Source organism: Ruegeria sp. HKCCA4633, assembly GCF_013034605.1.
Classification (GTDB): Bacteria; Pseudomonadota; Alphaproteobacteria; order Rhodobacterales; family Rhodobacteraceae; genus Ruegeria.
The window spans coordinates 169,860-281,374 of the sequence record NZ_WQGJ01000005.1; the positions used below are offsets into that span (position 1 = coordinate 169,860).

General features: G+C 57.5%; 115 protein-coding genes (2 of these 115 cut by a window edge). 52 read left to right on the forward strand and 63 right to left on the reverse strand.

The features are described from left to right. The 7 genes from GOV85_RS13865 to GOV85_RS13895 form a co-directional block, all read right to left on the reverse strand. Window positions 1-291, reverse strand: partial view of an acetyl-CoA C-acetyltransferase gene (locus tag GOV85_RS13865; RefSeq protein ID WP_171093726.1) — the 5' end (the start) only. It extends 885 nt beyond the left edge of the window; the window shows 291 of its 1,176 coding nt (coding positions 1-291); the start codon lies at window positions 289-291; its stop codon lies beyond the left edge, outside the window. A gap of 190 nt (window positions 292-481) precedes the next feature. Next, window positions 482-1,315, reverse strand: a complete 834-nt coding sequence (locus tag GOV85_RS13870) for an EAL domain-containing protein (protein WP_171179090.1) — start codon at window positions 1,313-1,315, stop codon at window positions 482-484. Window positions 1,316-1,426: 111 nt separating this feature from the next. Beyond that, window positions 1,427-1,615: a hypothetical protein gene (locus GOV85_RS13875; RefSeq protein ID WP_171179092.1), complete on the reverse strand. Its 189-nt coding sequence runs from the start codon at window positions 1,613-1,615 to the stop codon at window positions 1,427-1,429. 91 nt (window positions 1,616-1,706) lie between these two features. Next, window positions 1,707-2,678: a sterol desaturase family protein gene (locus GOV85_RS13880; protein ID WP_171179093.1), complete on the reverse strand. Its 972-nt coding sequence runs from the start codon at window positions 2,676-2,678 to the stop codon at window positions 1,707-1,709. Beyond that, window positions 2,675-3,061: a hypothetical protein gene (locus GOV85_RS13885; protein ID WP_171179095.1), complete on the reverse strand. Its 387-nt coding sequence runs from the start codon at window positions 3,059-3,061 to the stop codon at window positions 2,675-2,677. The genes GOV85_RS13880 and GOV85_RS13885 overlap by 4 nt, the downstream gene beginning before the upstream one ends. A gap of 59 nt (window positions 3,062-3,120) precedes the next feature. Next, window positions 3,121-3,450, reverse strand: a complete 330-nt coding sequence (locus GOV85_RS13890; RefSeq protein ID WP_171179097.1) for a hypothetical protein — start codon at window positions 3,448-3,450, stop codon at window positions 3,121-3,123. A gap of 91 nt (window positions 3,451-3,541) precedes the next feature. Next, a complete protein-coding gene (locus GOV85_RS13895; RefSeq protein WP_171179099.1) occupies window positions 3,542-4,108 on the reverse strand; it encodes a TlpA disulfide reductase family protein in 567 nt (188 codons plus the stop codon). A gap of 21 nt (window positions 4,109-4,129) precedes the next feature. Between GOV85_RS13895 and argH the strand changes: the two genes are divergently transcribed. From argH to GOV85_RS13920, 5 genes are all read left to right on the forward strand, one after another. Then, window positions 4,130-5,518, forward strand: a complete 1,389-nt coding sequence (gene argH / locus GOV85_RS13900; RefSeq protein ID WP_171179100.1) for an argininosuccinate lyase — start codon at window positions 4,130-4,132, stop codon at window positions 5,516-5,518. Next, on the forward strand, window positions 5,518-5,715 hold the full coding sequence (locus GOV85_RS13905; RefSeq protein WP_171093711.1) for an argininosuccinate lyase: 198 nt from the start codon (window positions 5,518-5,520) through the stop codon (window positions 5,713-5,715). The genes argH and GOV85_RS13905 overlap by 1 nt, the downstream gene beginning before the upstream one ends. A gap of 87 nt (window positions 5,716-5,802) precedes the next feature. Next, the gene (locus GOV85_RS13910; RefSeq protein ID WP_171179102.1) at window positions 5,803-5,958 is read left to right on the forward strand and encodes a hypothetical protein; all 156 of its coding nucleotides are present in this window, start codon (window positions 5,803-5,805) and stop codon (window positions 5,956-5,958) included. 61 nt (window positions 5,959-6,019) lie between these two features. Continuing rightward, entirely contained in the window at window positions 6,020-7,285 is a 1,266-nt protein-coding gene (lysA, locus tag GOV85_RS13915; protein WP_171179104.1) for a diaminopimelate decarboxylase, read from the forward strand. A gap of 90 nt (window positions 7,286-7,375) precedes the next feature. Further along, window positions 7,376-9,868 (forward strand): TIGR02302 family protein, encoded by a 2,493-nt coding sequence (locus GOV85_RS13920; RefSeq protein ID WP_171179440.1) that lies wholly within the window; start codon window positions 7,376-7,378, stop codon window positions 9,866-9,868. 3 nt (window positions 9,869-9,871) lie between these two features. Here GOV85_RS13920 and GOV85_RS13925 read toward each other — a convergent pair whose 3' ends face one another. Then, window positions 9,872-10,585 carry a zinc-ribbon domain-containing protein gene (locus tag GOV85_RS13925; RefSeq protein WP_171179106.1) on the reverse strand — a complete coding sequence of 238 codons (714 nt, stop codon included), beginning with the start codon at window positions 10,583-10,585 and terminating at the stop codon, window positions 9,872-9,874. Window positions 10,586-10,766: 181 nt separating this feature from the next. Between GOV85_RS13925 and GOV85_RS13930 the strand changes: the two genes are divergently transcribed. From GOV85_RS13930 to GOV85_RS13945, 4 genes are read left to right on the forward strand one after another with little or no spacing between them, the layout of a single operon-like run. Then, window positions 10,767-11,444, forward strand: a complete 678-nt coding sequence (locus GOV85_RS13930) for an ATP-binding cassette domain-containing protein (RefSeq protein ID WP_171179442.1) — start codon at window positions 10,767-10,769, stop codon at window positions 11,442-11,444. Then, window positions 11,441-12,340, forward strand: a complete 900-nt coding sequence (locus tag GOV85_RS13935; RefSeq protein WP_171179108.1) for an ABC transporter permease — start codon at window positions 11,441-11,443, stop codon at window positions 12,338-12,340. Before GOV85_RS13930 ends, GOV85_RS13935 begins: the two co-directional genes overlap by 4 nt. Continuing rightward, window positions 12,340-13,080 (forward strand): 1-acyl-sn-glycerol-3-phosphate acyltransferase, encoded by a 741-nt coding sequence (locus GOV85_RS13940; protein ID WP_171179110.1) that lies wholly within the window; start codon window positions 12,340-12,342, stop codon window positions 13,078-13,080. Before GOV85_RS13935 ends, GOV85_RS13940 begins: the two co-directional genes overlap by 1 nt. Then, complete coding sequence (locus tag GOV85_RS13945) at window positions 13,067-13,672, forward strand: pyridoxamine 5'-phosphate oxidase family protein (RefSeq protein WP_171179113.1); 606 nt, start codon at window positions 13,067-13,069, stop codon at window positions 13,670-13,672. The genes GOV85_RS13940 and GOV85_RS13945 overlap by 14 nt, the downstream gene beginning before the upstream one ends. Before the next feature lie 21 nt (window positions 13,673-13,693). Here the strand turns inward: GOV85_RS13945 and GOV85_RS13950 are convergent, their stop codons facing one another. Continuing rightward, window positions 13,694-14,287: an NAD(P)H-dependent oxidoreductase gene (locus GOV85_RS13950; protein ID WP_171179115.1), complete on the reverse strand. Its 594-nt coding sequence runs from the start codon at window positions 14,285-14,287 to the stop codon at window positions 13,694-13,696. 101 nt (window positions 14,288-14,388) lie between these two features. Here GOV85_RS13950 and GOV85_RS13955 point away from each other — a divergent pair, with 101 nt between their 5' ends. Then, window positions 14,389-14,967, forward strand: coding sequence for a TetR/AcrR family transcriptional regulator (locus GOV85_RS13955; RefSeq protein WP_171179117.1), 579 nt, complete (start codon window positions 14,389-14,391; stop codon window positions 14,965-14,967). Between the two features lie 21 nt (window positions 14,968-14,988). On the opposite strand, the gene lpdA is transcribed toward GOV85_RS13955, so the two are convergent. From lpdA to mdh, 11 genes are all read right to left on the reverse strand, one after another. Continuing rightward, the gene (gene lpdA, locus GOV85_RS13960; protein ID WP_171179119.1) at window positions 14,989-16,377 is read right to left on the reverse strand and encodes a dihydrolipoyl dehydrogenase; all 1,389 of its coding nucleotides are present in this window, start codon (window positions 16,375-16,377) and stop codon (window positions 14,989-14,991) included. Between the two features lie 69 nt (window positions 16,378-16,446). After that, window positions 16,447-16,857 carry an MAPEG family protein gene (locus GOV85_RS13965; protein ID WP_171179444.1) on the reverse strand — a complete coding sequence of 137 codons (411 nt, stop codon included), beginning with the start codon at window positions 16,855-16,857 and terminating at the stop codon, window positions 16,447-16,449. Between the two features lie 84 nt (window positions 16,858-16,941). Beyond that, window positions 16,942-17,211 carry a hypothetical protein gene (locus GOV85_RS13970; protein ID WP_171179122.1) on the reverse strand — a complete coding sequence of 90 codons (270 nt, stop codon included), beginning with the start codon at window positions 17,209-17,211 and terminating at the stop codon, window positions 16,942-16,944. Between the two features lie 2 nt (window positions 17,212-17,213). Beyond that, complete coding sequence (gene odhB / locus GOV85_RS13975; protein WP_171179124.1) at window positions 17,214-18,719, reverse strand: 2-oxoglutarate dehydrogenase complex dihydrolipoyllysine-residue succinyltransferase; 1,506 nt, start codon at window positions 18,717-18,719, stop codon at window positions 17,214-17,216. Between the two features lie 3 nt (window positions 18,720-18,722). Next, entirely contained in the window at window positions 18,723-21,680 is a 2,958-nt protein-coding gene (locus GOV85_RS13980) for a 2-oxoglutarate dehydrogenase E1 component (RefSeq protein ID WP_171179126.1), read from the reverse strand. Then, the gene (locus GOV85_RS13985; protein ID WP_171179128.1) at window positions 21,677-22,216 is read right to left on the reverse strand and encodes a DUF805 domain-containing protein; all 540 of its coding nucleotides are present in this window, start codon (window positions 22,214-22,216) and stop codon (window positions 21,677-21,679) included. The genes GOV85_RS13980 and GOV85_RS13985 overlap by 4 nt, the downstream gene beginning before the upstream one ends. A 41-nt stretch (window positions 22,217-22,257) precedes the next feature. Then, window positions 22,258-23,139 (reverse strand): succinate--CoA ligase subunit alpha, encoded by an 882-nt coding sequence (gene sucD / locus GOV85_RS13990; protein ID WP_171093685.1) that lies wholly within the window; start codon window positions 23,137-23,139, stop codon window positions 22,258-22,260. Window positions 23,140-23,152: 13 nt separating this feature from the next. After that, complete coding sequence (locus GOV85_RS13995; protein WP_171179130.1) at window positions 23,153-23,980, reverse strand: glycosyltransferase family 25 protein; 828 nt, start codon at window positions 23,978-23,980, stop codon at window positions 23,153-23,155. Window positions 23,981-24,132: 152 nt separating this feature from the next. Further along, complete coding sequence (locus tag GOV85_RS14000; protein WP_171179133.1) at window positions 24,133-24,843, reverse strand: sulfotransferase family 2 domain-containing protein; 711 nt, start codon at window positions 24,841-24,843, stop codon at window positions 24,133-24,135. Between the two features lie 10 nt (window positions 24,844-24,853). Continuing rightward, window positions 24,854-26,047 carry an ADP-forming succinate--CoA ligase subunit beta gene (gene sucC / locus GOV85_RS14005; RefSeq protein ID WP_171179135.1) on the reverse strand — a complete coding sequence of 398 codons (1,194 nt, stop codon included), beginning with the start codon at window positions 26,045-26,047 and terminating at the stop codon, window positions 24,854-24,856. 308 nt (window positions 26,048-26,355) lie between these two features. Next, a complete protein-coding gene (gene mdh, locus GOV85_RS14010) occupies window positions 26,356-27,318 on the reverse strand; it encodes a malate dehydrogenase (protein WP_171093679.1) in 963 nt (320 codons plus the stop codon). 161 nt (window positions 27,319-27,479) lie between these two features. On the opposite strand from mdh, the gene GOV85_RS14015 reads away from it, so the two are divergent. After that, entirely contained in the window at window positions 27,480-28,235 is a 756-nt protein-coding gene (locus GOV85_RS14015; RefSeq protein WP_171179137.1) for a sulfite exporter TauE/SafE family protein, read from the forward strand. On the opposite strand, the gene GOV85_RS14020 is transcribed toward GOV85_RS14015, so the two are convergent. Continuing rightward, entirely contained in the window at window positions 28,236-28,541 is a 306-nt protein-coding gene (locus GOV85_RS14020; protein WP_171179140.1) for a hypothetical protein, read from the reverse strand. A gap of 170 nt (window positions 28,542-28,711) precedes the next feature. On the opposite strand from GOV85_RS14020, the gene GOV85_RS14025 reads away from it, so the two are divergent. From GOV85_RS14025 to GOV85_RS14080, 12 genes are all read left to right on the forward strand, one after another. Beyond that, complete coding sequence (locus tag GOV85_RS14025) at window positions 28,712-29,569, forward strand: CoA ester lyase (RefSeq protein ID WP_171179142.1); 858 nt, start codon at window positions 28,712-28,714, stop codon at window positions 29,567-29,569. A gap of 6 nt (window positions 29,570-29,575) precedes the next feature. Then, window positions 29,576-30,130: an NnrU family protein gene (locus GOV85_RS14030; RefSeq protein ID WP_171179144.1), complete on the forward strand. Its 555-nt coding sequence runs from the start codon at window positions 29,576-29,578 to the stop codon at window positions 30,128-30,130. An 11-nt stretch (window positions 30,131-30,141) separates the two neighbouring features. After that, window positions 30,142-30,348 (forward strand): DUF1737 domain-containing protein, encoded by a 207-nt coding sequence (locus tag GOV85_RS14035; RefSeq protein WP_171179146.1) that lies wholly within the window; start codon window positions 30,142-30,144, stop codon window positions 30,346-30,348. After that, entirely contained in the window at window positions 30,348-31,376 is a 1,029-nt protein-coding gene (locus GOV85_RS14040) for a MaoC family dehydratase (RefSeq protein WP_171179148.1), read from the forward strand. The genes GOV85_RS14035 and GOV85_RS14040 overlap by 1 nt, the downstream gene beginning before the upstream one ends. Before the next feature lie 54 nt (window positions 31,377-31,430). Next, on the forward strand, window positions 31,431-32,093 hold the full coding sequence (locus tag GOV85_RS14045) for a DUF1194 domain-containing protein (RefSeq protein WP_171179150.1): 663 nt from the start codon (window positions 31,431-31,433) through the stop codon (window positions 32,091-32,093). Between the two features lie 215 nt (window positions 32,094-32,308). Further along, window positions 32,309-32,695 carry a succinate dehydrogenase, cytochrome b556 subunit gene (gene sdhC / locus GOV85_RS14050; protein WP_170346368.1) on the forward strand — a complete coding sequence of 129 codons (387 nt, stop codon included), beginning with the start codon at window positions 32,309-32,311 and terminating at the stop codon, window positions 32,693-32,695. A gap of 13 nt (window positions 32,696-32,708) precedes the next feature. Continuing rightward, window positions 32,709-33,080, forward strand: coding sequence for a succinate dehydrogenase, hydrophobic membrane anchor protein (gene sdhD / locus GOV85_RS14055; RefSeq protein WP_050604070.1), 372 nt, complete (start codon window positions 32,709-32,711; stop codon window positions 33,078-33,080). Between the two features lie 18 nt (window positions 33,081-33,098). Further along, window positions 33,099-34,904, forward strand: coding sequence for a succinate dehydrogenase flavoprotein subunit (gene sdhA, locus GOV85_RS14060; RefSeq protein WP_171179152.1), 1,806 nt, complete (start codon window positions 33,099-33,101; stop codon window positions 34,902-34,904). A 95-nt stretch (window positions 34,905-34,999) separates the two neighbouring features. Beyond that, entirely contained in the window at window positions 35,000-35,626 is a 627-nt protein-coding gene (locus GOV85_RS14065; RefSeq protein ID WP_171179154.1) for a sulfotransferase, read from the forward strand. A 31-nt stretch (window positions 35,627-35,657) separates the two neighbouring features. Beyond that, the gene (locus GOV85_RS14070) at window positions 35,658-36,437 is read left to right on the forward strand and encodes a succinate dehydrogenase iron-sulfur subunit (protein ID WP_152456842.1); all 780 of its coding nucleotides are present in this window, start codon (window positions 35,658-35,660) and stop codon (window positions 36,435-36,437) included. A 121-nt stretch (window positions 36,438-36,558) separates the two neighbouring features. Beyond that, entirely contained in the window at window positions 36,559-36,699 is a 141-nt protein-coding gene (locus GOV85_RS14075; protein WP_171179156.1) for a hypothetical protein, read from the forward strand. Between the two features lie 288 nt (window positions 36,700-36,987). Then, on the forward strand, window positions 36,988-37,851 hold the full coding sequence (locus GOV85_RS14080; RefSeq protein ID WP_171179158.1) for a DUF1989 domain-containing protein: 864 nt from the start codon (window positions 36,988-36,990) through the stop codon (window positions 37,849-37,851). 33 nt (window positions 37,852-37,884) lie between these two features. On the opposite strand, the gene deoD is transcribed toward GOV85_RS14080, so the two are convergent. From deoD to GOV85_RS14095, 3 genes are all read right to left on the reverse strand, one after another. Further along, window positions 37,885-38,595 carry a purine-nucleoside phosphorylase gene (gene deoD, locus GOV85_RS14085; RefSeq protein WP_171179160.1) on the reverse strand — a complete coding sequence of 237 codons (711 nt, stop codon included), beginning with the start codon at window positions 38,593-38,595 and terminating at the stop codon, window positions 37,885-37,887. An 18-nt stretch (window positions 38,596-38,613) separates the two neighbouring features. After that, complete coding sequence (locus tag GOV85_RS14090) at window positions 38,614-38,931, reverse strand: H-NS family nucleoid-associated regulatory protein (RefSeq protein ID WP_171179162.1); 318 nt, start codon at window positions 38,929-38,931, stop codon at window positions 38,614-38,616. Window positions 38,932-39,055: 124 nt separating this feature from the next. Further along, on the reverse strand, window positions 39,056-41,023 hold the full coding sequence (locus GOV85_RS14095; RefSeq protein ID WP_171179165.1) for a protein meaA: 1,968 nt from the start codon (window positions 41,021-41,023) through the stop codon (window positions 39,056-39,058). 143 nt (window positions 41,024-41,166) lie between these two features. Here GOV85_RS14095 and GOV85_RS14100 point away from each other — a divergent pair, with 143 nt between their 5' ends. The 6 genes from GOV85_RS14100 (at window position 41,167) to GOV85_RS14125 (ending at window position 48,079) form a co-directional block, all read left to right on the forward strand. Further along, window positions 41,167-42,531: a 1-acyl-sn-glycerol-3-phosphate acyltransferase gene (locus tag GOV85_RS14100; RefSeq protein ID WP_171179167.1), complete on the forward strand. Its 1,365-nt coding sequence runs from the start codon at window positions 41,167-41,169 to the stop codon at window positions 42,529-42,531. A gap of 137 nt (window positions 42,532-42,668) precedes the next feature. After that, the gene (ccrA, locus tag GOV85_RS14105; protein WP_171179175.1) at window positions 42,669-43,952 is read left to right on the forward strand and encodes a crotonyl-CoA carboxylase/reductase; all 1,284 of its coding nucleotides are present in this window, start codon (window positions 42,669-42,671) and stop codon (window positions 43,950-43,952) included. A gap of 367 nt (window positions 43,953-44,319) precedes the next feature. Then, window positions 44,320-45,039, forward strand: coding sequence for a LuxR family transcriptional regulator (locus GOV85_RS14110; protein ID WP_171179177.1), 720 nt, complete (start codon window positions 44,320-44,322; stop codon window positions 45,037-45,039). An 83-nt stretch (window positions 45,040-45,122) separates the two neighbouring features. Continuing rightward, the gene (locus GOV85_RS14115) at window positions 45,123-45,761 is read left to right on the forward strand and encodes an acyl-homoserine-lactone synthase (protein WP_171179179.1); all 639 of its coding nucleotides are present in this window, start codon (window positions 45,123-45,125) and stop codon (window positions 45,759-45,761) included. A 60-nt stretch (window positions 45,762-45,821) separates the two neighbouring features. Then, window positions 45,822-47,354 carry an ATP-dependent RecD-like DNA helicase gene (locus GOV85_RS14120; RefSeq protein ID WP_171179181.1) on the forward strand — a complete coding sequence of 511 codons (1,533 nt, stop codon included), beginning with the start codon at window positions 45,822-45,824 and terminating at the stop codon, window positions 47,352-47,354. Next, complete coding sequence (locus GOV85_RS14125) at window positions 47,351-48,079, forward strand: SDR family oxidoreductase (RefSeq protein WP_171179183.1); 729 nt, start codon at window positions 47,351-47,353, stop codon at window positions 48,077-48,079. Before GOV85_RS14120 ends, GOV85_RS14125 begins: the two co-directional genes overlap by 4 nt. A gap of 3 nt (window positions 48,080-48,082) precedes the next feature. Here the strand turns inward: GOV85_RS14125 and GOV85_RS14130 are convergent, their stop codons facing one another. The 13 genes from GOV85_RS14130 to trpS form a co-directional block, all read right to left on the reverse strand. Beyond that, complete coding sequence (locus GOV85_RS14130) at window positions 48,083-48,850, reverse strand: TIGR02186 family protein (RefSeq protein WP_171179185.1); 768 nt, start codon at window positions 48,848-48,850, stop codon at window positions 48,083-48,085. A 2-nt stretch (window positions 48,851-48,852) separates the two neighbouring features. Continuing rightward, window positions 48,853-49,773 (reverse strand): sulfite exporter TauE/SafE family protein, encoded by a 921-nt coding sequence (locus GOV85_RS14135; protein WP_171179188.1) that lies wholly within the window; start codon window positions 49,771-49,773, stop codon window positions 48,853-48,855. Window positions 49,774-50,088: 315 nt separating this feature from the next. Then, window positions 50,089-51,057 carry an ABC transporter permease gene (locus GOV85_RS14140; protein WP_171179190.1) on the reverse strand — a complete coding sequence of 323 codons (969 nt, stop codon included), beginning with the start codon at window positions 51,055-51,057 and terminating at the stop codon, window positions 50,089-50,091. Further along, window positions 51,057-52,151, reverse strand: coding sequence for an ABC transporter permease (locus GOV85_RS14145; RefSeq protein WP_171179192.1), 1,095 nt, complete (start codon window positions 52,149-52,151; stop codon window positions 51,057-51,059). Before GOV85_RS14145 ends, GOV85_RS14140 begins: the two co-directional genes overlap by 1 nt. A gap of 1 nt (window position 52,152) precedes the next feature. Next, a complete protein-coding gene (locus GOV85_RS14150) occupies window positions 52,153-53,682 on the reverse strand; it encodes an ABC transporter ATP-binding protein (protein ID WP_171179194.1) in 1,530 nt (509 codons plus the stop codon). Window positions 53,683-53,769: 87 nt separating this feature from the next. After that, window positions 53,770-54,768 carry a BMP family protein gene (locus GOV85_RS14155; RefSeq protein ID WP_171179196.1) on the reverse strand — a complete coding sequence of 333 codons (999 nt, stop codon included), beginning with the start codon at window positions 54,766-54,768 and terminating at the stop codon, window positions 53,770-53,772. 158 nt (window positions 54,769-54,926) lie between these two features. Next, window positions 54,927-55,325, reverse strand: a complete 399-nt coding sequence (locus GOV85_RS14160; RefSeq protein WP_253740687.1) for a GNAT family N-acetyltransferase — start codon at window positions 55,323-55,325, stop codon at window positions 54,927-54,929. 11 nt (window positions 55,326-55,336) lie between these two features. Further along, window positions 55,337-55,927 carry a tRNA (adenosine(37)-N6)-threonylcarbamoyltransferase complex dimerization subunit type 1 TsaB gene (gene tsaB, locus GOV85_RS14165; RefSeq protein ID WP_171179200.1) on the reverse strand — a complete coding sequence of 197 codons (591 nt, stop codon included), beginning with the start codon at window positions 55,925-55,927 and terminating at the stop codon, window positions 55,337-55,339. Beyond that, window positions 55,917-56,480, reverse strand: coding sequence for a NifU family protein (locus GOV85_RS14170; protein WP_171179202.1), 564 nt, complete (start codon window positions 56,478-56,480; stop codon window positions 55,917-55,919). The genes tsaB and GOV85_RS14170 overlap by 11 nt, the downstream gene beginning before the upstream one ends. Window positions 56,481-56,549: 69 nt before the next feature. Beyond that, entirely contained in the window at window positions 56,550-57,143 is a 594-nt protein-coding gene (locus GOV85_RS14175) for a 2-hydroxychromene-2-carboxylate isomerase (RefSeq protein WP_171179204.1), read from the reverse strand. A 9-nt stretch (window positions 57,144-57,152) separates the two neighbouring features. After that, the gene (locus GOV85_RS14180; RefSeq protein WP_171179206.1) at window positions 57,153-57,608 is read right to left on the reverse strand and encodes a universal stress protein; all 456 of its coding nucleotides are present in this window, start codon (window positions 57,606-57,608) and stop codon (window positions 57,153-57,155) included. Window positions 57,609-57,685: 77 nt separating this feature from the next. Continuing rightward, window positions 57,686-58,549: a branched-chain amino acid aminotransferase gene (locus tag GOV85_RS14185; protein WP_171179208.1), complete on the reverse strand. Its 864-nt coding sequence runs from the start codon at window positions 58,547-58,549 to the stop codon at window positions 57,686-57,688. Between the two features lie 59 nt (window positions 58,550-58,608). Continuing rightward, window positions 58,609-59,637: a tryptophan--tRNA ligase gene (trpS, locus tag GOV85_RS14190; RefSeq protein ID WP_171179210.1), complete on the reverse strand. Its 1,029-nt coding sequence runs from the start codon at window positions 59,635-59,637 to the stop codon at window positions 58,609-58,611. 86 nt (window positions 59,638-59,723) lie between these two features. Here trpS and GOV85_RS14195 point away from each other — a divergent pair, with 86 nt between their 5' ends. After that, complete coding sequence (locus tag GOV85_RS14195; RefSeq protein WP_171093608.1) at window positions 59,724-60,410, forward strand: rhomboid family intramembrane serine protease; 687 nt, start codon at window positions 59,724-59,726, stop codon at window positions 60,408-60,410. Here GOV85_RS14195 and murJ read toward each other — a convergent pair whose 3' ends face one another. From murJ to GOV85_RS14210, 3 genes are read right to left on the reverse strand one after another with little or no spacing between them, the layout of a single operon-like run. Next, the gene (murJ, locus tag GOV85_RS14200; protein WP_171179212.1) at window positions 60,411-61,952 is read right to left on the reverse strand and encodes a murein biosynthesis integral membrane protein MurJ; all 1,542 of its coding nucleotides are present in this window, start codon (window positions 61,950-61,952) and stop codon (window positions 60,411-60,413) included. After that, window positions 61,949-64,768, reverse strand: a complete 2,820-nt coding sequence (locus tag GOV85_RS14205) for a [protein-PII] uridylyltransferase (RefSeq protein WP_171179214.1) — start codon at window positions 64,766-64,768, stop codon at window positions 61,949-61,951. Before GOV85_RS14205 ends, murJ begins: the two co-directional genes overlap by 4 nt. After that, window positions 64,728-65,900, reverse strand: coding sequence for a penicillin-binding protein activator (locus GOV85_RS14210; RefSeq protein WP_171179216.1), 1,173 nt, complete (start codon window positions 65,898-65,900; stop codon window positions 64,728-64,730). Before GOV85_RS14210 ends, GOV85_RS14205 begins: the two co-directional genes overlap by 41 nt. Before the next feature lie 88 nt (window positions 65,901-65,988). Here GOV85_RS14210 and rsmI point away from each other — a divergent pair, with 88 nt between their 5' ends. From rsmI to gshB, 3 genes are all read left to right on the forward strand, one after another. After that, on the forward strand, window positions 65,989-66,843 hold the full coding sequence (gene rsmI, locus GOV85_RS14215; RefSeq protein ID WP_171179218.1) for a 16S rRNA (cytidine(1402)-2'-O)-methyltransferase: 855 nt from the start codon (window positions 65,989-65,991) through the stop codon (window positions 66,841-66,843). Window positions 66,844-66,847: 4 nt separating this feature from the next. Beyond that, a complete protein-coding gene (locus tag GOV85_RS14220) occupies window positions 66,848-67,219 on the forward strand; it encodes a YraN family protein (RefSeq protein WP_171179221.1) in 372 nt (123 codons plus the stop codon). A gap of 61 nt (window positions 67,220-67,280) precedes the next feature. Then, the gene (gshB, locus tag GOV85_RS14225) at window positions 67,281-68,213 is read left to right on the forward strand and encodes a glutathione synthase (RefSeq protein WP_171179223.1); all 933 of its coding nucleotides are present in this window, start codon (window positions 67,281-67,283) and stop codon (window positions 68,211-68,213) included. Here gshB and GOV85_RS14230 read toward each other — a convergent pair. Genes GOV85_RS14230 through cobU form a run of 4 tightly spaced genes read right to left on the reverse strand, consistent with a single transcriptional unit; the run spans window position 68,210 to window position 71,811 of the window. After that, window positions 68,210-69,724, reverse strand: a complete 1,515-nt coding sequence (locus tag GOV85_RS14230) for a YifB family Mg chelatase-like AAA ATPase (protein ID WP_171179225.1) — start codon at window positions 69,722-69,724, stop codon at window positions 68,210-68,212. The two genes, gshB and GOV85_RS14230, sit on opposite strands and share 4 nt — an antisense overlap. Before the next feature lie 47 nt (window positions 69,725-69,771). Next, the gene (locus GOV85_RS14235) at window positions 69,772-70,656 is read right to left on the reverse strand and encodes a glutathione S-transferase (protein WP_171179227.1); all 885 of its coding nucleotides are present in this window, start codon (window positions 70,654-70,656) and stop codon (window positions 69,772-69,774) included. A 58-nt stretch (window positions 70,657-70,714) separates the two neighbouring features. After that, complete coding sequence (locus tag GOV85_RS14240) at window positions 70,715-71,293, reverse strand: histidine phosphatase family protein (RefSeq protein ID WP_171179229.1); 579 nt, start codon at window positions 71,291-71,293, stop codon at window positions 70,715-70,717. Next, window positions 71,290-71,811, reverse strand: coding sequence for a bifunctional adenosylcobinamide kinase/adenosylcobinamide-phosphate guanylyltransferase (cobU, locus tag GOV85_RS14245; RefSeq protein ID WP_171179231.1), 522 nt, complete (start codon window positions 71,809-71,811; stop codon window positions 71,290-71,292). Before cobU ends, GOV85_RS14240 begins: the two co-directional genes overlap by 4 nt. A gap of 100 nt (window positions 71,812-71,911) precedes the next feature. Between cobU and GOV85_RS14250 the strand changes: the two genes are divergently transcribed. The 6 genes from GOV85_RS14250 to GOV85_RS14275 all read left to right on the forward strand — a co-directional run bounded on the left by GOV85_RS14250 (window position 71,912) and on the right by GOV85_RS14275 (window position 78,482). Next, complete coding sequence (locus tag GOV85_RS14250) at window positions 71,912-72,790, forward strand: RNA polymerase factor sigma-32 (RefSeq protein ID WP_171179233.1); 879 nt, start codon at window positions 71,912-71,914, stop codon at window positions 72,788-72,790. Next, window positions 72,787-73,611 (forward strand): ChaN family lipoprotein, encoded by an 825-nt coding sequence (locus tag GOV85_RS14255; RefSeq protein ID WP_171179235.1) that lies wholly within the window; start codon window positions 72,787-72,789, stop codon window positions 73,609-73,611. Before GOV85_RS14250 ends, GOV85_RS14255 begins: the two co-directional genes overlap by 4 nt. 63 nt (window positions 73,612-73,674) lie before the next feature. Next, window positions 73,675-74,871, forward strand: a complete 1,197-nt coding sequence (coaBC, locus tag GOV85_RS14260) for a bifunctional phosphopantothenoylcysteine decarboxylase/phosphopantothenate--cysteine ligase CoaBC (RefSeq protein ID WP_171179237.1) — start codon at window positions 73,675-73,677, stop codon at window positions 74,869-74,871. Window positions 74,872-74,886: 15 nt separating this feature from the next. After that, window positions 74,887-75,342: a dUTP diphosphatase gene (gene dut / locus GOV85_RS14265; RefSeq protein WP_171179239.1), complete on the forward strand. Its 456-nt coding sequence runs from the start codon at window positions 74,887-74,889 to the stop codon at window positions 75,340-75,342. After that, window positions 75,342-76,391: a molybdopterin-synthase adenylyltransferase MoeB gene (locus tag GOV85_RS14270; RefSeq protein ID WP_171179241.1), complete on the forward strand. Its 1,050-nt coding sequence runs from the start codon at window positions 75,342-75,344 to the stop codon at window positions 76,389-76,391. Before dut ends, GOV85_RS14270 begins: the two co-directional genes overlap by 1 nt. A gap of 75 nt (window positions 76,392-76,466) precedes the next feature. Next, complete coding sequence (locus tag GOV85_RS14275) at window positions 76,467-78,482, forward strand: M3 family metallopeptidase (RefSeq protein WP_171179243.1); 2,016 nt, start codon at window positions 76,467-76,469, stop codon at window positions 78,480-78,482. 2 nt (window positions 78,483-78,484) lie between these two features. Here the strand turns inward: GOV85_RS14275 and GOV85_RS14280 are convergent, their stop codons facing one another. From GOV85_RS14280 to GOV85_RS14305, 6 genes are read right to left on the reverse strand one after another with little or no spacing between them, the layout of a single operon-like run. After that, window positions 78,485-79,417: a glyoxylate/hydroxypyruvate reductase A gene (locus tag GOV85_RS14280; RefSeq protein WP_171179245.1), complete on the reverse strand. Its 933-nt coding sequence runs from the start codon at window positions 79,415-79,417 to the stop codon at window positions 78,485-78,487. 15 nt (window positions 79,418-79,432) lie between these two features. After that, window positions 79,433-80,572 carry a rod shape-determining protein RodA gene (gene rodA, locus GOV85_RS14285; RefSeq protein ID WP_171179247.1) on the reverse strand — a complete coding sequence of 380 codons (1,140 nt, stop codon included), beginning with the start codon at window positions 80,570-80,572 and terminating at the stop codon, window positions 79,433-79,435. Beyond that, a complete protein-coding gene (mrdA, locus tag GOV85_RS14290; protein ID WP_171179250.1) occupies window positions 80,569-82,518 on the reverse strand; it encodes a penicillin-binding protein 2 in 1,950 nt (649 codons plus the stop codon). The genes rodA and mrdA overlap by 4 nt, the downstream gene beginning before the upstream one ends. Next, window positions 82,515-83,051: a rod shape-determining protein MreD gene (locus GOV85_RS14295; protein ID WP_171179252.1), complete on the reverse strand. Its 537-nt coding sequence runs from the start codon at window positions 83,049-83,051 to the stop codon at window positions 82,515-82,517. Before GOV85_RS14295 ends, mrdA begins: the two co-directional genes overlap by 4 nt. Continuing rightward, the gene (mreC, locus tag GOV85_RS14300; RefSeq protein WP_171179254.1) at window positions 83,044-83,946 is read right to left on the reverse strand and encodes a rod shape-determining protein MreC; all 903 of its coding nucleotides are present in this window, start codon (window positions 83,944-83,946) and stop codon (window positions 83,044-83,046) included. The genes GOV85_RS14295 and mreC overlap by 8 nt, the downstream gene beginning before the upstream one ends. Before the next feature lie 58 nt (window positions 83,947-84,004). Next, on the reverse strand, window positions 84,005-85,051 hold the full coding sequence (locus GOV85_RS14305) for a rod shape-determining protein (protein WP_039523195.1): 1,047 nt from the start codon (window positions 85,049-85,051) through the stop codon (window positions 84,005-84,007). A gap of 155 nt (window positions 85,052-85,206) precedes the next feature. On the opposite strand from GOV85_RS14305, the gene GOV85_RS14310 reads away from it, so the two are divergent. After that, the gene (locus GOV85_RS14310) at window positions 85,207-85,992 is read left to right on the forward strand and encodes a 23S rRNA (adenine(2030)-N(6))-methyltransferase RlmJ (RefSeq protein WP_171179256.1); all 786 of its coding nucleotides are present in this window, start codon (window positions 85,207-85,209) and stop codon (window positions 85,990-85,992) included. Between the two features lie 105 nt (window positions 85,993-86,097). Here GOV85_RS14310 and GOV85_RS14315 read toward each other — a convergent pair whose 3' ends face one another. Then, window positions 86,098-87,666, reverse strand: coding sequence for a 2-isopropylmalate synthase (locus GOV85_RS14315; RefSeq protein WP_171179258.1), 1,569 nt, complete (start codon window positions 87,664-87,666; stop codon window positions 86,098-86,100). A 291-nt stretch (window positions 87,667-87,957) separates the two neighbouring features. On the opposite strand from GOV85_RS14315, the gene GOV85_RS14320 reads away from it, so the two are divergent. Continuing rightward, window positions 87,958-88,623: an SDR family NAD(P)-dependent oxidoreductase gene (locus tag GOV85_RS14320; protein WP_171179260.1), complete on the forward strand. Its 666-nt coding sequence runs from the start codon at window positions 87,958-87,960 to the stop codon at window positions 88,621-88,623. Between the two features lie 4 nt (window positions 88,624-88,627). On the opposite strand, the gene GOV85_RS14325 is transcribed toward GOV85_RS14320, so the two are convergent. Continuing rightward, window positions 88,628-90,109, reverse strand: coding sequence for an MORN repeat-containing protein (locus GOV85_RS14325; protein ID WP_171179262.1), 1,482 nt, complete (start codon window positions 90,107-90,109; stop codon window positions 88,628-88,630). 154 nt (window positions 90,110-90,263) lie between these two features. Between GOV85_RS14325 and GOV85_RS14330 the strand changes: the two genes are divergently transcribed. The 3 genes from GOV85_RS14330 (at window position 90,264) to GOV85_RS14340 (ending at window position 93,932) form a co-directional block, all read left to right on the forward strand. After that, window positions 90,264-91,922: an NAD+ synthase gene (locus GOV85_RS14330; protein WP_171179265.1), complete on the forward strand. Its 1,659-nt coding sequence runs from the start codon at window positions 90,264-90,266 to the stop codon at window positions 91,920-91,922. Window positions 91,923-92,186: 264 nt separating this feature from the next. Then, window positions 92,187-92,462 carry a hypothetical protein gene (locus tag GOV85_RS14335; protein WP_171179267.1) on the forward strand — a complete coding sequence of 92 codons (276 nt, stop codon included), beginning with the start codon at window positions 92,187-92,189 and terminating at the stop codon, window positions 92,460-92,462. A gap of 138 nt (window positions 92,463-92,600) precedes the next feature. Then, window positions 92,601-93,932: an FAD-binding oxidoreductase gene (locus tag GOV85_RS14340; protein ID WP_171179269.1), complete on the forward strand. Its 1,332-nt coding sequence runs from the start codon at window positions 92,601-92,603 to the stop codon at window positions 93,930-93,932. 4 nt (window positions 93,933-93,936) lie between these two features. Here the strand turns inward: GOV85_RS14340 and GOV85_RS14345 are convergent, their stop codons facing one another. Continuing rightward, window positions 93,937-94,869: an MBL fold metallo-hydrolase gene (locus tag GOV85_RS14345; protein WP_171179271.1), complete on the reverse strand. Its 933-nt coding sequence runs from the start codon at window positions 94,867-94,869 to the stop codon at window positions 93,937-93,939. Between the two features lie 139 nt (window positions 94,870-95,008). Here GOV85_RS14345 and gltX point away from each other — a divergent pair, with 139 nt between their 5' ends. Next, the gene (gltX, locus tag GOV85_RS14350; RefSeq protein ID WP_171179273.1) at window positions 95,009-96,334 is read left to right on the forward strand and encodes a glutamate--tRNA ligase; all 1,326 of its coding nucleotides are present in this window, start codon (window positions 95,009-95,011) and stop codon (window positions 96,332-96,334) included. 26 nt (window positions 96,335-96,360) lie between these two features. Here gltX and GOV85_RS14355 read toward each other — a convergent pair whose 3' ends face one another. Then, on the reverse strand, window positions 96,361-96,972 hold the full coding sequence (locus GOV85_RS14355) for a gamma-glutamylcyclotransferase family protein (RefSeq protein ID WP_171179275.1): 612 nt from the start codon (window positions 96,970-96,972) through the stop codon (window positions 96,361-96,363). A 93-nt stretch (window positions 96,973-97,065) separates the two neighbouring features. On the opposite strand from GOV85_RS14355, the gene GOV85_RS14360 reads away from it, so the two are divergent. Then, a complete protein-coding gene (locus GOV85_RS14360; protein WP_171179277.1) occupies window positions 97,066-97,512 on the forward strand; it encodes an Rrf2 family transcriptional regulator in 447 nt (148 codons plus the stop codon). 2 nt (window positions 97,513-97,514) lie between these two features. On the opposite strand, the gene GOV85_RS14365 is transcribed toward GOV85_RS14360, so the two are convergent. Then, on the reverse strand, window positions 97,515-100,043 hold the full coding sequence (locus tag GOV85_RS14365) for an ABC transporter permease (protein ID WP_171179279.1): 2,529 nt from the start codon (window positions 100,041-100,043) through the stop codon (window positions 97,515-97,517). Further along, window positions 100,040-100,735, reverse strand: a complete 696-nt coding sequence (locus tag GOV85_RS14370; RefSeq protein ID WP_171179288.1) for an ABC transporter ATP-binding protein — start codon at window positions 100,733-100,735, stop codon at window positions 100,040-100,042. Before GOV85_RS14370 ends, GOV85_RS14365 begins: the two co-directional genes overlap by 4 nt. A 27-nt stretch (window positions 100,736-100,762) precedes the next feature. Here GOV85_RS14370 and GOV85_RS14375 point away from each other — a divergent pair, with 27 nt between their 5' ends. After that, window positions 100,763-101,425 (forward strand): arylesterase, encoded by a 663-nt coding sequence (locus GOV85_RS14375; protein WP_371810644.1) that lies wholly within the window; start codon window positions 100,763-100,765, stop codon window positions 101,423-101,425. 6 nt (window positions 101,426-101,431) lie between these two features. Here GOV85_RS14375 and GOV85_RS14380 read toward each other — a convergent pair whose 3' ends face one another. Together GOV85_RS14380 and GOV85_RS14385 are read right to left on the reverse strand one after the other, a co-directional pair. Then, entirely contained in the window at window positions 101,432-101,986 is a 555-nt protein-coding gene (locus tag GOV85_RS14380) for a L,D-transpeptidase (protein ID WP_171179290.1), read from the reverse strand. Between the two features lie 163 nt (window positions 101,987-102,149). Further along, a complete protein-coding gene (locus tag GOV85_RS14385) occupies window positions 102,150-102,356 on the reverse strand; it encodes a cold-shock protein (RefSeq protein ID WP_050604132.1) in 207 nt (68 codons plus the stop codon). Window positions 102,357-102,818: 462 nt separating this feature from the next. On the opposite strand from GOV85_RS14385, the gene GOV85_RS14390 reads away from it, so the two are divergent. Then, the gene (locus GOV85_RS14390) at window positions 102,819-103,208 is read left to right on the forward strand and encodes a hypothetical protein (RefSeq protein ID WP_171238479.1); all 390 of its coding nucleotides are present in this window, start codon (window positions 102,819-102,821) and stop codon (window positions 103,206-103,208) included. 583 nt (window positions 103,209-103,791) lie between these two features. Here the strand turns inward: GOV85_RS14390 and GOV85_RS14395 are convergent. After that, window positions 103,792-104,280: a hypothetical protein gene (locus GOV85_RS14395; RefSeq protein WP_171179294.1), complete on the reverse strand. Its 489-nt coding sequence runs from the start codon at window positions 104,278-104,280 to the stop codon at window positions 103,792-103,794. 53 nt (window positions 104,281-104,333) lie between these two features. Further along, complete coding sequence (gene ettA, locus GOV85_RS14400) at window positions 104,334-106,001, reverse strand: energy-dependent translational throttle protein EttA (RefSeq protein WP_010442471.1); 1,668 nt, start codon at window positions 105,999-106,001, stop codon at window positions 104,334-104,336. 138 nt (window positions 106,002-106,139) lie between these two features. Here ettA and GOV85_RS14405 point away from each other — a divergent pair, with 138 nt between their 5' ends. From GOV85_RS14405 to dacB, 3 genes are all read left to right on the forward strand, one after another. Then, a complete protein-coding gene (locus GOV85_RS14405) occupies window positions 106,140-106,610 on the forward strand; it encodes an MOSC domain-containing protein (protein WP_171179296.1) in 471 nt (156 codons plus the stop codon). A 32-nt stretch (window positions 106,611-106,642) separates the two neighbouring features. Next, entirely contained in the window at window positions 106,643-107,263 is a 621-nt protein-coding gene (locus GOV85_RS14410; protein ID WP_171179448.1) for a nicotinate-nucleotide adenylyltransferase, read from the forward strand. 66 nt (window positions 107,264-107,329) lie between these two features. Next, window positions 107,330-108,808, forward strand: coding sequence for a D-alanyl-D-alanine carboxypeptidase/D-alanyl-D-alanine-endopeptidase (gene dacB, locus GOV85_RS14415; RefSeq protein ID WP_171179298.1), 1,479 nt, complete (start codon window positions 107,330-107,332; stop codon window positions 108,806-108,808). A gap of 26 nt (window positions 108,809-108,834) precedes the next feature. Here dacB and GOV85_RS14420 read toward each other — a convergent pair whose 3' ends face one another. From GOV85_RS14420 to GOV85_RS14430, 3 genes are all read right to left on the reverse strand, one after another. After that, window positions 108,835-109,257 carry a tellurite resistance TerB family protein gene (locus GOV85_RS14420; RefSeq protein WP_171093520.1) on the reverse strand — a complete coding sequence of 141 codons (423 nt, stop codon included), beginning with the start codon at window positions 109,255-109,257 and terminating at the stop codon, window positions 108,835-108,837. Window positions 109,258-109,358: 101 nt separating this feature from the next. After that, window positions 109,359-109,733: an EamA family transporter gene (locus GOV85_RS14425; protein ID WP_171093518.1), complete on the reverse strand. Its 375-nt coding sequence runs from the start codon at window positions 109,731-109,733 to the stop codon at window positions 109,359-109,361. After that, complete coding sequence (locus GOV85_RS14430) at window positions 109,730-110,467, reverse strand: class I SAM-dependent methyltransferase (protein WP_171179300.1); 738 nt, start codon at window positions 110,465-110,467, stop codon at window positions 109,730-109,732. Before GOV85_RS14430 ends, GOV85_RS14425 begins: the two co-directional genes overlap by 4 nt. A 380-nt stretch (window positions 110,468-110,847) precedes the next feature. Here GOV85_RS14430 and GOV85_RS14435 point away from each other — a divergent pair, with 380 nt between their 5' ends. Then, window positions 110,848-111,515, forward strand: partial view of a lysine--tRNA ligase gene (locus tag GOV85_RS14435; protein ID WP_171179450.1) — the 5' end (the start) only. The gene runs 907 nt beyond the window's last position; only the first 668 of its 1,575 coding nucleotides appear in the window; it begins with the start codon at window positions 110,848-110,850; its stop codon lies beyond the right edge, outside the window.

Here is a 111,515-nt window from a genome sequence, read left to right on the forward strand (position 1 = left end):
CAGCGCGACAGCGCGCAGGCCCGAACCACACACCTGGTTGATGCCCCAGGCTGCGCTTTCCTGCGGCAAACCGGCATTGATATGCGCCTGGCGTGCAGGGTTCTGGCCTTGGGCGGCAGTCAGAACCTGACCCATGATTGTTTCGCTAACCTCGCCTTTGTCCACACCGGCGCGTTCGACAACTGCTTCCAGGACGGCAGCGCCCAGATCATGTGCAGGGGTGTTCGCAAACGAACCACTGAAGCTGCCGACACCTGTGCGTGCGGCGGATGCGATTACTACGTTGGTCATATGATCAGTCCTTTACCGTCATGGGCCAGCGGAATTTCTGACGGCGCAGGCCGAGAGGAGCCCCCCTCGAAACAAGAGCGCCCCGTGATCCCCGCTCAAGTACTCATGCAATAGCCTAATGCTGCACATGCAGCAACGGTCAGCTTGTCTCAGCGTTGTAAAAGCACGAATTTTTCTGATTGACCCATGGTCAACTTCCTGTTTTTGAAACGCTTTCCTGCTTCCAGGGGGCAGCGACACTTGGCGCGCCAAACAAGTACCCTTGCAGGCAATCCACGCCGCTGGCTGTCAAAAACGCAGCGTCTTCGCGTGTTTCAACCGATTCGGCGGTGACCAAAATTTCAAACTCCCGAGCCACTGCGATCAGAGCACGCACAAGTGTCTGATTGTCTGGGTTGTTGCTGATACCCCTGACAAACTGCCCATCAATTTTGGCGGCATCGAACAAGAATTCACGAAAGTGGCGAAAGCAAAAATTACTGGCACCGAAGTCATCCAGGGCAAAGGCAATGCCGCGATCCTGTAAACGGTCCATAAAGTCGATCACCAATTCCGGTACTTGCATGGCCGAGCCTTCCGAAATTTCAAGGATCAGCCGCTCGCCCAGTGCGGCGTCACGCTTGAGGAACCGATCCAGGGTTGCCGACCACCTAGAATACCCGATCGAGCGGGCGGACATATTGATCGATAGCCTAATCTCAGGGTTTCTCACCAGTGTTCGCAACCCAAACTCCAGCGCAACGCAATCCAGATCCCGGCCAATCGGGGTGTTTTCGAGTTGCGGCATGAACTCGCGCGCAGGAATAACCCTCCCTGTTTCGTCCAGCACACGAATGAACCCTTCATAAAACGCAACGCCGTTAGGAGCGTTTGCCTGCATGACCGGTTGAAAAGCCAACTTGCACTGTTTGTGCTTCACCGCATCGGTTGCCATCTGCACAATCGAACGATCGCGAGTCGACACCGCAGCGTTCAGCGGGCTTTCTGACCCATCGGGCACATTAAGTTGTTTCTTGTTTCCCATAGCGCCGATTCCCATCAGCCCGTGACAGACGGTATGTCCGGGGCAGGTGTTTCGACACAGTTTCGGGGTAAACAGATGAATCTGCGGTTAAGGAGCCAGAAGATTCAGGATTTATCGAGAGATGCTCCAAGCGCGGGCAAGGGACGAAGCCGCACTCAGCACCGCTCCTACTACGCCTGTAACCATCAAAGCAAAGCCCAAGGCGATCCATGCCGGTGCAGTGCTGTTCAACGCTGTAATCATCGCGAGCAAAAGGCCGGACAACCCGACATAGGTTGAAATGACTGCCAAACGGTTCATGCCGACCCTCCTTCACTCTTGACCACAGATGAGTAGCGATATGGCCTGCGAAGCCTGAATTTCAAGGGCGGCGGGTGCGCGTTCGCCGGTGTCAGACCCGCTCTGCCTGTCCAGTGGGCAGTTTTTTGTCGAAATGTTCAAACCCGGGCGTTCCGCAATCTTCTGGATGACGGGCCAGATGTTTGGCCTTGATCTGTTCCGAGCTGTCGCGGCTGCCATCGTGGCTGTATCCCGGCGGGGCAAAGCAATAAGCCAGCCGTTGGCGCAGTGTCAGACCGGGCTGGGTCGCGTCACGCCAGATGCCGACCCATTCGTGAAAGGCCACGCGCAGCGGGTTGAATGTGCCGATATTGTGAACCAGTCCGAAATCGACACGGTCGTTTTCCTGCTCTGGGACAAAGGTTCCGAACATCTTGTCCCAGATGATGAAGACGCCTGCATAGTTGCAATCCAGATAGCGTGCATTCCGGCCGTGATGGGCGCGGTGGTGACTAGGGGTGTTCATAATGGCCTCGAACCAACGGGGCATCTTTCCGATGGCCTCGGTGTGAATCCAGAACTGATAGATCAGGTTCAATCCACCGACAAACAGGACCAGGGCCGGATGGAACCCGATCAGGATCAATGGCGCGCGCACGACCATCATAAGCGTAAAGGTATAGGTCCAGGGCTGCCGCAAAGCGGTGGTCAGGTTGTAGTGCTGTGAGCTGTGGTGATTGACGTGGTTTGCCCAAACCCAGCGGATGCGGTGGCCAAAACGGTGCACCCAGTAGTAACGGAAATCGTCCAGCACAAAGCACAGAATGATCACCGGGATCGACGTGCCGAGATCCAGCGGTGTGATCTGCCACAGCCACATGAAAAAGCCATAAGCAATGAAGCCCAGCAGAAACCCGGACGCGATATTGCCTGCGCCCATGATCAACGAAGTTACGGCATCACGCGTTTCGTATCTCCCGCCTTTGCCTTTGACGGCGATCCACAAAAATTCCGCCAAGATCGCGGCCACAAAAAAGGGAACCGCCCACTGAACGGCATCGGGGAAACTGATCTGGTCGGTCATTCGGGCTCCATCAGGTGACGCCAGTGGGCGCGCTCTATTTCGTCCAGGTGGATAAGAGTGCCGGGGGTGTCGAAGTCGTGAAACTGGATTTCAAAGCCTTCGGGGCGTTCGATCCAATCGAAATCCAGCAAATGCCGGGCCACAGTGTCGGCACCGAAGGACCACAGCAGTCCTGCGCCGGTTTCGGTACGCACCAGTGCCGCGTGACGGTCATTCGAGATCGTGACATCAATGATGGTGTCGTCCGGTGCATGCCGCAGCCATTGTGCGCGTGCGGTTTCGGGTGTCAGCACAAAAGGCTCCGAATGGCCCGTCAGATGCAAAAGCAATGTGATTCCGGCGATTCCTCCGACCACCAGAACCAATAGTATTTCCAACGGCATCCCATCCTCCTGCGGACACCCTGCAAAGACACGTTGGGGCTGTCAAAGGTGGCGTTGCGTCAGGTACGTTCCAGACGTTCCAGAATTTCGTACTGAACAACACGTTGGACAAAAGGCACCAGCCCATCAGGACCTGATGCCCGATCCTTGAGGTGGATGCAGATATCCGGACGACGGGCGGCAATAATGCCAACCATCTCTCCGCGAATCGTGTCATCCAGACCTGCCCCCAAAATGGCGCAGGTGATCCGAGGTTCGGCATCCAACTGCTTTCGAACTTCGTCGGTGTCATGCGCGCCCAGCCATTGAATCGGCAAGTGATCCAGTTGTCTGGCCACATCGCCGATCACGTTTGGCAGCTTCCCAATCAAAAGAACCACCGGTTTCATCGCAGCCTCCTTCCCATAAGGGCACAAACGAAAACCGGCCCATTTGGGCCGGTTCGAGTGTAGCACAAACAGGTGGTAACCGCGCTATTCGTCAGCTATTTGCTTCTACAAGTGTCGAGATGATCGTTTTGGCGCTGTCCGAGTTCCATTCGGCATCCCCGATCAGGCGGGCGATTTCCTGGCCTTCGGGATCCAGTATGACCGTGATCGGAAGCGCGATCACGCCAAACTCGCGCGCGGCCGCCGAGCTTGGGTCCTGATGGCGGGGCAAATTGGCAATACCGTTCTCTTCAAAGAACTTTTCGATCCCGGCGGGCGAGTTTCGGCCGGTCGCCAAAGTCAGGACCTGAAACTTGTCGCCTCCGAACTCTTCCTGCAGTTCCGCGATCTGAGGCATTTCCTTGCGGCAAGGCGCACACCAGGTGGCCCAGAAATTCAGCAGTACGTATTTGCCTTCGTAATCTGCAAGCGTACCGACGCCACCCTCATCTTCCAGCTGGAATTCGATGGATTTGGCAGGCTTGGGCTCTTTATGCAGGATCAAGCGCTTCAGGCTGTCTTCCCGCAGCGGTGCCAGCGTCTCGGCATCGGTGGCCAAAGCGGCGTTTGCACCCAGCGCAAGGGCCATATAAAGGGGGATCAGACGAAATAGGCGCATATCAACTCCGGGTTTTCTTACATGACCGATCAATCCTCGAACCAGATGTGGGGCGGCCGCTTTGCCGCCGGTCCAGACGCGATCATGGAGGCGATCAACGCCTCGATCGGTTTCGATCAGCGGATGGCAGCCCAGGACATCGCAGGCTCGCGCGCCCATGCCGCCATGCTGGCTGCCACAGGCGTTATAAGTGATAGTGACGCCGAAGCTATTCGGGAAGGGCTGCTCACCGTTTTGTCAGAAATCCAGAACGGGGAATTTCAATTCTCGACCGCATTGGAAGACATCCACATGAATGTGGAAGCGCGGTTGAAAGAGGTGATTGGTGAGCCGGCAGGCCGTCTGCACACAGGTCGTTCGCGCAATGACCAGGTGGCGACTGATTTCAAACTCTGGGTCCGGGATCAGTTGGACGCAGCCGAAACCGGCCTGCTGGCACTCATCCGCGCGCTTTTGGCGCAGGCTCAGGCTGGGGCCGATTGGGTCATGCCCGGTTTCACGCACCTGCAAACAGCGCAGCCGGTGACATGGGGCCACCATATGATGGCCTATGTCGAGATGTTTGGCCGCGACCTGTCCCGCGTTCGTGATGCGCGCGCGCGCATGAACGAATCTCCGCTGGGGGCTGCAGCACTGGCCGGAACATCGTTCCCCATCGACCGCCACATGACGGCCGAGGCACTGGGCTTCGACCGTCCTGCTGCAAACTCGCTGGATGCGGTCAGTGATCGCGACTTTGCGTTGGAATTCCTGTCGACCGCGTCTATCTGCGCCGTCCACCTGTCTCGTTTTGCCGAGGAACTTGTGATTTGGTCCTCGGCTCAGTTCCGGTTTGTGACCCTATCCGACCGCTTCTCGACCGGCTCGTCGATCATGCCGCAGAAGAAGAACCCCGACGCGGCCGAGCTGATCCGCGCCAAGGTGGGGCGTATCTTTGGGGCCAACACGGCGCTGATGATGGTGATGAAGGGTCTGCCGCTGGCCTATTCCAAAGACATGCAGGAAGACAAAGAACAGGTCTTTGACGCTGCCGATAACTGGATGCTGGCGCTGGCGGCGATGGAGGGCATGGTCAAGGATATGACCGCCAATCAAGATAGCCTGGCTGCTGCTGCGGGGTCCGGTTTTTCGACCGCCACCGATCTGGCTGACTGGTTGGTGCGGGTTTTGGGCCTGCCGTTCCGCGATGCACACCATGTTACCGGGTCGCTGGTGGCCATGGCCGAAAGCAAAGGCTGCGACCTGCCTGATCTGACGCTGGAGGATATGCAATCGGTTCACGCGGAAATCACCGATGACGTCTATTCTGTTCTTACCGTGCAAAACTCGGTAAACTCGCGCCAATCTTACGGCGGCACGGCCCCTGATCAGGTGCGTGCCCAGATCGAACGATGGAAGGCAATGGTGTGATGACAGCTGTTCGTGTGGTGGCGATCGTGGTGTCCGGCCTGATACTAGCCGGATGCGGGGCCGATGGTGAACCGTCGCAGCCCACTGCGGTACAGCCTACGGCCAGCGCCACGATTGGGGTCGGTACCAGCGGGACCTATGTTGCAGGGGGCGTTGGTCTTAGCCGCGGGCCGCTGGGTATCTATCTGGGGTTCTGAACCTTTTGATATTGCACACCTAGGCCCGTTACCCCACTTAGGACGCGTGCAACAACGCGTAGATCCTCTCAACGAAAAGACACTGACATGAGAACAGTTGGACTGATTTTGGCATTTGCGGCGCTGGCGGCATGTGAACCCTCGTCCGCGCGACGCCCCGAGCCTGCGGCAGAGCCGAAGCAATCTGGCAGCGGTATTTCAATCTCCGGCTATGGTCGGGTTGGAGTTTCCACCACAAATTAACGGGACTTCTGAGTGCGGAATCCATTGATCCGCAGTCGCCTTCTGGTCTAAGCGCGCGGGTATGGATCATTTTCTCTACCGCGACGGCGCGCTTTTCGCCGAGGATGTCCCTGTTTCCGAAATCGCTGCAGCGGTCGGAACCCCTTTTTACGTCTATTCGACGGCGACACTGCTGCGACATTTCAAGCTGTTTGATGATGCGCTGGACGGCACTGATCATCTGGTTTGCTACGCGATGAAAGCGGCCAGCAACCAGGCCATATTGAAGACTCTGGCGCAGGCGGGGGCAGGAATGGATGTGGTCTCGGGCGGGGAGTATTTGCGGGCCAAAGCCGCAGGCGTTCCAGGCGACAAGATCGTCTTTTCGGGGGTTGGCAAAACGGCGGACGAGATTCGTACCGCGCTGACAGGTGGAATCCGCCAGTTCAACGTTGAGTCCGAGCCAGAGATGGACGTGATCAACGCGGTCGCACTGGAGCTGGGCGTTGTGGCGCCGATCACTGTTCGGGTGAACCCGGACGTGGATGCCAAGACCCACGCCAAGATTGCAACCGGCAAGTCCGAAAACAAGTTCGGCATTCCGATTGCACGCGCGTCCGAGGTTTATGCCCATGCTGCCAACCTGCCGGGGCTGGAGGTGATCGGGATCGACGTCCATATCGGTTCGCAATTGACCGAGCTTGAGCCGTTCGAGCTTGCTTATACCAAGATTGCTGAACTGACCGAACAGTTGCGGGCTGAAGGTCACAATATTCGCCGCCTCGATCTTGGGGGCGGGTTGGGCATCCCCTACACCCGTTCGAATGACGCGCCGCCGCTTCCGTTGGAATACGGCGCACTGATCAAGAAGACACTCGGACATCTAGATTGTGAGATCGAGATTGAACCGGGCCGCCTTATCGCGGGCAATGCCGGGTTGATGGTTAGCAAGGTGATTTACGTGAAGTCAGGCGAAGGTCGCGATTTTCTTATCCTCGATGGGGCCATGAACGACCTGATCCGCCCGGCAATGTACGAGGCGCATCACGACATCGTTGCGGTGCAAGAACCAGCGGCCGGGGTTGAACAGCAACCCTATGACATAGTGGGCCCCGTGTGCGAATCGGGGGATACCTTTGCCAAGCAGCGCAATATGCCGCCTTTGAAATCAGGGGATCTGATCGCCTTCCGCAGCGCAGGCGCGTACGGAGCGGTTATGGCCAGCGAATACAACACCCGCCCCCTGATCCCCGAAGTTTTGGTCAATGGTGATCAATTTGCAGTCATTCGTGAACGGCCAAGCTTTGACGAAATCATAAACCGCGATACCATACCTTCGTGGCTCTGATGCGATAACCGTGCGGGCCCAACCCGGAGGCCCGTCTTGACCAACAGATCGAACCTGCCCATCCCGCGCCTGTCCTTGTGGTTGACCCACATGGGTATGGTGGCTGAACAGGTATTGCGTGCGTTCTGGCCGCTGTTCTCGATCCTGATGGTCCTGCTTGCAGCGCTGATGCTGGGTCTGCAAGACCAATTCGCCGTTGAGGTCGTTTGGGGCGCGGGCGCGCTTTCGTTGATTTCGATTGTTGTGGCGGGTGTTTGGGGGCTGAAAAGAGTTAGCCTACCGTCTCGTGCGGATGCGCTCATGCGGTTGGATGAGACGCTGCCCGGTCGTCCGATCCAGGCCCTTTTGGACGATCAGGCGATTGGGTCCACAGATCAGGATTCGGTCGCACTGTGGCAGGCCCACAAAGACCGGATGGCTCAGCGCGCCGCTGCTGCTGCTCCAGCCAAACCTGACCTGCGGCTGGCGTCGCGTGATCCTTACGCGCTGCGCTATGCAGCGCTGTTGGCTTTTGTGGTGGCGGTTCTCTTCGGCTCTTTGTGGCGCGTGGGGTCGGTGGCCGATATGGCGCCCGGAAGCGCAAATGCGGGGCAAGGCCCGACATGGGAAGGATGGGTTGAACCCCCAAGATATACGGGTTTACCGACGCTTTACTTGGCCGATCAAGCAGACGGCCAGTTGTCAGTTCCAAAAGGCAGCCGCATAACTTTGAGGATGTATGGTGAGGTCGGCGCACATAGCCTGACCGAAAACAGCTCGGTCGTGGGCACTCAGGCCGCAACCAATCCCGAACAGGAATTTGTGGCTGAACGTTCTGGCCAGATGCGTATCGATGGCCCTGCAGGTCGCGAATGGGCCGTACAGGTCATTGACGATGCGACCCCGAAGATCGCGGTTGCCGGATCTGCCGAAGCAGAGGCAGGCGGGCAAATGAAACTGCCCTTTGTTGCCAGTGACGATTATGGCGTGGTGTCGGGCTCGGCCCGGATCGAACTGGATCTGGCATCGGTGGATCGCCGCCATGGGTTGGCGACCAAGCCCGAGCCGCGAGAGGTGATTGAGATCGAACTGCCAATGCCGATCACCGGTGACCGTGCCGATTTCAGCGAAGATCTGATCGAAGACTTTTCACAGCATCCCTGGGCTCACCTGCCGGTGAAGATCACGTTGATGGCCGTGGATGCGGCTGATCAGCAGTCGGCGTCCGAGCCATTTTTGACTGCCTTGCCAGCCCGTCGATTCTTTGACCCTTTAGCGGCAGCGGTGATCGAACAGCGGCGTGATCTGCTCTGGTCGCGGTCCAACGCGCCGCGCGTGGCGCAGCTGTTGCGGGCTGTCTCTCATCTGCCAGAGGATCTGTTTCGGTCAGACACCGCTTACTTGCGCTTGCGTGTGGTTTTGCGGCGGCTGGAAGCCTTCCAGACATACGGAGCGCTGAACCCAGAGCAGCAGGAAGAGATCGCGCAAGCCCTGTGGGACCTGGCTGTGTTGATCGAGGATGGCACCTTGGCGGACGCTCTGGAGCGGATGCGTCGCGCGCAGGAGCGTTTGACCGAAGCGATGCAAAACGGGGCCAGCGACGAAGAAATCGCCGAGCTTATGCAAGAGCTTCGCGAAGCGACGCAGGATTATCTGCAGCAGCTACAACGTCTTGCTCAGCAGAATGGTCAGGAAGGTGAAATCCAGCCTGGTCAGAGTGGCGAGACCCTTCAAATGTCGCAGGATGACCTGCAGCGCATGATGGACCGCATTCAGGAACTGATGGAACAGGGCCGTATGGCCGAAGCCCAGCAGGCGCTGGAAGAGTTCCAGCAGATGATGGAAAACATGCGCGTGACCCAAGGCCAGGGGCAAGGCCAACAATCCGAAGGGCAGCAGGCTATGGAAGGTCTGGCTGAAACTCTGCGCGAACAGCAAGGTCTCAGCGATCAGGCGTTCCGCGACTTGCAAGAACAGTTCAACCCCGGTGCGCAATCCGGTGAAAGCCAAGGCAACGAAGGCCGCAATGGCGGGCTTGGCCGGGGGCAAAGCCACGAAGGCCAGGGTGGTCAGGGTCAAGGCTCGGATCAGGCCGGAGAGGGCGAGCAGGGGCAGGGATCACTGGCGGACCGTCAGCAGGCCCTGCGCAATGAACTGAATCGCCAGCAACAGAATTTGCCAGGCGCGGGGACGCCTGAAGGAGACGCCGCGCGTGATGCGCTTGGCCGCGCCGGGCGCGCCATGGACGAGGCGGAACAGGCCTTACGAGGAGACGATCTGGCCGAAGCCATCGACCGCCAGTCTGAGGCCATGGAAGCCCTGCGTGAAGGGATGCGTTCATTAGGCGAGGCTATGGCCCAGAACCAGCAGAACCAGCCGGGTCAGGGCACGCAGGAAGGCGAAGCGCAAGCCAATAGCCGCGATCCCTTGGGTCGAAACCCTGGGGCCGGTGGTTCAATCTCAACCGACGAAAACCTGCTGCAGGGCGAAGATGTCTATCGCCGGGCGCGCGAGTTGTTGGATGAAATCCGTCGCCGGACCGGAGAAACGGACCGCCCCGAGATCGAGTTGGAATACCTCAAACGTCTGTTGGAGCGGTTCTGAACCTCAGTTCGGAGCTCCGGCCTGAGCTTCAAGCCAGATCCGCGCCTGATCCACCAGAGACACGTAAGAGCTGAGCAGTGGGTCGGCCTGTGGCACGGCCTCTCCGATCTGCTGTGCGTTGCCATAGATCAGATACAGAACCACGCCGATGATCAGCATCAGCGCAAAACCGCGCAGGAACCCGCCTGATTTGCGGGGCGGCGGAGGGGTCTCTTCCGCTTCGGTCGCGCGCATACTGGAATTGATTGCTTCGACATCGGGCAGTGCATCTTTTTGGCCAGCGTCAACAGCGGTTTCCGAAGCGGCAGGCCGCTTGGGCTTGACCTTGGGTTCCGGCGGTTGGTCCAAACCCAGATCAGGCTGGCTTTCCAGGTTGCTGCCTTCTTTTGCGCGCAATTCGGCTTCGCGGGCCGCTTCTGCTTTTAGAATGTCGGCGACGGACGGATCGACATTGCCCGCAGGCGCAGCAGTGTCTTCCGCCGCAGGGGTCGCGTCTTCCGCAGTTACAGCCTCTTTTGCGGGCTCTGCCTGGGTTGTGGCCTCCTCCTCAGCAGGGGGATGTGCGTCTTCAGCCGGTGCGGCTGCAGGTTCTTCCTGGTGCTTGGGCTGAAACCAGGTCTTATCACAGTTGGAACACTGCACGTCACGACCTTCCTCGGGAATAACCTCGTCAGGAACCTCGTACTGCGCACCGCAATTCGGACATGTAAGACGCATGCTGCCTCCCCGGCCGGGCGATGGGCCGATAATAGTTTTTTCAGGGATGATATTCCGTTAAGACCCATCAGCAAAGGGCGTTTTCGGTTTCATGGGCCAAGTGTCACCAATTGGACTCGGTAGAGCCATTGAATCCGCCACCCTGCTCGGGCAAGAAGAGCAGCAAATAATGGGGGCACGTGTGATCGAGCTGGAAAATGTCAGCTACACCTACGGTGGCGGCGAGTTGCTGAGCGATGTCTCGGTGCAATTGCAACCGGGGTCGTTTCACTTTCTGACCGGCCCCTCGGGGGCGGGCAAAACAACGCTGCTCAAGCTGTGCTATGGGGCCCTGCTGCCAACCTCGGGGCGGCTGAGTGTTTTCGATCAGGACATCTCGTCCCTTGATCGGGATCAGTTGGCCGTGCTGCGCCGACGTGTTGGTGTGGTACATCAGGATTGCCAGTTTCTGGACCACATGACGCTGGCCGAAAACGTTGCCTTGCCATTGATGGTCTCCGGGCGCTCGGAGTCTTCGGAACAGGACAATCTGACCGAACTGCTAAGCTGGGTGGGTTTAGGCGCGCGGCTTGAAGCGCATCCGCCTGAGTTGTCCGGTGGCGAACGTCAACGCGCTGCCTTGGCCCGCGCTGTCATCCTGTCGCCGGATGTCGTGTTGGCGGACGAGCCCACTGGCAATGTGGATTGGGAAATGTCCCAACGTCTGCTGCGTCTGTTGATCGAGTTGAACAGAATGGGCAAGACAGTATTGATCGCAACCCATGACATGAGCCTGATCCGAGCCGCCAAAAGTCAGGTTCAGGCACGCGTATTGCGCATTTCTCAGCGCAAGCTGCATCTGGCGGGGGCCGACCTATGACCAGAGCCGAAGTAAGTACTCTGCTGCGCGGCGATACGCGGGCGAACCGCGTTGTTCCCCCAACCGGATACACCGCTCATCTAACATTGTTTGTTGCTGGAGCGATGGCATTTCTGGTGGTGTTTGCACTTGCGTTGGCGCTCGCGTCCGGCCGGATTGCCGACCGTTGGGCTTCGGAACTGGCGGGGGCCGCAACCCTGAGGATCAATGCCCCGACAGAACAACTTGCCGCGCAGACCGAAGCCGCGCTGACAGTTCTGGGCCAAACGCCCGGCGTTGCATCGGCGCGCGCGCTAAGCGCCGAGGAACAGGTCGCATTGCTGTCACCGTGGTTCGGACCGGACCTGCCCTTAGACACTTTGCCCATCCCACAGCTTATCGAAATCACCGAAGGCGAACCGGGAATGGATGTGATGGGCCTGCGTCTTCGCCTGGGTGCCGAAGTGCCGGGCGCGGTACTGGATGATCATACGCGATGGCGCGAACCTCTTATCGAAGCCGCAATGTCACTCCGGCGATTGGGGTGGATTTCGATCCTGCTGATCGGGGGGGCGACGGCGGCAATGATCACGCTTGCGGCAAACGCATCTCTGGCGGCCAATGCGCAGATCATCGAAGTTTTGCGTCTGGTCGGCGCGCGCGACGGGTTTATCGCCGGGGCTTTTGTCCGGCGCTTTACCTATCGCGCTTTTTTCGGGGCCTTGCTCGGGACTTTGCTGGGTATGACAGGCGTTTTGCTTTTGCCCGAGGCCTCGGATGCGGGCGGATTTCTGACGGGGGTTGGCTTTCAGGGCACGGACTGGTTGCTGCCGATCGTCATCCCAATACTCGGCGCGGCTGTTGCCTTTTTCGCCACCTGGGCTGCGGCCCGTCGCAAGTTGAAGGAGCTTTCCTGATGTTCTCAGCCTTACAGTGGGTGCGCTCTTTGGTCTTTATGATCGTTATCTATGCCTGGATGCTGATCCTTGGCATTGTGTTTCTACCCTATGCCCTGTTCTCGAAGCGGGGGGCCCTGATGGCGTGTAAAACCTATGCGCGCAGTACCATGTGGCTGGCCCGTTGGATGGTGGGTATTCGTTGTGAGGTTCGGGGAACCGCGCCTTCGAATGAAGTGGTCGTGGGTGCCAAGCACCAGTCGTTCCTTGATATCATCATGATCTTCAATGCCATCCCGCATGGGAAGTTCATAATGAAGCGTGAATTGCTGTTTACACCTGTTATCGGAATGTATGCCCGTCGCCTTGGTTGTATTCCGGTCAATCGAGGGAAACGCGGCGCCGCGGTGGCTAAGATGGTCAAGGATGTGGCGAAAGAGTTTTCAGAGCCCGGGCAACTGGTGATCTACCCTCAAGGCACGCGTGTCGCGCCGGGCGCCAAGAAACCCTACAAGGTTGGGACGGCGGTTCTTTACGAAGGTCTGGGATTTCCCTGCGTTCCGGTGGCTACAAATGCCGGGGTGTTCTGGCCCCGAACCGGTGTCATGCGCAAACCGGGTCTTGCGATTGTGGATTTTCTTGAGCCAATCGAACCCGGCGTTGAGCGGGACGATTTTCTTGGTCGATTGGAAGACGTGATTGAAACACGCTCGAATGAGCTGATGCGCGAAGTGGGGTTTGATCCGGATGGAGTACATTGACGACGTTGCAGCGCTGGAAGCATTGTATGGCAAACCCGGCGCGCCATCCTTGCGAAAGGTCGTTCACCGACTGACGCCCCTGTATCGCAAGTGGATTATGGCCTCGCGCCTATGCGTCCTCAGCACTGTTGGCCCGGAAGGTGTGGATGGCAGCCCCCGAGGCGACGACGGCCCTGTTGTACTGGAATTGGATGAGCGACGGCTGGTTTTGCCGGATTGGCGTGGCAACAACCGGCTGGATTCACTGCGGAATATCGTGCGCGACCCGCGTGTTGCGCTTATGTTTTTTGTTCCGGGTTCCGACAACGTTGTTCGCGTGAATGGGATCGCTCGCGTTAATGCGGATGAAGGTTTGCGACAGCATTTCGCAAAGGGCGGCAAGCGCCCGGCGGCTGTCGTCGTTGTTGAGATCGCCGAGATTTACAGCCAATGCGCGCGTGCTTTGATGCGTTCAGCTATCTGGACCAGCGGGGACGAGAGTGCTGTCCTTCCAACGATTGGGCAGCTTTTGTCCGAGGCGTCGGAAGGCGAAGAAGGCGGCGCGCAATATGATAGTGAATGGGCTGCACGCGCCGCGAAAACAATGTGGTAGGCGAAACATGTGGCTGCGGGTTCAAACCGCAGCTGCTCCGATCCTCGAGACTTTTTCGATCCAGCGATCTACGTGTCCGGGTTTTGGGTAACTTGCACCTGCGAAATAGGTGAAGCGGGTTGGTTTGAAGCCTACAAAGCCAAGGATCTGATCACGAACCTGACGGATAAGCGCTTGCCGATAGATCAGCCGCATAAACCAGCCCGGTGTATCTGAGGTCAGTATGACGCGTGCGGTGCGTCCCGTCAGCATGGGGGCCGGAAAGCCGATCTTTGTCGTGTTCCGAGTGTCGAACGTTCGCCCGGGGATGAATGTCCGGTCGATCAGTCCCTTGAGTTTCGCGGGTAGACCGCCCCACCACATCGGGGTGGTCAGAACCAGATGATCACTCCACTCAAAGTCTTGCAGCACGTGTTCCAGAACCGGTTCAAGCGGTTTGAAGTCGTGGTAATTGCCCTGACCGAAATCAAAATCGAACTGCAGATCGCTCAGATGAACCATTCGGACGTCATGGCCGTTTTTGAGGGCAGCGTCCCGATATGTTTCGGCAAAGGTCCGGGACAGACTGCTTTCTGCCGGGTGTCCGTCGAGGATGAGGATTTTCTTGGGTTGCATCGTGATTCTCCTAAAAATGACCACGGTCAATTTGTAGAATCAAAAATGACCACGGTCAATATTAAATTTGACCACGGTCAAAAACTGTGCGATTGAGCGGTATGCAAAAGGCGATTCAGAAACGTACGATCAAAACCCGCGCCAAGCTTCTCTCGGCTGCTGAGGCGGTTGTCCGAAGTGATGGCTACCAAGCTTTGCGGGTGGAAGACGTGGTAAAAGCGGCAGGCGTCGCCAAGGGCACTTTCTTTGCGCATTTCAACGACAAGGATGCGCTAATGGAAATCCTGATCGGCGAAAGATTGAATGCGTGTCTGGACCAGGCCGAAGCCGGAACACCACCCAAGACAGTTGATGAGATCATCGTGGCGCTCGAACCGGTGCACAGTTTCATGACGTCCGAGCGATACGTTTTCGATCTGTTGATCAGATATTCCGGTGCAACGGCCATCGAAGATATAGGCCCGATAGCCTATTGTTTTGAAAGGTACTTTCGGGTCGTGATGTTGTGGCTTGAAGCTGCAGATATGCGTAAGGACGTGCCACCCGAGCTTTTGGCCGAAGGTGTTCAGGCCTTTGCCATTCAGGCCATGTCGTTGCGGTTTTGTGCTCTGCATTCCGCAACGACATTCACAGACAGGCTCGAGACCTATCTGGATGCTTGGTTGACCCCGACAAGCTGATTTCTGCCGGGGTCAAAACTCTTAGCTGTGGATCGGGCCGTCGCCGCAAGCCAAGGCGGCCTCACGCACGGCTTCCGAATAGGTCGGGTGCGCATGACAGGTCAGGGCCAGATCTTCTGCCGAAGCACCAAACTCCATCGCGACACAGACCTCGTGAATCAGATCACCCGCGGCAGGCCCGATGATATGAGCGCCCAGAATGCGGTCAGTTTCCTTGTCGGCGAGGATTTTGACGAACCCGTCCGAGGCAAAGTTCGCCTTGGCGCGCCCATTGCCCATGAACATGAACTTGCCAACCTTATAGGCGCGGCCTTGTTCTTTAAGCGTTGCTTCGGTTTCACCCACATTGGCAACCTCAGGCCAAGTATAGATCACCCCCGGAATAACGCCGTAGTTCACATGGCCATGCTTACCCGCAACCTGTTCGGCGGCGGCCATGCCCTCGTCTTCGGCCTTATGCGCCAGCATCGGACCTTCGGTGACGTCGCCAATGGCATAGATGCCCGGCACATTGGTTTGCCAGTCGGAACCCACCTTGATTTGGCCGCGTTGGGTCATCTCGACACCCAAGGCGTCAAGCCCAAGACCATCGGAGTACGGCTTGCGCCCGGTGGCGACCAGCACGGTATCGGCATCGATCACGTGTTCGCTGTCGTCCTTGAGCAGTTTGTAGGTGACCTTTGCCTTGGTCTTGGTCGCTTCGGTCTTTTGCACCGCAGCACCCATGACAAAGTTCAGGCCCTGCTTCTTGAGGATACGCTGGAACGTCTTTTGTACCTCTGGGTCCATGCCTGGTGTGATTTCCTTGAGGAACTCGATCACCGTTACTTCCGCCCCCAGTCGGCTGTAGACCGAGCCCAGTTCCAGGCCGATCACGCCTGCGCCGATGACGACCATTTTCTTCGGAATCTTGCCCAGCGACAGCGCGCCGGTTGAGGTCACGACAACCTTCTCGTCCACTTCTACACCCGGCAGAGAGGAAGGCTCGGACCCAGACGCAATGATGATGTTCTTTGTTTCATGCACTTCATCCCCGACCTTGACCTGACCGGCGGCAGGGATCGATCCCCAGCCTTTCAGCCAGTCGATCTTGTTCTTTTTGAACAGGAATTCGATGCCCTTGGTGTTGCCCTCAATCACCTCGTCCTTATAGGCCTGCATCTGTTTCCAGTCGACCGAAGGGCTTTTGCCCTTCAGGCCCATCTTGGCAAAGTTATGCTCGGCCTCGTGCAGTTGATGGCTGGCATGCAGCAGCGCCTTGGACGGAATGCAACCTACGTTCAAGCAGGTTCCACCCAGCGTGTCGCGCCCTTCGACCACGGCGGTTTTCAAACCCAGCTGGGCGCAGCGGATGGCGCAAACATAGCCGCCGGGGCCGGCGCCGATTACGATAACGTCATAATTTGCCATGGAAGATCTCCTTGAGAATTCGGGTTGTTGCAGGGCAGGAACCTCTGAACAAGATATGGGTTGGCGGTCTCATAGCAAAACCACCAAAAGCATGAGGGTCGTGGCCAGAAACCCGAAGAACCAAATGACGCTGCGCCATGGTTTCCAACCGAAATAGTATGCGGGAACATACAGCACGCGCGCGGCCAGATAGGTCCAGGCGCAGGTGGCCGTTAGTGCGTTTTCCTTGCCTGAAACGGTGACAACAACACAGGCAATGGCAAACAGGATCAACCCCTCGAAATGGTTGTTGAGGGCACGGTAGAGCCGGGCTGTTCCATCTGAGAGCTGATCTTCTAGCGTCCCGCCCAATCTGGCCCTGTCACGGGGTGACATGGTTTTGCCCGGACCCAACTCCAGATTTGCAGGAACTGCCATAAGTACAAACTGCACAACCTGTAAAAGGGCTGCCAAAGTCAGTGCTGTCAGTTCTGCGTTCATTGCAAGACGCCGCATTGGAGTTTGATGTGTATGACGGCAGAGCGCAGAAGCAGATGTGTTGCCGCTTGCGCTCTGCCATCGGATTTAGACTGGTGTCAGAATTTTAGTGTGAATATGCGCCACGCCACCACGTTCGTGATGCATGGCGAGTTCCTCAGATTCGATAAAGTTCTGCGCGCGCTCCAGATCGGTGATTTCGAACAACGCCACCGCATGGTCCTTCTGGTCCGGGTCTCGCCAGATGTGGAGGTCGCGGATACCCGCGGCCTCACGCATCTTGCGATCTTCCTTGAACACTTTCAGCCAGGCGTCGAAATCGGCCACATCGGCCTGCCAGAGTACATGTGTTGCCATGATTACAGGTCCATCAGCAGGCGGCGCGGATCTTCCAGCGCCTCTTTCACGCGAACAAGGAAAGTCACAGCACCTTTGCCATCAACGATCCGGTGGTCATAGGACAGCGCCAGATACATCATCGGGCGGATCTTGATCTCACCATTGATGACCATTGGACGATCCTGAATCTTGTGCATCCCCAGAATGCCCGACTGCGGGGGGTTCAGGATCGGCGATGACATCAGCGAGCCATAGACGCCACCGTTCGAAATGGTGAACGTGCCGCCCTGCATTTCGGCCATGGACAGCTTACCGTCGCGGGCGCGCTTGCCTTTCTCGGCGATGGCTTTTTCAATCGCGGCAAAGGACATGCTGTCCGCATCGCGGATCACCGGAACCACCAGACCTTGCGGAGTACCAGCGGCGACGCCCATGTGTACGAAGTTCTTGTAGACAATGTCGTTGCCGTCAATCTCGGCATTCACCTCAGGCACTTCTTTCAGCGCATGGCAGCATGCCTTGGTGAAGAAGGACATGAAACCAAGGCGGACGCCGTGCTTCTTCTCGAACTGGTCCTTGTACTGGTTGCGCAGGGCCATCACCTCGGTCATGTCCACCTCGTTATAGGTGGTCAGGATCGCAGCAGTATTCTGTGCATCCTTCAGGCGCTTGGCGATGGTTTGACGCAGACGGGTCATGCGCACGCGTTCCTCGCGGGCTTCGTCTTCGGCCGCAACCGGTGCGCGCGGAGCCTGTGCAGCTGGGGCTGGTGCCGCCGGTGCTGGTGCCGGAGCCGAAGAGACAGCCTTTGCCACGTCTTCTTTCATGATGCGGCCATCGCGACCGGTGCCGGTGACCTGATCAGCTGACAATCCGGCCTCGGCCATCGCTTTTTCGGCAGAGGGTGCGTTTGCCACATCCTTACCGGTGCTTGCCGCAGCGGGGGCCGCTGCTGCTGCCGGGGCCGACGCGGGCGCGGTACCTGCTGCAGAGCCAGAGATCACTGCCAGCTTGGCTGCTGCATCCACAGTTGCACCTTCCGGAGCAACGATTTCTGCCAGAACTCCCGCAGCCGGGGACGGAACTTCGACCGAGACTTTGTCGGTTTCCAGTTCACACAACATTTCGTCCTGCGCGACGCTGTCGCCAACCTGTTTGAACCAGGTCGAAACGGTAGCCTCCGTAACAGATTCACCAAGAGTGGGAACCATGACATCAACCGACCCGCCTGCTTGGGCGGGCGCGGCCGCCGGTGCTGCAGTTGCCGCAGGGGCAGGGGCCGCGCCTTCGCCTGCTGTAATGGTCGCCAGCAGAGCATCTACGCCAACGGTATCACCTTCGGCGGCTACAATCTCGGCCATCACACCCGCAGAGGGAGAAGGCACTTCAACTGTAACCTTGTCGGTTTCAAGCTCACACAGCATCTCATCCACGGCGACTGCATCGCCGGGCTTCTTGAACCATGTGGCAACAGTGGCTTCGGTGACCGACTCGCCAAGCGTGGGAACACGAACTTCAATCGTCATCGCTTACTTTCCTTTGGTGCTCAGCGCTTCGTTAACCAGCGCTTCTTGTTGGGCTTTGTGTTGGCTGGCCAGACCCGTCGCGGGTGAGGCCGAGGTTGCGCGACCGGCATAAACCGGACGTTTGTGTTTCGCTCCGATCCGGGTCAGAACCCATTCGATATTGGGCTCGATAAAGGACCAGGCACCCTGGTTTTTGGGCTCTTCCTGACACCAGACCATCTCGGCCTCTTTGAACCGCTCAAGCTCGTTGATTAGCGAATGGGCCGGGAAGGGGTAATACTGCTCGATCCGCAGCAGATAAATGTCGTCGATCCCGCGCGCGTCACGTTCTTCCAGCAGGTCATAATACACTTTGCCCGAACACAGCACGACACGTTTGATCTTGTCATCCGCCACCAGTTCGGTGTCCGAGTTCCCCTGTTGGGCGTCGTCCCACAACACCCGGTGGAAGCTGGAGCCGGTGGTAAATTCTTCGGCTCTGCTGACCGCGAGTTTGTGGCGCAGCAGCGATTTGGGTGTCACCAGGATCAGCGGTTTGCGGAAGGTGCGGTGCAGCTGTCGGCGCAGGATGTGGAAATAGTTCGCGGGTGTCGTGCAGTTCGCCACGATCCAGTTGTCCTGACCACACATTTGCAGGAACCGCTCCAGACGCGCGGATGAGTGTTCGGGGCCTTGCCCTTCGAACCCATGCGGCAGCAGTGTGACCAAACCGGACATCCGCAGCCATTTGGATTCACCAGAACTGATGAACTGGTCAAACATGATCTGCGCACCATTGGCGAAGTCACCAAACTGAGCTTCCCAAAGGACCAGCGCATTGGGTTCGGCCAGCGAATAGCCGTATTCAAACCCAAGCACAGCATATTCGGACAGCATCGAGTCAATCACTTCGTAGTGCGACTGGCCTGGGCGGATGTTGTTCAGCGGGTAGTAACGCTCTTCTGTTTCCTGATGGATGAACCCCGAGTGGCGCTGGCTGAACGTGCCACGGGTGGCGTCTTGCCCGGCCAGACGCACCGGGTACCCTTCGGTCAATAGTGATCCGAAGGCCAGCGCCTCACCGGTGGCCCAATCAAAACCAGTGCCGGATTCAAACATCTGCTTTTTGTGGTCCAGAAGACGCCCAACGGTTTTGTGCAAGGCAAATCCGGCCGGGGCGCGGGTCAGAGCGCCACCAACCTCGGCCAGAGTCTCGGGCGTGATCGCGGTCTCGCCTCGCATGTATTCGTCTTTGTTCTTGTCCAGATGCGACCAGCGCCCGTCCAGCCAGTCGGCTTTGTTCGGCTTATAATCTTTTCCGGCCTCGAACTCGTCGTTCAGATGTGCCTGGAAGGCGGCCTTCATGTCCTCGATCTCACCCTCGGGGATCAGGCCGTCTTTGACTAAACGCTCGGTGTACAGAGACAGCGTGGTTTTGTGCGTTTTGATCCTCTTGTACATGATCGGGTTGGTGAACATGGGCTCATCGCCCTCGTTGTGACCAAACCGGCGGTAGCAGAAGATGTCCAGAACCACATCCTTGTGGAACTTCTGGCGGAACTCGGTCGCCACTTTGGCCGCGTGCACCACGGCCTCGGGGTCATCCCCGTTCACGTGGAAAATCGGCGCTTCAACCATCAACGCGATATCCGTCGGATAGGGACTCGAGCGCGAGAAGTGCGGCGCAGTGGTAAAGCCGATCTGGTTGTTTACTACGATATGCATGGTGCCGCCGGTCTTGTGACCGCGCAGACCAGACAGACCAAACCCTTCGGCCACGACACCCTGGCCGGCAAAGGCTGCGTCGCCATGCAGCAGGATGGCCATGACCTTGGTGCGATCCGTGTCGCCAAGCTGATCCTGTTTGGCGCGAACCTTGCCCAGAACCACCGGGTTCACCGCCTCAAGGTGTGAGGGGTTGGCGGTCAGTGACAGGTGCACAGAATTGCCGTCAAACTCACGGTCGCTGGAGGCCCCGAGGTGGTACTTCACATCACCCGAACCATCCACGTCCTCGGGCTTGAAGCTGCCGCCCTGGAATTCGTTGAAGATGGCGCGGTACGGTTTGCCCATCACGTTGGCCAGAATGTTCAGGCGACCCCGGTGCGGCATCCCGATGACGATGTCGCTGAGGCCAAGTGCGCCACCGCGCTTGATGATCTGCTCCATCGCTGGGATCAGCGCTTCACCGCCGTCCAGACCAAAGCGCTTGGTGCCCATGTATTTGACGTGCAGGAATTTCTCAAAGCCCTCGGCTTCGACCATCTTGTTCAGGATCGCCTTGCGGCCTTCCTTGGTGAACGCGATTTCCTTGCCGTACCCTTCGATCCGCTCTTTCAGCCAAGCGGCTTCTTCGGGGTTCGAGATATGCATGTATTGCAGCGCAAAGGTGCCGCAATAGGTCCGCTTTACGATTTCGACGATCTGCCGCATCGAGGCAACCTGAAGCCCCAGAACGTTGTCGATAAAGATCGGCCGGTCCATGTCGGCGTCGGTGAAGCCGTAGGTTTTCGGATCCAGCTCAGGGTGATTGGTTGCAGCGCGCATCCCCAACGGATCCAGATCAGCGGCCAGATGGCCCCGGATCCGATAGGCTCGGATCAGCATCAGGGCGCGCAGGCTGTCCAGAACGGCGCGTTTGATCTGGTCGTCGCTGACCTCAACGCCCTTGTCAGCCGCCTTGTCCTTGATCTTCTTACCCGCCGCTTTGGCGTCAATCTCGGCCCATTCCCCGGTCAGTGCACCGGTCAGATCATCGGCAGGCATGGGCGGCCAGTCGGTCCGCGCCCAAGACGGCCCTTCGGCCTCTTTCTGAACGTCCGGCGCGGCGTCACCCATAGCCTTGAAGAACTCAACCCAGGCCGCGTCTACGGCACCGGGGTTTTTGGTGTACTGGGCGTAAAGTTGTTCCAGATATTCGGCATTATGCCCCTGCATGAAGCTTGAAGCATGAAAGGCAGAGTTGGGCGAGTGTTCGGTCATTGGGCTACCTCATGTGGGTTGGGACCGTATTGGTTGGTGCCTGGCTGGCTGGGGCGGGTCAGCCACCACAGCACCAGAAGGGGCGACACCACCAGAACGATAAGTGTCGGAATGACGATCAGCAATGTTGCGCGGGTAAACAAAATGTCGAGCGTTCCGCCGTGGAACTGGCTGGCAAGGCCAATGCCAAAGATCAGAACTGCAAAGGCCCCAAGGATCAAAAGGATCGGCAGTAAGGCGTAAAGCCCGCTGCGCCCGGTGTCATGCATCCGCCGCCATGCAACGGCCAGATGGGGGAAAAAGACGATCAGGCCGACAATGCTTTGGACCGGTTGGCTGGACGTGGCGGTGACGGATTTCACCTCATCGCTTTCAGTGACCGAGACCTGCGTGAAGAACTGCCAGTCGATGATCCCGGCGATCAAGTTCCAGATCACGACGAACAGAAAAAAGAACCAATATTCGGGCCGCGATGCACGGCCCGAAAAAGTGAAGAATTTGGAGAAACACGTTCTTACAGCCTCACTAAAGGTCATGTGTTTCGTTCCTCCCGGATTAGACAGCCGAAGCTGCCATATCAGCCAATCGCTTCCAGCACAGCCTCGCCCAGCTGCGCGGGGCTTTCGGCCACGACGATGCCGGCCGAGCGCATGGCTTCGATCTTGTCCTCGGCACCGCCCTTGCCACCGGCGACAATCGCGCCCGCGTGGCCCATGCGGCGGCCCGGAGGGGCCGTGCGGCCTGCGATGAAACCAGCGGTTGGCTTTTTGCGGCCCTTCTTGGCCTCATCCGCCAGGAACTGCGCAGCTTCTTCCTCGGCTGAGCCACCGATCTCACCGATCATGATGATCGATGTGGTCTCGTCGTCGGCCAGGAACCATTCCAGCACGTCGATATGCTCGGTCCCTTTGATCGGGTCGCCGCCGATGCCTACACAGGTGGACTGACCCAGACCTACATCGGTGGTCTGTTTGACGGCCTCATAGGTCAGGGTGCCCGAACGCGACACAACGCCGACCGAGCCGCGCTTATGGATGTGGCCGGGCATGATGCCGATCTTGCAGGCATCGGGCGTGATGACACCGGGGCAGTTCGGGCCGATCAGGCGCGACTTGCTGCCTTCCAGCGCACGCTTCACCTTCATCATGTCCAGAACCGGTATGCCTTCGGTGATGCAGACGATCACCTCCATCTCGGCATCAATCGCTTCGAGGATCGAGTCAGCCGCGAAGGGCGGAGGCACGTAGATTACCGAGGCGTTGGCTTCGGTCACATGCTTGGCCTCGTGGACCGAGTTGAACACGGGCAGGCCCAGATGCTCCATCCCGCCTTTGCCGGGGGTCACGCCGCCGACCATCTTGGTGCCATAGGCAATGGCCTGTTCGCTGTGGAATGTACCTTGCGAGCCGGTAAAGCCCTGACAGATCACTTTGGTGTTTTCGTCGATGAGGACTGCCATTTTGTCCCTTTCTCTAGGCGGTGTTGGATTGATTAGGTTCAGTCGCCGGCAGAACATGCGGCGCATAGGATATTTTCTCGAGCGTGGCACGGCCCAGGGCCAGATTGGCCGTGGTACGCAGCCCGCTGCTGATTTCAGCAATGCCACGCCGGATCTTTTGCCGGACCAATGGCCAGCCTGTGGGCCGACTGCGGGGTGCCCCCATATTGTATTCGCCGGGGGCTTCGTTGCCCTGTTCGACCATGGCCGGGATCACCTGATAGATGTTGGTCTGACGCGCCGCAGCCGAAGCTGATGGATTGAACAAAAGCCCGTCCAACGTGATGTCATAGGGTTTCTGCGCCAGAAAATGCTGCGCCGCTTGTCGCGTCAGCGCGTACGCCGCGCCCCCGGGATGACGCGATCGCATCAGGCGCAGTTCGCGCCCCAGATGGATCAAGCGCTTGCGCCCAAGCGCGACATAAAGCTTGGTGCTGCGCCAGCGTTCAAACCGGACGATATCAGCATCCGCGGGCCACCAAGATGGGTCATTCAGCCAATCGGCCAATTCCGGGCTCAGGAACACGTCATCCTCAAGGATCAACGCTTGTTCAGCGCCCGAGGCGATCAATGCCTCCCACGCTTTGGCATGGCTGAGGGTGCAGGCCATGTCCTTGGTGTGGAAATAGCCCCACGGCCCCTCGGCCTTGCACTCGCGCAGGAAATCCTCGCGGGTGGCGGCGTCGCAATCAACAGCATTAACGCGCGTCGCTGACAGGCCTGCCTTTTGCAGCTCCTGCTCCATCAAACGCGCCCGCCCTGTGGCGCGTTCAAGACCTATGAGGAAGATGGGGATGGTCATGCGTTTAAGTTTTTCAGGCAGATCAGACAGCCCACACCAAAGGCGATCTGGTCGTCAGGCTGATAGCGCTCCGACGGATCGTTTTGATGTTTTGGTCGATTAGGACTGCCATTCCTTCGTGCTCCTGTTTGGGTTAACTCGCCTGCGTGGCGCTATTCATAAGTGTTGATAAGGTTTTGCCCGGTGGGGAAAAACGCCCCAAGCAGTTCGTAGTCTGCTTGTGTATGTCGCACCAAAAAATCTTTGGATTCCTTGGATAAATCCTCGAAACGTGGCGGCGTAGTGCTGCTGGAATTTCTGCGACCAATGTGAACGGTAGTGTTCAGCCTTTCAGACAAATCAGCAGCCAGCCTGTCTAATTCGGACGTCGTATAAACAGCGTCGAAGAAGCCAATATCTTGCCCCAGAAAAACATCAATGGGACAAGTATGGAGATACATTACACGGCTTACGTCACAATATTTGTCATAGTCTCGTATGAACTCTTCTATCGTCGGGTTGGTCTTGAAACCTTTGAACGGTTGCTGATTTCGCATTCCGAACAATTTGCCAATCAGCTTGTTCTGATGCTCCGAACCGACAGGTACTTTTTTTAGGTCCTCAAAATCGTGCACACGATTTTGGTAACCAGACAGAAACCGTTTTATTGGATCGCGAACAACTGCAAAACTCCAATAATCGCGGGCTTTCTCAAAATCGCTCTGTCGGACTGGCCTGGTCGGATAGCGGGGATGGAGTTCCGTGATCTTTCCATCCCACTCATTACCAGTCTCGATTTTATAAAGGACATGCTTAATGGATGTTCCAGCAGCTTTGTGGACACCAAAATAAGCAATGTTGTATTTGTCGAGAAAAGCAACCATTCGAGACTTACTATCCCTTAACCGCTTTCACGATCTTCTCGGCGCCGTCTTTCAGGTTGTCTGCCGCGATCACGTCGAGGCCAGAGGTGTTGATGATCTCTTTGCCTTTTTCGACATTCGTGCCTTCCAGACGCACGACCAGCGGAACCTGCAGGCCGACCTCTTTCACCGCGGCGACAACGCCCTCAGCAATCACATCACAGCGCATGATGCCGCCGAAGATGTTGACCAGAATGCCTTTGACGTTCTCGTCCGAGGTGATGATCTTGAACGCCTCGGTGACTTTCTCTTTGGTTGCACCGCCGCCCACGTCGAGGAAGTTTGCAGGCTCTGCACCATAGAGCTTGATGATGTCCATGGTGGCCATCGCCAGACCCGCGCCGTTCACCATACAGCCGATCTCACCGTCCAGCGCGATGTAGTTCAGGTCATATTTGCTGGCTTCCAGCTCCTTGGGGTCTTCCTCGGTCGTGTCGCGCAACTCGGCGATGTCGGGGTGGCGGTAGACCGCGTTGCCGTCGAAACCGACCTTGGCATCCAGCACTTTCAGGTCGCCGCTGTCCGAAACGATCAGCGGGTTGATCTCCAGCATTTCCATGTCCTTCTCGACGAAGGCGTTGTAGAGCTGGTTCATCAGTTTGACGCATTGCTTGACCTGTGCGCCTTCCAGACCCAACGAGAAGGCGATGCGGCGGCCGTGATAAGGTTGGTATCCGGTGGCCGGGTCGACCGAGAATGACAGGATTTTCTCGGGCGTCGCAGCGGCGACTTCTTCGATGTCCATGCCGCCTTCGGTCGAGCAGACAAACGAAATGCGGCTGGTCTGGCGGTCTACCAGAAGGGCTAGGTACAGTTCACGTTCGATGCCCGAACCAGCTTCGATGTAGATGCGGTTGACTTGCTTGCCTGCGGGGCCGGTCTGATGTGTGACCAGAGTACGGCCCAGCATCTTCTTGGCTTCCTCAGCCGCTTCCTCAACCGATTTGGTCAGACGGACACCGCCTTTTTCACCGGCGTCGGCCTCTTTGAAAGAGCCTTTGCCGCGCCCGCCTGCGTGGATCTGCGCCTTGACCACCCACAGGGGGCCGTCCAGTTCACCGGCTGCGGTTTTGGCTTCTTCGGCGCGCAGCACGGCGCGACCATCGGAAACCGGAGCGCCATAGCTGCGAAGAAGAGCCTTGGCCTGATATTCGTGAATGTTCATCGAAATTGTCCCGTCTGACTGCGTTTAACCGTTATAGGGGTGTCTAGCGGGCAAGTTTAAAGGGTTTTTTGACGGCAAAGAGGATTTTAGTGAAGATTTTCGCCATTTGTGATCACGGCTTTTTAGGGTGTGATCACAAAATTTGCCGCGTGATCGATTGATTCGAAAATACAGTGCAGGCACCGGAAATCACATTCAAAAAAAAGGATTTGCGACGTTTGCGCCAACATTCGCGACCCTGATTGATCTGGGCAAAAGAAAACCGGCCCAGAAATGGGCCGGCTTTTAGCCTGAGAATTTGTGCTGGTTTAAGCCAGCGAGCTGTCGATGCCTTTGCAAGCGTCGATCAGGCCCTTAACGGCGTTGACCGAGTTGTCGAAACCGGCTTGTTCGTCTTCGTTCAGTTTGATGTCGACGATACGTTCTACGCCACCTGCACCGATTACGGTCGGGACGCCAACGTACAGACCGTCAACACCCAACTCACCACTGCAGTAGGCAGCGCAAGGCAGAACGCGTTTTTGGTCTTTCAGATAAGCTTCGGCCATTTCGATTGCCGAAGTGGCAGGCGCGTAATAAGCGGAACCTGTTTTCAGCAGGCCAACGATTTCGGCACCACCGTCACGGGTGCGCTGAACGATGGCGTCCAGCTTCTCTTGCGTGGTCCAACCCATCTCAACCAGATCGGGCAGTGGTATACCGGCTACGGTCGAATAGCGCACCGAAGGCACCATGGTGTCGCCGTGACCACCCAGAACGAAAGCGGTGACGTCGCGCATCGAAACATTGAATTCTTCCGATAAGAAATGCGCAAAGCGCGCCGAGTCCAATACGCCTGCCATGCCGCAAACCTTGTTGTGCGGCAGGCCCGAGAATTCGCGCAGCGCCCAAACCATTGCGTCCAGCGGGTTGGTGATGCAGATCACGAAGGCATCGGGTGCGTGAGCGGCGATGCCTTCACCGACCGACTTCATGACTTTCAGGTTGATGCCCAGCAGGTCATCGCGGCTCATGCCTGGCTTGCGGGCCACACCAGCGGTCACGATGCACACATCCGCGCCAGCAATATCGGCATAGTCGCTTGTGCCCTTCATCGAGGCGTCAAAGCCTTCGGATGGGCCGGATTCTGCGATGTCGAGCGCCTTGCCCTGCGGCAGCCCGTCAGCGATGTCAAACAGGACTACGTCACCCAGTTCTTTGACAGCTGCAAGATGCGCAAGCGTGCCGCCGATGTTCCCCGCGCCGATCAGCGCAATCTTGGGTCTGGCCATTTGGAATATCTCCGGTCGGTTTTGAAATCGCGGTCGTGCTAGTCGCTAAAACGGCAATAGGCAAGGGTTCTGCGACGTGGCATACAACCGCATACCGTTTGCAGAGCCCGGTGTGGTTGCGCTAAAGGGCCTTTGAGACAAGCCAAAACCGGAACCGGCGCATGTTCGAATTAAACCTGATGTTTTTTGCAGTGGCGATCCCTGCGGTGGTTTTTGCGGGCATATCAAAGGGAGGTTTCGGCTCGGGTGTGGCCTTTGCGTCTTCGTCGATTCTGGCGCTGATCCTGGAACCCGGGCAGGCCCTGGCTCTGATGCTGCCGATCCTGATGGTGATCGACGTGGCCACGCTGGGCCCCTATTGGAAGCGGTGGAGTTGGCCGGATTCCCGCCTGCTGATTTTGGGCGCAGTACCGGGCGTCGCGCTGGGTGCTTGGCTGTATAAGGCAACGGATAATGATCTGTTGCGACTACTGATCGGTGGCATTTCGGTCGGTTTCGTTATTTGGCACATTGCACAGACCAGAGGCTGGGTGCGTGGATTTGCCAATCGCCTGCCACCGTCGGCCGGGCTTTTTGCCGGATTGGTCGCCGGTTTCACCAGTTTTGTCAGTCATGCAGGAGGTCCGCCCGCCGCGGTATACCTGTTGTCCCAAAAACTGTCGAAGACCGAGTTTCAGGCCAGCACTGTGCTGGTTTTTTGGGTTATCAACATCACAAAGTTTGTGCCTTACGCGTTTTTGGGTTTGTTCACATGGCACACGGCGCTGGCCGACATGTTGTTGACACCCTTTGCCATTCTAGGCGCGTGGCTTGGCGTTCGAGCGCATTTCATGATGTCTGAGCGCCTTTTCTTTGGAATTGCCTACGTGTTGCTGACCTTGACGGGCAGCAAACTGATCTGGGACGCGCTTACGTAATCAGGCGTTCGGCGGCAGGGCGTCCGCGACTTCCTCATAGGCCTGACCGGAGGCCACCAAGCACGTGATTCCGTTTGGCAAGGTCACCGTGATCGTCCAACTGCCGCTTTCGCCCGAAGCGAAGAGCTCCATAACCGCGCCTTGCCGGGCCAGCCCAAAGCCCCTGCGTTCTTCGCCATAGATTTCATGCAATCGCTTCAGTACATCCTCTCGCGGCGCACAATTCTGGCCCTGAGCCTGCACCTGCTGTGCCGCCAGAACCATGATCCCCAGACCCATTGTCATCTTAAGCAGTGTCTTTTCCATCCCGTAGCCCTTTCGATTCCATCTGTTGCTCAGGCTGGGGCGGAGGCGACGAAATTCGGTTAAGGCAAAGCACGTTGCGTCGCTTTTGCTGCGCTGCGGCAAATTTCTTCTTGAACTTTCCGGCAAAAAATGCCCCATTCCGCGCAACTTTATTTCAATGGGAGTGGTCCATGGATCCTCGTCAGCGCCCCTATCGTTCGGTTCTTTACATCCCGGGTTCGAGAGACCGGGCACTGGACAAGGCCCGCACTCTGCCTGTGGATGCGATTATCTTTGATCTGGAAGATGCGGTCGCGGCGGACGAGAAGGAAAATGCACGCGAAACGCTCAAGGCGGCTTTGGCGGCTGGTGGTTATGGCGCGCGGGTCAAGATCGTGCGGATCAACGGGTTGGACACCGAATGGGGTCGTGCTGATGCAGAGGCGGTGCGCGGCATGGATGCCGACGTTGTCCTTCTGCCCAAAGTAAACTCGGCAGCCGACGTCGATGCTCTGGCTGCAATTACCGGAGATATGCCGATCTGGGCCATGATGGAAACGCCGCGCGGGATGCTCAACGCGCCTGAAATCGCAGCCCATCCCCTGATGGCCGGGTTCGTGATGGGCACCAATGATCTGGCGAAGGAACTGCAAACTCGTTTTCGCCCTGACCGTCTGCCACTTATGACCTCGCTGGGCCTGTGCCTGCTGGCTGCCAAGGCCGAAGGTCTGATCATCGTTGATGGCGTTTATAACGCGTTCAAGGATGGCGAAGGTCTGGCCGCAGAATGCGCGCAGGGTCGTGACATGGGTTTTGATGGCAAAACACTGATCCACCCCGCACAGGTCGAGATCACAAATGCCGCCTATGCGCCGTCTGACGCCGAGATCGATCTGGCCCGACGCCAGATCACGGCGTTTGAAGAAGTTGAAGCGCAAGGGCAGGGTGTTGCTGTCGTCGATGGCAAAATTGTTGAGAACCTGCACGTTGCAACAGCCCGCGAAATTCTGGCAAAAGCAGAGGCAATTTCAGCTTTGCAAGCGGGGTAAGCCAGCATGGGCTTTGTTCTTCTGATCCTTGGCGTGGCGCTGTGGTGGGCGGCACATCTGTTCAAACGCGTCGCACCTGAACGTCGAGCCGCGATGGGCGACGGGGGTAAAGGCGCCGTCGCTTTGGCCCTGGTCGCGTCGATCCTGCTGATGGTCTTCGGCTATCGTATGACCGATTTCATCTTTGTCTGGGCGCCGCCGACATTCCTGATCCACGTCAACAACCTGTTGGTGCTGATCGCGATCTACATGATGAGTCCTGCCGGTACAAAGGGACGGTTGTTGAACAAGCTGCGTCATCCGATGCTGGGCGGTTTCAAGCTGTGGGCCTTTGCGCATTTGCTGGTGAACGGCGATTTGGTGTCGATCATCCTGTTTGGTGGACTTCTGGCCTGGGCCGTGGTCGAAGTGATCGTGATCAACAAGTCCGAGCCCGAATGGACACCGGCTGAGCCTGGCACTTACGGCAAAGACGCGATGTTCTTTGTGGCTTCAATCGTGCTGCTGGGGATTATCGGTTATATCCATGGGCTGGTCGGTCCGTCTCCTTTCGGCTCATAGGGACCTGATAGATGGCAAAACTCTATCGTTTGTTGACCGAGGAAGACACATCGGCCTTCTGCCACAAAGTGTCTGACGCGCTGGCCAAAGGGTGGGAGCTGTATGGCGACCCGTCCTATGCCTTCGACATAGCAAACAACGTTATGCGTTGTGCGCAGGCCGTGACCAAAGAGGTCGAGGCGGACTATTCCCCTGAAATGAAACTGGGACAGCAGTAATGGCAAAAACAAATCCGGGACGTTTTTTCGAGGATTATTCCGTCGGGCAGGTGCTGCAACATGCGGTACCGCGTACAGTGACCGAGGGAGAGCGCGGCTTGTATCACGCGCTCTATCCTGCGCGTCATGCCCTGTATTCGTCGGACGAATTTGCCCGGGATTGTGGTTTGCCGGAGAGCCCGATTGATGATCTGGTCGCCTTCCATCTGGTTTTCGGCAAAACCGTGCCGGATGTTTCGTTGAACGCGGTTGCCAATCTTGGCTACGCCGAGGGCCGCTGGCTGAAACCTGTGTACGCTGGAGATACCCTGCGCTCTGTGTCCGAGGTGATCGGGGTCAAGCAGAACTCCAACGGAAAAACTGGCGTCGTATGGGTGCGCACACGCGGGCTGAACCAGTTGGACGAGGTTGTGCTGGAATATGTTCGTTGGGTTATGGTGCGCAAAGCAAATGTCGACGTGCCGGCGCCCGAAACAGTTGTTCCCGAGTTGAAAAAGGTTCTTGATCCGCAGGATCTAATCGTGCCCGAGGGTCTTGATTTCTCGAATTACAATTTTGCTTTGGCGGGTGAGCCGCACCGCTGGGGCGACTACGACATCGGTGAGACCATCGACCATGTGGACGGTGTCACCGTGGAAGAGGCAGAGCACATGCTGGCCACACGCCTGTGGCAAAACACGGCCAAAGTGCATTTCGACCTGACGTTCCGGCCCGAAGGCAGGCTGATCTATGGAGGTCATGTTATTTCGATGGCGCGGACCCTGTCGTTCAATGGCTTGGCAAATGCGCAGATGATCGTTGGCCTGAACGGCGGCGCACATGCAAACCCTTGTTTTGCAGGAGATACCATCAAGGCGTGGTCCGAAGTTCTGGACAAAGCGGAAACCGGCGTACCAGGCGTGGGTGCGATTCGGCTGCGATTGGTGGCAACCAAAGGGGGCGCTCCGTTTGCATTGAAGAACGACGAGGGACGGTATTTGCCCGATGTTCTTCTGGATCTCGATTATTGGGCGCTTATGCCGCAATAAGAGTTCTGACGGTTATGTGAACCACTTGCGTGTTAGCCGTGCTAGGTTTGCACCATGCACTTTCTGCGCGCGATATCGGCCGGCGTCTGCCTGGCCCCGGCGGCTCAGGCCTGTGATCTGGCTTTGGCCTTGGCTGTGGATGTGTCCGGCTCGGTCGATAGCAGCGAATATCGGATCCAGATGGACGGGCTAGCTACCGGACTGCGCGACCCGATTGTATCCGAAGCTTTGGTGCAGGGGCAGGCACAGTTGATGCTGGTACAATGGACGGGGTCGTCGCGTCAGCAGATAACGATCCCTTGGACCCGTATCGACAGTTTCGCAGCTTTGGATCGGTTTGCGGATCAAGTTTCTGCTGATCCGCGTATCTGGCGGAATTTTTCAACCGCGATTGGGGAAGCGCTTCAAACAACGCTCGATTCATTCGAGCCGGTTTCCCACTGCGCCCGGCATCTGATCGATTTGTCAGGTGACGGGGTATCCAATGAAGGGGTCGAGCCGACGCAAGTTCACGCGGCCTTGCGAGATCGAGGCGTTGTGGTCAATGCCTTGGCCATAGAGGAAAGCGAACCGGATCTGACGGCCTATTTCTTTGAGAATGTCATCGTGGGTGAGGGTGCTTTTGTCGTTTCGGCAGCAGGGTTCGCGGACTATCCGGAACGAATTCGCAGAAAACTGCTGCGCGAAGTGACGCAGCAAACCGCAGAGCTGAAGTGACATGACAAAAGATTCGTGATCACATCCGTTTGCCTTTGAAAACGCTAACATTGATAATGAGGAATATAATATGTGATCACAACATTATTTTGTGTGATCACATATGGGGAATATCAACTGATTTGACGTGAATTTGCTGTTTTTTGCAACCGCAGCACGTGACAGTGTCGCAAAAAACAGTAAAACGTTCGGTAGCCAACCGAAAAGGAGCCGCCATGGCCGATGTAAATCGGGGCAACCGCCCACTTTCGCCGCATCTGTCGATCTATCGTCCTCAGCTGACGTCGGTCACTTCCATCCTGACACGCATCACTGGTAACGCACTCCTACTGGCGGCGTTGTTGATTGTTTGGTGGTTTCTGGCCGCAGCAACCTCGCCCGAGGCGTTCGCCGTGGCGAATGGCGTGATTACCTCGGTGCTTGGGGATCTGGTTATGGCTTTGTCCGTTTGGGGCCTGTGGTATCACACGCTGGCGGGCGTGCGGCATCTGATCTGGGACAACGCGGTTGGCTTGGACCTTCCCACAGCGACCAAGCTGGGTTGGGCCGTCGTCATCGGATCGGTTGTGTTGACCCTTCTGACCCTTGTCATCGTCGCGTGATTGGAGGCCTGACATGCGTTATCTGACCGACCGCAAACGCGCCGCTGGCCTTGGCTCGGCAAAATCCGGCACAGCCCATTTCTGGGCGATGAAAGTCAGCTCGGTGGCGTTGCTGATCCTTGTGCCTTTGTTTGTTTTTACATTTGGCCCGGTTCTGGGTCAGCCGTTTGATGTGGTTCTGGACTACTATTCACGTCCCTTCCCCGCGATTGTTGCAGCGTTGACGCTGGCAGTTGGCTTCAAGCACTTCGCAGACGGTGCGCAGGTGATGCTTGAGGACTACGTTCACGGCACGCTCGAAAAGGTCCTGATTATTCTGGTGACTTGCCTGTCTTATGGCGCGGCAGCGGCTGGCATTTTCGCCATCGCGCGCATTGCCCTTTAACTCCCGGAGCTGAAAGAAATGGCTGCATACGAATACGAAACGCATGACTATGACGTGGTCGTTGTCGGTGCCGGTGGGGCCGGTCTGCGGGCGACCTTGGGCATGGCGGAACAGGGATTGCGCACCGCGTGTGTAACAAAGGTTTTCCCAACCCGTTCGCACACAGTGGCGGCTCAGGGTGGTATCGCGGCGTCCTTGTCGAATATGGGCCCGGATCACTGGCAGTGGCACATGTATGACACGGTCAAAGGGTCGGACTGGTTGGGTGACACCGACGCGATGGAGTACCTCGCGCGCGAAGCGCCCAAAGCCGTGTACGAATTGGAGCATTACGGCGTGCCCTTCAGCCGCACCGAAGAAGGCAAGATCTATCAGCGCCCATTCGGTGGTCATACGACTGAGTTTGGCGAAGGCCCCGCTGTACAGCGCACCTGTGCTGCCGCCGACCGGACCGGTCATGCGATCCTGCACACGCTGTATGGTCAATCGCTGAAAAACAACGCCGAGTTCTACATCGAATATTTCGCCATCGACCTGATCATGTCCGAGGATGGGCAATGTCAGGGTGTCGTCTGCTGGAAGCTGGACGACGGCACGATGCATGTCTTCAACGCCAAGATGGTTGTTCTGGCGACAGGCGGCTATGGCCGGGCATATTTCAGCGCGACTTCGGCCCATACCTGTACCGGTGACGGTGGCGGTATGGTGGCCCGCGCAGGTCTGGCCCTGCAGGATATGGAGTTCGTGCAGTTCCACCCGACCGGCATCTACGGCTCGGGCTGTCTGATCACCGAAGGTGCGCGCGGCGAGGGTGGCTATCTGACAAACTCGGAAGGCGAGCGGTTTATGGAGCGTTATGCGCCCCAGTACAAAGACCTCGCGCCGCGTGACTATGTCTCGCGCTCGATGACAATGGAGATCCGTGAAGGTCGGGGTGTCGGTGCGGAAGGGGATCACATCCACCTGAACCTGTCGCACCTGCCTGCCGAAGCTTTGGCCGAGCGTTTGCCGGGTATCTCGGAAAGCGCAAAGATCTTTGCGGGTGTCGACGTAACCAAGGAACCAATCCCGGTTCTGCCGACTGTTCACTACAACATGGGTGGTATTCCGACCAACTATTGGGGTGAGGTTCTGAACCCCACCGCCGACGACCCGACGGCCGTCGTTCCTGGCTTGATGGCTGTGGGTGAAGCGGGTTGTGCCTCGGTCCATGGTGCGAACCGACTGGGATCTAACTCGCTGATCGACCTCGTGGTGTTTGGCCGCGCGGCCGCGATCCGCGCTGGTAAAGTCGTTGATGCCGAAGCGCCGAACCCGGTTCTAAATCAGGCGTCGGTCGACAAAGCCTTTGATCGGTTCGATGCGGTCCGCAACGCCAACGGTTCGGTCGCGACCGCGGACTTGCGGCTTGAGATGCAGAAAACCATGCAGGCGGATGCAGCCGTGTTCCGTACGGCCAAAACAATGGCTGAAGGCGTCGAAAAGATGACCGCGATTGCTGCCAAAATGGACGATCTGAAAGTCACAGACCGTTCGTTGGTCTGGAACAGTGATCTGATGGAAACTTTGGAACTGACAAACCTTATGCCCAACGCGCTGGCGACCATCGTCGGTGCTGAGGCGCGTAAGGAATCCCGTGGCGCCCACGCGCATGAGGATTTCAGCGAGCGTGACGATGAAAACTGGCGCGTGCATACGGTCAGCCGCGTTGACGGCAACGCAGTTGAGCTGAGCTATCGCCCGGTCATCGTTGATCCGCTGACGACCGAGGAACAGGGCGGTATCAGCCTTCAGAAAATCGCGCCCAAAGCGCGGACGTTCTAAGGGCAGGGAAAGCAGGCAATGACGCACAAGCGCCAAATACCCGTGATCCTGATGCAGGCAATCAGCCTGCGGATGGCGCGTGCGTGGTGCTTGTCATGACGGTCGAAGTTTTGAAGTCGGGGTCAAGCGATCCAAAGATAATCCTGATCGGGTTGAATCGCTGTGCGACGACCTCGTTTCACAAGCTGTTCCATAACAGCGGAATCCCATCCGTGCATTGGGAAGATGAGCAAGGCCAAAACCTTGCGCATCGCATGATGACCAATATTGCCATGGGGCGCAGGCCCTTGGATGGGTTCGGCGCGGTAAGGGCCTTCACCGACATTGCCTTTGTCAATTCGCGCTTCATGCTGGACGGTTCGCGTTTCTTTCGCGAGCTGCACGCGGCTTATCCAAGCGCATACTTTTTGCTGAACACGCGCAATCGCGAGGATTGGATCAACTCAAGGGCCAGCCATTCCGGTGGTGGCTATCTGGAGCGATGCTGCAAGGCCAACGGACAGACAGCTAATGAGGTGAAACAGGGTTGGGCGCATATGTACGATGTGCACCACACCGAGGTCGAAACCTATTTCGACGGAAATCCTCGCTTCCTGCGCTATGATATCGACAAAGATGACCCACAACGAGTTGCGGACTGGCTCTCGCCGGATTTCGACGTGAACATTGCCCACTGGGGGCATTATAATCGAGGGGCGTCTGATCGCGCCCGGACAGGCTGAAAGGCGGCCTTGTGCTGAATGGAGAATTGACATGGTTCAACTGACCCTGCCCAAGAATTCCCGGATTACCACCGGCAAGACCTGGCCCAAGCCGGACGGTGCCACCAATGTGCGCAAGTTCCAGATCTATCGCTGGAACCCCGATGACGGTCAGAACCCGCGTGTTGATACCTATTTCGTCGACATGGATACATGCGGCCCGATGGTTCTGGACGCGCTGATCAAGATCAAGAACGAGATCGACCCAACGTTGACCTTCCGCCGGTCTTGCCGCGAAGGCATCTGTGGCTCTTGTGCGATGAATATCGACGGGATCAACACGTTGGCCTGCATTTACGGCATGGACGAGATCAAGGGCGACGTGAAAATTTATCCGCTGCCGCATATGCCGGTGGTCAAGGACCTGATCCCTGATCTGACCCATTTCTATGCGCAGCATGCTTCGATCATGCCTTGGCTGGAAACCAAGACCAACCGTCCCGCGAAGGAATGGAAGCAGTCGATTGAGGACCGCAAGAAACTGGATGGTCTCTATGAATGCGTGATGTGCGCCAGCTGCTCAACCTCGTGCCCCAGCTATTGGTGGAACGGTGACCGGTATCTTGGCCCCGCCGCGTTGCTGCATGCGTATCGCTGGATTATCGACAGCCGCGATGAGGCCACAGGCGAACGTCTGGATGAGCTGGAAGATCCGTTCAAGCTGTATCGCTGTCACACCATCATGAATTGCGCCAAGACCTGCCCCAAAGGTCTGAACCCGGCCAAGGCGATTGCTGAAATCAAAAAGATGATGGTCGAACGCGCTGTTTAAGCGCCACTGCGTTTTGCGATAAACGCATGCCCAACTTGCAAAATTAGGCGATGCGGCCTTGGCTGCGTTGCCTTATTTTTTGGGCAGGGAGGAGTGATGAGATTAAGCCAGGATCACTCCAATGAGCAAAGACACTTCCAAACAAAAAACCGACGCCCAAGAAGCGTTGGAACTGCTTGAGCAGGCATGGGCGTATTACGTGCCAGAACCCGTGAAAGCTGACAAAGAACCTGAGTTGTTCGAATACGCAAACGCAGCCTGATACGGGCCGTAAGACTTGAACTACGACTGCTAATCGGCAAAGCAAGGCAATGCCTGTTCTTCTGCTTCTGTTGGCGGCCGGTGTATTAGGCTATTTTGTCTGGCGCGCCCGTCATTCTACGCTGACGCGTAATTGTCGGTGGCGCCAAGACAAAAGCCATGGTGTCTGGCGGTGTAGCTTCTGCGGCGCTGAAATCACTTCTCAGGAACAGCCTTTGCGGTGTTCGAGGGCGCGCGACAACTAATTATCTGCTTTTCGCAGGCAGAGTTATGCGCCAGTCTGCATCGCATGACACGTTCTGAACGCCCTGTCCCCGTTCCCGAAGATGCTGAGGCGCGTCGCGCGCTGGCCCCCGTAATCTGCTACCCGAACGACGCATTACCGCGACCTGATGTGTCGTGGATGCGAACCCTGCGCCAAGGCGCAATCAAAACCGGCGAGGTTCTGGTTCCCCCGCGCGATGCGCGCTGTTTTGAGGTGCCGGCAGGGCATTTCTTTCGAATTACGTCCGTCGAAGGCCCACAGGTCGGTGATTTGAACATATGGAACCGCAATGACCTGTCCGAACGGTTCTATTCAGGTAAAACCCGCGCCTTGCATGGAACGCATCTGACCACCGGAGAACAGATGTGGTCCAGTTTTCCCCATCTGCGCCCTATGGCCACGATCATTGAAGACACACTGGAATGGTACGGAATCGACGTCTTTGGCGGGTCGGTCCATGACGTTATTGGTACGCGGTGTGATCCGTATACGGGCAACCTGTTGTCGGGTACGCAATACCACCACTGCTGCCATTCAAACCTGACCCGCGCGCTTGCGGATCATTTGGATCTTCCGCTGACCGAAGCTGAACTTGCAGTGCATGACGTGCTGAATGTCTTTATGTGCACCGGGTTTACCCGCGATACGGGTCAATATTTTATGAAGGCCTCACCTGTGCGCCCCGGTGATTATCTTGAATTCTTTGCCGAAATTGATCTGCTTGGCAATCTGAGCGCCTGCCCAGGCGGGTATTGTTCGTCCGAGCATTCCTCGGACACGGCGGCCTGTTTCCCGCTGCTGGTCGAAACATTCGCACCCGCTGAAGGTGATTTGAAAGGTTGGGAAAGCCCGGCGCGCAATGGTTATGATCGCACGCATGGGCGATAAATCCGACAGGCACCTGGTGGTGCCTGCCATTTGTCAGGTGTTCGGGAAAGCCGCCTGAAGGGCGATTTCCACCATGTCACCAAAGCTCCGCTCGCGCTCAGACGACGGCAGAGCTTCTCCGGTCAAAAGGTGATCGGAAACAGTGAGTACAGCCAAAGCCCTGCACTTGTGGCGTGCCGCCAAGATGTACAGTTCTGCGGCTTCCATCTCGACGCCCAGAATGCCGTGACGCACCATCTGTTCGTTCAGGTCCGGGCGCTCGTCATAAAAGACATCGGACGAGTAGATTCCACCAACATGCGTTGGCGTCCCCTTTGCCGCTGCTGCCGCTGCCGCAGAATGCAACAACCCCCAATCAGCACAGGGGGCAAAGTTCAACTCTTTCATGATGCCGCGCGACGGAGTGCTGAGCGTGGTAGATGTCATCGCCAGAATAACGTCGCGCAGTTTCACACTGTCCTGCATGCCGCCACATGAACCGATACGGATTAGAGTTTTTGCACCGTAATCACGGATCAATTCATTGACGTAAATGGAAAGAGAGGGCATCCCCATGCCGCTGCCCTGAATCGTTACAGGATGTCCTTTCCAATTGCCGGTAAAACCAAGCATTCCCCGAACGTCATTGACCTGTTTTACATCGGTCAAAAAAGTCTCTGCAGCCCATTTTGCCCGATAAGGGTCTCCGGGCAAAAGAACGGTTTCTGCGATTTCGCCTTTTTCGGCACCAATGTGAATGGTCATTTGTTCAACTTACCCTGATCAAATTTCCAATTCAGAAATATCGGATCCCGCATTTAAGGCGTCATGCACCCATTGGGGTTTGCGCCCACGACCTGACCACGTCTGGTCCGGGTTCGACGGATTGCGATATTTCGCTTTCGTTTTAGGCGCTTTTCCGCCACGAGGCGCGTCGCTGGACAATTCAGACAGCGAAAAACCAAACTCTGCCGCTGCTTTTTCAGCAGCCTTCAAAGCCGCACTCCGCTCGCGTTTTTCGGCGCTTACAAGCGCTTTGTCTATATCGTCACGTAAAGCCAACAGCTCTTTTCGCGACATTTGTTCGAGATTGATCCCCATCAGTCTTCTCCGATTGAATTAGAATACGGTGCGTATTGGCGCGCACCGTATTTCCAAAAACAGGATTATTCCATCCCAAAGATTTAAAGGACAGAAACGGGGAAAAAAGAAAGAAAAGGCTCAGTTATTCTGCAGCAAGTGTTTTGGGGTCTGCCAAAACAACGATATCGCCCATAATTGCGTTCAATTCAAAGTTTTTAGGGGTGTAAACCTTGGCCACCCCCATGGCTTTCAATTTTTCGGCATCTTCATCGGGAATAATCCCGCCGACCACAACTGGAATATGGGACAGCCCTTCTTTTTGCAGACGCGCCAATACATCTTCGACCAGTGGCAGGTGGCTGCCGGATAGGATGGACAGGCCGATCACATGCGCGTCGTCTGCGCGCGCAGCTTCCACGATTTCCTCTGGGGTTAGGCGGATGCCTTCATAGCTGATGTCCATGCCGCAATCACGGGCGCGGAAGGCGATCTGTTCAGCGCCGTTGGAATGGCCATCCAATCCCGGTTTGCCAACCAGGAACTTGAGACGACGGCCCAGTTTGTCACTGACCGCGTCGACCGCAGCGCGCAGATCGTCCAACCCTTCGGTTTTGTTCGAAACCGAGCCTGAAACACCGGTTGGGCCACGATAAGTACCGTAGACTTTGCGCATCTCTTCCGCCCATTCGCCTGTGGTGACGCCCGCCTTGGCGGCGGCAATGGACGGCTCCATCACGTTTGCTCCGGTTTTCGCGGCCTCCCGCAACGCGGCCAGGGCATTTGCAACAGCCGAGTCGTCCCGTTCAGCGCGCCAGGAGTTCAGGCGGTCGATCTGTTCCTGTTCCACCGCCGGATCGACAACCATGATGCCGCCATCTTCGGTCTGCAAAGGTGAAGCTTCACCTTCGATCCATTTGTTCACACCAACAACGACGGTTTCGTTTCGTTCAATACGGTTCAGCCGATCTGCGTTTGAGTCCACCAGGCGGGATTTCATGTACTCAATCGAGGCCACCGCGCCACCCATCGAATCAAGGTTCGCCAACTCGGCCCGCGCGCCTGTCTTCAACTCTTCGACCTTGGCATCGACGGCGGGGTTGCCATCGAACAGGTCGTCGAATTCCAGCAGGTCGGTCTCATAGGCCAGGATTTGCTGCATCCGCATCGACCATTGCTGATCCCAGGGGCGCGGCAGCCCAAGCGCCTCGTTCCAGGCAGGCAATTGCACCGCACGCGCACGCGCGTTTTTCGACAGCGTCACGGCCAGCATTTCGATCAGGATGCGATAGACGTTGTTTTCAGGCTGTTGTTCGGTCAGACCCAACGAGTTAACCTGCACCCCATAGCGGAATCGGCGGAATTTCGGATTCTCGACACCATAGCGTTGTTGCAGAATCTCATCCCAAAGATCAACAAATGCGCGCATCTTGCACATTTCGGTGACAAAGCGGATGCCCGCGTTCACGAAAAACGAAATACGGCCACACAGGGCTGGGAAATCCTCTGCCGGAACGCGCGGGTGCAATTCATCCAACACCGCGATGGCGGTGGCCAACGCATAGGCCAGTTCCTGTTCTGGTGTCGCGCCCGCTTCCTGCAGGTGGTACGAACACACATTCATCGGGTTCCACTTGGGAACGTTGGTATAGCAATACTCGGCCACGTCCGCGATCATCTTAAGCGACGGTTTGGGCGGGCAAACATAGGTGCCGCGGCTCAGATATTCCTTGATCAGGTCATTTTGCACCGTGCCCTGCAATTTCGACACATCTGCGCCTTGCTCTTCCGCGACAGCGATATACAGCGCCAATAACCATGGGGCAGTGGCGTTGATCGTCATCGAGGTGTTCATCTGCTCAAGCGGGATCTGGTCGAACAGAACCCGCATGTCGCCCAGATGACAAACGGGAACGCCCACTTTGCCGACTTCACCGCGTGCCAATGTGTGGTCGCTGTCATAGCCCGTTTGCGTGGGCAGATCGAAAGCCACGGACAGGCCGGTTTGCCCTTTCGCCAGGTTCCCCCGATAAAGTGCGTTCGAGGCTTTGGCCGTGGAATGACCGGCATAGGTTCGGATGAGCCAAGGGCGATCTTTCTGCGTCTGCGTCATAGGGGGCCTCGTGTTTCAGTGGGCAATAAAATTACGTCTTGAGGTTCTAAAGCGCAATTTTCGGGATATGTCAATTCGCTGCGTTGCGGCATCCTTCAATTGTTCAGATTGTGGGCAGTTGCGATTGGTGGCAATGTGCCGCCATGACGCAAACCGTGGAACTTCCGCTTTGGCTTTTCCTGCTGATCGTGGTCTTTGCCATGGTCACTTTTGCTTCGCATTTTCTGTTTCCTTCAGTGCGATGGTTTTTTCGCCGTAGATTGGAACGCGCCGTTTCGCGCCTGAATCAAAGGCTTCAACGTCCCATTCAACCGTTCAAGCTGGCGCGGCGTCATGACATGATCCAGCGGCTGATTTACGACCCTCAGGTCGGGCAGGCGGTTCAACAACACGCGCAGGACGAAGGCATTCCCGAGGCAGTCGCCTTTGAAAAAGCGCGCCGCTACGCGCGCGAGATTGTCCCGTCGTTTTCTGCCTTTGCCTATTTCAGCTTTGCCATTCGGCTCGCCCGTCTGCTGAGCAATACGTTTTACGAGGTCCGACTCGGGTACAAGGACGAGGCTGCGATCAAGAACATCGACCCGGATGCGACCGTGGTTTTTGTGATGAACCATCGCAGCAATATGGACTATGTGCTGGTGACCTATCTGGCGGCACAGCAGTCGGCCTTGTCTTATGCTGTCGGAGAATGGGCGCGCGTTTGGCCGCTAAGCCGTTTGATCCGCGCAATGGGGGCGTACTTCATTCGACGCAAATCAGGCAGTGAGCTCTATAGGCAGGTGTTGTCCTGCTATGTGCGCCACGCGACCGAAGCGGGTGTGACGCAAGCCATGTTCCCGGAAGGCGGTTTAAGCCTGACTGGCGCACTGGGTCGCCCAAAACTGGGTTTGCTGAAATACATTATGGACGGAACTTCGCCTGAAGGCCGCGACGTCGTATTCGTTCCTGTGGCGTTGAATTATGATCGAGTGCTTGAAGATACCATCCTGACTCGCGCGGCTTTGGGGTCTGAGCGTCGGTTTCGCGCTCGGATTGGCGTAATCTCGCGCTGGATCCTCAAGCAGATCTGGCGGCGCTTGATCGGGCGGTACAAGCGGTTTGGCGTTGCCTCTGTGCGATATGGGGTGCCCATTTCGCTAAAGGAATTTCGCGTCGTGAATGATGACGATGTCATGACGGATCTGGCCCGGGAATTGATGCAACGCATCGGGCAAGCGATCCCGCTGGTTCCGGCCCCTGCGGCGTGCCTGTTGTTGCAACAGAAAGGTTCTTCATCTGAAAAGGTCGTTCGTTCCCAAATACTTTCTATGCTGGCCGAAGACGGCCATGCGTCAGACCAAGACGAAGCGGCGGTTGAAAATGCCCTGAATCAGTTGGTCGAGCGCAGGATCTTAAGCCGCCAGGGGGACAATCTGGCCCTTTCAGGTCAAAGAGAGGATTTGCTGGAGTACTATGCAGCCTCAGCCCCAAACCACAGGGATTCTGAGAATACTGCGCTTGCGAAATAACTTTCTGCATCTGCTGGGTCATAAAATTACAAATATGAACCAAAAACGGTTGCATTATTACTCAGTGGTCAATATTCACAGTCTGTGAAGCACGCGATTCTGCGTTGCGGCAATGATATTGAGAATAGGAGGCCAGCATGGCTTTGGACACCGAAAGCGGTATCGCGTCGTACGAGGCACCCGAAAAGGACCTCTATGAAATGGGTGAGATCCCTCCGATGGGATTTGTCCCCAAGCAAATGTATGCTTGGGCCATCCGCAAGGAACGCCACGGCGAGCCGAACACTGCAATGCAACAAGAAGTGGTCGACGTACCCGAACTGGACAGCAACGAGGTGCTGGTTCTGGTGATGGCAGCTGGCGTAAACTATAACGGTGTCTGGGCCGCCCTGGGTCAGCCAATCAGCCCGTTTGATGGCCACAAAGCCCCCTATCACATTGCCGGTTCGGATGCGTCAGGCATTGTCTGGGCCGTTGGCGATAAGGTGAAGCGCTGGAAAGTCGGCGACGAAGTTGTCATCCACTGCAACCAGGACGATGGCGATGATGAAGAGTGCAACGGCGGCGATCCGATGTACTCGACCAGCCAACGGATTTGGGGTTATGAGACACCAGACGGCTCTTTCAGCCAGTTCACCCGCGTTCAGGCACAACAACTTATGCCGCGCCCCAAGCACCTGACCTGGGAAGAAGCTGCGTGCTACACACTGACGTTGGCGACCGCTTATAGGATGCTGTTTGGCCACGAGCCGCATGATCTGAAGCCGGGCCAGAACGTTCTGGTATGGGGCGCGTCCGGCGGTCTGGGTTCCTATGCGATCCAGTTGATCAACACGGCCGGTGCGAATGCGATTGGTGTAATCTCGGACGAAAGCAAGCGCGATTTCGTTATGGGATTAGGTGCCAAAGGCGTGCTGAACCGTAAAGACTTCAACTGCTGGGGCCAATTGCCCACGGTAAACACGCCGGAATATGCCGAATGGTTCAAAGAAGCCCGCAAGTTCGGCAAGGCGATTTGGGACATCACCGGCAAGGGCAACAACGTGGATATGGTGTTTGAACACCCCGGTGAAAGCACGTTCCCGGTCTCGACCTTTGTTGTCAAAAAAGGTGGTATGGTCGTGATCTGCGCCGGTACAACAGGTTTCAACTGTACCTTTGATGTGCGCTACATGTGGATGCATCAAAAGCGCCTGCAAGGATCGCACTTTGCGCACCTCAAACAAGCGGCTGCTGCAAACAAGCTGATGGTTGAACGTCGCCTGGATCCCTGCATGTCGGAGGTGTTCACCTGGAACGATCTGCCAGAGGCGCACATGAAGATGCTCCGGAACGAACATAAGCCGGGGAACATGTCTGTCCTTGTTCAAGCGCCCCGCACTGGCCTGCGCACCCTTGAAGAGGTTCTTGACGCAGGCTGACCCCCATTTGGGTTGTAGACAAAAAACGCCCGCGAATCGCCTTGCCGGTTCGCGGGTGTTTTGCGTTTTGACAAAGCCTTTCGGACTTTCAAACACTTACATTTTCGTCCCCCGCCATTTTTGGGGAGTAGAAACCGGTGAATAGGTCGAAAAAGATCATACATGTTATGGTTGTGTTAACGCTTCGTTAACTGTTTCAGAGAGACCCTAATGGCGCAGAATGAGTGGATATTGGACGTATTGTCGGACCTCAATGCTTTCGCCGTTGCGAACGGGTTGAGCGCGCTTGCCGAGCAGCTGGATGACACAAGGCTGATCGCGGCGGCCGAGATCGCGTCCCTGAAGAACGAGGCACGAGCGCCCGCGGATGGGAACAGAAGTCGAATTGGGTCAAATCCTTCAGGATTTGGAAAACACCAACACGCTTGAAGAGCTCAGCAATGTTGCAGAGCAATTACGTGGTATTCTTCAGGTCGAACATCTGACCTATCACTGGGTCGATGGTGCTGGCGATCAGTACGGTTACACCACATATTCAGATGCTTGGGACGAACGCTATCGGGACAAGAATTACCATCGTATTGATCCGGTTATTCTTGGGTGTTTCCAAAGATTTCATCCGGTTGACTGGAAATCTCTGGACTGGTCGAGCAGGATTGCAAAGTCCTTTCTTGAAGATGCCAGAAACCACGGTGTTGGCAATCAGGGCTATTCCATTCCGATCCGGGGCCCGAACGGGCAGTTTGCCCTATTCACAGTAAACCACAGTTGCGATGATCGGACCTGGCAGCGCTTTATTTCCACCTTCGGGCGAGACTTGATCCTTGTTGCGCATTTTATCAATCGCAAAGCGCTTGAGTTCGAAGAGGACAGGCAGCCGGATTCCAAGCGTAATCTGTCTCCACGGGAAATTGACGCGATCACCCTTTTGGCTTTGAGATACAGCAGGGCTCAAGTGGCGCATTCTCTGTCGATATCAGAGCATACGCTGCGGGTTTATATCGAAAGCGCCCGATCCAAGTTGGGCGCTCATAACACAACTCATGCAATCGCAACCGCACTTAGCCGAGGCTTAATAGTGGTTTAAGGCCAGCGCGCACCCCACACGTAATATTAACCACAACTCTGTACCCCTTTCGTTCCTGCACAGGACGACAAGGGGAACAAGTCATGTTGCGTTATTTATATGCCGATGAGTTGCACAGATTTCCAACTCTGGCAGAGGGGATGTTCAAGGATCGAGCGGATCAGTTCAAAACCCGGCTGGGGTGGGATGTCCACGTCAACGAACAAGGTGAAGAGCGGGATGAGTATGATGCGCTCAACCCGCTCTATGTCATCTGGGAAGAGCCGGACGGCCGTCATGGCGGGTCGATGCGGGTGTTGCCGACAACGGGTCGGGTGATGATCAACGAGGTGTTTGGGCATCTTAACGGTGGCAAACCCATTTGCAGCCCGCTGATCTGGGAAGTTACACGGTTTTGCCTGTCACGCGACGCAGGCCCGCATACGGCTGGGGCCATTATGCTGAGCGGGGGTGAAATGATGGAGGGTTTTGGCCTGACACACATCGCCGGTGTGTTTGATGCGCGTATGATCCGTATCTATCGCCTGATCGGCTCATCGCCCGAGGTTCTGGGCACCCAGGGCAGCGGGCGGGATCAGATCTCGGTCGGGTTGTGGCCTTACTCTGCAGATGACTGCAACCGCGTGGCGGAGCGCGCGGGCATCCCACGCGAACTGTCACGCCTTTGGTTCAACACGGCTTTTGGGCCCAAAAAGCAGCACCGATTTGCACTGTCCGCCTGAGCGGCTGAAATCGCCATTCCGCATCTGGTGATGGTCGGCGCGGCCCTGTAGGGTCGCGCCATGTCTTTGCAAAATGTAACCTTCTCGGATGATCAGGCCGCCGCATTTGACAGCATCGCCGAGATGCTGCGATCAGCAGGTGTCGATCTTGAAGATGATGCCCTTGTTAAGCTGCCGGGGGCAGGAAAATCCGGTGTAATGGCCGTGATCGGCAAGGCTGGTTCGGGTAAAACCCTGCTGTTGGCTGAACTTTATAAAGCGCTGGCAGAGACCGGAGTGCAGATCGTGTCCGGCGACTATGAAAGTCGCAAGTCAAGGGACAAGCGCAGCTTGGCCATCCTGGCCCCCACCAACAAGGCCGCAAGCGTTCTGCGCCTGCGTGGTGTGCCTGCCACGACAATTCACCGCATTCTCTACACGCCGGTGTACGACCCGGAATACGAGCGCATCGCTGAATGGCTGGCGGGCAACGATGAACGCCCCGAGATTGAAGGACTGACAGAAGAAGCCCTGGATCGGGCTGCGGCGTTTTACGAAAACAACAAGTCCATGCCCGGGGCATTGGCCGCAGCCGGTTTGAGGGGATCAGATTTCATCACTGGGTGGAAGCGACGCGACGAACCTTTGGACATCGGATTTGTCGACGAAGCGTCGATGCTGGATGATCGTCAATTCGAGGATCTGAAAGAGATTTTTCCAACCCTTCTGTTATTCGGTGATCCGGCGCAGCTGGCACCGGTGAACCAGTCGGGCAGCATGGTTTTTGAAGCCTTGCCCGAGCCCCGGAAGCTGACGCTTCAACGGGTTCACAGGCAGGATGCGGACAACCCGATTCTCGATCTGGCCCATGCTCTGGCAGACCCCGAAATGGGGTTTGAGGACTTCGAGCGTTTGGTCGAAGAGACAGCCCGCCGTGACGACAGGGTGGTCTGGGGCCAGCGGGTCGAGGTCGACCTGATGGCGCGCAGCCCGGTTTTGGTTTGGCGCAACGCAACACGCATTCGACTTATTCAGGCGTTCAGGAACGTCCATGGCGCACCAGAGACCGAGCTGTTGGAGGGGGAACCGCTAATTTGCGACGGGATCGAACTGCCTTTGAAACATCGCAAGAAACGGTTGGATCTTGAGGCGCGCGGGCTGATCAAGGGGGCTCAGGTTGTTTATCTGGGGCCGGGGCGAAAACCGGGGTTTTCGCGATTGCACGTTATGGGGGCCGAAGACCCTCAGGTCAGCGCTGCGTCGATTGTACAAATCGAAAAACCGAACGAGGAAGAGCCATTCATTCCTTTTGCCGCGCGTATGGGCGCAACGTTCCTGCACGGTGCGGCGGTTACGATCCACAAGGCGCAGGGCTCGCAATGGGATACGGTTCAAGTTTTTGCGCCTGACATCTACGCTGCGGCCCGAATGGGTCGGACCGAGGCCGGACAACCCTTGTGGAAACGTTTGGCCTATGTGGCGATCACTCGGGCGCAAGAGCGGTTGATTTGGGTGGTTCGCAACCGTTTATCAAAGCCAACATACCCGCTGCGGGTGGATGACTTGCGGGCTGTACCTGCGGCGTCGCTGACATTGGAGGCGGAAGAGACATGACATCCATAATCGTGACAGGCGCAAGCTCTGGCATTGGTCTGGCCACCGCCGAATTGTTTCTGGCCCAAGGGTGGACGGTTGGCATGCTGGCACGCAGTGCGGACAAGTTGAATGCCCTGGCACAGAAACATGCCAACGCAGTTTCGTTGCCTGCTGATGTCACCGATCCTGAAGCTGTGAAGACCGTGTTCCGCAAGTTCGCGAACAAGGTTGGGCGTCTGGACGTCTTGTTCAACAACGCAGGAATCTTTGCTCCGGGTGGCACGATTGACGAGATCGCGCTTGAAGATTGGTACCAAAGCGTCAACGTCAACCTGAACGGTATGTTCCTGTGCGCACGCGAAGCCTTTGGCATCATGCGGCATCAGGACCCTCAGGGTGGACGGATCATCAATAACGGCTCCATTGCCGCCCATGTTCCGCGTCCGAACTCTGTGCACTATTCAGCGACAAAACACGCAGTTACCGGACTGACCCGCAGCCTGTCTCTGGACGGGCGGTCCTTTGGAATTGCCTGTGGCCAGATCGACATTGGGAACGCCCGCACACAGATGGTTCAGGGTCTTGTCGACGCCGCGCAGGCGGCAGGGGACACGCCTGACCCGACTATGGCTGTTGAGGACGCAGCACGGTCCGTTCTGCATATGGCAACCTTGCCGCCCGAGGCGAACGTTCAGTTCATGACCGTCATGGCCACGACCATGCCTTACATCGGCAGGGGATGAAGGTTACTTTTCGCGCAGCAAACGGAAAGCCGTCGATGCACCCCAGCCTGCCGCAATCGCAATAACCAGCGACATCAAGCCATACCAGACAGGTTGCTGGCGCGACATGTTGTACAGAAACCGTTCCAGGCCGACTTTGCGGACATTAATGGTTGTTTCGTAGTGCGAAACTACCTCTCCACCGCGCGTCAGGAAGATACGGGCGACATAGTCCCCCTCTGTCAGGTCTGCAGGCATGTCGATTGACGTGCGGAACAGAGTTTGTTCGTCTACAGCCACCGTGTCTTCGCGGATGGAATACAGCTTTTCTTCCTCGCGGATGCGAACCACTGCATCTGCAAAATCCTGCGCTCCGCGGATATGCATTGCGGCACCAACAGAGCGGATCGCACGCTCGATCGATACACGATAGCGCAGGTCATCGGTGTCGCTCAGAATCTCGTTTAATGGTCCGCTGGTTGCGACAGCGTAGAAACTGGGCGCAAGATCGACGAGGACGCTGTCGGTGTTCACCCAAATCCCCAGCTTTCGATCCTTACGGCGCACGGTGACAGGTTCGGATGGGCCGGCGACAGCAACGATGACCTCGACCGATGGGCCGGACGGAATCGGGGTTTCCCGTTTGATGGCCCCGAAAATGAGAATCTCGGAGCCGTCAAAGGTCGCCGTGATTGCAACGCGATCCTGGCTAAGACCCAGGACAACTTGTTCTTCCGCTGCGGACACCGGCAGGCAGAACAGACAAAATGCGGCAATAAGTGAACGCAGCATCTTCAGTGTCCTCCACCTGTTCCGAGCGAATAAAGCTCGGCAGGCTCCAGAAGCAGATCAAGCGCCAGCTTGCCGCAAACTGCCAGAACCAAAGCTGCCAGCAAAACGCGCAATTGTTCCGCTGGCATGCGCGCGCCAATAACAGTACCGATCTGCGCGCCGATCACACCGCCAACAAGCAGCAGTACTGCCAGAACGACGTCGACAGTGTAGTTGGTTGTGGCGTGAAGCATCGTGGTAAAGGCTGTCACGAAGATGATTTGAAACAGCGATGTGCCAACAACAACCTTTGTTGGCATACCCAGCAGATAAATCATGGCGGGCACCATGATAAAGCCACCGCCAACACCCATGATTGCAGACAAAATGCCGACGAAAAGCCCAACTAGAACGGGTGGAATGACCGAAATATAAAGGCCTGATGTGCGAAACCGCATCTTGAAGGGCAGGGCGTGGATCCAGCCCCGCTGACGGCGTTTGGCGGGGGCGGCCCCACCCATTTTGGCCTTGCGCAGGGCCCTTAGACTTTCCACGAACATCAGGCTACCGATGACGCCAAGGAAAACCACGTAACACAGCTTAACCAGCAGATCGACCTGACCCAGACTCTTGAGATAGTTGAAAACAACCACACCCAAAGCAGCGCCTATAAGACCTCCGATCAGCAACACAGTTCCCATCCTGAGGTCCACGGTTTTTCGTCGGAAATGCGCCAGTACACCGGAAAAGGACGATGCCACAATCTGATTGGCTTCGGTCGCAACAGCGACAGCTGGCGGAATGCCAATGAAGAACAGCAGCGGCGTCATAAGAAAGCCCCCACCGACCCCGAACATTCCGGACAAGACGCCAACCATTCCGCCCAAACCAAGCAGGAGGAATGCGTTCACCGATACTTCGGCTATGGGCAGGTAGATGTACATATTACCGTCACTTTGTATTTTGCGTTTCCGCGCTGCCGCATGCGGCCAAATGATAAGCCATTGATGCAGTCTGTTGCATGTAGATCATTGTCACATGCCTCCAGGCTCGATGAGCCAAAAGAAGTCTTCTGGATGCAAGGTTAGATCAATTCCGATCCTGCCGGCACCGCCCAACATAAATGAAGGGCTGACAGAATCTTTGGTTATGGACAGGTAGACTTGCATACCCCCTTAGAGCGGGTGCGGCATGCAAAATCAACTCTGCATGCCGCTCTGCAGCGAACAGGACCCAGAATTGTTCCTGAACTGGACTTATCAGCGTTCCTTTACATAGGGTTCGCCACCTGCACGCGGGGGCACAGCTTTGCCAACGAATCCAGCCAGAATCACAACTGTCAGGATATAGGGCAGGGCATCCATGACCTGCACCGGGATCACGATCCCGCCCAGATCGATGTTCTGGAACCGCAGTGCGATGGCTTGCAAAAGGCCAAACAACAGGCAAGCCCACATGGCGTGCCAAGGGCGCCATTTCGCAAAGATGAGCGCCGCCAGCGCGATGAACCCGCGACCGGCGGTCATTTCTTTGACGAACCCAGCTTGCAAGGCAGTGGCCAGATAGGCACCCGCGATACCGCACAAGACGCCGCAGATGGCCACCGCCGCGAAACGCAGGCCAACCACGGACACGCCTGCTGTATCCACCGCTGCCGGGTTTTCGCCCACTGCCCGCAAGCGTAGGCCGAACCGTGTGCGATAAAGGACCCACCACGTCGCTGGAACCATCAGAAATGCCACATAGACCAGAATCGAATGACCCGAGAGCAATTCGGAATAAACCGGACCAACAATCGGTACACTGCTGAGCGATTCTGCAAACGGGAAATTGATGGGCTCGAACCGTCCTCCGCCAAAAAGGGACGGTGTACGCCCACCTTGCTGAAACCAGCTTTGGGCGATTAAAACGGTCAGCCCAGAGGCGAGAAAGTTGATGGCCACACCCGAGATGAGCTGATTGCCTCGGAAGGTGATCGACGCCAACCCGTGCAGCCCGGACAGTAACAACGAGGATGCGATACCAGCAAGCAAACCCAGCCAGACAGATCCCGTGACGGCTGCTATAGCTGCGGAAAAGAACGCCGCCATCAACATTTTGCCTTCGAGGCCAATGTCAAAAATACCTGCACGTTCCGAAAAAAGACCAGCCAGACACGCAAGAAGCAGGGGCGTGGACAGGCGGATCGTCGAATCCAGTACCTGGATGAGGGTAACGAAGAATTCCATCACTCAGCCCTCTTCCGCATGCCAAGGAAAAGTTTCTCAAGCGGCATGCGTACCATGTTGTCCAGCGCACCGGTGAACAAAATGACCAAGGCTTGAATAACCACGATCAGTTCACGCGGGATTTGTGTCCAAAGCGCCAGCTCCGCGCCGCCCTGATAAAGAAACCCGAACAACAGCGCCGCCAGGAAAACCCCAAATGGGTGTGACCGGCCCATCAGCGCGACGGCGATACCGATAAAACCAGCGCCTTCGGTTGGGTTCAGCACCAGACGTTCAGCCTCACCCATGACGTTGTTGATGGCCATCATGCCTGCCAATCCACCCGAAATCAGCATCGCAATGATAGTGATCCGCACAGGCGAAATGCCGGCGTAAACAGCACCCGTTTCAGAATGACCATAGGCTCGAATCTCATAGCCCAGCCGTGTCCGCCAGATCAGTGCCCAGACTACAAAACAGGCCAGAACTGCCACAAAGAACGAGATGTTGGCAGGCGCCCCCCGGAACACAACATTGTCTGCTGTCGAGAACATCGACTGGAAGCTCGGCAAGTGCGTGGCTTCGGGGAAGCGCGCCGTTGCAGGGTCCTGTGACCCGGCCGGTTTCATGACATTCACCAGCATATAGTTCAGGACGGCGGCAGCGATGAAGTTGAACATGATCGTGGTGATCACGATATGGCTGCCACGCTTGGCTTGCAGATAGGCCGGTATTGCAGCCCAGGCAGCACCAAATAGGGCCGAAGCGGCGCAGGCAGCGAGCAAAGCAATGCTCCAGTGCGGCCACGGAATCGTAAGACAAATGATTGCGACACCAAGCCCGCCCAGCATGGCCTGACCCTCACCGCCGATATTGAACAGCCGGGCGTGAAAGGCGACGGCTACCGCAAGGCCGGTGAACATGAAGTTGGTCGCGTAATAGAGCGTGTAGCCCCAACCATAGGTCGACCCCAGCGCACCAGTTACCATTAGCTTCACAGCGTCAATCGGGTTCTCGCCGATGGCCAGAATCACAAGCGCCGACAGGATCGCGGCCAGAAGCAAACTGATCAGTGGGATCAGGATCACATCGGCCCATTTGGGCATTTTTTCCATGTTACGCGGCCTCCCCCGCAACACCGGCCATCAACAGGCCCAGTTCTTTTTCATCTGTTTCGTGAGGCAGGCGTTCGCCCATGATGTGACCATCAAACATCACCGCAATCCGGTCGGATAGCGAAAATATCTCTTCCAGTTCGACCGAAACCAGCAGGATTGCCTTGCCCTGATCGCGCAGCGCAACGATCTGCTTGTGAATGAACTCGATCGCGCCGATATCTACGCCGCGCGTTGGTTGTCCGACCAGCAGAAGGTCTGGGTTCCGCTCAATCTCGCGCGCGACGACAATTTTTTGTTGGTTGCCGCCTGAAAAACTTTTGGCAGCCAGCCATGCGTCGGGCGGCCGGACATCGAATTTCTCGATCTTGGCCTCGGTATCGGCACGCAGGGCGGCATTGTCCATAAAGATACCGCGTTTATAAGCAGGGTCGCGGTGATAGCCGAAGGCGACGTTCTCCCACGCGTGGAAGTCCATAATCAAACCTTCACGCTGCCGGTCTTCCGGCACGTGCGCGATATGCTGGGCGCGGCGGGCCTGACCGTCCGAACCTGCGCCACTCAGCGCCAGAGGCTGACCGTTCAGTCTGATCGTGCCCTGACCCGGGCGCATACCGCCCAGAACTTCAAGCAACTCTGATTGACCGTTGCCAGCCACCCCGGCGATGCCGACGATTTCACCAGCGCGTACTGTGAGGTCGATCCCCTTGACCCTTTCCACACCAGCCGAGTCGAAAACGCTCAGCTTTTCAATTTCCAGGATGGGTTTGCCGGGTTTCGCAGGGACCTTGTCGACCTGCAACAGAACCTTGCGGCCTACCATCAGCTCGGCCAGCTCTTCAGGGCTGGTTTCGGACGTTTTGACAGTCGCAGTCATCTGCCCGCGTCGCATAACCGACACGGTGTCAGTGTTTTCCATGATCTCGCGCAGTTTATGCGTGATCACGATGATCGTTTTCCCCTCGGCCCGCAGGCGGTCGAGAATGCGGAACAACTGATCTGCTTCAGCCGGAGTCAGCACGCCGGTTGGTTCGTCCAAAATCAGTATCTCGGCCTTGCGATACAGTGCTTTCAGGATCTCGACACGCTGTTGCATGCCCACGCCAATTTCATCGATGCGCTTGTCAGGATCAACGAACAGCTCGTATTCTTCTTCCAGCTCTTTCAGCTCTTTACGGGCTTTGGCCAAAGACGGGGCCAGCAACCCGCCATCTTCGGCACCCAGAACGATGTTCTCCAGAACGGTGAAGTTTTCCACCAGCTTGAAATGCTGGAACACCATCCCGATGCCCGAGGCGATGGCTGCCTGGCTGTCCGGGATATCAGTCTTGGTACCGTTGATCCAAATCTCACCTTTGTCGGCTTTGTAGAAGCCGAAAAGGATGCTCATCAACGTGGATTTGCCCGCACCGTTTTCTCCGATGATTCCATGGATCGTACCGGGGGCGACGCTGATGGAAATGTCTTTATTGGCCTGAACCGGCCCAAAGGCTTTGGAAATCCCTTTGAGCTCAATGGCGGGGACGGTCATGTCTTGTCCTCAATTGCCGAAGGGGCCGCACAGACGGCGCGGCAGAGTGGGAAGCGAGGCGGAGGAGACCCCCGCCCCGCATGTGTCTTAGAACTGCAGCGCGGGGCAGCTGTCGTTCTCGTAATAGCTGACAACGCTGATATCGCCGTTGATGATGCCTTTACGGGCTTCATCCACAGTGTCGCTCATACGAACCGAAACAAGCTCTTTGTTGTTTTCGTCCATAGCCACGCCAACACCGTCTTCGGCCAGACCCATGACGAACACACCAGTTTCGACCTTGTCGCCTGCTTTCATCGCTTCATAAACAGCAACGTCCACACGTTTCAGCATCGAGGTCAGAACTTTTCCGGGATGCAGGTGGTTCTGGTTGCTGTCCACGCCAATCGACAGAATGCCTTCGTCGGCTGCGGTCTGCAGAACGCCAACACCGGTTCCGCCCGCCGCGGCATAAATCACGTCAGCGCCTTGGCTGATTTGTGCTTTGGTTAGCTCGGACCCTTTTACCGGGTCGTTCCATGCAGCTGGGGTTGTTCCTGTCATGTTGGCAATGACGTTGATCTCGGGGTTAACGGCTTTGGCGCCCTGTGCATAGCCACACCCAAAGTGTCGGATAAGTGGAACATCCATACCACCGATGAAGCCAACCGTGCCGGACTCAGACGCCATGGCCGCCATCATTCCAACAAGGTACGAGCCCTCGTGTTCGGCAAAGCCGACCTGACGAAGGTTCGGTGCGTCCAGCCAGGTTACATCAACAACAACAAATTTGGTGTCAGGATAGTCAGGTGCGACCGTGCTGAGAGGGTCTGCCATGGCAAATCCCATGGTGATGATCGGGTTCGCGCCTGCTTCGGCAAAGCGGCGGAGGGCCTGCTCGCGCTGAGCTTCCGATTGCAATTCGATTTCGCGGTACTTGCCGCCGGTTTCGTTTGCCCAACGCTGTGCGCCGTTATGTGCCGCTTCGTTGAACGATTTGTCGAACTTGCCGCCCAGATCAAAGATCAGCGCCGGTTCGGCCAGAGCGGCACCCGCAGTCAGTGCAACCGCAGCGGCAGCACCCATCAAGGATTTCATCAGGGTCATTTCGGTCTCCCAGTTTTTATGTTGGCACAGGATTAGATTAGTCCCGTTTACCCACGTTTAGCGAGCATAACTGTTGTGATGGCGGGTATTAAGAGGGTTTGCAACCGTCGTGGTCAATTGATTCCTGACCAAATGGTCCAAAAAATGTCCCCTTGCCCTCAGGGCAGGCGGCATTCCATCACCAGAGCGTCGGCTTTTAGGCCCGTTTCGCGCGAATAATAGTTCGGTCGCATCCCGCAACGATGGTAACCACAACGTTTGTATAGCGCGATTGCAGGCTCATTATCCGCAGCCACATCCAGAAAGGCCCGGCTTGCATGCAACGCGGCGGCCCGTTTGTGCCAGTTGCGCATTGTTTGCAGTGCTAGGCCCTGTCGTTGCACCGTGGGGTGAGTCGCAATTGTCAGCAGTTCGGCCTCGCCCGCGATAACTTGATACAAGGCAAAACAGCGAGCGTCTCCAACATAGTGGGTAAAGGCGTTCTCCAGCAGGCTTTCAAATTCACTGGCGGACCAAGGGCGCGACTGCGTGAACGCAGCAACATGAGTCGATGCCATCTCGTCCGGCGTCATTCGTCCAACAAGACCGGTGACACATCACGCGAGGGCGCTGCGTCCGCAGGTCTGACGTATAGTGGCGCAGGTGGTTCGCTGACATCGTGCCACCGTTCAGCGGTCAGGCGGGCAATGGCCTGGACCTGTTTCTCTGGGTCCTGGCAGGAAAACAAAGGCCCAAGCGCCTCGGCCTCGCTCTTTGGCATCAGGCTTGGTTTGCTGCCGGGGACTTGAACATAAACCTGATCGCGCGGCGCAGCGATACAGGGGAGTTGGTTTGCATCGCTCAGTTTCGTCAAAGCATCAAACCCTGAAACGCCGACGACCGGAGCATCAAGACCCAGGGCAAGCCCACGCGCGGCAGAGACCGAGATTCGAATGCCGGTGAAATTGCCGGGGCCGATCCCTACACCGATGGCGTCAAGATCGGACCATGTGCACCCAGCCTGGGCAAGTAGCTCTTCAAGCAAAGGCATTAGGCGTTCGGCTTGCCCGCGTGACATTGCTTCGGCCCGAGAGGCAACGATTTCACCGCCACGCAGCAAAGCGGCCGCGCAATGCGCGGCCGATGTATCAAATGCCAGAATCGTCGGGTCAGACGGCAACAGGACGGACCTCGGTCACTTCGGGGATGTAGTGACGCAGCAGGTTTTCGATACCCATCTTCAACGTCAGCGTCGAAGACGGGCAGCCTGCGCAGGCACCTTGCATGTGCAGGTAAACGATACCGCGATCAAAGCCGTGGAAAGTAATGTCACCACCGTCCTGAGCCACTGCCGGACGCACGCGGCTGTCCAGCAGGTCTTTGATCTGATTGACGATTTCAGCGTCTTCGCCAGTGTGTTCTGCATGACCAGATGCAGCAGTCGCATCCGCGCCCATCACAGGTTGGCCCGATTGGTAATGTTCCATCACCGCACCCAGAATGGCGGGTTTGATGTGATCCCATTGAATGTCGTCAGACTTGGTTACAGTAACAAAATCGTTACCGAAGAACACACCCGTTACGCCGTTGACGGCAAAGATGCGTTTGGCCAAAGGGGATTTCTCGCCCGCTTCCGCTGTTGGGAAGTCCGCAGTTCCAGCCTCAAGCACCGTTTGGCCGGGCAGAAATTTCAACGTGGCCGGGTTTGGGGTGGATTCGGTCTGGATGAACATGAGGCAGCTCCGTCTGATGTGCCTCTGATATGCGCGCAGGGGCGCGGGAAGTCAAGATTTGGAACGGTTCTAAATTGAGGCCGCATGATCCAAAGCCGCGTCCAGACGATCGTCGCCCCAGTACAACTCGTCTCCGACTAAAAAACTGGGTGCTCCGAACAGGTCAAGCTCTTTGGCGCGGGTGGATTGCGCAAAAAGGGCCGCCTTGACGTCGGGGTCCTGCGCACGACTCAGTATGGCAGATGGCAGGTCGGCCGTTTTCAGACAATCCTTCAGTATGTTTGGGTCCGAGATATTGCGGCCGGCCCCAAATTCGGCAGTATAGACCGCCTTGACAAATTCAGCCCTCTTCGCGTGATCCTCAATGGCAAGCGTCAGGCGCGCTGCAGCGAGAGAATTCTGCGGAAAGGGATCGGGTTGCACTAACGGCAATTGCCGTGCAGCACAGAGGCGTTCCATGTCGCGCCACATATAACGCCCCTTTGCCGGGTAGAGGTTGAAAGGAGAGGTCCGCCAGCCCTGATCGGCAAAAATCGGGCCCAGCAGAAAAGGGTGCCATTCAATCGAAACGCCCTTGGCTTGCGCCGCGGTTTCGATCCGCATTGCGCTGAGATAGGAATAGGTTGAGGCGAATTCGAACCAGAACTGTATCGTTTTCGCCATCTCTGAACCTCAGGTGATCTCTTCCAGTTTTTCTTTGCTCAGATCGCCTGGGACAATAGTGATCGGAAGCGGCATGCTGCCCGAATTCTTCGTCAACTGTGTCACCAGCGGACCGGGGCCCTTCTTGTCGGTGCCTGCGCCAAGCACAAGCACGCCGATTTCGGGGTCTGATTGGACATGTTCAATGATTTCCGACACCGGATCGCCTTCGCGAATGGCCAACTCAGGTTCGATGTTTTGTTTGTCACGCATCCATTTTGCGAAGACCTCGAAATGTGCATGGATACGTTCGCGCGCTTCCTCACGCATGGTTTCGGCAACACCGATCCAGTGATTGAATTCGTCCGGTGGGATCACCGACAGGATCGTCACTCCGCCGCCGGTATGTGCAGCCCGCATTGCGGCGAATCGCATCGCATTCAAGCATTCGCTGCTGTCATCCAGAACAACTAGAAACTTACGCATGGGTGTCCTCTTCAAGTTTCAGGGATCATGCCCCAGAGGTTGCGCGCTGGCAACTTGGAGACGTCCGCAACGCTGAGCTAGCGTTGGCTTGCAGCCCAATCCCAGTAAAGTCCACGAGCGCGACGGGCAATAGGGCCAACCTGAAATTGTGTATCGTCCAGAGCGGTAACCGGCGTGACCTTATTCATATTGCCGGACATGAACACTTCGTCCGCCTCGTGAAAATCCTCAAAGCTCAGAACAGTCTCGTGAACCGTCACACCATCCTCGCGCAGATTCTTGATGTGCCGCGCCCGCGTGATCCCCGCCAGAAATGTGCCATTCGGGGCGGGCGTAAACACTTCGCCATCTCTGACCATGAATATGTTGGCCGTAGCGGTTTCGGCCACGTTCCCCATCGCATCAGCAACCAGAGCGTTCGAGAACCCTTTGGATCGTGCCTCATGCAGCATGCGTGCGTTGTTGGGGTACAGGCAACCGGCCTTGGCATTTACGACCGCACTTTCCAGCACAGGACGGCGGAAGCGTGTCGTTGTCAGTGTGACCGAGGCGGTCTCTGGTGCCATTGGTATCTCTTCCAGGCAAATGGCAAAACCGGTGCTGTTTTCCTGAGGGACGATCGCGGTTTGGTCCCCGTCGATCCCCCAGTACATTGGGCGGATATAGACAGCTGTGTCCGGGCCGTAAGCCTGCAATCCTTCGTGTACCAGTTCGACCATCTGTTCGGCTGTGAGGGTCGGGGTCAGCATCAAGGCCTCGGCGGACCGGTTCACCCGTGCGCAATGCGCATGCAAGTCGGGCGCAAGGCCGTCAAAATACCGTGCGCCGTCAAAGACGGACGAACCCAGCCAGGCACCGTGATCGGCTGCGCGCATGATGGGCGCATCGCCCTCGTGCCATTGCCCTTCAAAATAGGTCCGGATGTTCTTGCCGGTTGCCATGACGCCCTCCTGTTATTCAGGCAAACCCTAGGAGCGCGTCAGGCGAAGGTCCAGCCCAATCAGCGCGTTCCTGATCCAACCATACCCACGATTTTGTAGGTCTTTTGCAGGATCGGAGCTGCGATCTCACGCGCGCGTTCGGCCCCACGGGCCAGAATCCGGTCAATCTCGGCCTGATCTGCCATCAAACGAGACATTTCGGTCGAAATCGGCGCCAGTTTCGCCACCGCCAGATCGGCCAGCATCGGTTTGAAGTCACCAAACTGCTTGCCACCTACATCTGCCAGAACCCGTTCCACGCTTTGGTCGTTCAGGGCCGCGTAAATATTGACCAGATTGCGTGCTTCGGGGCGATCCCCCAGCCCGTCAACATCCGACGGCAGCGCGTCCGGGTCGGTCTTGGCCTTGCGGATTTTCTTGGCAATCGCGTCAGCATCGTCGGTCAGGTTGATCCGGCTCATGTCCGACGGATCGGATTTTGACATTTTCTTGGACCCGTCCCGCAAGCTCATGACGCGGGTGGCCGCGCCTTCGATTACCGGCTCGGTAACGGGAAAGAAATCGACGCCAAAGTCGTTGTTGAATTTAATCGCAATATCACGGGTCAACTCAAGGTGCTGTTTCTGATCCTCACCGACCGGCACATGGGTCGCGTGATAGATCAGAATGTCAGCCGCCATCAGCGACGGGTAGGCAAAAAGCCCCAGCGAAGCGTTCTGCTGGTTCTTGCCTGCCTTGTCCTTCCACTGGGTCATCCGTTGCATCCACCCCATCCGGGCAACGCAGTTAAAGATCCAGCCCAGTTGCGCATGTTCGGGCACCTGGCTTTGGTTGAACAGGATCGACTGTTCAGGGTCGATGCCCGCCGCGATAAAACCTGCGCACAGTTCACGGGTGTTGTGGGACAGCGCTGCGGGGTCCTGCCATGTGGTGATCGCGTGCAGATCGACCATGCAATAGATGGTTTCGAAATCTGCACCCTGCATATCCACAAAGCGCTTCATTGCGCCCAGATAGTTGCCCAGGGTCAGCCCGCCCGAAGGCTGGATGCCGGAAAACACGCGCGGCGTGAACTGGGTCTCGGTCATCGAAGGGAACTCCCGTCTGGAAAAATCAGCCCCCGTCGCTTACCCATGAGGCACAGGGACGTCAACAGCCGCGAAAGGCCCGCCCAATGAGCAGTGAGCATTACACACCCGCCGTGAACCCTTTGCCGCCCGTTGTTGTGGCGCTGGTTCTGTTCATCATCGGCATTGAACTCGCTTTTACGCTGGGATCGCGCGGTTTGGTCGGAGGGCCAACAGCGGTCGGCTGGCGGCTGGACGCGATACAACACTATGCGTTTTCGGCGGATATCTTCGACTGGATGGTGCTGAACGGGCGCTGGCCGTTTGAACATGTGATCCGGTTCGTGACCTATCCGTTTGTCTCGGCCAATTTCACGCAGGCGGTGTTTGTTTGCGTCTTCGTTCTGGCCATGGGCAAGATGGTCGGTGAAGTGTTTGGCGGCTTCCCCATGCTGTTGATCTTTGTCGTCTCAGGGATCGGGGGCGCGTTGGCTTATGCCGTTCTGTTGGATCCCCGCTATCCCCTGATCGGAGGGTTTCCTCCGGTTTACGGCCTGATCGGCGCATTTACCTGGTTGTTGTGGCGCAAACTATCCTTGGTTGGCGCAAATCAGGCGCGGGCTTTTCAACTCATTGCCGTCCTGATGGGCATTCAATTCCTGTTTGGTCTGATCTTCGGCGGCAACTGGGAGTGGGTCGCCGATCTGGGCGGGTTTGCCACCGGTTTCGGAGTATCTTTCCTTGTCGCACCCGGCGCCTGGGATCGTATCGTTGGGCGCATACGCCGCGACTGATCAGGATCGACGCAGGGCGCGTTTGAACTCGGACAGTTTGAATGCGCCCAAGAGGTGGCCCAGACTGAAATAAGAGGCCGCCGCGACACAAATCAGGACAAGCAGCGCCAGATAGCGCCAACCGGGAACGCCCAGCGTCCACCCAAACGCCTGAAGCGCCATGTACAAAACCGCGCCCATTCCGATAGAGGCAAGCACGATCCGGCCCGCGCGCTGTTTGAACCGGTCATCGAACCGGGCTTCGTCTCCCATGTTGCGCGCCCCGATGGCCAACAAAACGACCATGGCCCAACCCGCTGTGGAGGCGGCAATGGCGGGTGCGATCCAGCCCACAAACGGGAAGAGGCCAAACGCCAAAGCCGCATTCACGATCATTGCCACAACAGCATAGTGAAACGGAGAACGCGTATTCTCGCGCGCGAAATACAGAGGCTGCAACAGTTTTTGCAGCATGAATGCAGGTAGTCCGATGCCATAGATGGCAACGGCCAACGCTGTGGCTGTGGTATCCTCGGTGGTGAATTGCCCCCGCTCGAATAGGACTGAGACCAGCGGGTTCGGGATGACCAGAAACGCCACCGTCGAAGGCAGGGTCAGCAGCAGCATGAACTCTCCGGCACGGGAAAACGCGTTGCGCGCGCCTTCTTTGTCTTCGGCGCGCAGACGGCGCGACAGGTCGGGCAGCAGAACAATACCGATCGCGATACCGACCACGCCGAGTGGCAGTTGATAAAGCCGATCTGCCGCAAACAACCAGCTCACGGCCTTTTCTGTTTTCGACGCCACCAATTGCCCTACAACCAGATTGACCTGCGTGACCCCCATCGCCAGAGCTGCGGGGACCGCGATGCGGACCATACGGCGCATCTCGGGCGTCAGTTTAGGCAGACCGGGCCGGATACGAATGCCGGCACGTTCGGTTGCGACCCAAACCAGCGCCAATTGAGCGACGCCCGCAACCGGAATCACTGAGATCAGCCACCGAATTACCTCGCCGCCTGATAGGGCTCCGGCGATCAGCGCCGTGCAGGCAAAGATGTTCAACAAAACTGGTGCGGCAGCTGCGGCCGCGAACCGCCCCGTTGCGTTCAGGACGCCAGAAAAGAGCGCGGCCAGAGACATGAACAGGATGTAAGGAAAGACAACATACCCATAATCCACCGCCAAATCGAACCGTTCGTCGCCATAGAAACCTTCGGCTGTCAGCCAAACCAGACCGGGCATGAAAATCAGCGCAAGTCCGACCAGTGCCAGAACGGCAAGCGCCAAAAGATTGAACGCATCCTGCGCAAAGCCCTGCGGATTCTCGTCCGCTTCCAGCCGCTTCGAGAACATGGGCACAAAGGCCGCGTTAAAGGCACCTTCGGCAAAAAAGCGGCGGAACATGTTCGGCAGGCGGAAGGCTGCAACAAACGCGTCCAAAACCGGCCCAGGGCCAATGAGGGCGGTCAGCAGAATTTCCCGCAAAAACCCCAGTATGCGGCTGGCGAGTGTCCAGAAGCCAACTGTGAAAAAGCCCGAAATCAACCGGATTTGCTTCATGAGGCCGCACGCTCAGCGCCTTCGGTGATCGCCTTGCGCAGCTTCGCCTCCAGCCCGCGTTGCTTGCTCTCCGAATGGTATTTCAGTCCGAACATGTCCTTGACATAAAAGGCGTCAACCACCTGTTCTCCATACGTCGCGATCACGGCGTTTGCGATATAGACATTCGCCGCCGCCAGTGTCCGGGTCAGGTCATACAGCAAGCCGGGGCGGTCGCGCGTATCAACTTCGATGATCGTGTAGATTTCGGACCCATCATTGTCGAAAGTGATATGGGTCGGCACGTTAAAAGCCCGTTCACGTTTCTTGATCTTGTCGCGTGATTTCAGGGCTTCCTTGGCAACCACTTCCCCGCGCAGCGTCTTGTGGATCATCTGTGTCAGACGGGGCAGGCGCGCGGCTTCGAAGGGGCGTCCTTCGGCGTCCTGAATCCAGAACGCGTCTGTGACGTATCCGTCCTTGGTTGTGTAACTGCGGGCATCCACGACGTTTGCGCCGACAAGAGCCAGAGCCCCGGCAATACGTGCAAAGATGCCAGGGTGATCGCCCATCGCAAAACAGGCTCGCGTTGCGTCACGATCTTCGTCTGGTTCAAGCCTGATTTCCATCGCGCCCGGATCGCCGCCGTGTTCCAGTGCGCGCAGCATCTCAGCGAATTCGACATGCGTCGCCAAGTTGAGACCCTGCCAATAGGGATCATAGTGGCGCGCTGTTTCCGTTTTTAGGTCCGCCTTGGTCCATCCCGCCAGTTCCGCACGTAGGGCTTTCTTTGCCTCAGCCCCGCGATTGGCGCGGTTGAGATCTTCCATACCGGTTTCCAGCGCGCGCTTGGTTTCCGCATGAAGGGCGCGTAGCAATGTGGCTTTCCAATTGTTCCAAGTGTTGGGGCCCACGCCGCGGATGTCGCAAACGGTGAGAACCGTCAGCAGGTCCAGCCGTTTGACCGTCTGAACAGCCTTGGCAAAGTCCCGAACGGTTCGTGGGTCTGAAATGTCGCGTTTTTGCGCCATGTCTGACATCAGCAGGTGATACCGCACCAGCCACTCAACGGTTTCGGATTCCGATTTGCTCAGCCCCAGCCGCGGGGCCACCTTGCGTGCGATCTGCGCGCCCAGAATCGAGTGATCCTCGGGGCGACCTTTGGCGATGTCATGCAACAGCAACGCGACGTACAACACCTTTCGGTTGACACCACGTTTAAGGATCGAAGAGGCAAGAGGCAGGGATTCCACCAGTTCTTCGCGTTCGATCTGGGCCAGATTGACGATGCACTGGATGGTATGCTCGTCCACCGTATAACTGTGATACATGTTGAACTGCATCATCGCTACGATGTGTTCGAACTCGGGCAAGAAGGCTGATAGGACGCCCAGTTCGTTCATCCGGCGCAAGGCACGTTCCGGGTTGCCATGTTTCAGCATCAGATCCAGAAAAATGCGTTTGGCTTCTTTGTCGTTGCGCATTTCATCGTCGATCAGATGCAGGTTGGCGCTAACCAGCCGCATCGCGTCGGGATGGATCAACATGCCGGTGCGCAGCCCTTCTTCGAACAGACGCAGTAGGTTTACCTTGTCCAGCAGGAATGTTTCCGGGTCCGCCACGTCCAGACGTCCGTGGATCACTTTGTACCCGGCCTTTACTCTTGGGCTTCTGCGGAAAATACGCTCAAGCAACGGTGCGCTTTTCATGTGGAGCGCTTCGAGCTTGGTCAGGAAAATCCGAGTCAGTTCGCCCACACGGGTGGCCTCGCGGAAATAGCGCTGCATGAACACCTCGACTGCGCGGCGACCGGCGCGGTCTTCATAGCCCATGCGTGCGGCCACCTCGACCTGCATGTCGAAAGTCAGCTGTTCGGTGGCGCGGCCCGTCACCAAATGCAGATGAGACCGGACGGCCCACAGGAACTCTTCGGCCTGAACAAAGGTCTCAAACTCTTCTGGGGTGAACAGACCTAATGGAACCAATTCGGCCACGTCCTGCACGCCATAGACATATTTTGCGATCCAATAGAGCGATTGAAGGTCACGCAAACCGCCTTTGCCTTCTTTCACATTCGGTTCGACCATGTAGCGCTCACCTTGTTTCAGGTGCCGCTCGTCCCGTTCCTTCAGCTTGGCTTCGATGAATTCACGTTCGGTCCCTTTGAACAACTCGTTTTTCAGGCGTTGATCCAAATCGTCCGCCAGCGCCTTGTCGCCTGCCAGATAGCGTTGTTCCAACATGGCGGTGCGGATCGTGAAATCCTCGGAGCCCAGCCGCAAGCAGTCTTTGATCGTACGCGACGAATGCCCGACCTTTAGCCGCAGGTCCCACAAAATGTATAGCATCGATTCAATGACGCTTTCGGCCCAGGCTGTGATTTTATAGGGGGTCAGGAACAGCAGGTCGACATCCGACGATGGCGCCATTTCCCCACGCCCGTAACCGCCGACCGCCAGAACCGCGATCTTTTCACCTTGGGTGGGTGTCGCAAGCGGATGCAGGCGTGTGCTGGACACCTGCATTGCCGTTCCGACCAACTGATCCGTCAGATAGGTGTAGGACCGTGTCAGTGCGCGGGCCTCGAAAGGCTGTTTGCCAAAGGCTTCGGCAATCGCCGCGCGCCCGGCTTTTTGCGCATCGCGCAGGATACGCACCGTTTCGGCCCGTACTTTGCTGTTGTCTGTGCATGATTCAAACGCCAGCGCCAGCGCGTCGTTGACGTTGGCACTGTCGAAGATGTCTTCGGCGGGGCAGATTAATGAGCTCTTAGGCAAAGGGCTGACGCCCGGCTGATCAGAAGCCGGCGCCAGAGAAGCTTTGTGGGGCAGGGTCAATAACAACCACCTGTTTGTTCTGGATCGTGGCGACCGCCAGGCCGCGTTCGTTGGTGCCGTTCGGACGCAGACGGAAGATGCCGCCGACGCCCTGGAAGCCGGCGTTCTGAGTCAGGGCCGCAGAGGTCAGAGCGTCGGATTTGCCTTGGCTGACCAGAGCCCCGATGGCAGCAATACCATCATAGGCCAAACCGCTGATCGGGTGGGGCGCTTCGCCATATGTCGCGTTGTAACGTTGGCGATATGCCTGTGCCTTGGACGGATCGGGCAGCGCAAACCAGCCGCCTTGTACACCCGGCAGTTCCAATGTTTGCGGAGGAATATCCCAGCGTGTCAGACCGATGAATTGCGTCGTGGCCTGAGAAACTCCGGCCTCGGGCAACAATTGCGAGAACAATGGCAGGGCACCCGCCGTCGTAGCAGTTAGGAAAATCGAATCGGCTCCGGTCGAATCAACTGTTGCTTTGATTGTGGGCACCGAGTTGATAACGCCCTGCTGCGAGCGGTCGTAGCCAACAGTGCCGGCGTTGTTGACCGGGCTGCTGGCCAGCGCGTTGGCAATCGCAGCTTGGCCCAATTGGCCTGCGGCGTCGTTGCTGTGCACGATCACCGTGTTGACCTTGCCCTGACTGCCCGCAAAGCTCGCCAGCCGGTTGGCCGTATTGTCGAATGTTGGGCCCAGGACAAAGACGTTGCCGCCTGCGATGCTGGTGTTGTTCGAAAACGAAAGAACGTTGACGTTGTTACTCAACACCGCCAACCCGGCGGCATTTGCGGCCTGCGCATAGACCGGGCCGATAATGATCTTGGCACCATCCGCAACGGCTTGCTGGGCCACGGCCGTTGCCGTGTTCGGGTTTCCGGCAGTGTCGTAAACGCGCAGGTCAATTGTCACATTGGGCAGATCAGACATTGCCAGACGCGCGGCATTTTCCAGACTTTGCGCCAATGCCGCATCGCCTGACTGGCCAGACCCGCTGGGGACAAGCAGGGCCACCGGAACCGGAGCAGAAGTATTGATCGAAGGTCCACCCCCAAGGCCGCCGGGTTCACAGGCGGCCAGAAACGCCGCGGTTGTCAGGGCAGCGGCGGCTTTCGCCAACTTGCTAACGGGCTTGCAAACGGTGAACATCTAAATGAAAACTCCCTGATCCGACGGCTATGAATGCTTCTGTTCTGTCGAGCCGCGATAATAAACGTCACGCTGTGAGGGTCCAGCTTTGAATTTCCAAAAGATCAGATTGACTGCGGGCCTGTATTTTGTTGCCACTCCGATCGGAACCGCGCGCGACATTACGCTCAGGGCCTTGGATGTTCTGGCATCTGCCGACGTGATCGCAGCGGAGGACACCCGAAGCCTGCGCCGATTGATGGAAATCCACGGCATCCCGCTCGAGGGGCGCCGGATTCAAGCCTATCACGACCACAGCGGTGCAGGCGCGCGCGGCAAAATCATGGAGGCGCTGGCTCAAGGGCAATCGGTTGCCTATGCGTCCGAGGCCGGAATGCCGCTTATTGCGGATCCGGGTTATGATCTGGGCAAGCAGGCGGCTGAGGCCGGGCACACGGTGACCTGCGCCCCCGGCGCGTCGGCTGCCTTGACAGCGCTGACATTGGCGGGTCTTCCGACAGATGCCTTCTTTTTTACAGGATTTCTGCCCAATGCAGCCGGCGCACGCCGCGCCCGGATTGAGGCATTGAAGGACATTCCGGGCACGCTTGTGATTTATGAGTCCCCAAAACGTGTATCCGCCAGCTTGTCAGATCTGGCCTTGGTGCTGGGGGCAGACCGTCAGGCGGCGTTGTGCCGCGAATTGACCAAAAAATTCGAAGAGATTCGCCGAGCAACCCTGGCCGATTTGGCCGAGGAGTACCAAGGCAAGTCAGTCAAAGGTGAAATCGTTGTGCTTGTGGATCGTAGCCATTCGCAAAGCGTTAATGAATCTGACGTAGAAGAGGCTTTGAAGCGAGCGTTGGAAAGCCACTCGGTTCGGGATGCGGCAGATCTTGTTTCAAAAATGTATGACCTGCCGCGCCGACCGATTTACCAGAAAGCTCTGAAACTGGGAAAATGATGACATGGGTCGGCGGACAAATCAGGGCTCTGTTTCCTACCACGCCGGGCAGGCGGCAGAGCTTCGGGTTGCTGAGGATTATGAGCGCCGCGGCTTGACCATTCTGCATAGACGCTGGCGCGGCCCGGGCGGTGAAATCGATCTGATCGCGCGCAACGGGGCTGGGCTTGTGTTCATCGAAGTCAAGAAAAGCAGTAGTTTTGAAAAGGCGGCGGCCCGGATCAGCGCCAGACAGATTGATCGAATCTACGCTTCGGCTGCTCAGTTTCTAGAAAAAGAACCAAACGGGCAACTCACCGAAGCGCGCTTTGACGCGGCTCTGGTGGATGGGTCTGGCGCAGTTCAAATCATCGAAAACGCCTTTGGTCACGCCTAAGCCCCATTGAACCCCAGGGCCTGCTGGGCCATGTATCTGGCGTGAAACTGAGGGACACGCCATGAAAATCGCCTTTCAAATGGACCCGATCGGGGCCGTGGACATCAACGCCGACAGCTCATTCCGACTGGCGGAAGAGGCGCAGGCGCGCGGGCATTCGCTGTTTTTCTACGGGCCGGATCAACTGGTCTATCAGGAAGGCCGCATCACAGCGCGTGGCCACGACATGACAGTGCAGCGGGTCGCAGGTGATCCGGCCGTCTTGGGACCCGAACGCGAGGTTGATCTGGCTGATTTCGATGTGGTCTGGTTGCGACAGGACCCTCCGTTTGACATGCACTACATCACGTCCACGCATTTGCTGGATCGTCTCAAGGGTCAGACGCTTGTGGTCAACGACCCTTTCTGGGTGCGTAACTATCCGGAAAAGCTGCTGGTGCTGGATTTCCCTGACCTGACACCGCCGACAACGATCGCGCGTGATCTGCAAACGATCAAAGCGTTCAAGGAAAAGCATGGCGATATCATCCTCAAACCGCTTTATGGCAATGGCGGCGCAGGCGTGTTCCGTTTGGATGCCAATGATCGAAACCTGACGTCTCTGCACGAGTTGTTCACGGGCTTCTCGCGTGAGCCTCTGATCGTGCAGAAATTTCTGCCGGACGTCAGCAATGGCGACAAGCGGGTGATTTTGGTCGACGGCGAAGTTGTTGGTGCGATCAACCGGGTTCCTGCCGCAGGTGAAACGCGATCCAACATGCATGTAGGCGGGCGTCCGGAAAAGATTGGCTTGTCAGAGCGTGATCTTGAGATCTGCGCGGCCATCGGCCCCCTGCTTAAAGAAAAAGGTCAGATCTTTGTCGGTATCGACGTGATTGGCGACTATCTGACCGAGATCAACGTGACCTCACCCACCGGCATTCAAGAGCTTGAGCGCTTTGACGGCGTCAACATTGCCGAAAAAATCTGGCAGGCCATCGAAGCCAAAATCTAAGCCATGACCCGGGCGCTGATGCGAAAGCTCAGCGCCTCGGCTACGTGCGATCTGTGGACGTTTGCGGATCCTTCCAAATCGGCAATTGTGCGCGCCACGCGCAGAATGCGATGAAACGCGCGGGCGGACAGGCCAAACCGGTCTGCCGCTTTCAGCAACAGCTCTTTACCTTCTGCATCGGGTGTTGCGATCTCTTCCAGAACCTTCCCTTCTGCATCCGCGTTTTGGCGCATATGTGGGGTGTCTTGAAATCGGTTCGCCTGAATGGCGCGGGCGTTTTCGACCCGTTCAGCAACCGTAGCAGAGCTGTCGCCGGATGGCGGCAAGTCAAGATCAGTGAATTCCACCGGCGGTACTTCAATCCTCAGGTCGAACCTGTCCATCAACGGCCCTGATATGCGGTTCAGATAGTCCTCGCCACAGCCCGGCGCGCGTGAGCAGGCACGAGAGGGGTCTGTCAGATAACCGCATTTGCAAGGGTTGGCAGCGGCCACTAGCATGAGCCGGCAAGGATACTTCACATGCGCATTGGCGCGCGCCACCATAACTTCACCGGTTTCGATGGGTTGGCGCAACGTTTCCAGAACGGTGCGTGGAAACTCAGGAAATTCATCCATGAACAGCACGCCGTTATGAGCCAGCGAAATCTCACCGGGTTTCGCGCCTTTGCCGCCCCCAACGATTGCGGCCATCGAGGCCGTATGGTGGGGCTCGCGAAACGGGCGCGTGCGATTGATGCCGCCTTCGTCCAGCAAACCGCACAAAGACTGGATCATCGAGGTCTCTAAAGCTTCGACTGCGGTCAGGGGCGGCAGGATGCCGGGAAGCCGCGCGGCCAGCATGGATTTACCCGATCCCGGCGTTCCGATCATGATCAGATGGTGACGACCTGCGGCAGCGATCTCCAGGGCGCGTTTGGCGCGCTCCTGCCCTTTTACATCACGCAGATCCCGCGCGCTGGGCGTCAGGTTTACCTCGCCGGGCTGTGCGGCTGGTAGGGGGGATTGGCCCGAGAAATGGCGCACAACGTCGCCCAGAGATCCCGCGCCGATCACCTGCGTTGCGTCAACCCATGCCGCCTCGGCGCTGGAGGCGCGGGGGCAAAGCAACATCCGGTCATCAGATGCCGCAGTCATTGCCGCAGGCAGAGCACCGACCACCGGGACCAAAGATCCGTCGAGCGAAAGCTCTCCCAACGCTACGGTGCTTTCTGCGGCGTCGGCTGGAATGATCTCTAAGGCCGACAACAGCGCGACGGCTATGGGCAGGTCGAAATGGCTGCCTTCCTTGGGTAGGTCGGCGGGGGACAGGTTGATGGTGATCCGCTTTGAGGGCAAGGCGATTGCCATCGCGCTCAGCGCGCTGCGCACGCGGTCGCGGGCTTCGGATACCGCCTTGTCTGGCAGGCCCACGATGGAAAAGGCGGGCAGGCCGGGGGATACGGCGCATTGCACTTCGACCGGGCGGGCATCGACCCCTTGGAAGGCAACGGTATGTGCACGGGCGACCATGGCAGTCCTGTTCTTGGTTAACAGGACGTTGCTGCCATGGGTGTGGTTTAAGAGTCGTTAACGGACATGCGCAAGGCGGTGAATTTGGGCCATGCGCCGGGATCAGCCACGGTTTTGTCGCGGCAGAACGGATTGCAGAACCCCCAGCATTGGCCATCCAATTCCATAAAATCCGCAACCGGGTTGCCGGAGTACGGACAAGCCTCGTTGAGGGAAGGGCCGCCTGATACCGGTTTGGCGTTCGAGTCCCCTCCGACCGGCCAGGGCATTGATGACAACTCCTGCGGATAGGGGAATGGATTGTATTGAACTGTCATACCCATTGCGCGCCATTGTCTGACGGCTGGGTCCGACAGGAGGTCTAAACAATAGATCCGGTTCGCCTCGGACACTGGCAGCCCGTAGCCGATGATCCGTGCAGCAACAGGCGTATAGAACACATCCGCCAGCGAATAATCACCGAACAACGGGCCGTCTTGCGCACCAGAGATACGCCGCGCGTGCGCCCAGAGCGTCTCAATCCGTTCAAGATCGGCTAACGTCTGGGATGACGGGGCAAATCCTTGCCACACATGCTGTAATTGCATCGGGCATTGGCCGCGGAGGGCGCTGAACCCTGCAACCATCTCAGCGCAAAGCCAGCGGGCGGTTGCCCGCGCTGCGGGATCTGCAGGCCACAGCCCAGCTTCAGGGTGACGCTCGGCCAGCGTCTCGGCCATGGCTAGGCTTTCGCCTACAACCGTCCCTTCGGGCAGACGCAGCGCGGGAACCAGTCGGGCCGGGGTCAGCGGTTCCATGTCTTGTTTCATGCTGCCCGAATAAAGGCCGATCATGTGGCTGCGATAAGGCAGTTTGAACTTCTCAAGCATCAACCAGCCGCGCATCGACCAGCTGGAGAAGAGGCGGTCACCGATATACAAATCATAAGTCATGCTTGAACGATGCCGCAGGCCGGTGGCACAGTAAAACAGTGATTTGTGCGGGGTCAGTTCACGGAAGGTGATTGATCTTGCCGACCGACCATGTGTTGTCTTCCAAGCCGATGTCCGTGACAGACAGATTGTCGATCCGGTGCGAAAAGGTCTGCTGCCCGTCCAGATCCAAAGCGCGTTGCACTTGCGTGAGGATCACGCCGAAATGCGCGACGATCACCAGATCGCGCCCCGTGTACTCGGCTAAAAGCATGTCGATTGCGGCATCGACCCGGGATCGGACATCGTTCCAGCTTTCGCCCTGCGGAGGGCGGACATCCCCAGGATTATCCCAATAAGCGAAAGCCAGCTCCGGATCTTCTGCTTCGATATCGGCGAAACCACGCAGTTCCCAGCTGCCAAAATGAATCTCACGAAGGTCAGGGTTATGAGGCAAGCGCCGGCGCGGGCCCTGAATGGCTGAGGCAGTGTCCACGGCACGAGACAAGTCGGAAGAGATCACAAGTGCCTCGGACGGCAGATGATCATGCAGGCGTCTCAAGGCTGCTGTGTCGCTCAGGTCCGCAGGCAGATCTGACCAACCGACCATGGTTTTTGCATGTGTCGGCCCATGGCGGACAAGATGCAGGCGTGTCATGGCAATTGGCCTTTAAGAACAGATGGTAATCCGGCTGTCACCTGTACGACCAGATCCGCCTGCGCCGCCAAGGCGATGTTCAGCCGCCCCTGCGCCTCGCGGAATTGACGAGCGAGGGCGTTGTCCGGGACGATCCCGTAACCTACCTCGTTCGAGACAATCACAACCTGGGCTGGGCAGTCGTTCAGGGCATCCAGCAGGTTGGTCTGTGCCGTTTCCAGATCCGTGTCCGCCAGCAGATGATTGCTCAGCCACATTGTAGCGCAATCAATCAGGCAAATCTGATCTTGGGACAAGCGGGCCAGAACCGGCCCCAGATCAAGGGGTTCTTCAACCGTGCTCCAGCCGTCGCCGCGTTGCACGAGATGGCGATCAACCTTCTGGCGCATCTCGTTATCAAACACTTGTGATGTCGCGAGGTAAACGCGGCTTTTCCCAGCGGAAACAACTAGTTCCTCAGCGAAAACCGACTTGCCCGAGGAGGCTCCACCCAGAACCAAGGTTAAATCTGGAGACACAATTCTTACCTTTAGTTGATCCGATTGGTGCTGTTTTGCGTAAAGGTCATAGGTCGGCAAAGCAAGTCCGGCCAGCGCCTGCAAAACAGGGGAGAGGTTTATGGCACTGGATAATGCGACAGACTTTTCGATGTCCCGGCAAGCGATGAAGGCCGAGCTGCTGGATGCGGAAACAGAACTCAAACTGGCGTACGCCTGGCGGGATGACCGTGATGAACAGGCTTTGCACCGTCTAATTACCGCTTATATGCGTCTGGCCATTTCGATGGCAGCCAAATTCAAACGCTATGGCGCGCCGATGAATGATCTTATTCAAGAGGCCGGGTTGGGCCTGATGAAAGCGGCAGACAAGTTCGACCCGGACCGTGGTGTGCGTTTTTCGACTTATGCCGTGTGGTGGATCAAGGCGAGCATCCAGGATTATGTGATGCGGAACTGGTCCATGGTGCGGACTGGGTCCACCTCATCCCAAAAGTCCTTGTTTTTCAACATGCGGCGGGTGCAGGCACGGCTAGAGCGTGAGGCGGCGACCGAAGGCTTGGAGTTGGATCGACACCAGCTGCATCAGATGATTGCTACCGAGATTGGCGTTCCTCTGCGCGACGTGGAAATGATGGAAGGGCGTTTGTCCGGTTCGGATTTTTCGCTGAACGCGGTTCAGTCTGCGGACGAAGACGGGCGCGAGTGGATCGATGCGTTAGAGGATGATCGCGAACAGGCTGCGGATTCTGTTGAGCACAGCCATGACACAGCTCAACTGCGCGAGTGGTTGCTGACCGCGATGAATGCGCTGAACGACCGCGAACGTTTCATCGTGCGCGAACGCAAGTTGCGCGAACCCGCCAGAACGTTGGAGAGCTTGGGCGATGAACTGGGATTGTCCAAGGAGCGCGTGCGCCAACTAGAAGCCGCGGCGTTTTCAAAAATGCGTAAGAACCTTGAAGCCCAGTCGCGCGAGGTGCAACACTTCATCGCATGAAACATGTTGCGATTCTTGTGTGTGTTCTTGGCCTTACGGTTTTCGCCGCGCGTTCAGGCGCGGCGAAGGATTTGATCCCTGATGACGTTCTGACAGCGATGCGGGGCGTCGATGTGGTGATTTTGGGCGAAGTACATGACAACCCCAGGCACCACCACATACAGGCCGAAGCACTTGAAGCGCTGTCACCCTCGGCCGTTGTATGGGAGATGGTGACAGAAGAGGGTGCTCAGCGGCTGTCGCAAAAGGCAGTGTCTGACCCTGATGAACTGGGGCGCATCCTTAAATGGGCCGAAAGCGGGTGGCCTCCGCTCAGTATGTATTACCCGGTTTTCCAAGCCTCAAGTGCGCCCGTCTATGGGGCAATGGTGCCCCGCACAGCTGCGCGCGCAGCGATGGAACGCGGTGCGGCGACGGCTTTGGGCGCAGACGCGGCACGGTATGGTCTGACCGTGCCGCTGTCGCCCGAGGAACAATCCGCGCGGGAGGCGGATCAACTGGCCGCTCATTGCGATGCTTTGCCAGTTGAAATGCTGCCGCAGATGGTTGCGATCCAACGCTTGCGCGATGCGGTTTTGGCCCGTGCGGTGGTGCGCGCCATGGAGGAAACCGGAGGGCCGGTTGCGGTGATCACAGGCAATGGCCACGCGCGGACAGATCGGGGTATCCCGACTTATCTTGCGCGCCTTCAGCCAGGATGGAAAGTGGTTGCGGTAGGGCAATCCGAAGATGGCATTATCGATGGCGACTTCGACTTGGTAATCGACAGCCCGTCGATAGAGCGTGAAGACCCCTGTGCGGCGTTTCAGGTGCAGAATTAATCGCTGGAACTACCTGCTGGCCTTGCCTAATGTCAGGGCCGACCGGCACAGGAAGGGCTGAACATGCTGTCATCCAAACGTATTCTGCTGATAATCGGCGGCGGGATTGCGGCCTATAAGTCGCTGGATCTGATCCGCAGGCTGCGAGAGCGTGGGGCTGCTGTGACACCGGTTCTGACCCGTGCAGCGGAAGAATTTGTGACGCCTTTGTCAGTGTCTGCGTTGGCCGGAGAGAAAGTCTATCGCGATCTGTTCGATCTTACCGATGAGGCCGAGATGGGGCATATTCAATTGTCGCGCTCGGCCGATCTGATCGTTGTCGCCCCCGCAACGGCAGATCTTATGGGCAAGATGGCCTCTGGGTTGGCCAACGATATGGCGTCGACCCTTTTGATGGCGACGGACACGCCCGTTCTTTGCGCGCCCGCGATGAATGTACGGATGTGGGACCACCCGGCCACGCAACGCAACCTCAAGCAGCTTCAAGCCGATGGGGTACGCTTTGTCGGGCCAAATGAGGGTGACATGGCCTGCGGCGAATTCGGCCCGGGACGCATGTCTGAACCGCTGGAAATTGTCGCGGCGATTGAGGCACAGCTGACTGCGGGACCTTTGGCTGGCAAACGCGTGCTGGTGACGTCTGGCCCGACGCATGAACCGATTGATCCGGTGCGCTATATCGCGAACCGGTCGTCCGGTGCGCAGGGTGCTGCTGTGGCGCGGGCACTGGCGCATTTGGGGGCCGAGGTGATTTTTGTCACTGGCCCTGCCGACGTGCCCCCTCCGGCAGGTGTACAGGTCGTACCCGTTGAGACGGCGCAACAGATGTCTGACGCGGTCGATACCGCTCTGCCCGTCGATGCGGGTGTATTCGCGGCGGCGGTCGCGGATTGGCGTGTGGCAAGCGCATCGGACAAGAAACTGAAGAAAAGCCGAGATGGCCTGCCGGTTCTGGAATTTGCCGAAAACCCGGACATTTTGAAACGTGTATCCCAGTTGGCAGTGGGCCGCCCGCCGCTGGTGGTTGGTTTTGCGGCTGAAACAGACGATGTGGTTGAACACGCCACCGCCAAGCGCCTTCGCAAAGGCTGCGATTGGATCGTTGCGAACGATGTCAGCCCGGCAACCGGCATCATGGGTGGGTCCGAGAATGCGGTCATTCTGATCTCGGGCAGTGGCACCGAAGAATGGCCGCGCTTGGGCAAGGACGAAGTTGCCCGGCGTCTGGCGGCAAAGATCGCGGACGCATTGGCAGGCTGAAGGAAAGGCATGGGCATGGTTGCAATTCGAGTGATCCGAGAAGACGGTGCAGACCCCGCTGTCGCGCTTCCGTCTTACGAAACGGCTGGTGCTGCCGGGGCGGATGTGCGCGCCAACTTGCCAGGTGGCACCCCTATCGTGTTGGAACCTGGCCAACGCACGCTCGTGCCAACTGGCCTGCGTATCGAAATTCCCAAGGGGTACGAGGTTCAGGTCCGTCCCCGCTCGGGCCTTGCGCTGAAACACGGGATTACACTGCCCAACACGCCAGGCACCATCGACAGTGATTATCGCGGACCTTTGGGCGTGATCGTGATGAACGCAGGTCAGGACCGCTTCGAAATTGCCCATGGTGAGCGCATCGCGCAACTGGTGGTCGCGCCTGTCGTGCAGGCCACCTTCGAGTTGGCTGAGGAATTGGGCGAAACTGGTCGCGGGTCCGGCGGCTTTGGCTCAACCGGGCGCGGCTGATGCTGCTGGTTTTTGTTCTGGCCGCAGGACTTTGGGGTGTTGGCTATATCGCCGGCACGTCAAAAACAGCGCGTGTGGTTTCGGTCAGTGTGCTTTTGGCCGGAGTGATCCTGTCTCATCTGATCTTGCCAGACGGGCATCCGCTGCGTCAGGCGACGGGCGGCTCGGCGGCAATGTGGCTGATCCTTGTGGGTTTCGGCGCGATTGTTTTGGTGTATGGAAGGGTGCTGAAAGCCCTGCGCAATCGCGCAGAGTCCGTTTCAGATCAGGAACCTACCATGCCCTCCGACCGATTTACCGAGACCGAGCTGGACCGCTATGCCCGTCACATCGTATTGCGCGAATTGGGCGGTCCGGGGCAGAAAAAGCTGAAAAAAGCACGGGTGCTGGTGATTGGCGCGGGTGGTTTGGGGGCCCCTGCTTTGCAATATCTGGCAGCAGCCGGGGTGGGCACAATCGGCGTCATAGATGACGACATCGTCGAGAACGCCAACCTGCAACGGCAGGTCATTCACCGTGACGCAGATATCGGGATGCCCAAGGTCTTTTCGGCCCAACAAGCGATGGAGGCGCAAAACCCGAACGTGGTGGTTCTGCCCTATCATCGCAGGTTGAACGATGAGATCGCGGCCGATCTGTTTGCCGATTTCGATCTTATTCTTGACGGGACCGATAATTTTGACACGCGCTATCTTGCCAACCGCGCGGCCGTCGCGCTTGGCAAGCCTTTGATCTCGGGGGCCTTGTCGCAGTGGGAGGGGCAGCTGAGTGTGTTTGACCCGGCCAACGGCAGCCCCTGCTATCAGTGTATTTTCCCCGAAGCACCGGCCCCAGGCTTGGCCCCGTCCTGTTCCGAGGCTGGGGTGATCGGCCCCTTGCCCGGCGTTGTTGGGTCGATGATGGCGGTCGAAGCGATCAAGGTGATCACGGGCGCGGGCATGGCGTTGCGTAGCGAGATGTTGATCTATGACGCTCTGTACGGCGAAAGCCGCAAGATTACCCTGACCCGTCGCGCCGATTGCCCCGTCTGCGGCACCGCGAACGATTAACCTTTCTTTACGCAGGCTGTGGGTTCTAGAACACCCGGCCTAGGCGACTTAGCTATAGGGTCAAAGGAGATCCGAATGACCAACCCGATCCTGTCCAGCTGGACCACCCCGTTTGAAATTGCTCCCTTTGCCGAAATTTCGGACGATGATTTTACCCCGGCGCTGGATCAGGCAATGACGGCGCATAACGATCAGATCGCTGCGATTGCCGAGAATTCTGACGCTCCGACCTTTGGCAATACGATTGAGGCTTTGGAGGCTGCGGGCGAGCAGTTGGACAAGGTTCTGTCGGTCTTTTTCACGGTTGCAGGGGCAGACAGCAATCCCAGACGGGAAGAGTTGCAGCGAGAGTTCTCCCCCAAACTGTCGGCACATTTTTCCGGCATTTCTTCGAACAAGGCGCTGTTCAAACGCGTGGCCGACCTGTGGGCGCGGCGCGATGATCTGAACCTGACCGAAGAACAGGCGCGTGTGCTGATGTTGACCCATCGCGGTTTCGTGCGTGCTGGCGCAGCGCTGGCAGGGGAAGACGATACACGGATGCAAGAGATCAAGTCGCGCCTCGCCTCTTTGGGGACGTCCTTTACTCAAAACCTGTTGGCAGATGAGAGGGACTGGTTCATGGACCTGACCGAAGAGGATCTGCAGGGCCTGCCAGATTTCGTCCTGGATGCAGCCCGCGCTGCGGGGCTAGAGAAAGAGGCACAGGGACCAGTGGTGACCCTGTCGCGGTCGCTGATTGTACCGTTCCTGCAATTCTCACCTCGTCGGGACCTGCGCGAAAAGGCTTATCGCGCCTGGGCAGCTCGCGGTGCCAATGGGGGCGACACTGACAACCGCGACATCGCTGCCGAGATTTTAGGTTTGCGTGAGCAACGCGCCAAGCTGCTGGGCTATGACAGTTTCGCCGACTACAAGCTGGAAACCGAAATGGCCCGCACACCGGACCGCGTGCGTGAACTGTTGATGCAGGTGTGGGAACCGGCAAAATCCCGTGCCGATGCTGACGCCGAGATCCTGACGCAGATGATGCAGGAAGACGGCATCAACGGTCCGCTGGAAGCCTGGGATTGGCGCTACTACGCCGAAAAGCGGCGCAAGGCGGAACACGATCTGGATGAGGCGGCCCTGAAACCCTATCTGCAACTGGATCGTATGATCGAGGCGTCTTTTGCCTGCGCAAACCGTCTGTTCGGGCTGGAATTCGCGCCGCTGGACGTTCCGCTCTATCACCCGGATTGCCGGGCCTGGGAAGTCACACGTGGCGGGCAGCATATTGCCGTTTTCATCGGTGACTACTTTGCGCGGGGATCGAAACGGTCTGGTGCGTGGTGCAGCGCGATGCGGGCGCAGGCGAAGTTCCCGAAAGATCAGGCGCCGGTTGTGATCAATGTCTGCAACTTTGCCAAGGGTGATCCGGCGCTGCTGTCTTATGACGACGCGCGGACATTGTTCCACGAATTCGGACACGCCCTGCATCAGATGCTGTCGAATGTGACCTATGAGAGCATCTCGGGCACTTCGGTCGCGCGTGATTTTGTCGAACTGCCCAGCCAGCTTTACGAACACTGGCTGGAAGTGCCCGAGGTTCTGGCCGAATTTGCGACCCATGCCGAAACGGGCGAGCCAATGCCGCAGGAGATGCTGCAGAAAGTGTTGAAAGCCGCTAATTTCGATCAAGGGTTCCAGACCGTGGAATATGTTGCTTCGGCCCTTGTTGATCTGGCCTTCCATGATGGGGATGCCCCGGCAGATCCGATGGCAAAACAGGCCGAAGTTCTGGCGGACCTCGGGATGCCGCATGCCATCGGGATGCGCCACGCCACGCCCCACTTTGCCCATGTCTTTGCCGGTGATGGCTATAGCTCGGGCTACTACAGCTACATGTGGTCCGAGGTGATGGATGCTGACGCCTTCGCCGCCTTTGAAGAGGCGGGCGGTGCCTTTGATACCGAACGCGCCAAGGCGCTGGAAGACAACATCCTGTCCACCGGCGGGTCGCGAGAGGCGGAAGACCTGTATCTGGCGTTCCGGGGGCGATTGCCAGGCGTGGACGCCCTGTTGAAAGGCCGCGGCTTGATCGCGGCCTGAATTCAGTAACCCAGCGTGCGATCCACTAAATGCACAAAGGGCTCACCGGCTTCGCCACGTCGGATGTTTTCGCAAATGACCTGCGCGGCTGTGACCGGGCGGGTCTCAGACGCGATGTGAGGGGTCACAGTCACGTTCGGATGTGTCCAGTAGGGATGGTATTCGGGCAAGGGCTCGACACGGAACACGTCCAGCGTTGCGTGCCCAACCTGACCAGAGTTCAGCGCATCCAGAAGCGCGTCGTCATCAATCAGCGGGCCACGTCCCGGGTTGATGATCCGTGCGCCCTTAGGCAGCAAGGCCAACGTTTCGGCATTCAGCGCGTTTTCCGTGGCGGGGGTATCGGGCAGCAATAGTACCACGATTTCAGCCTGAGAAAGCGCTTGGCGAAGCCCTTCGGAGCCATGCAAGCAGGTCACGCCGGGGATGTCTTTGGCGGTGCGGCTCCAACCGGTGACTTGAAAGTTAAGCGCAGTCAGGGCTCGGGCCGCGGCCTCGCCCAACGTGCCCAGCCCTAAAATGCAGACGATACGCTCTTTTGCCAATGGCGGCGCTTCCGGTTCCCAGACGCCATCCTGCACGAGGATGTGCCGGTCTATTCCTAGGTGGTAGCGTAGCACGTGCCCAACCACCCATTCAGTCATGCCCTGCGTCAATCCGTGATCCACCATCCGCGCCAATGGGACGGTCAGCGTTTCATTGTCCGCGATTTTCTCGATACCAGCCCAAAGGCTCAGTACAGCTTTCAGACGGGTGAAGGGTGTGAAATCGTGTACTCCGCCGTTGGGGTCATAAACGACATAGTCGACCTGATCCGGTTCAAATTCCGTGCTGAGCCGCGCGTCGACTTTTGCGTCAGCCAAGTACTGAGTCAGCAGCGGTTCGTACACGGGCCACAGAGCAGAGCGTGCGGAAAACAGGACGTTAGCGGGCATCGTGGGCCTTTCAGATCAGCGGGGGCGGTGAATATGTGCGCTTTGGACGATGCCGAACGCAGCCATCAGCACCAGCATGGCCGATCCGCCATAGCTGACCATTGGCAGTGGTACGCCGACAACCGGGGCCATGCCCATCACCATCGACATGTTGACGGCAAAGAAAAGGAAAAAGTTCAGTGCGATGCCCAGAGTGACCAGTGAGGAAAACCGATCCTTGGTAGCAAGAGCCGTAACCATACAGAACACAAGGATCAGCGCGTAGAGGATCAACAGCGTGATACCTCCTACAAATCCGAACTCTTCCGCCAGCGTCGTGAAAATGAAGTCGGTGTGCTTTTCAGGCAGAAAATTCAAACGGGACTGTGTTCCTTGCATGAAACCGCGCCCGTTCCAGCCGCCGGACCCGAGGGCGATCTTGGACTGCGTGATATGGTACCCCGCGCCCAATGGGTCGGTCGAGGGGTCAAGAAAGGTGTCAATCCGGCGGAACTGATAGTCCTTGAGCAATTGCCAATCCGTCCCGCGGCTGTTGAACACAGCGGCGATCAAACCCACGACCGCAGCGATAACAGCCGCAAAATAAGCCCAGTGGACGCCCGCCAGAAACATCAGCCCGCCACCAGCGGCCAACAGAAGGATCGATGTGCCAAGGTCCGGTTGCTTCAGAACCAACAAGGTAGGCAGGATGATCAGTGCCACGGGGATAAAAACCCACAGCGGTCGGGATGTCTTGTGCGACGGCAGCCAGTCGTAGTAGGCCGCCAGCACCATAACCAGTGCGACCTTCATGACTTCTGATGGTTGCAAACGCATGAAACCAAGGTCGATCCAGCGCTGCGCGCCCATGCCGATGGTGCCAAACAGTTCAACAAACACCAGCAAAGCGACCGAGCCCAGATAGGCCAGAACGGACATGTTGCGCCAGAACCAGATTGGCACCAGTGCAATGATGAACATCGCTGTCAGGCCAAGACCGAACCGTTCCATCTGCGGCTCGGCCCAGGGCGTCCACGAACCACCCGCAACCGAATACAACATCAGGAATCCAGCGCTGGCCGTGCTGATCAGCAGCAGGGTCAGGGGCCAGTTCATGTAGAGGAATTTCCGGAATCCAGACGGTGTGGATTTGACGGCATATTCAAGATAGCTCATGCGCGGTCCTTTCCGTCAGGACGCGCTTTGGGACGACGGTCACCTTCAAGCCGTTTTTGCTGTTCCTTGATACGGTCCCGGTCGCCGACGGGATACGCGTCGAGTGGCGGCGTGCCGTTGTAAAGGGCCTGAAGCATGATGTCCCGCGCCACCGGGGCTGCCGCCTTGGACCCCCCGCCCCCATGTTCAACTACGACAGCAATGGCGTATTTGGGTTTGTCGTACGGGGCAAAACTGACGAACAGCGCGTGGTCGCGGCGTTCCCAGGGCAGATCCTCGTTGCGGATCACACCGGCTGCACGCTCGGCTTTGGTAATGTTGCGCACCTGACTTGTGCCGGTTTTACCCGCCATGCGGAGATCATCTGCGATGATACGGCTGCGATAAGCAGTGCCACGACGGTCGTTTGAAACGGACCACATCGCTTCGCGGATGTGTCTGAGATTGGTTGGGCTGATCGTGAGCGGTTCACCTGCACCGCTAGGCTGCTCAACCCCGTTGACAGACCGCACCAGACGGGGTGAGACCGCGCGTCCGGTGGCAATCCGCGCGGTCATGACAGCCAATTGCATGGGCGAAGCCAACATAAAGCCTTGTCCGATGGAGGCGTTTGCGGTGTCGCCGATCAGCCATTCTTCGCCATGCACCCTTTGTTTCCATTCCTGATTGGGCGCCAGTCCGGCGCGCACAGCGGACATGGGAATGTCATGCTTGATGCCCAGTCCAAGGGTGTTGGCCATCTCGGAGATTCTGTCGATGCCCACCTTTATCGCCACATCGTAATAATACACGTCGCAACTGCGTTTAAGCGAGGTATTCAGGTCCACCATACCATGACCACCACGCTTCCAGCAGTGGAAGCGACGGCTGCCAACTTTCAGATGGCCGGGGCAGTAAACGGTGTTGCCGGGGCCGACGACTCCGGCCTCAAGCGCTGCCAACGCGGTAACCATCTTAAATGTCGAACCGGGCGGGTAAGTGCCCTGGACCGTCTTGTTTGCCAACGGGCGATACTTGTCCTGTGTCAGCATACGGTAATCCGCGACCGAGATACCACGTACGAACAGGTTGGGATCGAAGCTGGGCGCCGAGGCCATTGCGCGCAGATCACCAGTTTCGCAATCGATCACGACAGCGGCGGCGCTTTCGCCAGCCAACCGGGCTTGGGCGTATTGTTGAAGGTCTGCATCGACGGACAGCTGCAAGTCGGCCCCGGGTTGGCCTTCTTGCCGGTCCAGCTCGCGCATGACACGACCGGTGGCGTTGACTTCGACACGCTTGGCGCCTGCCTTGCCGCGCAATGAGATTTCCTGCCTTGCCTCAAGACCCACCTTTCCGATCTGAAACCGGGGGATTCGCAGAACGGGTTCAGGGTCTTCGATCTGACTGAGGTCGTAGTCACTGACCGGTCCGACATATCCAACGATGTGGGCGAAGTCCTCATAGCGTGGATATTGTCGTGTCAAACCCACTTCGGGCGTGACACCCGGCAGTGCAGGGGCATTGACCGCGACTTTCGATATGTCTTCCCACGTGACCTGATCGGCCAGCGTGACCGGCAAGAACGGGGCTGAGCGGCGCATCTCGGTCATGGCCCGTTCGATCTCATCCTCGTTCAGCGGGATCAGTTCTGATAACTTGCGGATCACTTGGTCCACATCACCAGCGTCTTCGCGCACAATGACGATACGGTAGGATGGAGAGTTCTGGCCAATGATCTGCCCGTTCCGGTCATAGATCCGCCCGCGGTCCGGGGGGATTAGACGGATGTTGATGCGGTTTTCCTCGGCCAGAAGGCGATATTGATCGGCCTGATCCACCTGCATGAACCGCATACGTGCCGCTAGTCCGCCAACAAAGGCCGCTTGCAGGCCACCCAGAAGCAGAGCCCGCCTTGGCAGGCGTTTATAGGCCAGACCCTGAGACTTGGGCTTGCGTGGCTTCATGCCCGACCTCCTACAGCACTGGCATCCGACGCGGACATGCGACGGACCCCGAACACGCTTTGGCTGAGTCCCACAATGGCGGGATAGCAGGCGATCGTCAGAATAAGCTGGATCATGACGGGCCACAACGCGGCCTGTTGCACAGACAAGATCGAAAGAATGACCCTGTTCGCCAGAAAGACGCCCGTGATGACCACGCCAACGGACATCCATTCTCCGACAAAACCGGCATCTTTCATACCGGGTGCCGCCGAACGCAGATAGGCTGATCCAAAGACAACCAGTGCCGCCAAAAGACCGGGTGGGCGTTGCAGAAGAAGATCCGCCATCAACATCACGAACGCAACCAGCAGGGTTGGGACATAATCTGGGCGACGCAGCACCCAGGCAAAGGTCAGGGCAATCAGAACGTCAGGAAAGGGCCAGCGGTTGGGTTGTGCATCCAGCGGCAACAAGTGCAGGAACAGCACCAAGACGGCCAGCGCCGCAAAAAGGCCCCGCATGGCCAAGTTATGTGAGGCTGGCTTATCCATCGCCAAGTTCCTCAGGAGATAGAGCGGCTTCGGGGCGGGTGGGGCCGACGATGCCACCGGGGTCCCGAATGGTCGGGGCTGAGTTGAATCGCAGAACCCGCAAAAACTCCAGCCGTTCGAAATCAGCCGACAAGCGCACGCGCAACCGGCCACCCGGATCCGCTGCAATCTGGCCGATCAGCAGGCCAGCCGGAAACACGCCGCCGTCGCCTGAAGTAATGACGCGATCTCCGGGGCGAACCAGTTCTCGGTTCTCAAGGAACTCGACCACAGGCGCAGGCGTGTTGTCGCCTTTGATCAACGCAGTCTGACCCGATGGTTGGATGGTAGCAGGGATGGCGCTGGTGGCATCTGTCACCAGAATAACGCGGGCTGTATCGGAACCAACACCCGAGATCCGCCCAACAAGACCGATGCCGTCCATCGTGGCCCATCCATCGACGATGCCGTCGCGCTCGCCTACGTTCAGCAAAACAGATTGCCGGAAAGGCGAGCCGCTGTCGGCCATCACAACACCGGTGATATAAGTCAGGCGCGGATCAAGACGTACGTTGTTGAGATCCAACAACCGGGCGTTTTCCTGCTCTAGTTGCAGCGCGGCCTCTTTCCAGGCGCGCATCAGGCGCAATTCGCTGCGCAGTTCACGGTTTTGTTCGCTCAGGCGTTGGTAGCTTTGGAAATCGCGTACTAGATTAACGGCGGCCGTAACGGGCACCATGGCCCATTCCATCGAAGGGACGACCGTATCTACCACCTGCGCACGGAACCGTTCCACGCGCGGGCTATCAATACGCCAGACCAGAAAGATACCCAGTAAACACATAATAACGATGCCCAACAGCAAACGCCGCAAGGGGGTTGTGTAGTCATCGCGCTGTGATCGGTCTTTTGCCACAGGTTACCTTCCCGTGCTGCTCGTGCCGAATTTACCCTATGTGCAAAGGGTGCGCGCCTTAGCTTTCGTAGTCAATCGCGTGGCGCAGCTGTTTTTCATATTCTAGCGCCTTGCCGGTGCCCAAAGCCACACAATTCAGGCTTTCATCTGCAATCGACACGGCCAGACCAGTCTGTTCACGCAGGGCCAGATCCAGATCACCCAGAAGCGCACCGCCCCCGGTCAGCATCACACCCCGGTCCACAATATCTGCCGCCAGATCGGGCGGAGTGGTTTCCAGAGCGGTCATAACCGCTTCGCAAATCTGCTGTACGGGTTCCGAGAGTGCTTCGGCAACCTGAGCCTGGCTGATCTCAATTTCCTTGGGTACACCATTCAGCAGGTCGCGCCCTCGGATGTGCATCGACTGGCCACGGCCATCGTCGGGCATACGGGCGGTGCCGATGGTGGTCTTGATCCGCTCAGCGGTGGATTCACCGACCAGCAGGTTTTGTTGGCGACGCAAGTACGAGATGATGGCTTCGTCCATACGGTCGCCGCCCACGCGGACCGAGCGGGCGTAAACAATGTCACCCAGCGACAGAACCGCAACTTCGGTTGTCCCGCCGCCGATGTCGACGACCATGTTGCCGGTTGGGTCGGTGATCGGCATCCCTGCGCCAATCGCGGCTGCAATCGGTTCTGCAATAAGGCCAGCGCGGCGCGCGCCCGCTGACAGAACCGATTGACGGATCGCGCGTTTTTCGACCGGCGTCGCACCATGAGGCACACAGACGATGATCTTGGGTTTTGAGAAGGTCGAGCGCTTGTGCACTTTGCGGATGAAGTGCTTGATCATCTCTTCCGCTGTGTCGAAGTCGGCAATCACACCTTCGCGCATCGGGCGGATGGCTTCGATCGAACCGGGTGTCCGGCCCAGCATCAGCTTGGCATCCTCGCCAACTGCGAGAACCTTTTTCACACCGTCCTTGACGTGATAGGCGACCACCGAGGGTTCAGACAGGATGACACCGCGCCCCTTGACGTAAACCAGCGTGTTTGCTGTTCCAAGGTCGATAGCCATATCCGCTGTGAACAGGCCGCCCAGATTGCCAAAGATCCCCATGTTTCCCCTGATCCTGTATGTCGGTTTTTCTACTGCCCGCGACTCGACGGTTCCGGGACGGATGACTTATAGGGTGCCATCACGCCCGGTAAAAGGGCTGATTCCGCGACAATCAGCACCTTTCCGCCTTATTGATTGGGACTTTAGAAGGCAAAATGCTCTCTTATCAACACATTTACCACGCCGGCAATCTGGCTGATGTCCAAAAGCACGCATTGTTGGCCTGGGTGCTGAATTATCTGACACGCAAGGACAAGCCGCTCAGCTATATCGAAACGCATTCCGGGCGGGGTTTGTACAAGCTGGATGCGGCCGAAGCCGTGCGCACCGGCGAGGCGGCTGCAGGGATCAAGCGTGCACAGCAAGAGGGTTGGTTCGGGGATGATCATCCAATGGCGCGCGTTTTGCACCGCGTGCAGGCGCGGCACGGTTCCTCTGCCTATCCCGGATCGCCACTGGTTGCGGCCAATCTGCTGCGGGATCAGGACAGCTTGCATTTTGCGGAACTTCACCCACAAGAACATGCCGCTCTGGCCTTGGCCATGTCGCCCTTTGGGGCCAAGGTTTACCAGCAAGACGGTTTTGCGCTGGCGCAATCCCTGCTTCCACCCACACCTCGCAGGGGTATGCTGCTGATCGACCCGAGTTATGAGGTGAAAACCGATTATGACCGGCTGCCCGGGATCATCGCCAAGCTGCACCGTAAGTGGAATGTCGGTATCATTGCGCTGTGGTATCCCATCCTTTCGGATAAGCGCCACCTGCCCATGACCCGTGCTTTGAAGTTGCAAAACTACCCCAAAGCTGTCTGTCACGAGGTGACGTTCCCTCCGGTTCGTCAAGGGCATCGGATGGTCGGCTCCGGCATGTTCATCATCAACGCCCCGTTTGGCATCGAAGACGAAGTGGAACGTCTGTCCACTTTGTTTGACCAGCTTTGAAAAGAAGTTGGGCCCGGCAGCGCGCCATAAGCGCGCTGCCGGGCCCAAAGCCCAAGAAGGGACGGCGAAGCCGGGCCGCCGCGGGTGCGGGAGCCCTTGGGCCGTTCAGGTCAGGTCTTTATAGCTGATCTCACGCGTATCAGCACCGGGACCCGCTTTTTCGCGCCGTACGATCAGGCGGTTCAGCGCGTGGATATACGCTTTGGCCGAGGCCACCACCGTGTCTGTATTGGCTGACTGGCCTGTGGCGATCATTCCATCCTCGCTCAGGCGAACAGACACTGTGGCTTGCGCATCGGTGCCTTCGGTGACCGCATGAACCTGATACAGCTGAAGGCGGGCGGTGTTGGGATAGATTGCCCGTATCGCTTTGAAGGTCGCGTCCACCGGTCCGTCACCATGTTCAGTGGCGATAACGTCCTTGCCGTCCATTTCCAACTCGACCGTGGATTCCGCCTGACCACCTGTACCGCAGGTCACTTTCATCGAGACAAGCTGAAGATAATCATCGTGATCATCCATCGTCATCAACGCGATGAGGTCGTCGTCAAACACCTCTTTCTTGCGGTCGGCCAGATCCTTGAATCGCACGAAGATGTCTTTGAGTTGGTTGTCACCAACCTCAAAACCCAAAGTCTCAAGCTTGTCGCGCAGCGCCGCGCGGCCCGAGTGTTTGCCCAGCGGCAGAGAAGTACCGGACAGGCCAATGTCCTCGGGGCGCATGATTTCAAAGTTTTCGCGGTTCTTGAGCATCCCGTCTTGATGGATGCCGCTTTCATGCGCAAAGGCGTTCTTGCCAACAATGGCCTTGTTGAACTGCACGTTGAACCCCGACACTGTCGCCACGCGACGGGAGATATGCATGATCTTGGTGGTGTCGATACCGGTGTGCCAAGGCATGATGTCATTGCGGGTGCGCAGGGCCATCACGACTTCTTCCAACGCGGTGTTGCCCGCACGTTCGCCCAACCCGTTGATGGTGCATTCGATCTGACGCGCGCCACCAGCGACTGCGGCCAGCGAGTTCGCGGTCGCCATGCCCAGGTCGTTGTGGCAATGGGTGGCAAAGATCACCTCATCCGCGCCCGGAACCGTTTCGATCAGGCGTTTGATCAGGTCTGCGCTTTCGACCGGTGCGGTGTATCCCACAGTATCTGGAATGTTGATCGTGGTAGCCCCGGCTTTGATTGCAATCTCGATTACGCGGCACAGGTAGTCCCACTCCGTCCGCGTCGCATCCATAGGCGACCACTGTACGTTTTCGCACAGATTACGCGCGTGGCTGACCGTTTCGTGGATCTTGTCGGCCATCTCATCCATTGTCAGATTCGGAATGGCGCGGTGCAGCGGAGAAGTGCCGATAAACGTGTGAATCCGGTTTTGCTCGGCGTGTTTCACCGCCTCCCAACAGCGATCAATGTCGGCGAAGTTAGCGCGCGCCAGACCGCAGATGCGGCTATTTTTCGCGCGTTGGGCGATCTCGGACACCGCCTTGAAATCACCCTCGGACGCGATTGGAAAGCCAGCCTCGATGATGTCGACGCCCATTTCGTCCAGCAGCTCGGCAATCTCCAGCTTTTCGTCATGGGTCATGGTCGCTCCGGGGCTCTGCTCGCCGTCGCGCAAAGTGGTATCGAAGATCAAGACGCGGTCTTGGTCGGTCACGTTTGTCATGGGAATCTCTTTCTTGTCTGTCCTAAAGCCTTCTTGGCGCGCTGGCGTCCTCCTCTGAGCGGGCGCGCCGGATGGCACGCTCAGAGGCGGATTAGGATCAGTAGGCCACGCAGAGACGCACCGCGCATGGCGGTGTCGGCACAAAGGATATCTGCATGGTTGATCATGGGATTGAGGTTATACAGAGCCCGGCAGGAATGAAAAGACCAATTTGCGCCCGAGGGGTCCTGCGCTGGCTTTCTCATTCCAGACCAACTTGATTGTGCCCTCTGCGCAGCTAGCTGGATGCAGATGAAAACAGCATTGATCATCGGAGCCTCGGGCGGCATTGGCGCTGCGGTTTGTACTACCTTAGAGTCGCAAGGCGTCTCGGTAACGGGTCTGTCGCGGTCAATGGATGGGTTCGATCTGACTGACCCTGACCATGCGTTGCCGATCATTGATGGGCTGTCCGATCCCTTTGACTTGATACTGGTCGCATCCGGAGCGTTGGAGATCGAAGGCGCTGCACCGGAAAAGACAATTCGTGCGGTTTCAGCCAAGGCGATGATGGATCAATTTGCACTCAACGCGGTAGGTCCGGCTTTGGTGCTGAGCCGGGCACACAGGCTTTTGCCCCGCAAGGGGCGGTCGGTTTTTGCGGTTCTCTCAGCGCGTGTAGGATCCATCGCGGACAATCGGATGGGCGGCTGGATCAGCTACCGGGCCGCCAAGGCTGCGGTAAATCAGGTTGTCCATACCTCAGCCATCGAGCTGTCGCGGACGCATAAGCAGGCGATTTGTGTCGCCTTGCATCCAGGGACCGTGAAAACTGCGTTCACTCAGAAGTACTTGAATCGGCATCCCGCCGTCGAGCCGGAGGTCGCCGCCCAAAACCTGTTATCCGTGATCAATGGACTGACGCCAGAGGATACCGGCGGTTTCTTTGATTGGGCCGGGCAACCCGTTCCTTGGTGAGCGTTTACCCGTCGGAGGCCTCGGGCGTTTCGGCCTGATCATCCGGCGCGGGCTGTGGATCCGGCGTGTCTGACTCGCTTTGCTGGTCAGAGGCACGGCCCGGCAAGACTCCGTTTTCCCAAATACCAGTTTCTTCCTGCCCGTTGGCATAGCGCATCGTTCCGCTGCCCTGGCGCTTGTTATCGACAAAATTGCCTTCGTACACATCGCCGTTCGAATAAGTGGCGACGCCGACGCCTTCGATCTTACCTTCGGACCAGTCGCCCACGTATTTGAAGCCAGCGGGGGTCACGATTTCCCCTTTGCCATGTCGTTTTCCGTTCAGAAAATCACCGGTATAGATGGTCCCGTCGGAATAGGTCGCTTTGCCTTTGCCCTGGCGAACGCCATCGACCCAGTCGCCGTCATAGACCGAACCGTCCGCGCGTGTCACGACGCCCTTGCCATGGCTTTGCGCGTTCTTGAACTGGCCCTTGTAGATCATTCCGTTGGCATAAGTGGCCGTGCCCTGACCCTCGATCACGCCCGCGATCCAATCACCTTCATAGGTTGACCCATCAGGATAGGTGATGCGGCCCGTACCCTCGGCCAAATCGGCAACAAAATCGCCGACATAAACCGAGCCATCGGGATAAGTCAGCTCTCCCAGACCTTCGATCTGTCCCTGGTTCCAGTCGCCGGTATACACAAAGCCGTCCGTGCCGGTGAACGTGCCCTTGCCCTGGCGGCGATCATCGACAAAGTCGCCTTCGTACACGTCGCCTTGCGCGTGGGTCACTTTGCCTTTGCCCTGACGGCGCCCTTCTACCAGTTCGCCCTCGTAGACATCGCCATTGGCATAGGTCAGGCGACCGGTGCCGGTGATCTGATCCTGCGCCCATTCACCGGAATATATCATGCCGTCGGGAATGGTTTGCGTGCCCGTGCCATCGCGCAAACCTGCACTGACGTCGCCTTCGTACACGCTGCCGTCCGCGTAGGTGACTTTGGCCTTGCCCTGCCGCTGACCATCAACCCAGTCGCCATCATAGATGTATCCGTCGGGAAAAGTCAGAATGCCTTTGCCGTGCCGCTGGGCGTTTTTGAACTCACCTTCATAGCGCGTGCCATTTGCAAATTCTGCAACTCCCGTACCGTTGATCGACCCGTTGGACCATTCGCCGTCATAGCTGCTGCCATTGGCGTAAACGATCTTACCGCGCCCTTCGGGTTGGCCTTTGGCAAAACTGCCTTCATAGATCGACCCGTCCGGATAGCGGGTCAAGCCCTGACCCTGAATCTCGCCTTCAACCCACTGGCCCGTGTATTCAAACCCGTTGGGCAGCCTGTACGTCCCCGTCCCGTGACGCAAACCGTTTTCATAGGTGCCTTCATAGACGCCGCCAACCTCGTCATCTTTGACGATGACCGTTCCGTCCTGCGCAAACGCTGTCGCCGCGGACAGACTTAGCCCCGCTGCCAAAATCGAGTATCGGATCACGTTCATTTTCGGTCCTGCCTGCCGGGTCATCGCTGGTTGCATCTTTGAAAGCAAAACTAGGATACCGTCGAAGGCAGGGCAACGGCTTTTGCCGCATTGGCCTTTTACTCGCGCGGTGATCTGCTAAATGGCAATAGGACTGACGAGGCAAGAGGGCAGCATGGCCGACCGTTTCCGCATCACTTTGGCGCAACTGAACCCAACCGTGGGCGACATCGAAGGCAACGCAGACAAGGCCGTTTCCGCATGGGAGCAAGGCAAGGCGGCCGGTGCTGATCTGGTGGCTTTCCCCGAGATGTTCATCACCGGGTACAACACGCAGGATCTGATCCAGAAGCCAGTGTTTCACCGTGCGGCCATGGCGGCGGTCGAGGCGTTGGCCAAAACATGCGCAGACGGACCAGCGATTGCCATTGGCGCGCCTTGGGCGGAAGAGGACAAGTTGTTCAACGCCTACCTGATCCTCAAAAACGGGCGGATCACCAGCAAGGTTTTGAAACATCATTTGCCGAACGAAACCGTTTTTGACGAAGTGCGCCTGTACGATGCCGGACCGTTGGGTGGGCCGTATTCAGTTGGAAACTTCCGTATAGGCAGCCCGATTTGCGAGGATGGCTGGCACCCGGACGTCGCAGAAACGCTCGAGGAAACCGGGGCCGAGTTTCTGCTGATCCCCAACGGATCGCCCTATTTCCGCAACAAGTATGACGTGCGCCTAAATCACATGGTGGCACGGGTTGTCGAAACAGGTCTGCCGCTGATTTACCTGAACATGGTGGGCGGGCAGGACGATCAGGTTTTTGACGGTGCTAGCTTTGGCCTGAACCCGGGTGGAGAGCTGGCCTTCCGGATGCCTGTTTTTGACGAAACTGTCTCACAAGTGGACCTTGAGCGTGGTGACGATGGCTGGCGGATTACGCCGGCCGAAATCGTTCCTCAGCCAGATGTATGGGAGCAGGATTACCGCGCGATGGTGCAATCGCTGCGGGACTATATGGGCAAGACGGGTTTCAAAAAGGCGCTTCTTGGTCTGTCAGGCGGGGTCGATTCTGCCTTGGTGGCGGCCATCGCGGTTGACGCCATCGGGGCCGAAAACGTGCGCTGTGTGATGTTGCCATCGGAATATACCAGCCAGGCTTCGCTGGATGATGCCGAGGCCGTCGCCAAGGCGCTGGGCGTGCACTATGATTTTGTGCCGATTTCCGAGGGCCGGGCCGCGGTAACGAATACTCTGGCGCCTTTGTTTGCAGGGCTGGACGAAGGACTGACCGAGGAAAATATTCAGTCTCGCCTGCGTGGACTGTTGCTGATGGCGATCTCGAACAAGTTTGGTGAAATGCTGTTGACCACCGGCAACAAGTCCGAGGTCGCAGTGGGCTATGCCACGATCTATGGCGACATGAATGGCGGTTATAATCCGATCAAAGATCTGTACAAAACCCGCGTGTTTGAAACCTGCCGTTGGCGCAACGTCAATCATCGTGACTGGATGATGGGTCCCAAGTGCGAGGTGATCCGCCCGTCCATTATCGACAAACCGCCAAGTGCCGAGCTGCGCGCAGACCAGAAGGACAGCGACAGCTTGCCCGACTACCCGGTTCTGGACGGTATCCTTGAGATTTTGGTCGATCAGGATGGCTCAATCGCCGACTGCGTCGCTGCCGGGTATGACGTAGCCGAGGCCCGGCGGGTCGAACATCTGATTTACATCAGTGAATACAAACGGTTCCAGTCTGCCCCCGGTACGCGCCTCAGCAAGCGGGCGTTCTGGCTGGATCGGCGCTATCCAATTGTGAATCGATGGCGCGATCGGACCTGAAAACCAGGGGCCGGACGGCCAGTTTGGAAACAGTGTCTATAGATTAGGCAAAATTGTATCCCAAGTGTGAGAAATTGATTGTGATTTGAGGCGGTTACGGCTGCCTCAAGCTTGCCTGCGCGACATTTTTCTGCCACATTTTTGCTTAGAAGTTGCCCGATGTGGGGCGGGTGCGACGCAATTTAATCTGTACGCGTAAAATTGGTTCGCGGTACGAGCGACGCATCCCGGGTTAGATGTCTGAGTGAACGGTGTGGTGGTAAAATGTACAAGGAATATGACAATTCGCTTCATACACCTTTGAAATGGCGGTCTATAGAGACGCAGCCGCAAGAATTGGATGAAGAAAAGCTGGATGCGGCGATCGCCAATCTAATGGAGGAACAGCGAGAATTGGATGAGCTTGCTGCACTCAATTTCCGAACCGAGTTTCCGAGGTTGCTGCCGCAAAAGGAAGTAACAAATCAAGCGGCATCCAAACAAAACGGGTTGTCGGCGATCTTGCGCCAGAAATGGGCAGAGTTGTCCGGCGCGGCCTAATACGCTCGTTGCTGACACCGATTTCGGCACCTGGGCCACAGGTGTCGAAAATACTGCAACAACGCTCGGAATTCACATTGCCTATACGCGGCGGGCAGGTCTCCATACTGGTCCAAGCGACCGATGTAAGACCTATTGATGACCGCACCCAAACCGACCCCAGTTGAATCTGATCTGGCTCTGCCCAAACATGTGGATGTTGTTGTTATTGGCGGTGGCATCATCGGCGTTTCAACGGCATTGGAGCTAGCTGAACGCGGCGCTTCTGTTCTTTTGTGTGAAAAGGGTCAGATTGCAGCAGAGCAGAGTTCGCGCAATTGGGGTTGGGTGCGTCTGGGTATGCGAGACCCAAGGGAAATTCCCCTGATGCAAGAGGCGTTGCGCATCTGGCAAACGCTGGACGAGCGTTTGGGGCGCGAAACAGGCTATACCCAATCCGGCATCCTTTTTGGGGCCTCTGGCGCAAGAGACGCAGCCAACCTGCAAAAGTGGATGCGCCATGTTGAGGGATTGCAGACCGGGGCCAGGATAGTGTCCGGCGGTGAGCTTTCCGATTTGCTGCAAGGGCACCAAACAGGTTTGACAACAGCGCTTTACATGCCGCAGGACGGTCGTGCCGAGCCGCAATGGGCTGCTCCGGCTATTGCCGAGGCTGCACGAGACCGGGGCGCTGTGATCATGACGCAATGTGCAGTCCGCAGCGTCGAAACCAAGGATGGGCACATTTCCGGTGTCTTTACCGAGCGTGGAAAAGTGGTTTGCGGACGCGTCGTTCTGGCGGGTGGGGCCTGGTCGCGGTTGTTTGCTGGCAACGCGGGCGTCGAGCTGCCGCAACTCAAGGTTTTGAACACAGTGCTTCGCACATCCCCCGTGCACGATGGGCCTGGACCCGCGTTGTGGTCCGACGATTTTGCGATCCGCAAGCGCGCTGACGGCGGCTATACCATTGCGTCTGGCCACGAAAACACGGTGGACATTGTGCCCGACAGCTTCCGGCTTGCGAAACGGTTCTTGCCTGCCTTTGCGCAGGAGTGGAAATCCTTGCGCTTTCGCCTGTCCAGACGCTGGGCGATCGAAGCGCGACACGATCGGCACTGGCTGCCCACCGATGTGACCCCGTTCGAGCAGTGCCGAAATTTGGACCCTGAGCCATCGCAGAAAGTGTTGCGGCACGCTTGGAGCCGCGCCTGCAAAGGGTTCCCGGCGCTTATGAACAGCGAAGTTGTGCAAAGTTGGGCTGGAATGATCGACGTTACGCCTGACGCCATTCCGGTGATCTCAGGTGTTGATGAGTTGCCGGGCCTATTCATTGGCACAGGATTCTCTGGCCATGGATTTGGCATTGGTCCGGGCGCCGGACGGTTGATCGCCGATCTTGTCGCTGAAACGACGCCTTGCGTGGATCCGGCCGCGTTTCGCCTTTCGCGGTTCACCGACGGCTCGAAAGTGAGGCCGGATCCGGGGTATTAACGGCTTAGCCCATCATCTGATAGCTGACCGGGACAAAGCGGAAACCGTCGCCTCGGGTTTCGACAAAGCCCGCGCCGGGGAACGGCATGTGATAGCCGACCATCGGTACCTTATCTGCCGCCAGCATCCCCAGAACGTTGCGACGCGCGGCTGTTGCTGCTGCCTTGTCCATGTCAAATCGGACCTCCCATTCGGGATGCGCGAAAGACCAGACATAGTGGTTGGCCAGATCTGCCGTCAGGATAAGGCGCTGTCCGTTGCTTTCCAGATGATACACGGTGTGACCTGGCGTGTGGCCAAACGCGGCGACTGCCGTGATGCCTGACGTCACTTCGCCACTGTCGCCGATAAAGCTCATCTTTTCTGCCAGTGGGGTTACCTTGGCGGCCACCAGATCGCCGACGCGGTTGCCCGCCTCCTGCGCCGCCCAGAAATCATATTCGGGCGCAGCGGTCACGTAACGCGCATTTGCAAATGTAGGCGCGTCGTTGGTGGTCATGCCTCCGATGTGATCAGGATGCATGTGTGTCAGCACCACGACGTCGATTTGGTCCGGCGTCACGCCTGCATCGGCCAGAGCTGCCTGAATGCCACCTTGTCCCAATCCGGTGTCAAAAAGAACCAGTTCAGAACCTGTGTTGACCAGTGAAGGGGTAAAGAAAAACTGGGCTGCATCTGCCGGAATGAAATTGTCCGCTGAAACCTTGGCGAATTCCTCATCTGTCGCTCCACCGCCAAAGATCTCTTTGGCACCGTCGCGTGCAATGCTGCCATCCAGCAGCGTGGTTACCGTAAAGTCGCCCAGCGTGAAGGACTTGGCGATGGTCGAGTTTGCTTTGGTGCCCGAGCCTGCAGCCAGAAGCGGTGAAGCGGCAGACGCAAATGGCAAAGCTGCGGCTGCGCCCAACGCGGCGCGGCGTGTAAGATTGAAAGTCATTTTGGGGTCTCCCTTTAGGTGCCAGCGTGAAATAGATAGGACGGAACAGGGCGGCTGCCACTCCACGTTCGCGTGAGCGGGCCTGCGACTGGACAAAACACGCGTCTTATGACAAGAGCCGCGCCAACAGGAGACACCCATGACAACCACCCGTTTCGCCCCGTCGCCCACCGGATACATCCATGTGGGCAACCTGCGCACCGCCCTGATGAACTATCTGATCGCTCGCAAGGCGGGCGGTACATTCATCCTGCGAATTGACGACACCGATCCCGAGCGCTCGAAAGAAGAATATGTCGATGCCATCAAGCGGGATCTGGAGTGGCTGGGTCTGCACTGGGACAAGGTTGAACGCCAGTCTGAGCGCTTGGATCGCTATGCCGACGCTGCGGACAAGCTGCGTGAGATGGGTCGGTTCTATGAGGCGTTTGAGACGCCGACCGAGCTGGACTTGAAACGCAAGAAGCAACTGAACATGGGCAAGCCACCGGTCTATGACCGGGCCGCGCTGAACCTGTCAGATGCCGAGAAAGACGCCCTGCGCGCCGAACGTGGCAACGGTGTATGGCGCTTCAAGCTGGATCATGAGCGTATCGAATGGACTGATGGTATTCTGGGCGACATCTCGATTGATGCTGCTTCAGTTTCTGACCCCGTGCTGATCCGCGGTGACGGTCAGGTGCTTTACACGATTGCGTCCGTTGTGGACGATACCGAAATGGGTGTAACCGATGTGGTGCGGGGGTCGGACCACGTGACCAACACCGCTACGCAGATCCAGATCATCGAAGCGCTGGGCGGCCAGTGCCCCCGTTTTGCCCACCACTCGCTACTGACCGGCCCGCAGGGTGAGGCCCTTTCGAAACGTTTGGGCACGCTGGCGTTGCGCGACCTGCGCGAACAGGGCGTGCAGCCGATGGCTTTGTTGAGCCTGATGGCGCGTCTGGGGTCGTCTGACCCGGTTGAGTTGCGCTCGGACATGGCGGAACTGATCGAAGGGTTTGATGTGAACCGGTTTGGTGCGGCACCGACCAAGTTTGACGTACAGGACCTGTTCCCTCTGACCGCAAAGCACCTGCAATCGCTGCCGCTGACAGATGTAGCTGATGCGGTGGAAGACGCTGGAGTTCCGGCTGATTTGGCGGAACCCTTCTGGGCAATGGCGCGCGAAAACATCACCACTCTGGCTGATCTGAAAGGCTGGTGGGAACTGTGCCGCGATGGGGCCGAACCATTGATTGCCGATGAAGATCGAGAGTTTATTGCCGAAGCGGTCGCTTTGTTGCCCGATGGCCCGTTTGATGGCGAGACCTGGGGTACTTGGACCAAAGCGGTGAAAGAGGCAACAGGCCGCAAGGGCAAGGGCCTGTTCATGCCGCTGCGCAAAGCCCTGACCGGGATGGAGCGGGGGCCGGAAATGGCGGCTCTACTGCCCTTGCTGCAGGTGATCCGCGCACGGGGCTGAATGCTCCGTACCGAAACGGTATGAATTTAGAATTTGAAAGAGGCAGGAAATTCGTCTGCCTCTTTTTGTTGATGTGGCTGGATTATCTTTACCGATGCGCGCTTCAGGCGGTTATCTACAAATGCTGTCTCGTCAGGTTTGAGCAGTTGGTGACGGGGATATTTCGGCTCGGCCCGATCATTCACAACAGGCGCGTCCCAGCCGTCGGTTGTGGCAAAGAACCGGTCCGCACCATCTGGTCCAAACGCCCTCAGGTATCCCTGCACAACCACATCGATATAACTGAGCAGCAAGGGATGGTGATTGCTGGGCGCGGTGTGCCGGTCATGGGGCACCGCATAAACCGCGATTTCGACATCATGCGTCAGGGTGTGTGAAATCGAATTCGTTGCCGGAACCCGGTCATAGGCCCATTCCCGCTGATCCAGTGCGGCCCAGTCGTTTTTTGGCACATGCGCGATCATTCCTTCGATCTCAGCCTCGGGGTCGGGAACTGCGGTCAGGAACGCGACCGGGCGCAGATCGGTATGACGCCACGCCCGCCTCCAGCCTTTCAGTTTTGCCGGACGCGGGTCGGGAAAATCATGTGTGGCGAGGTTCACAAGGCTGCCATAGCCAAAGAAATAGGGGTCAGGCATGGATAAGGCGTCCTTTTGATCGATTGATGTATGTCAAACCGCTTTTTTCCCGGACATGCAATAAGGCTGCATCTTGAATTCAGGGAGGCCCTCATGCGGATTACGAAACGGACAAATATTGCCGTGCGCCTTTTGATGTATTGCGCAGCGCACCCGGACAGGTTGGTCACCAAGTCGGAAATTGCCGAAGTGTGTAACATTTCGGAAAATCATCTCGCGCAGGTGATCAACCAACTGAGCCAGTTGGACTATCTAAGCACACAACGCGGCCGCAATGGCGGCATGTCTTTGGCGCGCCCGGCGGAAGAAATTCGGATCGGCGCGGTGTTCCGGCATGTTGAGGGCGCCTTGCCCATTGCCGAATGTTTTGCGGATGCGGACAATACCTGCCCCTTGACGGATGCCTGCCGGTTGCGGTTGGCGCTGCAGGACGCGGCCGAAGTGTTTTACGCCTCTCTCGATGATGTTTCGCTGGATGCTTTGGTTTGTGACAATGATCCGTTGCTGAAGCTTTTGCAGCCCGTGGCCTGTGTGCGCTGAGCTTAGTCGCTGGCGCGCAGGATGCGGGCTGGCCGGGCCGAAAGCGGGCGCAGAGCAAAGGCAAGACCTGCGCAAAGCGTGACGCCGATCCCGGCCAGAACAATGCCCAACGCCGAAGACCAGATGATCGCAAAATCCGTCTCGAAAATGTAGGTGGCAACGGCCCATCCGCCCAGAATGCCGACCAGCAAGGCGACGCAGCCTGCGGCGGCCCCCAATAAGACAGAGCGCAGGCCAAAGCTGCGCAGGATGCGGCCCCGATTGGCCCCGAGGGTTTTCAGGATTGCCGCTTCGTATCTGCGGGCAGGTTCGCCTGCCGCTGCGGCTCCGATCAAGACCAGAAATCCGGTTAGCAAGGACACACCTGCGCCGTAAGATGTGGCGGCGGCGATACCGGCCAGCAGCCCTGAAACGCGGTCGATGGCATCGCGTACGCGAATGGCCGTGATGTTGGGGAACTGACCTGCGAGATCCCTGAGGATGGCAGCCTCGGCCTGCTCTTCTGCATAGACAGTGGCGATGAAACTATGCGGTGCACCGGACAGGGCAGAGGGGTTCATCGACATGATGAATCCCATTCCTGCGGTTGAGAAATCCACCTCGCGCAACGAGGTCAGCTCTGCGGTTATGTCGCGACCAAGGATATTGACGGTCAGTTGATCGCCAAGTTGCAGGCCCATTTCGGCGGCTTCTTCAGCGGCAAAGCTGACCTGAGGTGTGCCCGAATAATCCTCGGCCCACCACTCCCCATCGGTTACATTCGCGTTTGCCGGGGGTCGGGCAGAATAGGTGACACCACGGTCTCCTTCGAGCACCCAATGATCACCAGCCACATCACGGGCAGGGCGGCCATTGATCTGCGTGATGATCCCACGCAGCATTGGCGCGCTTTCGATGCGGCTGACGGCAGGGTCCGAGGTCAGGCGATCGGAAAAGCCGGGCATCTGATCCTTTTGGATGTCGACAAAGAAATATGAGGGCGCGACATCTGGTAGGTTGCCTGAGATTGCGTTGCGCAGCGTGCCGTCGATCTGTCCAACGGCGGCCAGAACGGACAAGCCCAGACCGAGCGACAGAACAACCGAGCCTGCGCCCTCACGCGGGTCTGAAATGGCGGACAAGGCCCATCGCAGGGCAGGGCGGCCGCGTGCCAGAGGAGCTACGGCCCGGGCCAGTTTGCGAATGGCATAGGCAGAGAGGCTTAATAAAACCAGCGCACCTACAAGCCCGCCGCTTGTCCAAAGGGTCAATCGTGTGGAACCGCTGAACCAGGCGGCAACGGAGACAAGCAATGCGAGACCAATTGCGGTGGCGATGACATAAATCGGGCGTGGGAGCGCTCGGGCCGTACTCAGCGCATCGCGAAACAGGGTTGCGGCCCGCACGTCTTCGGTTCTGGCCAATGGCCAAAGCGTGAACAGAAATGCGGTAAGCAGCCCATAGATTGCGGCCTCAATCAGTGGCTGTGGATAGAGCGAGAATACTGCCGGAACCGGTAACTGGCTTTCCAACAGAGGCGCCAGAAGCAGCGGAGCCAGCCCGCCCAGCGCCAGGCCGAGCGCAATTCCGATGACAGACAGCACGCCGATCTGAAGCATGTAAGTTTGAAAAATCGTTGCGCGATCAGCCCCCAAGGTGCGCAAGGTCGCCACGGTTTCTGTTTTTTGGCTCAGGTACGCGCGCACGGCGGCTGAAACGCCAATGCCGCCCACCGCAAGGCCCGAGAGGCCGACAAGAACCAGAAAGGCGCTCAGGCGGCTGACAAACTCGGAAATACCGGGGGCACCGTTGCGCGCATCGCTCCATCGCATTCCCGTGCCGTCGAAGGCTTTGTCAGCTTCGGCGGCGATTTCGGCAAGGACGATCGTGTCTGGCAGGTTCAAACGGTATTTGGTCGAAAACAGAGTGCCGGGCTCCAACAACCCAGACGTCTGTAGCGCCTCGGTTCTCACCAATGTGCGCGGTCCAAGGCCAAACCCATCTGCCGCGCTGTCGGGTTCGTTCACCAGTGCGGCTGTCAGGACAAATTCCTGCGCCCCAAGCTTGAAGCGATCACCAACGGCCAGCCCAAGCCGGTCGATCAGAACTTGTTCCATGACTGCTCCGGGCAAGCCGGATGTCCCGTTTAGGGCGTCATCCAGCGTTATGTCAGGATCCAGTCTGACCGAACCAATCAAGGGGTACGCAGTGTCGACAGATTTCACTTGCGTCAGTGCGCGCTCCGGTTCTTCGGCACGGGGCACAACAGCCATCGAGCGGAAATCGACGATCTCGGACACCTGCTCGGATGCTTGCTGCATCCAGGCGCGCTCGGCCTCATCTGCAAAGCGATAGGTGAATTCAAGCTGGGCGTCGCCGCCCAAAAGCGAAGCACCTTCTTGCGCCAATCCGGTTTGAATGGCTTGCCGTACCGACCCTACGGCTGCAATGGCTGCGACGCCAAGCGCCAGACAGGCCAGAAAGATCCTAAACCCCCGCAAGCCTCCGCGCAGCTCGCGACGGGCGAGCCGCCCCGCCAGTCGCAGGCTCATTCGGCGGCCTCCTGCCGAGTTTCTTCCGCAATCCGTCCATCGCGAAGGCGAACAACCCGATCGCAGCGTTCCGCCAAGGAACGGCTGTGAGTGACAAGAACGAGGGTCGCATCAAATTTCTGACGCAGTCCAAACAGGAGATCAACAATCGCAGCGCCGTTGGTTTCATCCAGGTTCCCGGTGGGTTCATCTGCCAACAAAATCTTGGGGCGCGGCGCTGAGGCACGGGCAAGTGCCACGCGCTGTTGTTCACCGCCCGACAGTTGCGCCGGATAGTGATCGCGCCGATGCGATAGCCCGACAGCGTCCAGCTCAGTCTCGGCCAGGTCGAACGCATCCCTGTGCCCTGACAGCTCCAGCGGTGTTGCGACATTCTCAAGCGCAGTCATGGTCGGGATCAGGTGAAAGTTTTGGAACACCACTCCCATGTTGTTGCGGCGAAAGCGGGCCAGTGCATCTTCGTCCATGCTTGTCAGGTCCTGATCCAGCGCGGTGATCTGTCCGCTGGTCGCTTGCTCCAACCCACCCATCAACATCAGGAGCGAAGATTTGCCCGAACCGGACGGCCCGATCAGGCCCAGTGTTTCACCCTTGGTCACAGACAACGTAATGTCATGCAGAATATCGACCCGCCCGGCATTGCCATCCAGCGACAAAGCAGCATTTTGGAGGGTGAGAACAGCAGATGTCATGGGTTTACCCGATTAAGGAGCGGTCCTTTGGGATATGGAGCGATCACCACATTGCGCAAGGCTTTGATGACAGGTCTGTTTATCTTCTGCGGTTTCACGGCCACAGCCGAGCAAGTGGTGATTGCCGCCTTAGGGGATTCGTTGACGCAAGGCTATGGGCTGGTGGAAGAAGACGGGTTTGTACCTCAGCTTGACCGTTGGCTTCGGGCGCAGGGCGCGGATGTGCAGATGATCAACGCCGGCGTTTCAGGTGACACAACGGCAGGCGGAGCTGCGCGGGTGGAATGGACCCTGACGCCGGATGTGGATGGAATGATCGTCGCCTTAGGCGGAAATGACCTATTGCGCGGAATAGACCCTGCAGTCTCACGGGCCAACCTGCGCGAAATTCTGGAGGTTGCGCGGGATGGCGGCGTTGTTGTTCTGCTGATCGGAATGCAAGCGCCGGGCAATTACGGAACGGACTACAAACAGGCATTTGACGCGATGTACCCCGAATTGGCGCAAGACTATGGGGTCTTGTTTGCCAGCAGTTTCTTTGAAGGGCTGACAGCCGAGGGCGATCCTGGTGCAGTGTCACAGTTCATGCAGGCCGACGGCATTCACCCAAATGCCGACGGGGTCGCCCGGATCGTGGATGCGCTGGGCCCATCCGTTCTGGAACTTGTCGGGCAGGCAGCGGCCCCCTGACTTTGATCAGACGACCGTGACCACTGTTCCGATTGGGACACGATTGTATAGGTCAATGACATGTTCGTTCAGCATACGGACGCACCCGTTTGACACTGCATGACCAATGGTTTGCGGCTGCGTTGTACCATGGATGCGGAAATATGTGTCGACGCCGTTCTGGAAAAGATACAGCGCCCGCGCGCCCAAAGGGTTATCTCCGCCACCGGGCTGCACATAGTCATTGTCTTTGAATTTTGCGTAGGTAACCGGGTCACGCTCGATCATTTCATCGGTCGGACGCCAGGTGGGCCATTCCTTTTTCACATCGATGGTCGCCGATCCGGTAAATTCCAGCCCCGCCTTTCCAACACCACAACCATAGCGGATCGCTTTGCGTGGTTCGGTCACGTAGTAGAGATAGAACGACCGGGGGGCGACCAGAAGCTGCCCAGGCACGAATTGCTTTTTGATGCGCACGAATTGCGGCGTCGGATCATATTCGACCGCTTTCTTGGCGCTGGCGATTCCCGGCAACAGGCTGGCTGCTGTTCCGGCCAGAAAAACACGGCGTGTAAACATGGAAAACCCTCATCGAATGACCAAGGAAACTTAAGAACAGTTTCAGTATGATATGATATTTGGTCAATTCTGGGGCAAACATCACGTGGTCGTGATGTGTTCCGGCCGCCACGCAGGCGGCCGGATAGAAAAGGGCAAAGACGCGCCTTACCCTTTTACCGGCTTAGGCCAGTTGGATGTTGTCGGCGCTTTCGCGACCGTCACGACCAGCGCGCAGCTCGTACGTGACTTTCTGGTTGTCGGCCAGACCGGTCAGGCCCGAACGCTCTACTGACGAGATGTGAACGAAGATGTCTTTGCCGCCATCTTCGGGTGCGATAAAGCCGTAGCCTTTGGTGGTGTTGAACCATTTTACGGTGCCTGCAGGCATATCCGTTGTCTCCTGTTTGGTGCTGCCCACGTGGATGCGGCAGCCTGGCGTCGTTGTCTGGATCGATAGACTGAGCGCCGTAAAAGGAGACAGTGGGTCGAAATAGAAAAACGTAAGCTCCCTTCATATGGCATTGAGGTGGCCGTGTGGCAAGGGATGATCGCCTGAATTGGACAGCGGCCCCAGAGCATATTGCAGTGATTCAAGGGGTCTTTGATCAAAGAGTGGGAATTGCCGTGCCTGGCTCATACGACCGGTGGTCGTCCCGGTTTCCGAATAAACGCATAATGAGACTATTGAGAATCGCAGCTTTGCTTGCGGCCCTTTTAGGCACAGGATCAGAGGTGTCTTGATAGGACGGTATCCTTTGATCTCATAAGTCTTCATTTTAATTCAATTATTGTGATGTTTGAAAAATGACGCTGGGATGCTATGCTTAAAGACAGTGTCGTGGGGGCCAATATGAGAGTTATTTGCACATTAGCGGTTCTGTTTTGGGCCGGAGCGTCAGAAGCTTTGACCATTTCAGAAGGGTCGGAACGTTCGACTGCGGATGGTGATCAAGTTACATCCGAGCTTTTATCAGGCTTTGATAGCGAAAGACATCGTGAAGAGTTGGAATGGGAAAATCTCCGTTTGACCCAAGCACCCGAACCCTCTGAACATGACCGGCATCTTGAAGAGTTGGAGCTATTGCGGGAACGCCCCAACCAAGAGCAGGGCGTAACGGAAGGTGCCGTGGCGCAGGCAAACCTTGCGGCTGTCCCGATTCCCGCCAGTTGGTTGCTGCTGGTTGGCGCGTTGGCCGGGCTGTTTGGTCTGGGCAAATTTCGCAGAAACCAGTCAGCTTAAAGCCTGCAACTGCTATCATCCATTAGAGTTTTGACTGAGACGCCGGAGTTTGGTCGCTTCGAGGGGGCTTGATGCATTTCGAAGTGGCTGGATGGCGTCCAGCGACGTAACCCTGTTTATCAAACCATCGAGATATTCGTTCGGGTTGGGTAGGGCCGGAGTGGAGCAGTGGCGTGAACGAAGGGGCGTTCGGAGAACCCCAAGATGGGTGATTTCACCCGTCATTTGATTTGGTTGAATTATCGGAAATTGAGGAGTGACGAGTGCGAGTACCCACCCTACGCTCGCTGACTATGTGATTACGGTTCTTCCTTTCGTAAAATTTGGTCAACGCATTTCGTGTGGAGAGGAGCTAACGACTGCTCAATATCAAGAGTTTCGTAAGCCAATGACACGGTTGATTTTTTGTCATTTATCGAAGCGTGAAACCAAGCGAAGCAAATTGCCGTATCGTAGTCTACTGTGCCTCGAATCAACGAAGTATAAAATTCGGTGTCGCGTTCGTTGTTTTCTGCGCTTTTGACTAGTGCAACTGCTGCGGAAATTAAGTTAACGAGGTTGAAAATCTTGTTTGCTTCTAGATCTAAGTGGTGCCGCTGACTGGGATGGAACTCACTTTCAATGGCTTTTTTTCGAGGAGACACTCGGATGCTCTGCGGTACTGCTCTAAGCGAACTGTTTCTTTTCCGGCTGCGCCCTCTTGTTCTAGCAACCGGGCTTTCTCCTCGTTGATCATGGAAAATAGAGAGAAAAAGGAGCTTTCAAACAATTGCTTTTCTAAAGCAACTCTTTGCGCTTCATTGATACCTTCTTGCCCTTCAAGGAGTTTTAGAGTGTCATTTCGTTCCTTTTTGACGTGTTCGAGCTCTTCTCGTTGAAGGCTGACCGCAAGCACTAACAAGAGTAAAGCTGTTCCTGAGAAGAGGGCGTTTGCCGCGCCAAAGGTGTCTCCAAAAGTTCCGCCGGATTGATCGGAGTAAACAGCATAAATAAAGTTGAGAAAGTAGGCAAAGGGAACAAACCAAAGGGCTTGTTTCAGCCAAAATCGAAGTTCTGTAAGTTTTTTCTGCATTTCTGTTTCTTTGGTTGGAAAAAAGGCGGCAAAATTGCCGCCTATAGAAACGTCTATCTTGCAAACTTCTTATGCTTCAACCGCTTGGGCTCGAGCGCATCCGGTCCCAGACGGCGCTTTTTGTCCTCTTCGTAGTCCTCGAAGTTGCCCTCGAACCACTCCACATGCGCGTCGCCTTCGAAGGCCAGAATATGCGTGCAGATCCGGTCGAGGAAAAAGCGGTCGTGTGAGATAACGACGGCGCAGCCGGCGAAATCGACCAGCGCGTCTTCCAGTGCGCGCAGGGTTTCGACGTCCAGGTCGTTGGTCGGTTCGTCGAGCAGCAGGACGTTGCCGCCCTCTTTCAACAAGCGGGCCATGTGGACGCGGTTGCGCTCACCCCCTGACAGCAGCGAGACCTTTTTCTGCTGATCGCCGCCTTTGAAGTTGAAGGACGAGCAGTAGGCGCGGGAATTGACCTGTGCATCGCCCAGCTGAATGATCTCGGCCCCGCCGGTGATCGCTTCCCACACGGTGTCGTTGTCTTTCAGGTCGTCGCGCGATTGGTCGACATAAGACAGTTCGACCGTGTCGCCCAGCGTGATGGTGCCGCTGTCGGGCTGTTCCTGACCGGTGAGCATCTTGAACAGGGTCGATTTACCCGCGCCGTTGGGGCCGATGACGCCGACAATGCCGCCGGGGGGCAGGGCGAAGTCCAGCCCTTCGATCAGTTGCTTGTCGCCCATGTGTTTCGAAAGGCCCTCGACCTCGATCACCTTGCCGCCAAGGCGCTGGCCGTTGGGGATGACGATCTGAGCGCGGGTCAGCTTTTCGCGTTCGGACTGCTCGGCCAGTTCGTTATAAGCATTGATCCGGGCCTTGGATTTGGCCTGACGGGCCTTCTGACCCTGACGCATCCATTCCAGTTCGCGCTGCAGGGTCTTCTGCTTGGACTTGTCCTCGCGCGCTTCCTGCTCCAGCCGTTTGGCCTTTTGCTCCAGCCATGCGGAATAGTTGCCCTCATACGGAATGCCGCGGCCGCGGTCGAGTTCCAGAATCCAGCCGGTGATGTCATCCAGAAAGTACCGGTCGTGGGTGACGATCAGGATGGTGCCTTTGTAGTCGATCAGGTGCTGTTGCAGCCAGGCGATAGTCTCGGCGTCCAGGTGGTTGGTCGGTTCATCGAGCAGCAGCATGTCGGGCGCTTCGAGCAGCAGCTTGCAGAGCGCCACGCGGCGTTTCTCACCACCCGAGAGGTTAGCGATGTTGGCATCGTCCGGCGGGCAGCGCAGTGCCTCCATCGAGACGTCGATCTGGCTGTCGAGATCCCACAGGTTTTCCGCGTCGATCGCGTCCTGCAGGGTGGTCATCTCCTCCATCAGCTCGTCCGAGTAATTCTCGGCGATCTCCATGGCGATTTCGTTGAAGCGGTCGACCTTGGCCTTTTTCGCGGCCACGCCCAGCATGACGTTTTCGCGGACGGTCAGCGATTCATCCAACTGCGGTTCCTGCGGCAGATAGCCGACCTTGGCACCCTCAGCCGCCCACGCCTCACCAGTGAAATCGGTATCGAGGCCGGCCATGATTTTCATCAGCGTCGATTTACCCGCGCCGTTGACGCCGACGACACCGATTTTCACACCGGGCAGAAAGCTCAGGTGGATGTTTTCAAAGCACTTCTTGCCACCGGGATAGGTCTTGGAGACACCCTGCATGTGGTAGACATATTGATAGGCGGCCATGTCGCGTCCTCTGGGTCGGGGAAATTGAGTTGGAACGCTGGATATCTGAGCGCGGCGTGCGGGGCAAGCTGGTGGTTTTGTGAATTTCGCTTAGTGCCGGCTTCACCTAAAAAGGCTTGACCAAACAAGGGGTATAAATTGTCTGAATTGGCAAAGCTGATTGCCGGTTGGGCGCAGCCGGGACGTGTCGAATGGATCGGGCTACGACCCGAGCGGCGGGTGGAAATGGTCAAGGTGAATGAGGCCGTGATCTCCATTGGCGGGCTCGACGGCGACCGTGGCCGCGCTGGCACGCGGGCGGTGACTCTGATCCAGCACGAACATCTGGCGGCGATTGGCACTTATCTGGGGCAAAGGCCCGTGGCACCGGAAATCCTGCGGCGTAATCTGGTGGTGTCGGGGATCAATCTGGCGGCCCTCAAGGGGCGTGAGGTGCAGGTGGGCGAGGCCATCCTGCGCTTTACCGTGATCTGCGCGCCGTGCAGTCGGATGGAAGAGGCTCTGGGCCAGGGCGGTTACTCTGCCGTGCGCGGGCATGGGGGTTGGTGTGCCGAAGTCCTCCGCCCGGGGCGTGTCAAGCTGGGTGATGCGGTGCAACCTGTTGATTGACAACCCCCTTGAGTTCTGAACATCAGCAGGGGATGGAGCGTTATCATATTCCATATGCGCGACCCGGGCAGGTGATCGGGCTGTTCGGCGGGTCTTTTGATCCTCCGCACAAAGGCCATGTGCACGTCACGCGCGAGGCGATGAAGGCGTTTGGGCTGGATCGGGTGTGGTGGCTGGTCTCGCCGGGCAATCCGTTGAAGGAGCATGGACCAGCCCCGATGGCGCGGCGGTTGCAAGCCGCGAAAGCCGTGATGCAGCACCCGAAGGTCGACGTGACGGATATCGAGGCGATGACGGGCACGCGGGCGACAGCGGATACTCTGGCAGCACTTCGGCGGCTGTACCCGCAGGTTCGGTTTGTCTGGCTGATGGGGGCGGATAACCTGGCGCAGTTTCATCGTTGGAAAGATTGGCGGCTGATCATGGATAGCGTGCCAGTCGGCGTCGTCGCGCGGCCGGGGGATCGGATTTCGGCGCGGATGTCACCTGCGGCTCGGGTCTATGCAAAGTATCGCATCGATGGGCAGGCGCGACATCTTTTGGGTCAGGCGCAAGCCCCGGCCTGGTGTTTCGTGAACGTGCCAATGGTTGATGTCAGCTCGACCGAAATCCGAACGCGCGGAGAGTGGCGCGCACAAGTGTTGCCGGAATAGCCCCTATGGGCGCATAATCTCAGCGAGAGGTTGTGCGATTTTATTCTGTGGGATTTTAATTCAGCTATGGCTGATCGTTTTTCACGTCGTGTGTTTCTGGGGGGATTAGGGGCATCTCTAATCCCGGCAGCAGGTCTTGCACAGGCCCCGCTAGTTTCTCTCAGGCCGCAGATCCGCGGTGTGCCGCTAAGCGGGGCCGAACGCCTGGTGGCTGCGGCCGGGTTAAAAGGCGAGGTTGTGTTTGCGGTTGCGGATGTAGCGACCGGAGCGCAGCTGGAGGTGTTTGGAGAAGGGGCCGCCTTGCCCCCCGCCAGCGTTGGCAAGGCGTTGACCGCGCTTTATGCCCTGGACGTTTTGGGCACGGATCACCGATTTGAAACCCGTCTGGTGGCGGATGGACCGATCGAAAACGGCATCCTGCATGGCGATTTAATCCTGGCGGGCGGTGGGGATCCACTGTTGGATACTGATGCACTAGCCTCGATGGCGGCCAACCTGCGAGAGGCTGGGATTACCGAGGTGCGTGGTGCGTTCAAGGTCTACGACGGGGCACTGCCATTTGTTTTCAGCATCGACCCTGGACAGCCCGATCATGTGGGGTACAGTCCTGCCATCAGCGGGATTTCGTTGAATTTCAACCGGGTGCACTTTGAGTGGAAGCGCGCGGGCAAAGGATATGACGTAAGCATGGACGCGCGCAGCGCGCGCTATGTGCCTGCGGTGGATGTAGCCTCGATGCGCGTCGAGAGCCGAAGCCTGCCGATCTATACCTATCAACCAAGCGCGCGCCAGGATCGCTGGACCGTGGCCAAAGGTGCGTTGGGGAATGGCGGAGCCCGCTGGTTGCCAGTACGTAAACCCGCGCTTTATGCAGGGGATGTGTTCCGAACCCTGGCGCGGTCAAACGGGATCGTGCTGGGACGGGTGCAGGTGACACGAGAGCGCCCGCAGAGCTTGGATCTTGTGGTGCATCGCAGTGATCCGCTGGAGAGTATTCTGCGTGGGATGCTGAAATACTCGACCAATCTGACGGCTGAGATGGTCGGACTGGCGGCGACAAAGGCACGGGGTGTTTATCCCAGGAACTTGGCAGAGTCGGCGGCCGAGATGAACCGATGGGCTTTGGAGAGCTTTGGTGTGAACGGTATCGCCATGGTCGATCATTCCGGTCTTGGTGATGCTTCGCGCATTGTACCCGCAGATCTGGTTTCGGCCTTGGTGGTCGCACAGAAGTCGGGGATATTGCGCCCGTTGATGAAACCTTTTGCCTTGACCGATCGGAATGGTCGAGTCGTCAAGAACCACCCAGTTAAGGTTGACGCCAAGACCGGGACACTGAACTTTGTTTCCGGGCTGGGCGGTTTCCTGACAACAGCAGACGGGGTCGACCTGGCCTTTGCTATCTTCACGGCAGACGTGGCGAAACGCGCGAAAATACCGCGTGCTCAGCGTGAACGTCCGGATGGCGCGCGCAGCTGGAACCGAAGGTCGCGAAAGCTGCAACGCGCACTGCTTGAACGGTGGGGCTCGCTATATGGCAGTTAAGCTGTGAAACCCGACGACGCCTGTTGTCAGACGGCGTGACGCGCGCGGGCACCGCGTTCGATTGCGGCAGCGTGCAAGCGATCGATGCTGAGCTCATACCGGATTTCTTCCAGCAAACGCAGCTCGGTCTCGGCCAGCGATCCGTCTGCGGCGGCAACATCGCAGGCCAGCGCATAAGCTGTTTCGTTCAGCCGTTCAGGAAGGTTGTCGCGGATCAGCCCAAACAGAGCATCCAAGCCGTCTTCTTGTTCGAACAGATCAAAAACGATCTGTGACACATGGCGCATCCGGTCGATGTCATACCCGGCGAAGACCGGCAGCATGTTCACCGCAACTTCTATCTTGACCAGTTCAGCGGTTCGGATCGTTTCGTCAGATGCCGAAATCGCAACCATGATCGCCACAAGGCAATCCTGTGGGGACATCGGGTGGGGAACTTGCTCGGTCATTCGGTGCATCCTGCTTGGGGTTCTTCAAAGGCGCAGGATAGAAGGGGGGCAGGGCAGGTTCAACATCTTGTTTGCCGCGTTTGTGTGGCAGGTTAAACCGGTCAGGTATTCATCACCGCCATTCCGCTCAGTAAAAGCCCGGCCCCGATCCAATAGCGCAGCCCCAGCGTTTCGCCAAAGAACAGCCACGAGGCGAGGGGAACCAGCACAAAGCTAAGCGCCATGAACGGATAAGCTTGCGACAAAGGCACATGTCTGAGGACGTAAATCCAAAGGATCGTCGCGGACCCGTAGATCGCAAGTGCGACAAGCAAAAAAGGGTCAAAAAGGGTGTGTACTACGCCCACTAAGCCTGTGGCGTCGCGCCCGTCGATCCGCCCGCCTGCAAGCTTGAACAACACCTGACCGGCGGAGATCATGACAGGCGTCAACAGCAAGCCCGTCCAGATCAGAACCGTTGGCGCGGTGGCGCTCATGCCGCCTGATCCTTTACGGGCTTTTCGTTGCTTTGATCCACAGGGCGGTCTTCGCAGTAATAGATGTCGCGCCCGATATCTTCGCAGACATGTACGCTCGGGCTGGGATGTACAGCGCGCAAAAAGCTGTGGGTGTAGGGGAAGAAGTTAAAGTGCGGATTGAAGCTGTAGCGGTATTCCCTCTCACGCGGGACCACAATGATGACGCGCTTGCGCGCGACCCGCCGCAGTTCCGCAATCGCTTGGCGATAATCCAACAGGTGCTCGATCACATGGGTGCAGATAACGGTGTCGAAGCTGTTGTCTTCAAAGGGCAGATCCTCGATCCGTGCGGCGACATAGCTGATGTTGTCCAGAGCTTCCGCGTCGTCGACCACAAAATCCACGCCGGTCATGGCGGTTATGTCTGGGCGCTGGGCACGGATACGCTGCAAAAGAACGCCGGTGCCGCAACCGACATCGCAGATGCTGTCGCCGATGATGTCTTTGGCAATCCGATCTATGCAGGCTTCGGAATTGTCGGTTCCGTCATGAACGCGCGGATGGTCGCGATACAGGGTTTCGTATTCTTCGTCTGTCAGAAAAGGCGCGCGTTCGCGGAATGCCGCTAGCCGGGTGATATGTTCACCCCAGACCCGACGTGCGAGCCAGTGAAACGCGGCGCTGTCGCGCAAGATTGGCGGTACGATGTCCTCAAGCACAAAGCGGATCAGATTGGTGGTTTCGCGTCGCATCTTCTGTCCTCTGGTCCGGTAAGCTTCCTGATCTTGCCTTAGTCATACATGGCCTGAGAAGCCCGTGAAATATGCAGGTCAAGCCAGAGCGTGCGGCCCGTGTCTTTTTTGTTTCGGAGAGCACAATCGTCCCAGCATTGTGGCTTCAGTAAGGCTTAGCTGTGAAACCTGCGTCTCGGGCCTATTGAAGAAAGCGTTCGAGTATTCGGAGCAGTGCAAGAGACTTTAGCTCTTTGAGCATGGGGAAACACCGGTTTCTGGTCAGTTATGGCAGGAAACGGGCGACTGCTTTATTGACTCATGCTGCACTGGCACAATAGGAGGGGCCGGTCCGGTTGCATGGGGCAACCAGAGCACCTTTCCCTATGGAGCACATTGAAATGTCTGAACTGCGTGAAACCGCGATGTCGTCCAAGGCCTGGCCTTTTGAAGAGGCGCGCCGGTTGCTCAAACGCTATCAGAAAAGTGCTCCGGAAAAGGGGTATGTGTTGTTTGAAACCGGCTATGGCCCTTCGGGTCTGCCGCATATCGGTACCTTCGGTGAGGTTGCTCGGACCACAATGGTAAAGCGTGCGTTCGAAGCGCTTTCTGACATTCCGACCAAGCTGATCTGTTTCTCGGATGATTTGGACGGGATGCGGAAGGTGCCCAGCAATGTGCCGAACCCGGAGATTCTGGAGCAGCATTTACAACGCCCGTTGACCTCGGTGCCGGATCCATTTGGCGAATACGACAGCTTTGGTGCGCATAACAACGCGATGCTGCGGCGGTTCCTGGACACATTTGGGTTTGAGTACGAGTTCTACTCGGCCAAAGAGTTCTACGAGTCCGGGCAGTTTGACGAAATTCTCAAGCGTGCGGTTGAACGCTATGATGAGATCATGGCGATCATGCTCAAGAGTTTGCGTGAAGAGCGCCAGCAGACCTATTCGATTTTCCTGCCGCTGCACCCTGAAAGCGGGCGGGTCATGTATGTACCGATGAAAAAGGTCTGTGCAGAAACATACACCGTGACCTTTGACGATGAGACCGGCAAGGAATGGACCGT

Excerpts from the sequence above, each read along its gene's own strand:
- GOV85_RS13870 (WP_171179090.1), bottom strand. The coding sequence starts at position 1,315 with ATGGGAAACAAGAAACAACTTAATGTGCCCGATGGGTCAGAAAGCCCG.
- GOV85_RS13875 (WP_171179092.1), bottom strand. The coding sequence starts at position 1,615 with ATGAACCGTTTGGCAGTCATTTCAACCTATGTCGGGTTGTCCGGCCTT.
- GOV85_RS13880 (WP_171179093.1), bottom strand. The coding sequence starts at position 2,678 with ATGACCGACCAGATCAGTTTCCCCGATGCCGTTCAGTGGGCGGTTCCC.
- GOV85_RS13885 (WP_171179095.1), bottom strand. The coding sequence starts at position 3,061 with ATGCCGTTGGAAATACTATTGGTTCTGGTGGTCGGAGGAATCGCCGGA.
- GOV85_RS13890 (WP_171179097.1), bottom strand. The coding sequence starts at position 3,450 with ATGAAACCGGTGGTTCTTTTGATTGGGAAGCTGCCAAACGTGATCGGC.
- GOV85_RS13895 (WP_171179099.1), bottom strand. The coding sequence starts at position 4,108 with ATGCGCCTATTTCGTCTGATCCCCCTTTATATGGCCCTTGCGCTGGGT.
- argH (WP_171179100.1), top strand. The coding sequence starts at position 4,130 with ATGACCGATCAATCCTCGAACCAGATGTGGGGCGGCCGCTTTGCCGCC.
- GOV85_RS13905 (WP_171093711.1), top strand. The coding sequence starts at position 5,518 with ATGACAGCTGTTCGTGTGGTGGCGATCGTGGTGTCCGGCCTGATACTA.
- GOV85_RS13910 (WP_171179102.1), top strand. The coding sequence starts at position 5,803 with ATGAGAACAGTTGGACTGATTTTGGCATTTGCGGCGCTGGCGGCATGT.
- lysA (WP_171179104.1), top strand. The coding sequence starts at position 6,020 with ATGGATCATTTTCTCTACCGCGACGGCGCGCTTTTCGCCGAGGATGTC.
- GOV85_RS13920 (WP_171179440.1), top strand. The coding sequence starts at position 7,376 with ATGGGTATGGTGGCTGAACAGGTATTGCGTGCGTTCTGGCCGCTGTTC.
- GOV85_RS13925 (WP_171179106.1), bottom strand. The coding sequence starts at position 10,585 with ATGCGTCTTACATGTCCGAATTGCGGTGCGCAGTACGAGGTTCCTGAC.
- GOV85_RS13935 (WP_171179108.1), top strand. The coding sequence starts at position 11,441 with ATGACCAGAGCCGAAGTAAGTACTCTGCTGCGCGGCGATACGCGGGCG.
- GOV85_RS13940 (WP_171179110.1), top strand. The coding sequence starts at position 12,340 with ATGTTCTCAGCCTTACAGTGGGTGCGCTCTTTGGTCTTTATGATCGTT.
- GOV85_RS13945 (WP_171179113.1), top strand. The coding sequence starts at position 13,067 with ATGGAGTACATTGACGACGTTGCAGCGCTGGAAGCATTGTATGGCAAA.
- GOV85_RS13950 (WP_171179115.1), bottom strand. The coding sequence starts at position 14,287 with ATGCAACCCAAGAAAATCCTCATCCTCGACGGACACCCGGCAGAAAGC.
- GOV85_RS13955 (WP_171179117.1), top strand. The coding sequence starts at position 14,389 with ATGCAAAAGGCGATTCAGAAACGTACGATCAAAACCCGCGCCAAGCTT.
- lpdA (WP_171179119.1), bottom strand. The coding sequence starts at position 16,377 with ATGGCAAATTATGACGTTATCGTAATCGGCGCCGGCCCCGGCGGCTAT.
- GOV85_RS13965 (WP_171179444.1), bottom strand. The coding sequence starts at position 16,857 with ATGAACGCAGAACTGACAGCACTGACTTTGGCAGCCCTTTTACAGGTT.
- GOV85_RS13970 (WP_171179122.1), bottom strand. The coding sequence starts at position 17,211 with ATGGCAACACATGTACTCTGGCAGGCCGATGTGGCCGATTTCGACGCC.
- odhB (WP_171179124.1), bottom strand. The coding sequence starts at position 18,719 with ATGACGATTGAAGTTCGTGTTCCCACGCTTGGCGAGTCGGTCACCGAA.
- GOV85_RS13980 (WP_171179126.1), bottom strand. The coding sequence starts at position 21,680 with ATGACCGAACACTCGCCCAACTCTGCCTTTCATGCTTCAAGCTTCATG.
- GOV85_RS13985 (WP_171179128.1), bottom strand. The coding sequence starts at position 22,216 with ATGACCTTTAGTGAGGCTGTAAGAACGTGTTTCTCCAAATTCTTCACT.
- sucD (WP_171093685.1), bottom strand. The coding sequence starts at position 23,139 with ATGGCAGTCCTCATCGACGAAAACACCAAAGTGATCTGTCAGGGCTTT.
- GOV85_RS13995 (WP_171179130.1), bottom strand. The coding sequence starts at position 23,980 with ATGACCATCCCCATCTTCCTCATAGGTCTTGAACGCGCCACAGGGCGG.
- GOV85_RS14000 (WP_171179133.1), bottom strand. The coding sequence starts at position 24,843 with ATGGTTGCTTTTCTCGACAAATACAACATTGCTTATTTTGGTGTCCAC.
- sucC (WP_171179135.1), bottom strand. The coding sequence starts at position 26,047 with ATGAACATTCACGAATATCAGGCCAAGGCTCTTCTTCGCAGCTATGGC.
- mdh (WP_171093679.1), bottom strand. The coding sequence starts at position 27,318 with ATGGCCAGACCCAAGATTGCGCTGATCGGCGCGGGGAACATCGGCGGC.
- GOV85_RS14015 (WP_171179137.1), top strand. The coding sequence starts at position 27,480 with ATGTTCGAATTAAACCTGATGTTTTTTGCAGTGGCGATCCCTGCGGTG.
- GOV85_RS14020 (WP_171179140.1), bottom strand. The coding sequence starts at position 28,541 with ATGGAAAAGACACTGCTTAAGATGACAATGGGTCTGGGGATCATGGTT.
- GOV85_RS14025 (WP_171179142.1), top strand. The coding sequence starts at position 28,712 with ATGGATCCTCGTCAGCGCCCCTATCGTTCGGTTCTTTACATCCCGGGT.
- GOV85_RS14030 (WP_171179144.1), top strand. The coding sequence starts at position 29,576 with ATGGGCTTTGTTCTTCTGATCCTTGGCGTGGCGCTGTGGTGGGCGGCA.
- GOV85_RS14035 (WP_171179146.1), top strand. The coding sequence starts at position 30,142 with ATGGCAAAACTCTATCGTTTGTTGACCGAGGAAGACACATCGGCCTTC.
- GOV85_RS14040 (WP_171179148.1), top strand. The coding sequence starts at position 30,348 with ATGGCAAAAACAAATCCGGGACGTTTTTTCGAGGATTATTCCGTCGGG.
- GOV85_RS14045 (WP_171179150.1), top strand. The coding sequence starts at position 31,431 with ATGCACTTTCTGCGCGCGATATCGGCCGGCGTCTGCCTGGCCCCGGCG.
- sdhC (WP_170346368.1), top strand. The coding sequence starts at position 32,309 with ATGGCCGATGTAAATCGGGGCAACCGCCCACTTTCGCCGCATCTGTCG.
- sdhD (WP_050604070.1), top strand. The coding sequence starts at position 32,709 with ATGCGTTATCTGACCGACCGCAAACGCGCCGCTGGCCTTGGCTCGGCA.
- sdhA (WP_171179152.1), top strand. The coding sequence starts at position 33,099 with ATGGCTGCATACGAATACGAAACGCATGACTATGACGTGGTCGTTGTC.
- GOV85_RS14065 (WP_171179154.1), top strand. The coding sequence starts at position 35,000 with ATGACGGTCGAAGTTTTGAAGTCGGGGTCAAGCGATCCAAAGATAATC.
- GOV85_RS14070 (WP_152456842.1), top strand. The coding sequence starts at position 35,658 with ATGGTTCAACTGACCCTGCCCAAGAATTCCCGGATTACCACCGGCAAG.
- GOV85_RS14075 (WP_171179156.1), top strand. The coding sequence starts at position 36,559 with ATGAGCAAAGACACTTCCAAACAAAAAACCGACGCCCAAGAAGCGTTG.
- GOV85_RS14080 (WP_171179158.1), top strand. The coding sequence starts at position 36,988 with ATGACACGTTCTGAACGCCCTGTCCCCGTTCCCGAAGATGCTGAGGCG.
- deoD (WP_171179160.1), bottom strand. The coding sequence starts at position 38,595 with ATGACCATTCACATTGGTGCCGAAAAAGGCGAAATCGCAGAAACCGTT.
- GOV85_RS14090 (WP_171179162.1), bottom strand. The coding sequence starts at position 38,931 with ATGGGGATCAATCTCGAACAAATGTCGCGAAAAGAGCTGTTGGCTTTA.
- GOV85_RS14095 (WP_171179165.1), bottom strand. The coding sequence starts at position 41,023 with ATGACGCAGACGCAGAAAGATCGCCCTTGGCTCATCCGAACCTATGCC.
- GOV85_RS14100 (WP_171179167.1), top strand. The coding sequence starts at position 41,167 with ATGACGCAAACCGTGGAACTTCCGCTTTGGCTTTTCCTGCTGATCGTG.
- ccrA (WP_171179175.1), top strand. The coding sequence starts at position 42,669 with ATGGCTTTGGACACCGAAAGCGGTATCGCGTCGTACGAGGCACCCGAA.
- GOV85_RS14110 (WP_171179177.1), top strand. The coding sequence starts at position 44,320 with ATGGGAACAGAAGTCGAATTGGGTCAAATCCTTCAGGATTTGGAAAAC.
- GOV85_RS14115 (WP_171179179.1), top strand. The coding sequence starts at position 45,123 with ATGTTGCGTTATTTATATGCCGATGAGTTGCACAGATTTCCAACTCTG.
- GOV85_RS14120 (WP_171179181.1), top strand. The coding sequence starts at position 45,822 with ATGTCTTTGCAAAATGTAACCTTCTCGGATGATCAGGCCGCCGCATTT.
- GOV85_RS14125 (WP_171179183.1), top strand. The coding sequence starts at position 47,351 with ATGACATCCATAATCGTGACAGGCGCAAGCTCTGGCATTGGTCTGGCC.
- GOV85_RS14130 (WP_171179185.1), bottom strand. The coding sequence starts at position 48,850 with ATGCTGCGTTCACTTATTGCCGCATTTTGTCTGTTCTGCCTGCCGGTG.
- GOV85_RS14135 (WP_171179188.1), bottom strand. The coding sequence starts at position 49,773 with ATGTACATCTACCTGCCCATAGCCGAAGTATCGGTGAACGCATTCCTC.
- GOV85_RS14140 (WP_171179190.1), bottom strand. The coding sequence starts at position 51,057 with ATGGAATTCTTCGTTACCCTCATCCAGGTACTGGATTCGACGATCCGC.
- GOV85_RS14145 (WP_171179192.1), bottom strand. The coding sequence starts at position 52,151 with ATGGAAAAAATGCCCAAATGGGCCGATGTGATCCTGATCCCACTGATC.
- GOV85_RS14150 (WP_171179194.1), bottom strand. The coding sequence starts at position 53,682 with ATGACCGTCCCCGCCATTGAGCTCAAAGGGATTTCCAAAGCCTTTGGG.
- GOV85_RS14155 (WP_171179196.1), bottom strand. The coding sequence starts at position 54,768 with ATGACCCTGATGAAATCCTTGATGGGTGCTGCCGCTGCGGTTGCACTG.
- GOV85_RS14160 (WP_253740687.1), bottom strand. The coding sequence starts at position 55,325 with ATGGCATCGACTCATGTTGCTGCGTTCACGCAGTCGCGCCCTTGGTCC.
- GOV85_RS14170 (WP_171179202.1), bottom strand. The coding sequence starts at position 56,480 with ATGTTCATCCAGACCGAATCCACCCCAAACCCGGCCACGTTGAAATTT.
- GOV85_RS14175 (WP_171179204.1), bottom strand. The coding sequence starts at position 57,143 with ATGGCGAAAACGATACAGTTCTGGTTCGAATTCGCCTCAACCTATTCC.
- GOV85_RS14180 (WP_171179206.1), bottom strand. The coding sequence starts at position 57,608 with ATGCGTAAGTTTCTAGTTGTTCTGGATGACAGCAGCGAATGCTTGAAT.
- GOV85_RS14185 (WP_171179208.1), bottom strand. The coding sequence starts at position 58,549 with ATGGCAACCGGCAAGAACATCCGGACCTATTTTGAAGGGCAATGGCAC.
- trpS (WP_171179210.1), bottom strand. The coding sequence starts at position 59,637 with ATGACCGAGACCCAGTTCACGCCGCGCGTGTTTTCCGGCATCCAGCCT.
- GOV85_RS14195 (WP_171093608.1), top strand. The coding sequence starts at position 59,724 with ATGAGCAGTGAGCATTACACACCCGCCGTGAACCCTTTGCCGCCCGTT.
- murJ (WP_171179212.1), bottom strand. The coding sequence starts at position 61,952 with ATGAAGCAAATCCGGTTGATTTCGGGCTTTTTCACAGTTGGCTTCTGG.
- GOV85_RS14210 (WP_171179216.1), bottom strand. The coding sequence starts at position 65,900 with ATGTTCACCGTTTGCAAGCCCGTTAGCAAGTTGGCGAAAGCCGCCGCT.
- GOV85_RS14220 (WP_171179221.1), top strand. The coding sequence starts at position 66,848 with ATGGGTCGGCGGACAAATCAGGGCTCTGTTTCCTACCACGCCGGGCAG.
- gshB (WP_171179223.1), top strand. The coding sequence starts at position 67,281 with ATGAAAATCGCCTTTCAAATGGACCCGATCGGGGCCGTGGACATCAAC.
- GOV85_RS14230 (WP_171179225.1), bottom strand. The coding sequence starts at position 69,724 with ATGGTCGCCCGTGCACATACCGTTGCCTTCCAAGGGGTCGATGCCCGC.
- GOV85_RS14235 (WP_171179227.1), bottom strand. The coding sequence starts at position 70,656 with ATGACTTATGATTTGTATATCGGTGACCGCCTCTTCTCCAGCTGGTCG.
- GOV85_RS14240 (WP_171179229.1), bottom strand. The coding sequence starts at position 71,293 with ATGACACGCCTGCATCTTGTCCGCCATGGGCCGACACATGCAAAAACC.
- GOV85_RS14250 (WP_171179233.1), top strand. The coding sequence starts at position 71,912 with ATGGCACTGGATAATGCGACAGACTTTTCGATGTCCCGGCAAGCGATG.
- GOV85_RS14255 (WP_171179235.1), top strand. The coding sequence starts at position 72,787 with ATGAAACATGTTGCGATTCTTGTGTGTGTTCTTGGCCTTACGGTTTTC.
- coaBC (WP_171179237.1), top strand. The coding sequence starts at position 73,675 with ATGCTGTCATCCAAACGTATTCTGCTGATAATCGGCGGCGGGATTGCG.
- dut (WP_171179239.1), top strand. The coding sequence starts at position 74,887 with ATGGTTGCAATTCGAGTGATCCGAGAAGACGGTGCAGACCCCGCTGTC.
- GOV85_RS14270 (WP_171179241.1), top strand. The coding sequence starts at position 75,342 with ATGCTGCTGGTTTTTGTTCTGGCCGCAGGACTTTGGGGTGTTGGCTAT.
- GOV85_RS14275 (WP_171179243.1), top strand. The coding sequence starts at position 76,467 with ATGACCAACCCGATCCTGTCCAGCTGGACCACCCCGTTTGAAATTGCT.
- GOV85_RS14280 (WP_171179245.1), bottom strand. The coding sequence starts at position 79,417 with ATGCCCGCTAACGTCCTGTTTTCCGCACGCTCTGCTCTGTGGCCCGTG.
- rodA (WP_171179247.1), bottom strand. The coding sequence starts at position 80,572 with ATGAGCTATCTTGAATATGCCGTCAAATCCACACCGTCTGGATTCCGG.
- mrdA (WP_171179250.1), bottom strand. The coding sequence starts at position 82,518 with ATGAAGCCACGCAAGCCCAAGTCTCAGGGTCTGGCCTATAAACGCCTG.
- GOV85_RS14295 (WP_171179252.1), bottom strand. The coding sequence starts at position 83,051 with ATGGATAAGCCAGCCTCACATAACTTGGCCATGCGGGGCCTTTTTGCG.
- GOV85_RS14305 (WP_039523195.1), bottom strand. The coding sequence starts at position 85,051 with ATGGGGATCTTTGGCAATCTGGGCGGCCTGTTCACAGCGGATATGGCT.
- GOV85_RS14310 (WP_171179256.1), top strand. The coding sequence starts at position 85,207 with ATGCTCTCTTATCAACACATTTACCACGCCGGCAATCTGGCTGATGTC.
- GOV85_RS14315 (WP_171179258.1), bottom strand. The coding sequence starts at position 87,666 with ATGACAAACGTGACCGACCAAGACCGCGTCTTGATCTTCGATACCACT.
- GOV85_RS14320 (WP_171179260.1), top strand. The coding sequence starts at position 87,958 with ATGAAAACAGCATTGATCATCGGAGCCTCGGGCGGCATTGGCGCTGCG.
- GOV85_RS14325 (WP_171179262.1), bottom strand. The coding sequence starts at position 90,109 with ATGAACGTGATCCGATACTCGATTTTGGCAGCGGGGCTAAGTCTGTCC.
- GOV85_RS14330 (WP_171179265.1), top strand. The coding sequence starts at position 90,264 with ATGGCCGACCGTTTCCGCATCACTTTGGCGCAACTGAACCCAACCGTG.
- GOV85_RS14335 (WP_171179267.1), top strand. The coding sequence starts at position 92,187 with ATGTACAAGGAATATGACAATTCGCTTCATACACCTTTGAAATGGCGG.
- GOV85_RS14340 (WP_171179269.1), top strand. The coding sequence starts at position 92,601 with ATGACCGCACCCAAACCGACCCCAGTTGAATCTGATCTGGCTCTGCCC.
- GOV85_RS14345 (WP_171179271.1), bottom strand. The coding sequence starts at position 94,869 with ATGACTTTCAATCTTACACGCCGCGCCGCGTTGGGCGCAGCCGCAGCT.
- gltX (WP_171179273.1), top strand. The coding sequence starts at position 95,009 with ATGACAACCACCCGTTTCGCCCCGTCGCCCACCGGATACATCCATGTG.
- GOV85_RS14355 (WP_171179275.1), bottom strand. The coding sequence starts at position 96,972 with ATGCCTGACCCCTATTTCTTTGGCTATGGCAGCCTTGTGAACCTCGCC.
- GOV85_RS14360 (WP_171179277.1), top strand. The coding sequence starts at position 97,066 with ATGCGGATTACGAAACGGACAAATATTGCCGTGCGCCTTTTGATGTAT.
- GOV85_RS14365 (WP_171179279.1), bottom strand. The coding sequence starts at position 100,043 with ATGAGCCTGCGACTGGCGGGGCGGCTCGCCCGTCGCGAGCTGCGCGGA.
- GOV85_RS14370 (WP_171179288.1), bottom strand. The coding sequence starts at position 100,735 with ATGACATCTGCTGTTCTCACCCTCCAAAATGCTGCTTTGTCGCTGGAT.
- GOV85_RS14380 (WP_171179290.1), bottom strand. The coding sequence starts at position 101,986 with ATGTTTACACGCCGTGTTTTTCTGGCCGGAACAGCAGCCAGCCTGTTG.
- GOV85_RS14385 (WP_050604132.1), bottom strand. The coding sequence starts at position 102,356 with ATGCCTGCAGGCACCGTAAAATGGTTCAACACCACCAAAGGCTACGGC.
- GOV85_RS14390 (WP_171238479.1), top strand. The coding sequence starts at position 102,819 with ATGAGAGTTATTTGCACATTAGCGGTTCTGTTTTGGGCCGGAGCGTCA.
- GOV85_RS14395 (WP_171179294.1), bottom strand. The coding sequence starts at position 104,280 with ATGCAGAAAAAACTTACAGAACTTCGATTTTGGCTGAAACAAGCCCTT.
- ettA (WP_010442471.1), bottom strand. The coding sequence starts at position 106,001 with ATGGCCGCCTATCAATATGTCTACCACATGCAGGGTGTCTCCAAGACC.
- GOV85_RS14410 (WP_171179448.1), top strand. The coding sequence starts at position 106,643 with ATGGAGCGTTATCATATTCCATATGCGCGACCCGGGCAGGTGATCGGG.
- dacB (WP_171179298.1), top strand. The coding sequence starts at position 107,330 with ATGGCTGATCGTTTTTCACGTCGTGTGTTTCTGGGGGGATTAGGGGCA.
- GOV85_RS14420 (WP_171093520.1), bottom strand. The coding sequence starts at position 109,257 with ATGACCGAGCAAGTTCCCCACCCGATGTCCCCACAGGATTGCCTTGTG.
- GOV85_RS14425 (WP_171093518.1), bottom strand. The coding sequence starts at position 109,733 with ATGAGCGCCACCGCGCCAACGGTTCTGATCTGGACGGGCTTGCTGTTG.
- GOV85_RS14430 (WP_171179300.1), bottom strand. The coding sequence starts at position 110,467 with ATGCGACGCGAAACCACCAATCTGATCCGCTTTGTGCTTGAGGACATC.